This window comes from Pseudotabrizicola algicola, assembly GCF_010915705.1.
GTDB classification, from domain to species: Bacteria; Pseudomonadota; Alphaproteobacteria; order Rhodobacterales; family Rhodobacteraceae; genus Pseudotabrizicola; species Pseudotabrizicola algicola.
The window spans coordinates 1-111,414 of the sequence record NZ_JAAIKE010000004.1 but is presented as its reverse complement, the minus strand read 5'-3'; the positions used below and the strand labels follow the sequence as shown (position 1 = coordinate 111,414).

General features: G+C 66.3%; 110 protein-coding genes, 2 tRNA genes and 1 other RNA gene (1 of these 113 only partly in view). 68 read left to right on the top strand and 45 right to left on the bottom strand.

Annotated elements, in window-relative coordinates:
• On the top strand, nucleotides 1-1,987 hold the 3' portion of the coding sequence (locus G3572_RS13600; RefSeq protein WP_164612804.1) for a xanthine dehydrogenase family protein molybdopterin-binding subunit. The gene continues 299 nt to the left of window position 1, outside the view; the window shows 1,987 of its 2,286 coding nt (coding positions 300-2,286); its start codon lies beyond the left edge, outside the window; its stop codon occupies nucleotides 1,985-1,987.
• Between the two features lie 34 nt (nucleotides 1,988-2,021).
• A complete protein-coding gene (locus G3572_RS13595; RefSeq protein ID WP_354004034.1) occupies nucleotides 2,022-3,062 on the top strand; it encodes a T6SS phospholipase effector Tle1-like catalytic domain-containing protein in 1,041 nt (346 codons plus the stop codon).
• Nucleotides 3,063-3,112: 50 nt separating this feature from the next.
• On the opposite strand, the gene G3572_RS13590 is transcribed toward G3572_RS13595, so the two are convergent.
• Both G3572_RS13590 and gltX read right to left on the bottom strand, forming a co-directional pair.
• The gene (locus G3572_RS13590; RefSeq protein WP_164612801.1) at nucleotides 3,113-4,408 is read right to left on the bottom strand and encodes a citrate synthase; all 1,296 of its coding nucleotides are present in this window, start codon (nucleotides 4,406-4,408) and stop codon (nucleotides 3,113-3,115) included.
• Between the two features lie 81 nt (nucleotides 4,409-4,489).
• Nucleotides 4,490-5,896 carry a glutamate--tRNA ligase gene (gltX, locus tag G3572_RS13585; protein ID WP_164612799.1) on the bottom strand — a complete coding sequence of 469 codons (1,407 nt, stop codon included), beginning with the start codon at nucleotides 5,894-5,896 and terminating at the stop codon, nucleotides 4,490-4,492.
• Nucleotides 5,897-5,972: 76 nt separating this feature from the next.
• Between gltX and G3572_RS13580 the strand changes: the two genes are divergently transcribed.
• Entirely contained in the window at nucleotides 5,973-8,075 is a 2,103-nt protein-coding gene (locus G3572_RS13580; RefSeq protein ID WP_164612798.1) for a ComEC/Rec2 family competence protein, read from the top strand.
• A 7-nt stretch (nucleotides 8,076-8,082) separates the two neighbouring features.
• Here the strand turns inward: G3572_RS13580 and lexA are convergent, their stop codons facing one another.
• The 6 genes from lexA to G3572_RS13550 all read right to left on the bottom strand — a co-directional run bounded on the left by lexA (nucleotide 8,083) and on the right by G3572_RS13550 (nucleotide 12,981).
• Entirely contained in the window at nucleotides 8,083-8,775 is a 693-nt protein-coding gene (lexA, locus tag G3572_RS13575) for a transcriptional repressor LexA (protein ID WP_164612796.1), read from the bottom strand.
• Nucleotides 8,776-8,866: 91 nt separating this feature from the next.
• The gene (locus G3572_RS13570) at nucleotides 8,867-10,051 is read right to left on the bottom strand and encodes a molybdopterin molybdotransferase MoeA (RefSeq protein ID WP_164612793.1); all 1,185 of its coding nucleotides are present in this window, start codon (nucleotides 10,049-10,051) and stop codon (nucleotides 8,867-8,869) included.
• Nucleotides 10,048-10,536: a cyclic pyranopterin monophosphate synthase MoaC gene (moaC, locus tag G3572_RS13565; protein ID WP_164612791.1), complete on the bottom strand. Its 489-nt coding sequence runs from the start codon at nucleotides 10,534-10,536 to the stop codon at nucleotides 10,048-10,050. The genes G3572_RS13570 and moaC overlap by 4 nt, the downstream gene beginning before the upstream one ends.
• Nucleotides 10,533-11,345: an indole-3-glycerol phosphate synthase TrpC gene (gene trpC, locus G3572_RS13560; protein WP_164612789.1), complete on the bottom strand. Its 813-nt coding sequence runs from the start codon at nucleotides 11,343-11,345 to the stop codon at nucleotides 10,533-10,535. The genes moaC and trpC overlap by 4 nt, the downstream gene beginning before the upstream one ends.
• Nucleotides 11,346-11,383: 38 nt before the next feature.
• On the bottom strand, nucleotides 11,384-12,397 hold the full coding sequence (trpD, locus tag G3572_RS13555; protein ID WP_164612787.1) for an anthranilate phosphoribosyltransferase: 1,014 nt from the start codon (nucleotides 12,395-12,397) through the stop codon (nucleotides 11,384-11,386).
• Nucleotides 12,394-12,981, bottom strand: a complete 588-nt coding sequence (locus G3572_RS13550) for an anthranilate synthase component II (RefSeq protein ID WP_164612784.1) — start codon at nucleotides 12,979-12,981, stop codon at nucleotides 12,394-12,396. Before G3572_RS13550 ends, trpD begins: the two co-directional genes overlap by 4 nt.
• A gap of 142 nt (nucleotides 12,982-13,123) precedes the next feature.
• On the opposite strand from G3572_RS13550, the gene G3572_RS13545 reads away from it, so the two are divergent.
• Entirely contained in the window at nucleotides 13,124-14,659 is a 1,536-nt protein-coding gene (locus tag G3572_RS13545) for a divergent polysaccharide deacetylase family protein (RefSeq protein WP_354004033.1), read from the top strand.
• Here G3572_RS13545 and G3572_RS13540 read toward each other — a convergent pair.
• Nucleotides 14,656-15,069, bottom strand: coding sequence for a hypothetical protein (locus G3572_RS13540; RefSeq protein ID WP_164612779.1), 414 nt, complete (start codon nucleotides 15,067-15,069; stop codon nucleotides 14,656-14,658). The two genes, G3572_RS13545 and G3572_RS13540, sit on opposite strands and share 4 nt — an antisense overlap.
• A complete protein-coding gene (gene tldD, locus G3572_RS13535; RefSeq protein ID WP_164612777.1) occupies nucleotides 15,066-16,487 on the bottom strand; it encodes a metalloprotease TldD in 1,422 nt (473 codons plus the stop codon). Before tldD ends, G3572_RS13540 begins: the two co-directional genes overlap by 4 nt.
• Before the next feature lie 183 nt (nucleotides 16,488-16,670).
• Here tldD and coxB point away from each other — a divergent pair, with 183 nt between their 5' ends.
• The 11 genes from coxB (at nucleotide 16,671) to G3572_RS13480 (ending at nucleotide 26,694) form a co-directional block, all read left to right on the top strand.
• Complete coding sequence (coxB, locus tag G3572_RS13530; protein WP_164612775.1) at nucleotides 16,671-17,618, top strand: cytochrome c oxidase subunit II; 948 nt, start codon at nucleotides 16,671-16,673, stop codon at nucleotides 17,616-17,618.
• Nucleotides 17,619-17,688: 70 nt separating this feature from the next.
• Nucleotides 17,689-18,624 (top strand): heme o synthase, encoded by a 936-nt coding sequence (gene cyoE, locus G3572_RS13525; protein WP_164612773.1) that lies wholly within the window; start codon nucleotides 17,689-17,691, stop codon nucleotides 18,622-18,624.
• On the top strand, nucleotides 18,621-18,821 hold the full coding sequence (locus tag G3572_RS13520) for a cytochrome c oxidase system small membrane protein (RefSeq protein WP_164612771.1): 201 nt from the start codon (nucleotides 18,621-18,623) through the stop codon (nucleotides 18,819-18,821). The genes cyoE and G3572_RS13520 overlap by 4 nt, the downstream gene beginning before the upstream one ends.
• Nucleotides 18,818-19,387 (top strand): cytochrome c oxidase assembly protein, encoded by a 570-nt coding sequence (locus G3572_RS13515; protein ID WP_164612769.1) that lies wholly within the window; start codon nucleotides 18,818-18,820, stop codon nucleotides 19,385-19,387. Before G3572_RS13520 ends, G3572_RS13515 begins: the two co-directional genes overlap by 4 nt.
• Nucleotides 19,388-19,412: 25 nt before the next feature.
• Nucleotides 19,413-20,213, top strand: a complete 801-nt coding sequence (locus G3572_RS13510) for a cytochrome c oxidase subunit 3 (protein ID WP_164612768.1) — start codon at nucleotides 19,413-19,415, stop codon at nucleotides 20,211-20,213.
• A gap of 107 nt (nucleotides 20,214-20,320) precedes the next feature.
• Complete coding sequence (locus G3572_RS13505; RefSeq protein WP_164613190.1) at nucleotides 20,321-20,992, top strand: SURF1 family protein; 672 nt, start codon at nucleotides 20,321-20,323, stop codon at nucleotides 20,990-20,992.
• A gap of 13 nt (nucleotides 20,993-21,005) precedes the next feature.
• The gene (gene thrC, locus G3572_RS13500) at nucleotides 21,006-22,391 is read left to right on the top strand and encodes a threonine synthase (protein ID WP_164612766.1); all 1,386 of its coding nucleotides are present in this window, start codon (nucleotides 21,006-21,008) and stop codon (nucleotides 22,389-22,391) included.
• Nucleotides 22,388-23,647, top strand: coding sequence for a M16 family metallopeptidase (locus tag G3572_RS13495; protein ID WP_164612764.1), 1,260 nt, complete (start codon nucleotides 22,388-22,390; stop codon nucleotides 23,645-23,647). The genes thrC and G3572_RS13495 overlap by 4 nt, the downstream gene beginning before the upstream one ends.
• On the top strand, nucleotides 23,647-24,231 hold the full coding sequence (locus tag G3572_RS13490; protein ID WP_164612762.1) for a GNAT family N-acetyltransferase: 585 nt from the start codon (nucleotides 23,647-23,649) through the stop codon (nucleotides 24,229-24,231). The genes G3572_RS13495 and G3572_RS13490 overlap by 1 nt, the downstream gene beginning before the upstream one ends.
• Nucleotides 24,232-24,314: 83 nt before the next feature.
• Nucleotides 24,315-25,151, top strand: a complete 837-nt coding sequence (locus G3572_RS13485; RefSeq protein WP_164612760.1) for an MBL fold metallo-hydrolase — start codon at nucleotides 24,315-24,317, stop codon at nucleotides 25,149-25,151.
• A 133-nt stretch (nucleotides 25,152-25,284) separates the two neighbouring features.
• Nucleotides 25,285-26,694: an FAD-binding oxidoreductase gene (locus tag G3572_RS13480; protein ID WP_164612757.1), complete on the top strand. Its 1,410-nt coding sequence runs from the start codon at nucleotides 25,285-25,287 to the stop codon at nucleotides 26,692-26,694.
• A 48-nt stretch (nucleotides 26,695-26,742) separates the two neighbouring features.
• On the opposite strand, the gene G3572_RS13475 is transcribed toward G3572_RS13480, so the two are convergent.
• The 3 genes from G3572_RS13475 to G3572_RS13465 form a co-directional block, all read right to left on the bottom strand.
• A complete protein-coding gene (locus G3572_RS13475; RefSeq protein WP_164612754.1) occupies nucleotides 26,743-27,396 on the bottom strand; it encodes a DUF1194 domain-containing protein in 654 nt (217 codons plus the stop codon).
• Between the two features lie 54 nt (nucleotides 27,397-27,450).
• Nucleotides 27,451-27,805: a transfer-messenger RNA gene (ssrA, locus tag G3572_RS13470) on the bottom strand.
• A 258-nt stretch (nucleotides 27,806-28,063) separates the two neighbouring features.
• Nucleotides 28,064-29,116, bottom strand: a complete 1,053-nt coding sequence (locus G3572_RS13465) for an extracellular solute-binding protein (protein ID WP_164612751.1) — start codon at nucleotides 29,114-29,116, stop codon at nucleotides 28,064-28,066.
• Nucleotides 29,117-29,387: 271 nt separating this feature from the next.
• Here G3572_RS13465 and G3572_RS13460 point away from each other — a divergent pair, with 271 nt between their 5' ends.
• Nucleotides 29,388-30,386, top strand: coding sequence for an MDR family oxidoreductase (locus G3572_RS13460; RefSeq protein WP_164612748.1), 999 nt, complete (start codon nucleotides 29,388-29,390; stop codon nucleotides 30,384-30,386).
• Between the two features lie 155 nt (nucleotides 30,387-30,541).
• Nucleotides 30,542-32,224, top strand: coding sequence for an FMN-binding glutamate synthase family protein (locus tag G3572_RS13455; RefSeq protein WP_164612743.1), 1,683 nt, complete (start codon nucleotides 30,542-30,544; stop codon nucleotides 32,222-32,224).
• Between the two features lie 9 nt (nucleotides 32,225-32,233).
• Here the strand turns inward: G3572_RS13455 and G3572_RS13450 are convergent, their stop codons facing one another.
• The 3 genes from G3572_RS13450 to G3572_RS13440 are packed head-to-tail and all read right to left on the bottom strand — an operon-like array spanning nucleotide 32,234 to nucleotide 36,701.
• Nucleotides 32,234-33,106, bottom strand: a complete 873-nt coding sequence (locus tag G3572_RS13450; protein ID WP_164612740.1) for a DMT family transporter — start codon at nucleotides 33,104-33,106, stop codon at nucleotides 32,234-32,236.
• Between the two features lie 6 nt (nucleotides 33,107-33,112).
• Nucleotides 33,113-35,452 (bottom strand): PIG-L family deacetylase, encoded by a 2,340-nt coding sequence (locus G3572_RS13445; RefSeq protein ID WP_164612737.1) that lies wholly within the window; start codon nucleotides 35,450-35,452, stop codon nucleotides 33,113-33,115.
• The gene (locus tag G3572_RS13440) at nucleotides 35,445-36,701 is read right to left on the bottom strand and encodes an ROK family transcriptional regulator (RefSeq protein ID WP_164612734.1); all 1,257 of its coding nucleotides are present in this window, start codon (nucleotides 36,699-36,701) and stop codon (nucleotides 35,445-35,447) included. The genes G3572_RS13445 and G3572_RS13440 overlap by 8 nt, the downstream gene beginning before the upstream one ends.
• Before the next feature lie 191 nt (nucleotides 36,702-36,892).
• On the opposite strand from G3572_RS13440, the gene G3572_RS13435 reads away from it, so the two are divergent.
• The 8 genes from G3572_RS13435 to G3572_RS13400 all read left to right on the top strand — a co-directional run bounded on the left by G3572_RS13435 (nucleotide 36,893) and on the right by G3572_RS13400 (nucleotide 44,803).
• Nucleotides 36,893-38,146 (top strand): extracellular solute-binding protein, encoded by a 1,254-nt coding sequence (locus tag G3572_RS13435; RefSeq protein ID WP_164612732.1) that lies wholly within the window; start codon nucleotides 36,893-36,895, stop codon nucleotides 38,144-38,146.
• Nucleotides 38,147-38,159: 13 nt separating this feature from the next.
• Complete coding sequence (locus G3572_RS13430) at nucleotides 38,160-39,095, top strand: carbohydrate ABC transporter permease (protein WP_164612730.1); 936 nt, start codon at nucleotides 38,160-38,162, stop codon at nucleotides 39,093-39,095.
• The gene (locus G3572_RS13425; RefSeq protein WP_164612727.1) at nucleotides 39,092-39,946 is read left to right on the top strand and encodes a carbohydrate ABC transporter permease; all 855 of its coding nucleotides are present in this window, start codon (nucleotides 39,092-39,094) and stop codon (nucleotides 39,944-39,946) included. The genes G3572_RS13430 and G3572_RS13425 overlap by 4 nt, the downstream gene beginning before the upstream one ends.
• A gap of 2 nt (nucleotides 39,947-39,948) precedes the next feature.
• Nucleotides 39,949-41,457 carry an argininosuccinate lyase gene (gene argH, locus G3572_RS13420; RefSeq protein WP_354004032.1) on the top strand — a complete coding sequence of 503 codons (1,509 nt, stop codon included), beginning with the start codon at nucleotides 39,949-39,951 and terminating at the stop codon, nucleotides 41,455-41,457.
• Nucleotides 41,457-42,488 carry an ABC transporter ATP-binding protein gene (locus tag G3572_RS13415; RefSeq protein ID WP_164612720.1) on the top strand — a complete coding sequence of 344 codons (1,032 nt, stop codon included), beginning with the start codon at nucleotides 41,457-41,459 and terminating at the stop codon, nucleotides 42,486-42,488. Before argH ends, G3572_RS13415 begins: the two co-directional genes overlap by 1 nt.
• Nucleotides 42,485-43,537 (top strand): ROK family protein, encoded by a 1,053-nt coding sequence (locus tag G3572_RS13410; protein ID WP_164612717.1) that lies wholly within the window; start codon nucleotides 42,485-42,487, stop codon nucleotides 43,535-43,537. The genes G3572_RS13415 and G3572_RS13410 overlap by 4 nt, the downstream gene beginning before the upstream one ends.
• Nucleotides 43,538-43,627: 90 nt before the next feature.
• Nucleotides 43,628-44,419, top strand: coding sequence for a peptidoglycan-binding domain-containing protein (locus tag G3572_RS13405; RefSeq protein WP_164612714.1), 792 nt, complete (start codon nucleotides 43,628-43,630; stop codon nucleotides 44,417-44,419).
• A 117-nt stretch (nucleotides 44,420-44,536) separates the two neighbouring features.
• A complete protein-coding gene (locus G3572_RS13400) occupies nucleotides 44,537-44,803 on the top strand; it encodes a spike base protein, RCAP_Rcc01079 family (RefSeq protein WP_164612710.1) in 267 nt (88 codons plus the stop codon).
• Nucleotides 44,804-44,839: 36 nt separating this feature from the next.
• On the opposite strand, the gene G3572_RS13395 is transcribed toward G3572_RS13400, so the two are convergent.
• From G3572_RS13395 to surE, 3 genes are all read right to left on the bottom strand, one after another.
• Complete coding sequence (locus G3572_RS13395; RefSeq protein ID WP_435530982.1) at nucleotides 44,840-46,063, bottom strand: peptidoglycan DD-metalloendopeptidase family protein; 1,224 nt, start codon at nucleotides 46,061-46,063, stop codon at nucleotides 44,840-44,842.
• A 92-nt stretch (nucleotides 46,064-46,155) separates the two neighbouring features.
• Nucleotides 46,156-46,815: a protein-L-isoaspartate(D-aspartate) O-methyltransferase gene (locus G3572_RS13390; protein ID WP_164613186.1), complete on the bottom strand. Its 660-nt coding sequence runs from the start codon at nucleotides 46,813-46,815 to the stop codon at nucleotides 46,156-46,158.
• Nucleotides 46,815-47,600 carry a 5'/3'-nucleotidase SurE gene (gene surE / locus G3572_RS13385; protein ID WP_164612708.1) on the bottom strand — a complete coding sequence of 262 codons (786 nt, stop codon included), beginning with the start codon at nucleotides 47,598-47,600 and terminating at the stop codon, nucleotides 46,815-46,817. Before surE ends, G3572_RS13390 begins: the two co-directional genes overlap by 1 nt.
• Nucleotides 47,601-47,720: 120 nt before the next feature.
• Between surE and G3572_RS13380 the strand changes: the two genes are divergently transcribed.
• From G3572_RS13380 to G3572_RS13330, 11 genes are all read left to right on the top strand, one after another.
• Nucleotides 47,721-48,872 carry an amidohydrolase gene (locus G3572_RS13380; RefSeq protein WP_164612705.1) on the top strand — a complete coding sequence of 384 codons (1,152 nt, stop codon included), beginning with the start codon at nucleotides 47,721-47,723 and terminating at the stop codon, nucleotides 48,870-48,872.
• A gap of 87 nt (nucleotides 48,873-48,959) precedes the next feature.
• Nucleotides 48,960-49,898, top strand: coding sequence for a pirin family protein (locus G3572_RS13375; RefSeq protein WP_164612702.1), 939 nt, complete (start codon nucleotides 48,960-48,962; stop codon nucleotides 49,896-49,898).
• 132 nt (nucleotides 49,899-50,030) lie between these two features.
• A tRNA-Asp gene (locus tag G3572_RS13370) sits at nucleotides 50,031-50,107 on the top strand.
• Between the two features lie 298 nt (nucleotides 50,108-50,405).
• Entirely contained in the window at nucleotides 50,406-53,204 is a 2,799-nt protein-coding gene (gene glnE, locus G3572_RS13365; protein WP_164612699.1) for a bifunctional [glutamate--ammonia ligase]-adenylyl-L-tyrosine phosphorylase/[glutamate--ammonia-ligase] adenylyltransferase, read from the top strand.
• Complete coding sequence (locus G3572_RS13360) at nucleotides 53,191-53,460, top strand: hypothetical protein (RefSeq protein ID WP_164612697.1); 270 nt, start codon at nucleotides 53,191-53,193, stop codon at nucleotides 53,458-53,460. The genes glnE and G3572_RS13360 overlap by 14 nt, the downstream gene beginning before the upstream one ends.
• A gap of 229 nt (nucleotides 53,461-53,689) precedes the next feature.
• Nucleotides 53,690-55,468: an SLC13 family permease gene (locus G3572_RS13355; RefSeq protein WP_164612694.1), complete on the top strand. Its 1,779-nt coding sequence runs from the start codon at nucleotides 53,690-53,692 to the stop codon at nucleotides 55,466-55,468.
• A 170-nt stretch (nucleotides 55,469-55,638) separates the two neighbouring features.
• Nucleotides 55,639-56,889 carry a sugar phosphate nucleotidyltransferase gene (locus G3572_RS13350; RefSeq protein ID WP_164612691.1) on the top strand — a complete coding sequence of 417 codons (1,251 nt, stop codon included), beginning with the start codon at nucleotides 55,639-55,641 and terminating at the stop codon, nucleotides 56,887-56,889.
• Entirely contained in the window at nucleotides 56,889-58,943 is a 2,055-nt protein-coding gene (gene glgX / locus G3572_RS13345; protein ID WP_164612687.1) for a glycogen debranching protein GlgX, read from the top strand. The genes G3572_RS13350 and glgX overlap by 1 nt, the downstream gene beginning before the upstream one ends.
• A 246-nt stretch (nucleotides 58,944-59,189) precedes the next feature.
• Nucleotides 59,190-59,978: a phytanoyl-CoA dioxygenase family protein gene (locus G3572_RS13340; RefSeq protein WP_164612684.1), complete on the top strand. Its 789-nt coding sequence runs from the start codon at nucleotides 59,190-59,192 to the stop codon at nucleotides 59,976-59,978.
• Between the two features lie 196 nt (nucleotides 59,979-60,174).
• The gene (locus G3572_RS13335; protein WP_240335549.1) at nucleotides 60,175-60,669 is read left to right on the top strand and encodes a DUF2383 domain-containing protein; all 495 of its coding nucleotides are present in this window, start codon (nucleotides 60,175-60,177) and stop codon (nucleotides 60,667-60,669) included.
• 183 nt (nucleotides 60,670-60,852) lie between these two features.
• A complete protein-coding gene (locus G3572_RS13330) occupies nucleotides 60,853-62,463 on the top strand; it encodes an FAD/NAD(P)-binding protein (protein WP_164612681.1) in 1,611 nt (536 codons plus the stop codon).
• Nucleotides 62,464-62,472: 9 nt separating this feature from the next.
• On the opposite strand, the gene eda is transcribed toward G3572_RS13330, so the two are convergent.
• Both eda and edd read right to left on the bottom strand, forming a co-directional pair.
• Entirely contained in the window at nucleotides 62,473-63,114 is a 642-nt protein-coding gene (gene eda, locus G3572_RS13325) for a bifunctional 4-hydroxy-2-oxoglutarate aldolase/2-dehydro-3-deoxy-phosphogluconate aldolase (protein ID WP_164612679.1), read from the bottom strand.
• Between the two features lie 92 nt (nucleotides 63,115-63,206).
• Complete coding sequence (gene edd / locus G3572_RS13320; protein WP_164612676.1) at nucleotides 63,207-65,012, bottom strand: phosphogluconate dehydratase; 1,806 nt, start codon at nucleotides 65,010-65,012, stop codon at nucleotides 63,207-63,209.
• A 307-nt stretch (nucleotides 65,013-65,319) separates the two neighbouring features.
• Between edd and G3572_RS13315 the strand changes: the two genes are divergently transcribed.
• From G3572_RS13315 to G3572_RS13300, 4 genes are all read left to right on the top strand, one after another.
• A complete protein-coding gene (locus tag G3572_RS13315; protein ID WP_164612674.1) occupies nucleotides 65,320-65,583 on the top strand; it encodes a YjhX family toxin in 264 nt (87 codons plus the stop codon).
• Nucleotides 65,584-65,752: 169 nt separating this feature from the next.
• The gene (locus tag G3572_RS13310; RefSeq protein ID WP_164612671.1) at nucleotides 65,753-66,427 is read left to right on the top strand and encodes a DUF6778 family protein; all 675 of its coding nucleotides are present in this window, start codon (nucleotides 65,753-65,755) and stop codon (nucleotides 66,425-66,427) included.
• Nucleotides 66,428-66,471: 44 nt separating this feature from the next.
• On the top strand, nucleotides 66,472-67,713 hold the full coding sequence (locus G3572_RS13305) for an RSP_2647 family RNA methyltransferase (RefSeq protein ID WP_164613182.1): 1,242 nt from the start codon (nucleotides 66,472-66,474) through the stop codon (nucleotides 67,711-67,713).
• Nucleotides 67,714-67,800: 87 nt separating this feature from the next.
• The gene (locus G3572_RS13300) at nucleotides 67,801-68,352 is read left to right on the top strand and encodes an RSP_2648 family PIN domain-containing protein (protein ID WP_164612669.1); all 552 of its coding nucleotides are present in this window, start codon (nucleotides 67,801-67,803) and stop codon (nucleotides 68,350-68,352) included.
• A gap of 6 nt (nucleotides 68,353-68,358) precedes the next feature.
• On the opposite strand, the gene G3572_RS13295 is transcribed toward G3572_RS13300, so the two are convergent.
• The 8 genes from G3572_RS13295 to G3572_RS13265 form a co-directional block, all read right to left on the bottom strand.
• Nucleotides 68,359-68,712 (bottom strand): hypothetical protein, encoded by a 354-nt coding sequence (locus G3572_RS13295; protein WP_164612667.1) that lies wholly within the window; start codon nucleotides 68,710-68,712, stop codon nucleotides 68,359-68,361.
• Between the two features lie 139 nt (nucleotides 68,713-68,851).
• Nucleotides 68,852-69,538, bottom strand: a complete 687-nt coding sequence (locus tag G3572_RS13290; protein WP_164612665.1) for a M48 family metallopeptidase — start codon at nucleotides 69,536-69,538, stop codon at nucleotides 68,852-68,854.
• 57 nt (nucleotides 69,539-69,595) lie between these two features.
• A complete protein-coding gene (locus G3572_RS13285; protein ID WP_164612662.1) occupies nucleotides 69,596-70,186 on the bottom strand; it encodes a DedA family protein in 591 nt (196 codons plus the stop codon).
• Nucleotides 70,183-70,554, bottom strand: coding sequence for a hypothetical protein (locus G3572_RS13280; protein ID WP_164612659.1), 372 nt, complete (start codon nucleotides 70,552-70,554; stop codon nucleotides 70,183-70,185). The genes G3572_RS13285 and G3572_RS13280 overlap by 4 nt, the downstream gene beginning before the upstream one ends.
• Nucleotides 70,551-71,732, bottom strand: coding sequence for a vWA domain-containing protein (locus G3572_RS13275; protein WP_164612656.1), 1,182 nt, complete (start codon nucleotides 71,730-71,732; stop codon nucleotides 70,551-70,553). The genes G3572_RS13280 and G3572_RS13275 overlap by 4 nt, the downstream gene beginning before the upstream one ends.
• A gap of 35 nt (nucleotides 71,733-71,767) precedes the next feature.
• Nucleotides 71,768-71,935 (bottom strand): hypothetical protein, encoded by a 168-nt coding sequence (locus G3572_RS21885; protein ID WP_205518724.1) that lies wholly within the window; start codon nucleotides 71,933-71,935, stop codon nucleotides 71,768-71,770.
• A gap of 39 nt (nucleotides 71,936-71,974) precedes the next feature.
• Entirely contained in the window at nucleotides 71,975-73,348 is a 1,374-nt protein-coding gene (locus tag G3572_RS13270; RefSeq protein WP_164612653.1) for a DUF2927 domain-containing protein, read from the bottom strand.
• 577 nt (nucleotides 73,349-73,925) lie between these two features.
• Entirely contained in the window at nucleotides 73,926-74,765 is an 840-nt protein-coding gene (locus G3572_RS13265) for an AAA family ATPase (protein WP_164612649.1), read from the bottom strand.
• Between the two features lie 170 nt (nucleotides 74,766-74,935).
• Here G3572_RS13265 and dksA point away from each other — a divergent pair, with 170 nt between their 5' ends.
• On the top strand, nucleotides 74,936-75,358 hold the full coding sequence (gene dksA, locus G3572_RS13260; protein WP_164613180.1) for an RNA polymerase-binding protein DksA: 423 nt from the start codon (nucleotides 74,936-74,938) through the stop codon (nucleotides 75,356-75,358).
• A 90-nt stretch (nucleotides 75,359-75,448) separates the two neighbouring features.
• A complete protein-coding gene (locus tag G3572_RS13255) occupies nucleotides 75,449-76,621 on the top strand; it encodes an FAD-dependent monooxygenase (protein WP_164612647.1) in 1,173 nt (390 codons plus the stop codon).
• Here the strand turns inward: G3572_RS13255 and G3572_RS13250 are convergent.
• The 6 genes from G3572_RS13250 to G3572_RS13225 are packed head-to-tail and all read right to left on the bottom strand — an operon-like array spanning nucleotide 76,618 to nucleotide 82,266.
• Complete coding sequence (locus G3572_RS13250; protein ID WP_164612643.1) at nucleotides 76,618-77,673, bottom strand: AbrB family transcriptional regulator; 1,056 nt, start codon at nucleotides 77,671-77,673, stop codon at nucleotides 76,618-76,620. The two genes, G3572_RS13255 and G3572_RS13250, sit on opposite strands and share 4 nt — an antisense overlap.
• Nucleotides 77,640-77,951, bottom strand: coding sequence for a DUF4387 family protein (locus G3572_RS13245; RefSeq protein ID WP_164612640.1), 312 nt, complete (start codon nucleotides 77,949-77,951; stop codon nucleotides 77,640-77,642). The genes G3572_RS13250 and G3572_RS13245 overlap by 34 nt, the downstream gene beginning before the upstream one ends.
• Nucleotides 77,948-79,306, bottom strand: a complete 1,359-nt coding sequence (locus G3572_RS13240) for an acyclic terpene utilization AtuA family protein (RefSeq protein WP_164612637.1) — start codon at nucleotides 79,304-79,306, stop codon at nucleotides 77,948-77,950. The genes G3572_RS13245 and G3572_RS13240 overlap by 4 nt, the downstream gene beginning before the upstream one ends.
• 11 nt (nucleotides 79,307-79,317) lie before the next feature.
• Nucleotides 79,318-80,841, bottom strand: coding sequence for a tripartite tricarboxylate transporter permease (locus G3572_RS13235; protein WP_164612634.1), 1,524 nt, complete (start codon nucleotides 80,839-80,841; stop codon nucleotides 79,318-79,320).
• Between the two features lie 19 nt (nucleotides 80,842-80,860).
• Nucleotides 80,861-81,304, bottom strand: coding sequence for a tripartite tricarboxylate transporter TctB family protein (locus G3572_RS13230; protein ID WP_205518723.1), 444 nt, complete (start codon nucleotides 81,302-81,304; stop codon nucleotides 80,861-80,863).
• Nucleotides 81,301-82,266 (bottom strand): Bug family tripartite tricarboxylate transporter substrate binding protein, encoded by a 966-nt coding sequence (locus G3572_RS13225; RefSeq protein ID WP_164612632.1) that lies wholly within the window; start codon nucleotides 82,264-82,266, stop codon nucleotides 81,301-81,303. The genes G3572_RS13230 and G3572_RS13225 overlap by 4 nt, the downstream gene beginning before the upstream one ends.
• A gap of 150 nt (nucleotides 82,267-82,416) precedes the next feature.
• Between G3572_RS13225 and G3572_RS13220 the strand changes: the two genes are divergently transcribed.
• The 5 genes from G3572_RS13220 (at nucleotide 82,417) to G3572_RS13200 (ending at nucleotide 87,313) form a co-directional block, all read left to right on the top strand.
• Complete coding sequence (locus tag G3572_RS13220) at nucleotides 82,417-83,082, top strand: response regulator transcription factor (RefSeq protein WP_164612630.1); 666 nt, start codon at nucleotides 82,417-82,419, stop codon at nucleotides 83,080-83,082.
• Nucleotides 83,083-83,085: 3 nt separating this feature from the next.
• The gene (locus tag G3572_RS13215) at nucleotides 83,086-84,462 is read left to right on the top strand and encodes a sensor histidine kinase (RefSeq protein ID WP_164612628.1); all 1,377 of its coding nucleotides are present in this window, start codon (nucleotides 83,086-83,088) and stop codon (nucleotides 84,460-84,462) included.
• On the top strand, nucleotides 84,432-85,457 hold the full coding sequence (locus G3572_RS13210; RefSeq protein ID WP_164612626.1) for an ABC transporter substrate-binding protein: 1,026 nt from the start codon (nucleotides 84,432-84,434) through the stop codon (nucleotides 85,455-85,457). The genes G3572_RS13215 and G3572_RS13210 overlap by 31 nt, the downstream gene beginning before the upstream one ends.
• A 580-nt stretch (nucleotides 85,458-86,037) precedes the next feature.
• Nucleotides 86,038-86,127: transfer RNA gene (locus G3572_RS13205), tRNA-Ser, on the top strand.
• A 349-nt stretch (nucleotides 86,128-86,476) separates the two neighbouring features.
• A complete protein-coding gene (locus G3572_RS13200; protein ID WP_164612624.1) occupies nucleotides 86,477-87,313 on the top strand; it encodes a protein NO VEIN domain-containing protein in 837 nt (278 codons plus the stop codon).
• Nucleotides 87,314-87,337: 24 nt separating this feature from the next.
• Here the strand turns inward: G3572_RS13200 and G3572_RS13195 are convergent, their stop codons facing one another.
• From G3572_RS13195 to G3572_RS13165, 7 genes are all read right to left on the bottom strand, one after another.
• Complete coding sequence (locus G3572_RS13195; RefSeq protein ID WP_164612622.1) at nucleotides 87,338-87,838, bottom strand: hypothetical protein; 501 nt, start codon at nucleotides 87,836-87,838, stop codon at nucleotides 87,338-87,340.
• Nucleotides 87,839-88,930 (bottom strand): helix-turn-helix domain-containing protein, encoded by a 1,092-nt coding sequence (locus tag G3572_RS13190; RefSeq protein WP_164612620.1) that lies wholly within the window; start codon nucleotides 88,928-88,930, stop codon nucleotides 87,839-87,841.
• 258 nt (nucleotides 88,931-89,188) lie between these two features.
• Complete coding sequence (locus tag G3572_RS13185) at nucleotides 89,189-89,572, bottom strand: hypothetical protein (protein WP_164612618.1); 384 nt, start codon at nucleotides 89,570-89,572, stop codon at nucleotides 89,189-89,191.
• Entirely contained in the window at nucleotides 89,569-90,900 is a 1,332-nt protein-coding gene (locus tag G3572_RS13180) for a recombinase family protein (RefSeq protein ID WP_164612616.1), read from the bottom strand. Before G3572_RS13180 ends, G3572_RS13185 begins: the two co-directional genes overlap by 4 nt.
• 2 nt (nucleotides 90,901-90,902) lie before the next feature.
• The gene (locus tag G3572_RS13175; protein ID WP_164612614.1) at nucleotides 90,903-91,400 is read right to left on the bottom strand and encodes a DUF2924 domain-containing protein; all 498 of its coding nucleotides are present in this window, start codon (nucleotides 91,398-91,400) and stop codon (nucleotides 90,903-90,905) included.
• Nucleotides 91,401-91,798: 398 nt separating this feature from the next.
• Entirely contained in the window at nucleotides 91,799-92,719 is a 921-nt protein-coding gene (locus tag G3572_RS13170) for an ImmA/IrrE family metallo-endopeptidase (RefSeq protein WP_164612612.1), read from the bottom strand.
• Nucleotides 92,716-93,036, bottom strand: coding sequence for a helix-turn-helix domain-containing protein (locus tag G3572_RS13165; protein WP_164612609.1), 321 nt, complete (start codon nucleotides 93,034-93,036; stop codon nucleotides 92,716-92,718). The genes G3572_RS13170 and G3572_RS13165 overlap by 4 nt, the downstream gene beginning before the upstream one ends.
• A 160-nt stretch (nucleotides 93,037-93,196) precedes the next feature.
• On the opposite strand from G3572_RS13165, the gene G3572_RS13160 reads away from it, so the two are divergent.
• The 17 genes from G3572_RS13160 (at nucleotide 93,197) to G3572_RS21880 (ending at nucleotide 107,269) form a co-directional block, all read left to right on the top strand.
• Nucleotides 93,197-94,423, top strand: coding sequence for a hypothetical protein (locus tag G3572_RS13160; RefSeq protein ID WP_164612607.1), 1,227 nt, complete (start codon nucleotides 93,197-93,199; stop codon nucleotides 94,421-94,423).
• Between the two features lie 4 nt (nucleotides 94,424-94,427).
• Entirely contained in the window at nucleotides 94,428-95,345 is a 918-nt protein-coding gene (locus tag G3572_RS13155; RefSeq protein WP_164612606.1) for a hypothetical protein, read from the top strand.
• A 159-nt stretch (nucleotides 95,346-95,504) separates the two neighbouring features.
• Entirely contained in the window at nucleotides 95,505-95,714 is a 210-nt protein-coding gene (locus G3572_RS13150; RefSeq protein WP_043869387.1) for a helix-turn-helix transcriptional regulator, read from the top strand.
• A gap of 11 nt (nucleotides 95,715-95,725) precedes the next feature.
• Complete coding sequence (locus G3572_RS13145; RefSeq protein WP_164612604.1) at nucleotides 95,726-96,211, top strand: hypothetical protein; 486 nt, start codon at nucleotides 95,726-95,728, stop codon at nucleotides 96,209-96,211.
• Nucleotides 96,211-96,957: an ATP-binding protein gene (locus tag G3572_RS13140; protein ID WP_126156064.1), complete on the top strand. Its 747-nt coding sequence runs from the start codon at nucleotides 96,211-96,213 to the stop codon at nucleotides 96,955-96,957. Before G3572_RS13145 ends, G3572_RS13140 begins: the two co-directional genes overlap by 1 nt.
• A 19-nt stretch (nucleotides 96,958-96,976) precedes the next feature.
• On the top strand, nucleotides 96,977-97,477 hold the full coding sequence (locus G3572_RS13135; protein ID WP_164612602.1) for a DUF669 domain-containing protein: 501 nt from the start codon (nucleotides 96,977-96,979) through the stop codon (nucleotides 97,475-97,477).
• 64 nt (nucleotides 97,478-97,541) lie between these two features.
• Nucleotides 97,542-97,904 (top strand): hypothetical protein, encoded by a 363-nt coding sequence (locus tag G3572_RS13130; RefSeq protein ID WP_205518722.1) that lies wholly within the window; start codon nucleotides 97,542-97,544, stop codon nucleotides 97,902-97,904.
• Nucleotides 97,904-98,848 (top strand): PD-(D/E)XK nuclease family protein, encoded by a 945-nt coding sequence (locus tag G3572_RS13125; RefSeq protein ID WP_164612600.1) that lies wholly within the window; start codon nucleotides 97,904-97,906, stop codon nucleotides 98,846-98,848. The genes G3572_RS13130 and G3572_RS13125 overlap by 1 nt, the downstream gene beginning before the upstream one ends.
• Nucleotides 98,842-100,578 (top strand): DEAD/DEAH box helicase, encoded by a 1,737-nt coding sequence (locus tag G3572_RS13120; RefSeq protein ID WP_164612598.1) that lies wholly within the window; start codon nucleotides 98,842-98,844, stop codon nucleotides 100,576-100,578. The genes G3572_RS13125 and G3572_RS13120 overlap by 7 nt, the downstream gene beginning before the upstream one ends.
• On the top strand, nucleotides 100,575-100,799 hold the full coding sequence (locus G3572_RS13115; protein WP_164612596.1) for a DUF6511 domain-containing protein: 225 nt from the start codon (nucleotides 100,575-100,577) through the stop codon (nucleotides 100,797-100,799). Before G3572_RS13120 ends, G3572_RS13115 begins: the two co-directional genes overlap by 4 nt.
• Nucleotides 100,799-103,072 carry a PriCT-2 domain-containing protein gene (locus G3572_RS13110; RefSeq protein ID WP_164612594.1) on the top strand — a complete coding sequence of 758 codons (2,274 nt, stop codon included), beginning with the start codon at nucleotides 100,799-100,801 and terminating at the stop codon, nucleotides 103,070-103,072. Before G3572_RS13115 ends, G3572_RS13110 begins: the two co-directional genes overlap by 1 nt.
• A 390-nt stretch (nucleotides 103,073-103,462) precedes the next feature.
• Complete coding sequence (locus tag G3572_RS13105; RefSeq protein WP_164612592.1) at nucleotides 103,463-103,951, top strand: crossover junction endodeoxyribonuclease RuvC; 489 nt, start codon at nucleotides 103,463-103,465, stop codon at nucleotides 103,949-103,951.
• The gene (locus G3572_RS13100) at nucleotides 103,948-104,145 is read left to right on the top strand and encodes a hypothetical protein (RefSeq protein WP_119896258.1); all 198 of its coding nucleotides are present in this window, start codon (nucleotides 103,948-103,950) and stop codon (nucleotides 104,143-104,145) included. Before G3572_RS13105 ends, G3572_RS13100 begins: the two co-directional genes overlap by 4 nt.
• On the top strand, nucleotides 104,138-104,524 hold the full coding sequence (locus G3572_RS13095) for a DUF6362 family protein (RefSeq protein ID WP_126156057.1): 387 nt from the start codon (nucleotides 104,138-104,140) through the stop codon (nucleotides 104,522-104,524). The genes G3572_RS13100 and G3572_RS13095 overlap by 8 nt, the downstream gene beginning before the upstream one ends.
• A gap of 370 nt (nucleotides 104,525-104,894) precedes the next feature.
• Complete coding sequence (locus G3572_RS13090; protein WP_164612590.1) at nucleotides 104,895-106,121, top strand: DNA modification methylase; 1,227 nt, start codon at nucleotides 104,895-104,897, stop codon at nucleotides 106,119-106,121.
• A 3-nt stretch (nucleotides 106,122-106,124) separates the two neighbouring features.
• Complete coding sequence (locus G3572_RS13085; RefSeq protein ID WP_164612588.1) at nucleotides 106,125-107,120, top strand: DNA cytosine methyltransferase; 996 nt, start codon at nucleotides 106,125-106,127, stop codon at nucleotides 107,118-107,120.
• Complete coding sequence (locus G3572_RS21880; protein ID WP_205518721.1) at nucleotides 107,117-107,269, top strand: DUF7220 family protein; 153 nt, start codon at nucleotides 107,117-107,119, stop codon at nucleotides 107,267-107,269. The genes G3572_RS13085 and G3572_RS21880 overlap by 4 nt, the downstream gene beginning before the upstream one ends.
• A gap of 52 nt (nucleotides 107,270-107,321) precedes the next feature.
• Here G3572_RS21880 and G3572_RS13080 read toward each other — a convergent pair whose 3' ends face one another.
• The 3 genes from G3572_RS13080 to G3572_RS13070 all read right to left on the bottom strand — a co-directional run bounded on the left by G3572_RS13080 (nucleotide 107,322) and on the right by G3572_RS13070 (nucleotide 108,372).
• Nucleotides 107,322-107,834 (bottom strand): DUF3489 domain-containing protein, encoded by a 513-nt coding sequence (locus G3572_RS13080; protein ID WP_164612586.1) that lies wholly within the window; start codon nucleotides 107,832-107,834, stop codon nucleotides 107,322-107,324.
• Nucleotides 107,835-107,928: 94 nt separating this feature from the next.
• Nucleotides 107,929-108,177 carry a hypothetical protein gene (locus G3572_RS13075; protein WP_425274253.1) on the bottom strand — a complete coding sequence of 83 codons (249 nt, stop codon included), beginning with the start codon at nucleotides 108,175-108,177 and terminating at the stop codon, nucleotides 107,929-107,931.
• Nucleotides 108,178-108,189: 12 nt separating this feature from the next.
• Nucleotides 108,190-108,372 carry a hypothetical protein gene (locus G3572_RS13070; protein ID WP_043869402.1) on the bottom strand — a complete coding sequence of 61 codons (183 nt, stop codon included), beginning with the start codon at nucleotides 108,370-108,372 and terminating at the stop codon, nucleotides 108,190-108,192.
• 115 nt (nucleotides 108,373-108,487) lie between these two features.
• Between G3572_RS13070 and G3572_RS22120 the strand changes: the two genes are divergently transcribed.
• The 4 genes from G3572_RS22120 to G3572_RS13050 all read left to right on the top strand — a co-directional run.
• On the top strand, nucleotides 108,488-109,051 hold the full coding sequence (locus tag G3572_RS22120) for a terminase small subunit, Nu1 (RefSeq protein ID WP_113900013.1): 564 nt from the start codon (nucleotides 108,488-108,490) through the stop codon (nucleotides 109,049-109,051).
• Nucleotides 108,942-110,912, top strand: coding sequence for a phage terminase large subunit family protein (locus G3572_RS13060; RefSeq protein ID WP_164613176.1), 1,971 nt, complete (start codon nucleotides 108,942-108,944; stop codon nucleotides 110,910-110,912). The genes G3572_RS22120 and G3572_RS13060 overlap by 110 nt, the downstream gene beginning before the upstream one ends.
• Nucleotides 110,913-110,914: 2 nt before the next feature.
• Complete coding sequence (locus G3572_RS13055) at nucleotides 110,915-111,124, top strand: phage head-tail joining protein (RefSeq protein WP_028030714.1); 210 nt, start codon at nucleotides 110,915-110,917, stop codon at nucleotides 111,122-111,124.
• A partial coding sequence (locus tag G3572_RS13050; RefSeq protein ID WP_164612584.1) for a phage portal protein occupies nucleotides 111,124-111,414 on the top strand: 291 nt, incomplete at its 3' end. The genes G3572_RS13055 and G3572_RS13050, both read left to right, overlap by 1 nt.

Below are 111,414 nucleotides of genomic sequence, written 5' to 3'. Positions count from 1 at the left end.
GGTGCTGGCGCGGCGCCGCGTGCGCCATGTCGGCGAGGCGGTGGTGATGATCGTCGCCGAGACGCTGGCGGCGGCGCAGGATGCGGCCGAGGCGGTCGGGCTGGACATCGCGCCCTTGCCGGTGGCGCTGGCGGTGGCCACGGGCGGGCCGGAGGTGCACGCAGAGGCGCCGCAGAACCGCGCCTATGACTGGCAGATCGGTGATGCGGCGGCGGTGGAGGCGGCGTTCGAGACCGCCGCGCATCGGGTATCGCTGGAGGTGATCCACAACCGCATCATCGTGAACGCGATGGAGCCGCGCGGCTGTTTTGCCGAATGGGAGAACGGGCGGCTGCATCTGGCGGTGAACGGGCAGGGCGTGTGGAACCAGCGCAACGAGCTGGCGCGGATGCTGGGCCTGCCGCGTGACGCGGTGCGAGTGACCAATCCGGACGTGGGCGGCGGTTTCGGGATGAAGGCGATGACCTATCCCGAATATGTCTGCGTGGCGGCGGCGGCGCGGGCGCTGGGCCGGCCGGTGCGCTGGAGCGCGACGCGCGGGGAATCGATGCTGACCGACAATGCGGGGCGCGATCTGGTGGCAGTGGCGGAGCTTGCCTTTGACGAGGGGCTGCGCGTGACGGGCTACCGCGTTAACCTTGTGTCCAACCTCGGGGCCTATAACTCGCAATACGGGCAACCCATCCAGTCGGAGTTGTTTTCCAAGGTGCTGACCGGGGTTTATGACATCAAGGCGGCGCATCTACGCGCGGTGGGGGTCTATACCAACACCACGCCCGTCGATGCCTATCGCGGGGCGGGGCGGCCCGAGGCGATTTTGACCATCGAACGCGCGATGGATGAGGCGGCGCGCCAGTTGGGGGTGGACCCGTTCGATCTGCGGATGCGCAATTTCATCAGGGATTTTCCCTATCGCAGCGCCACGGGAGAGCTGATTGATGTGGGGGATTTCCCCCGCGTGCTGACCCGCGCCAAGGCCGAGGCGGATGTGGCGGGGTTCGCGGCCCGCAAGGCCGAGAGCGCGGCGCGCGGCAAATTGCGCGGCATCGGGCTTGCCACCTATATCGAGAGCATTCTGGGCGATCCCGACGAAACCGCGCGGCTGGTGCTGGATGCCGGCGGGGGCGCGACGCTCTATGTCGGCACCCAGTCGAACGGGCAGGGGCATGAAACGGTCTATGCCCGCATGGTGGCGGAATGGACCGGCCTGCCGGAACATGATGTGCGGATCGTGCAGGGCGATTCCGATGCCATCGCCAAGGGTGGCGGCACGGGCGGCTCCCGCTCTGTCACCGTGCAGGGCACGGCGATGCGGGCAACGGTGCAAAGCATGGTGGCGGGGTTCAACGCCTTTCTGGCCGAGGAATGGGCGGTGGAGGCCGTGCGCTTTGACGGGCGCACCTTCGGGGCCGAGGGCAGCAACATGCGCCTGACGCTGGCAGAGGCGGCAGAGCTTGCGCGGGAGCGCGGGCGCGATGATGTGCTCGATGTCAGCGAAACCACGCGTCTGGACGGGCGCAGCTTTCCCAACGGCGCGCATGTTGCAGAGGTGGAGGTGGACCCCGAAACCGGAGCGCTGGTGATGGACCGCTATACGGTGGTGGATGATTTCGGAACGCTGATGGCCCCCGAACTGGCCATCGGTCAGGTGCATGGCGGCGTCGCGCAGGGGTTTGGGCAGGCTGTGTGCGAGGCCGCATGTTATGACGCGGAGGGGCAGCTTCTGTCGGCCAGTTTCATGGATTACGCGATGCCGCGCGCCGCCGATCTGCCGATGGTCGCCTTCAGCAGCGAGCCTGTGCCATCCGTGATGAACCCCTTCGGCATGAAAGGGTGCGGCGAGGCAGGCACTGTGGGCGCGCTGGGGGCGATTTCCAATGCGGTGCGGGACGCCTTGGCGCCCTGCGGGGTGGCGCGGGTGGACATGCCCTTTACGCCTTCACGCATCTGGCACTGGTTGAGGGAGGCTGGCCACGTCCCTTCTTGACCGCATCAGGCAATGGTTCCGCCCGTCGCCACAGGTGGAAACCGAAGGCAACGCGCCCCCTGTCGGTCCGGGGCGGGGGCGGGTGGACCATGTGGTGATCCTTGACGGCACCATGTCGAGCCTTCAGCCCGGGCATGAAACCAACGCAGGGTTGGCCTTTCACCTGATCGGCCAGCCGGTGCCGGGGGTGCGGCGGCGGCTGTATTATGAACCGGGGTTGCAGTGGGAAGGCTGGCGCAACCTTGCCTCCGTCGCGCAGGGGCGCGGGATCAACCGGCAGATCCGCCGCGCCTACGGATGGCTGGCCAGCCAGTATCGCCCCGGCGACCGGATTTTTCTGTTGGGCTATTCGCGCGGCGCGTTCGCGGTGCGATCCCTTGCGGGGGTGATCGACCGCGTGGGCTTGCTGCGGCATGATCTGGCGACAGAGCGTAACGTGCAACTGGCCTACCGCCATTACATGCAGGGGCCGGATAGCCCCGCCGCACGGGTTTTTGCGCAGAACACCTGCCATAGCGCCGCGCCGATCGAGATGGTCGGGGTCTGGGATACGGTCAAGGCCCTCGGCCTGCGGCTGCCGTTCCTGTGGATGCTGACCGACCGCCAGCATGCTTTCCATAACCATCACCTCGGCGCGTCGGTTCGTCACGGGTTTCATGCGCTGGCCCTGCACGAGACGCGCGCCGTCTTTGCACCTGTCTTGTGGGACTGTCCGGCGGATTGGCAGGGCAATGTGGAGCAGGTGTGGTTTGCCGGGGCGCATGCCGATGTCGGCGGGCAGGTCGGCGCCTTGGCGGCGGCGCGGCCCTTGGCGAACATTCCGCTGGTCTGGATGCTGGACCGCGCAGAGGCCTGCGGCCTCTTGTTGCCGACAGGCTGGCGGGAGCGGTTTCCCTGCGACCCCAAGGCCCCGATGGTGGGAACATGGCGCGCCTGGGGCAAGCTGTTCCTGCTGCGCCAGCGCAGGGTGGTGGGGCGGGACCGCAGCGAAAAGCTGCACCCCAGCGTGGCGGAACGGCGCGGCGCGGGCGCGCGGCCTGGCGGCTTGCTGCGGGGCGTCAAGGCGATGCGCTAAAGGAAAAGGGCCGCCCGACGGGCAGCCCTTTGGTGTTTCATGACAGGCGCTTAGCGGTTGCGCACATCCACATAGGCGCGGTGCGGCTCGCCGATATAGAGCTGGCGCGGACGGCCGATTTTCTGGCCCTTGTCGGCGATCATCTCTTTCCACTGCGAAATCCAGCCGACGGTGCGCGAGATGGCAAAGATCGGGGTGAACATCGAGGTGGGGAAGCCCATCGCCTCGAGGATGATGCCCGAGTAGAAGTCGACGTTGGGGTAGAGCTTTTTCGAGATGAAGTATTCATCCGACAGGGCGATCCGCTCCAGTTCCTTGGCAACCTGCAGGAGCGGGTTGTTCTCGACGCCGAGCAGGGCCAGCACCTCGTCCGCCGACTGCTTCATCACCGTGGCGCGCGGATCGAAGTTCTTGTAGACGCGGTGGCCGAAGCCCATCAGGCGGAAGCCCGAGTCCTTGTCCTTGGCCTTGGCGACATATTCGGGAATGCGGTCGACGGTGCCGATTTCCTTGAGCATTTCGAGGCAGGCCTGGTTCGCGCCGCCGTGGGCCGGACCCCAGAGGCAGGCGATGCCGGCCGCGATGCAGGCGAAGGGGTTGGCACCCGAGGAGCCTGCCAGACGCACGGTCGAGGTGGATGCGTTCTGTTCGTGATCGGCGTGCAGCATCATGATCCGGTCCATCGCCTTGGCGAGGATCGGGTTCACCACATATTCTTCGGCCGGGATGGCAAAGCACATGTGCAGGAAGTTGCCCGCGTAATCGAGGCTGTTCTTCGGATAGACGAAGGGCTGGCCGACCGAGTATTTGTAGGCCATCGCGGCGATGGTCGGCAGTTTGGCGATCATGCGGATCGCGGCGACCTCGCGCTGCCACGGATCGTTGATGTCGGTCGAGTCGTGGTAGAAGGCGGCCATTGCACCGACCACACCCACCATCGTTGCCATCGGATGCGCATCGCGGCGGAAGCCGCGGAAGAAGTAGTGCATCTGTTCATGCACCATCGTGTGACGGGTCACGCGGGTTTCGAAATCGGCCAGCTGGGCGGCGGTGGGCAGCTCGCCGTAGAGCAGCAGGTAGCAGACTTCGAGGTAATGCGAGTGTTCGGCCAGTTCCTCGATCGAATAGCCGCGGTGCAGCAGTTCGCCCTTGTCGCCGTCGATATAGGTGATCGCGCTTTCGCAGGCCGCCGTCGAGGTGAAGCCGGGGTCGAAGGTGAATACATCGGCCTGGCCATAGAGCTTGCGGATGTCGAGGACATCGGGGCCAAGCGTGGGCGAAAACACGGGCAAGTCAAAGGACTTGCCGTCCAAGGTCAATGTCGCGTTCTTCTGGGTCTCGGCCATCTCTCTCATCCCTCGTTCTTGCCCCGCCGGACCGTCCCGGCTGGTGGCGCATAGTTCTTACGGTGGCAGGGTGCAGCCGGTTTAGGCCGCGGCATCCTGCAACCGCGCAATCGTTTCGTCCTGACCGATGACCAGCATCATGTCATAGACGCTTGGGGTCGCACTCCGCCCGGCAAGAGCGGCACGCAAGGGCGCGGCCAGTTTTCCGAAACCGATGCCATGGGCCGTGGCAACTTCAGTCAGAATGGACTCAAGCGCATCCTTCGTCCAGCTAGCACTTTGCAAGCGCAGCGTCAATTCTTTCAGTATACCACGGGATACAGCGTCAAGTGCCTTGCCTGCCGCCTCGTCGATGTCGACCGGACGCGAGGTGAGGGCGAAGCGAGCCTTATCAAGCAGTTCGGGGAAGGTTTTTGCCCTGTCCTTCACGCAGTAGAGCGCGCGGAAGAGAAGATCGCGCTGGTTTGGCGTCAGGGCGGGGCGTTCCGCTGCGGCCAGATAGCCCTCTATCTCATGCAGCAACGCAGCATCTTCGCCCTGCGCCAGATGCCAGCCGCAGGTTGATTCCAGCTTCTTGAAATCGAGCCGTGCGGGGCTGCGGCCGATTCCTTCAAGCCCGAACATGGAGAGGGCCTGCTCTGTCGTGAAAAGCTCGGCATCGCCATGCGCCCAGCCAAGGCGGGTCAGGTAATTGCGCATGCCCGCCGCCGGATAGCCCTGCGCCTGATAATCCCCGACCGCCGTGGCACCGTGGCGCTTTGACAGTTTCTTGCCATCCGGCCCGTGGATGAGGGGAATATGCGCCCAGACCGGGATCGCCCAGCCCATCGCGTCATAGACCATCTGCTGGCGCGCTGCGTTGTTGAGGTGATCGTCCCCGCGGATCACATGGGTGACCCCCATGTCATGATCGTCCACCACCACCGCCAGCATATAGGTGGGCGTGCCGTCCGAGCGCAGCACGATCATGTCATCAAGTTGGTCGTTGCGCACGGTGACGGTGCCCTGAACCGTGTCGACGATCTTCGTCTCGCCCGTGCGCGGGGCCTTCATGCGGATGGCATAGGGGGCATCGGGGTAGGTGGCGGGATCTGCGTCGCGCCAAGGGCTCTGGAACACCGCATAGCTGACGCCCGCGGCCTCTTGCGCCGCGCGGAAGGCGGCGATTTCTTCGGGCGTGGAAAAGCACTTGTAGGCGGTGCCGCGGGCCAGCATCTGATGCGCCACCTCGGCGTGGCGGTCGCGGCGTTCGAACTGGCTGATGGCGTCGCCATCCCAGTCGAGGCCAAGCCATGTCAGACCTTGCAGGATGGCCGCTGTTGCCTCTGGCGTTGAGCGTTCGCGGTCTGTGTCCTCGATCCGCAACAGGAACTTGCCGCCGCGCCCGCGTGCAAACAGCCAGTTGAACAAGGCGGTGCGCGCCCCGCCGATGTGCAGATAGCCGGTTGGCGAGGGTGCAAAACGGGTGACGACGGGGGTGGCGGACATGGAGCGTTAACCTTTCGGAAACCATCTGGGCGGTAGGCTTGGCCCGGTTCTAGGCGGTGAAGGGGCGGGAAACAAGGTGGCGGTCCTGACTGACTGGCTATCGCGGCCCGTCGCGGCGCTGGCGGCGGCCAGAGGCACGCTGTTTCCTTGGGTGCCGCTGTTCATCGGTCTGGGCATCGGCGGCTGGTTCAGTCTTGACTGGGAACCGGGGCCAGCGGTTTACGCGGGGGCGGCCTTGCTGGTCTTGGCCTCTGTCGCCTTTCGCCATCGGGGGCCCGAGGGGGGGCACCCCATTGCCGCCGCTGTGGCCTGTGTGGCGCTGGGGGTGCTGGCCTGCGGGGTGCGGGCGCAGAGCGTTCAGGCGCCGATGCTGGACTTTCGCTATTTCGGGCCGGTCACGGGGCGCGTGATCGGGATAGACCGCAGCCAGACCGACGCCCTGCGCGTCACGCTGGACCGTGTGCAGCTTGACAGGGTGCGCGCCAGCCGCTTGCCCGAACGGGTCCGCATTTCCTTGCGTGCCAAGGAACCGGGGCACATGCCCTTTCCGGGCGAGATCGTGATGCTGACCGCCACGCTGCAAGCGCCCGACGGGCCGGTCGAGCCGGGCAGTTTCGATTTCCGGCGCATGGCGTTCTTTGACCGGCTGGGCGCGGTGGGCTATTCCAACGCGCCGCTGGTGCTGTGGCAGGCCGCCCCCGAGGGGTGGAGCATTGCAGAACTGCGCCGCGATCTGGCCTTGGCGCTGATGGCGGCTGTTCCGGGCGATGCGGGGGGCTTTATCGCCGGCATCATGACGGGGGACCGGTCGGGCCTGAGCAAAGAGGCGGTGCAGGCGCTGCGCGATACCAATATGGCGCATATTCTGGCGATTTCGGGCATGCATATGGCCTTTCTGACCGGATTTGTCTTTGCGGGCCTGCGCATGGCGATTGCCTGTGTGCCGCCGCTTGCCCTGCGGGTGAACGGCAAGAAGCTTGCCGCTGTGGTGGCCTTTGCGGTGGCGGCCTTCTATCTTGCGCTGTCGGGGGCCAATGTGGCGACCGAGCGGGCTTTCATCATGGTGGCGGTGATGCTGGGCGCGGTGCTTTTGGACCGCAAGGCGCTGACCCTGCGCTCGGTGGCGCTGGCGGGGACGATCCTGCTGCTCTGGCAGCCTGAAACGCTGTTGGAGCCGGGGTTCCAGATGTCCTTTGCCGCGACTGTTGCGCTGATCGCGGGGTTTCGCGCGGTGGACCGGCGGATCGTGGCGGGCCGACTGCCACGCTGGGCGATGCCGGTGTTCGCCTTGGTGCTGTCGAGCCTGCTTGGCGGCTTTGCCACCGCCCCATATGCCGCCGCCCATTTCAACCGCTATGCCGATTACGGGCTGATTGCCAATCTGCTGTCGGTGCCGGTCATGGGGTCGGTGGTGATGCCTGCGGGGGCGGTGGCGGGGCTGCTGGCCCCGTTCGGGCTGGCGGGGCTGCCGCTTTGGGTCATGGAGCAGGGTGCCGCATGGATCTTGGGGGTGGCGCATTGGGTCGCGGGCTGGAACGGGGCGGTGACGGCGATCCGGGCGCCGGGCCCTTGGGTGCTGCCTCTGGTCACGCTGGCGGGCGCGTTTGTGGTTCTGCTGCAGGGCCGGTGGCGCGCGCTTGGCTTGCCGGTGGCGCTGCTTGCGCTGGGGCTCTGGCTGGCGGCGGACAGGCCGGCGGTGCTGATCTCGGCGGATGGCGCGCTGGTCGGGGTGCTGGGCTCCGAGGGGCGGGCGCTGTCGGCAGCGGGCGGCGCGGGATTTGCCGCGCTGAACTGGCTTGAGAACGACGGTGATCTTGCCTCGCAAGAGGCGGCGGCGGCGCGGGCGGGCGTGACGGGGCCGCCTGGGTTGCGGCGCTTCGAGGTGGCGGGCGTCACGGGGGTGGCGCTGAAGGGCAAGAGCGCCGCCGCGCGGGTGGAGGAGGCCTGCGCGCAGGCGGATTTTGTGGTGGTGTCCGTGCCGGTGCCAGTGGGTCCACTGGGCTGCGTCGTGCTTGACCCCGAAAGGTTGCGCGGCTCTGGCAGCCTGGCCCTGTCTCCGGGCGGCGGGGGACTGGTCGTGCGCCCGACCTTTGGCGCGGCGCGGCTCTGGTCATCACCGCGCCGCCCTGATGGTCTGGTGCAGGTCATTCAGGCGCGGCCGCGCGCGGCCTTGCCCTGACGCCCGTTCAATAGCTGCGGATCAGCCCGACCAGACGGCCCTGCACCTTGACCTGATGGTCCGGCAGGACGCGCGTTTCATAGGCGGGGTTTGCCGCTTCGAGCGCGATCATATTGCCGCGACGGCGGAAGCGTTTCAGCGTCGCCTCGGCATCATCGACCAAGGCCACCACGATATCGCCATTCTCGGCCGTGTTCTGTTCGCGGATGACGACGATATCGCCATCGTTGATCCCCGCCTCGATCATCGAGTCGCCCTTGACCTCGAGCGCGTAATGGTTGCCGCGCCCTGCCAGCATCGAGCCGGGCACTGCGACGTGGTGCGAGACCTCGGAAATCGCCTCGATCGGGACACCGGCGGCGATGCGGCCCATGACGGGCAGTTCCAGCGCATGCACCGTTTCCACCGCGAGGGCGGCGCGGGGCTGTGGCGCGGCGGGTTTGTCGCCTTCGATCACGCGGGGGGTGAAGCCGGGTTTGTCCATCGCATCGGGCAGCTTGATGATCTCCAGCGCGCGCGCCCGATGGGCCAGCCTGCGGATGAAGCCGCGTTCTTCCAGCGCGGTGATCAGACGGTGGATCCCCGACTTGGAGCGCAGATCCAGCGCATCCTTCATTTCGTCAAACGAGGGCGGAACGCCGTCGACATCCATGCGCGTCTTGATGAAATCCAGAAGTTTCAGCTGTTTGCGCGTAAGCATGTCCCACCCTGATCTGCGTTCGTTAATGTTATGTTCTGCCCGTGTTCCCGTTTTGTGTCAAGTCCCGCCTGCGATTCAACCTCTGGCCCCGTCAGATCGGCAGATACGAGACCAGCTCGCCCTTGCTGCGCGCACCATCGCCGACGGGGCGCAGCAAAAGCGCGTTGGCGTGGGACAGGATCGAGAGGAGCGAGCTGTCCTGCCGGTCGAAGGGGGCGATCCGGGGCAGGCTGTCGGTTTCGGTGAGCGTCGCGCGCATGTAATGGGCGCGGGGGCCGTTTGCCGCGACATCCTGCGCCAGAACGGCGGTGCGGAGTCTGGGCGCAACAGCCTCGGCGGGCAGGCCAAGAAGCGCGCGCAGCATGGGCAGCAGGAACAGGTGGGCGCAGACCACGGCGGAAACCGGATTGCCCGGCAGCCCCAAGAGGGCGGCCCCGCCAAGGCGGCCCGCCATCAGCGGCTTGCCGGGGCGCATCGCGATTTTCCAGAACGCGCGCTCCATCCCCAGTGAGGCAGCAACCTCGGCCACAAGGTCATGGTCGCCCACCGAAGCGCCGCCCGTTGTCACGATCACATCGGCCCCCTCGGCCAGACCGAGCACATAGCGCAGCGCCTCGGCGCTGTCGCGGGCGATGGGCAAAAGCCGCACTTCGGCCCCGGCCTCCTCGGCCAAAGCCTTGAGGGTGAAGGAGTTCGAGGCGATGATCTGGTCGGGGCCGGGGGTTTCGCCGGGCATCACCAGTTCATCCCCCGTGGCGATGATCGCGACCACGGGGCGGCGGGTGACCGGCACCAGCGGCAGGTTCATCGCGGCGAGCAGCGCCAGATCATTGGGGCGCAGCAGGCGCGGGGAGAGCGTGTCGCCGGTGCGGAAATCCTGTCCGGCGGGGCGGATGTGGGTGGCGCTGTCGGCACCGTCCTTGACGGTGATGATGTCGCCATCGCGCGTGACATCTTCCTGTATGATGACCCGCGTGGCCCCTGATGGCAGGGGCGCGCCGGTAAAGATGCGGGCGGCCTGCAAGGGGCCGAGAGTGCCGTGCCACGCATGGCCTGCGCCCGCCTCGCCCACCACGGTGAAGCGGTCACCGGCGGCGGGGTCGCCTTGCACCGCATAGCCATCCATCGCCGAGGCGGCAAAGGGGGGCTGGTCGCGCGTGGCGGTGGCGGGCTGCGGCATGTAGCGGCCTGCGGCCTGCGCCAGAGGCACCTGTTCAACCGGCAGCGCCGCCACCAGCGCCAGACAGCGCGCCAGTGCCTCGTCGACCGAGATCACGCCTGATCCCCGGCGTCATAGCGGCCCGATTTGCCGCCATCTTTCAGGATCAGCCTTATCCCTTCGATCCGCATGGATTTTTCGACCGCCTTGACCATGTCGTAGATCGTCAGGCACGCCACCGAAACGGCGGTCAGGGCCTCCATCTCTACCCCGGTCTGGCCGCCGGTTTTCACCGTCGCCTCGACCACCACGCCCGGCAGCGTCGGATCTGGCGTCAGGGTGAGGGCGACCTTGGTGATCGGCAACGGGTGGCACAGCGGGATCAGGTCGGCGGTTTTCTTCGCGCCCATGATGCCGGCCAGTCGCGCCACGCCCAGCACATCGCCCTTTTTCGCCTGACCGCTGGTGATCAGCGCCAGCGTCTCGGCAGACATCACCACCGACCCGCGCGCGACCGCCACGCGGGCGGTCACCGGCTTGTCAGAGACGTCCACCATATGCGCTGCGCCTTCCGCATCAAAATGGGTGAGGCCGGAGGTCATATCCCGCCCTGTGCGGTGAGGGGGCGGGCAAGGATGGCGCGGGTGGCGGCGGCCACATCGTCCTGCCGCATCAGGGATTCGCCAATGAGGAAGCAGCGCGCGCCGTATTGCGCCAGATCCGCCAGATCGGCAGGTGTGAAGAGGCCGGATTCCGAGACGATCAACCGGTCTTCGGACACGCGGCGCGCCAGATCGCGCGTGGTCTGCAAGCTGACCTCGAACGTATGCAGGCTGCGGTTGTTGATGCCCAGAAGCCGCGATTTCAGCAGGGCGGAGCGTTCCAGTTCGGCGCGGTCATGCACCTCGATCAGCACGTCCATGCCCCATTCGATCGCCGCCGCCTCGAGTTCCGCCGCCTGATCGTCCGAGAGCGAGGCCATGATGAGCAGGATGCAGTCGGCGTGCAGGGCGCGCGCCTCGGCGACCTGATAGGGATCGTAGAGGAAATCCTTGCGCAGGCAGGGCAGCGACGTGGCTTGCGAGGCTTGGGTCAGGAATTCATCGGCCCCCTGAAAGGATGGCCCGTCGGTGAGGACCGAAAGGCAGGTGGCCCCGCCTTCCTCATAGGCCTTGGCAAGGGCAGGCGGGTCGAAATCGGGGCGGATCAGGCCCTTGGACGGGCTGGCCTTCTTGATCTCGGCGATCAGGCCATAGCCGGAGCCTGCGGCGGTGGACAGCGCACGCGCAAAGCCGCGCGGGGCAGGGGCCGCGCGGGCGGCATCCTCGACCTCGGCCAAGGGGCGGGCGGCTTTGCGCGCGGCGATCTCTTCCAGTTTGTAGGTCTTGATACGGTCGAGGATCGTGGTCATGGCGGGTTCCTTGCCCTGCGGGCGCTCAGGGTGGGAGTTCAGGCGTTGGTCAGGCGGGCGAGGGCGGCGATTTTTGCCTTTGCCGCCCCTGAATCGATGGAAACGCGGGCCATTTCGACGCCTTCGGCCAGTGTCTTTGCCTTGTCAGCCACCACCAGCGCGGCGGCGGCGTTCAAAAGCACCGCATCGCGGTAGGCCCCCTGCGCCCCGTCCAGCAGGGCGCGCAGGGCGGCGGCATTCTCGGCCGGCGTGCCGCCCATGATCTTTTCAAACGGGTGATAGGGCAGGCCCGCATCTTCGGGGTGCAGGGTGAATTCGCGCACATGCCCATGCTCTACCGCCGCCACTTTCGTGGGGGCCGCGATGGAAATCTCGTCGGTGCCGTCGCCGCCATGCACCAGCCATGCCTTGATGGTGCCAAGCGCCAGCAGGGTTTCGGCCATCGGGCGGATCAGGGCGGGCGAGAACGCGCCCGTCAACTGGCGCGTGACCCCTGCGGGGTTGGTCAGCGGGCCAAGGATGTTGAAAATGGTGCGGGTGCCAAGCTCTTGCCGCACGGGCATGACGTGGCGGATGGCGGGGTGGTGCATCGGGGCCATCATGAAGCCGATGCCTGCCTCGCGCAGGCAGGTTTCCACCTGTGCGGGGCCTACCATGACGTTCAGGCCCATTTCCGTGAGCGCATCTGCTGCGCCCGATTTCGACGACAGGTTGCGGTTGCCGTGCTTGGCCACGACGACGCCCGCCCCTGCCACCACGAAGGCGGTGGCGGTCGAGATGTTGAGCGTGCCCTTGCCATCGCCGCCGGTGCCGACAATGTCCATCGCGCCTTCGGGCGCGGAAACCTTGTTGCACTTGGCGCGCATGACGGTGGCGGCGGCTGCGTATTCGTCGACCGTCTCGCCGCGCGTGCGCAGGGCCATGAGGAAGCCGCCCATCTGCGCGGGCGTGCCTTGCCCGTCGAACAGTGCGCCAAAGGCGGCCTCGGCCTCGGCGCGGGTGAGGGGGCGTTCGGCGGCGAGGCCGATCAGCGGTCGGAGAACCTCGCTCATGCGGTCACCTTGACGCGGGCTTCGTCAAGGAAGTTGCGCAGGAGTTGATGCCCGTGTTCCGAGGCGATGGATTCGGGGTGGAACTGCACGCCCTCGATCAGGTGGGTCTTGTGGCGCAGGCCCATGATCGTGCCATCCTCGAGCCATGCGGTCACTTCAAGGCAATCGGGCAGGGTGGCACGTTCCACGATCAGCGAATGATAGCGCGTGGCAAGGAAGGGAGAGGGCAGGCCGCGGAACACGCCGCCGCCCGCGTGGTGCATGGCCCCCATCTTGCCATGCACGATTTCATGGCAGCGGATGACCTTGCCGCCAAAGGCCTCGCCGATGGTCTGATGGCCGAGGCAGACGCCGAGCAGCGGGATCTTCGCCTCGTATGCGGCGGTGGTGAGGGGCAGGCAGATGCCTGCCGCCGCCGGATCGCAGGGGCCGGGCGACAGGATGATCGCCTCTGGCGCCATCGCCAGAACGTCCTGCACATTCAGCGCATCATTGCGTTTTACAACGACATCCGCGCCCAACTCGCCGAAGTAATGGACGAGGTTGTAGGTAAAACTGTCGTAGTTGTCGATCAGAAGCAGCATCTTGCGAGGGCCTGTCGGATAGGGGATGAAGCGCGCGGCGGGTCGGGCTATAGATGGTCAGACCGGGGCAGGGGCGTCAAGACCGCTTGATCACCTGTCCCGGATGGGCACAATGTCCGGCAACGAAAAAAGGGGCAAGGCAGTGCGCGGGTTCGTTCAGGGAGTGGTATGGGGAAGTCTGGCGGCTGTCGGCGGGCTTGTCGTGGTGTCGCAGGTCGCAGGGCCGGTAGCGGAACCAAGGCTGACCGAGGCGGCTGCGCCGCCCGCCGCCGAGGCTGATCCGCAAGCCGCACCCGCTGCCGCGAGTGCGCCGGAGGAGGCCGCGGGCGCTGCGCCCGAGGCCCGAGAGGCGGAGCCCGAGATTGCTGCTGCCGCACCTTCGGCCTTGGTCGATGCCCCTGTCGGGCAGGATGCGGCAGAACTTGCGCCCGCGCCCGCGATGCCCGCGCCAGCCGAAGCCGCGATGACCCCGACGCTTGCCGCGCCGCCCGTGGCCCCCGGCGCAGATCCTGTTGCCGAAGCGGCGCCCGCGCCGGTCGAGCCTCCGGCGGCCCCGCCCAGCGAGGCCCCGGGCGATGTGCTGGCCTCTGCCGGACCTGTCCGGCAACCTGTCGCCCCGTCGGCGGGGGATGCGCCCTTGGCGGCATCGCAGCCTGCAGCTCCGGCGCTGCCGCCCGCCGAAGGAAATCCGGCCCCTGCCGATTTGCCGCCCCTGCCGCCTCTGACGCCGGAGGAGGAGGCGCTTTTGCAGCCGCTGCCCGAAGCGGGCGAAACCCAGGCCGAGCCAGAGGCCGTGCCCGCCGATCCGACGCCCGAACCGGGACCGCTGCCGGAAGCGGGGCCAGAGGCGGTTGCCGAGGCGGACCCCGCCCCCGCCCCGTCGCCCGATGTTGGCGATCCGGCGCAGTCTGTGGTGACAGGGCGGCTGCCCCGCATCGGGGCCGAGCCGCCTGCCGCTGCCGAGGCCAACGCGCCGCTGCTGCCCGATGTCGCGGATGCCGCCGATCTGCCGCCCCGTCTGCGCTATGCGCGCCCGTTTGAAAATGCCGCGCAGAAGCCGCTCTTTGCCATTCTCTTGCACGATGACGGGCAAGAGGGCGTGGACCGCGCCGAGCTTGCCGCGCTGGAGTTGCCGTTGTCGATCGTGATCGATCCCTTGTCGGAGGGGGGTGCCGAACGCGCCGCGATCTGGCGCGCGGGCGGGCAGGAGGTGGTGATGGCGGGAACGGGTATTCCGGTTGGCGCAGGCCCCGGCGATCTGGAGCAGAGCTTTCAGGTGCTGGCCACCCGCCTGCCCGAAGCGGTGGCGGTGATCGATGCCGATGGCAATGCCTTTCAGAACAACCGCCCGCTTGCTGCGCAGGTGGTGCCGATCCTTGCCGAACAGGGGCGCGGGCTTGTGACCTTCGATCAGGGCCTGAATGCGGCCGATCAGGTGGCGCGGCGCGAAGGGCTGCCCGCCGCGGTGGTGTTTCGCAGCATCGACGGTGGGGACGAGACGAGCCCCGTGGTGCGCCGCTATCTTGACCGTGCGGCGTTCAAGGCGGCGCAAGAGGGGCGGGTGATCGTGATCGGCACCTTGCGGCCCGAAACGGTGGCGGGCGTCTTGGAATGGGCGGTCGAAGGGCGGGCCTCGACCGTGGCACTGGCCCCTGTGTCGGCGCTCTTGCAGGACTAGGCGGGCCGCATCGGGCGCAATATGCCCAGAACCGCGCGCAGGATCAGCAGGATCATCGCCCCCGAGACGGCACTGGGGGCAAAATCTGCCATTGCACCGATCGCGCCGCCGATCGCGAGGCCGGTGGCGGCTGCGGGCAGCCAGCCAAACCAGCCAAGCCGGATGAGAAGCGATGCGACGGGCAGGGCGAGGATCATTCCCGCAAGGCTGAGGAGGGGCGAGAGCATGAGCGCGGTGCCCGTCACCCAGAGCGCGAGCCCCTGCGCCGGCGGAAGGGCCGGGCCTGCCAGCCGGAGCAGGCCAAGGCAGAGCACGCCGGTCGCTGCGGGCAAAAGCACCGCGACGACCGCGGCGGTCAGCAGATCGCGCCAGGGCGTTTGCAACTGCTCTGGCGAGTAGATCAGGCTCACGCTGCGGAGCCGCCCACCGTCAGCCCGCCGATCAGGAGGCTGGGCTGGCCCACGCCCACCGGCACCCATTGCCCTGCCTTGCCGCAATTGCCGATGCCGGGATCGAGCGCCAGATCACTGCCGATGGCGCGGATGTGTTTAAGCGCGGTGGCCCCGTCCCCGATGAGGGTCGCCCCCTTGACGGGCGCGCCGACGCGGCCGTTCTGGACGCGGTAAGCCTCGGTGCAGGAAAACACGAATTTGCCGCTGGTGATATCGACCTGACCGCCGCCGAAGCCGACGGCGTAGATGCCGTCCTTGAGGCTGGCCAGAATGTCCTTGGGGTCATCCTGTCCGGCCAGCATATAGGTGTTGGTCATGCGCGGCATCGGGATATGGGCATGGCTTTCGCGCCGCCCGTTGCCGGTGGGAGCGACGCCCATCAGCCGCGCATTCTGGCGGTCCTGCATGTAGCCCACCAGAATCCCGTCCTCGATCAGCACGTTGCGGGCCGAGGCGGTGCCTTCGTCATCGATCGAGATGCTGCCGCGACGGTCGGGGATGGTGCCGTCATCCAGCACGGTGACCCCGCGCGCCGCGATCTGCTGGCCCATCAGCCCCGCGAAGGCCGAGGTCTTCTTGCGGTTGAAGTCGCCTTCCAGCCCGTGCCCGATGGCTTCATGCAGCAAGATGCCCGGCCAGCCGGGGCCGAGGACGACATCCATCACGCCCGCCGGGGCGGGAACGGCCTCGAGGTTGACGAGGGCGATGCGCAGCGCCTCGCGCACCACGGGTTGCCAGTGGCCGGGCTCCATGAGTGCCTTGAGGCCAAAGCGGCCGCCGCCGCCCATGCCGCCCTGCTCGCGCCGCCCGTTCTGCTCCACGATCACCGAGATGTTGAGCCGTGTCATCGGGCGCACATCGCGCACGCGAAGGCCCTCGGGACGCAGGATTTCCACCTCCTGATAAGAGGCGGCGATGGTGGCGGACACTTGAATGACACGCGGATCGAGGTCGCGGGCGAAGGCATCGATCTCGCGCAGCATCTCGATCTTGACCGCGAAAGTGGCATCCGCCATCGGATCGGCGTCGCCATATAGCTTCACATTGGTGCCTTGGGGCGGGGGGGCAAGGACCCCGCCACCATCGCCCACCGCGAGCCTTGCGGTTTCCGAGGCGCGGCGCAGCGCGGATTCGCTTATCTCTGTGGCATGGGCATAGCCTGCCACCTCGCCCTTGACCGCGCGCAGGCCAAAGCCTTCGGAGGCGTCGTAAGAGGCGGTCTTGATCCGGCCATCATCGAGCACGATCGCCTCGGACCGCCGCCGCTCCAGAAACAGCTCGCCATCCTCGGCCCCTTGCGTTGCCGCGCGCAGGATCGCCAGTGCCGCCGCCTCGTCCAGATGGGTTTCAAAGGGGCGGAATGGCTGTTCGGTCATCTAGGCTGTCCTTGATCTGAGTCAAATGGCGCTGCTATGTCGCAACGGTTTCTCTTGTGGCAGACACCCTAATATGGTTTCAAGACAGCCGGAAACAACGGGATTCTATCGCGGCTCAACCATGCGCTTTCGGTGGTATTCTGGCAAGCGGCACCCAAGCCGTAGAGATAACGGGAACAGAACATGCGTCTTTGGAACCAAATCGGCGGGGTCGCCGCCAGTGTTGCAGGCCTGATGTCGGGCAGTGCTGCTGTTGCGCAGGGTCTTGAAATTGTGGGGACTCCTGTTGACAGGGGCACCGGATTTCAGCCTGCGGCCACTGAACTTGCCCGCGATTTGCAGGGGCTGGACTGGATGATGCTGGTGATCATCACCGTGATCACAATCTTTGTCACCGCGCTGCTGATCTGGGTGATCATCCGCTACAATCAGAAACGGAACCCCAAGCCCGCGACATTCACCCACAATTCCCCTCTGGAAGTGGCGTGGACGGTGGTGCCGATCCTGATCCTTGTGTTCATCGGCGCGTTTTCTCTGCCCGTGCTGTTCAAACAGCAGGAAATTCCTGTGGGCGACATCACCATCAAGGTGACCGGCTTCCAGTGGTACTGGGGCTATGAATATGTCGACGATGGCATCAACGAGCCGAACGCGGAAGGCGCGACGCCTGTTGCCTTCGAAAGCTTCATGATCGGCGCACCCGCGACGGGGGGCGACAACCGCCTGACGCCGGAAGTCTCGGCGCAACTGGCTGCCGCCGGATACAGTGACCGCGAGTTCCTGCTGGCCACCGATACCGCTGTCGTCGTTCCCGTCGGCAAGACGGTGGTGATGCAGGTGACCGCCGCCGATGTGATCCATTCGTGGACCATCCCCGCCTTCGGTGTGAAGCAGGACGCGGTGCCGGGCCGTCTGGCGCAACTGTGGTTCAAGGCCGAGCGGGAAGGCGTCTATTTCGGCCAGTGCTCGGAACTGTGCGGCATTGCCCATGCCTATATGCCGATCACGGTGAAGGTCGTCTCGGAAGAGGTCTACGCCCAGTGGCTCGCCGCTGCACAGGCCGGGGATGTTGTCCTGTCGGCCGCCGACATCGAAGCCTATTCGGCCGTGAAACTGGCCGCCAACAACTGATCCCCTTTTGCGGGCAAGCGATGTGAATGGCCCCTTAGCCGGGGCCATTTCCCTAAGCCAAGGATAGAGAATGAGCGACGTTCAAGCCTACCCACAAAGCGGAGAGGCGCAGTTTGGCGACTATGTCGCTTTGCTCAAGCCGCGCGTGATGTCGCTTGTTGTGTTCACCGCGCTCGTCGGGCTGCTCGTGGCCCCAGTTGGTGTGCATCCGGTCGTCGGATTTGCCGCGATCCTTTTCATTGCGCTGGGGGCAGGGGCCTCGGGCGCGCTGAACATGTGGTGGGATGCCGATATCGACGCGGTGATGAACCGCACGCGGTCGCGCCCGGTGCCTGCGGGCAAGGTGCAGGCGGGTGAGGCCCTTGGCCTCGGGCTGGCCCTGTCCGGCATCGCGGTGGTGATGCTGGCACTGGCGGCCAACCTGTTTGCGGCGGGGCTTCTGGCCTTCACCATCTTTTTCTATGCGGTTGTCTACTCGATGTGGCTCAAGCGGCTTACGCCGCAGAACATCGTGATCGGCGGCGCTGCGGGTGCATTTCCGCCCATGATCGGCTGGGCGGTTGCCACGGGCGGTGTGTCGATTGAATCGGCGCTGATGTTCGGCCTCATCTTCATGTGGACGCCGCCCCATTTCTGGGCGCTCGCGCTGTTCATGAAGGAAGACTATCACAAGGCCGGTGTGCCGATGCTGACGGTCACGCACGGGCGGGCGGAGACGCGGCGGCAGATCCTGATCTACACGGTGTTGCTGGCTCCGGTGTCGATCTGGTCGGCGCTGACCGGCATTGGCGGACCGTTCACGCTGGCGGTGGCGCTCTTGCTGAATGCGGTGTTCCTCAAGGGCGCCTATGACATCTGGAAGCGCGCCGAGCCGGTGGCCGAGGCCGACAAATACGCGGTGGAGAAGAAGGTTTTCAAGTTCTCGCTTCTCTATCTTTTCGCCCATTTCGCGGCCTTTCTGGTCGAAGCCATGCTCAAGACCTACGGGCTGGGGGGGTGGGCATGAGCTTTCGGCCCGATCACGAACTGCACCAGCGGCGGTTTTCGCGCAATGTGGGGCTGGGCGTGACGCTGGTTGCCTTTGTAGCGCTGGTGTTTGCGCTGACCGTCGTCAAGGTCACGCGGGGCGATCCGATGCAGGCATTTGACCATACCGTGCGGCCAGAAATGGACCGCCCCGTGACAGGAGGCACACAACCATGAACCAGACCGTGAAAACCGCCGCCAAGCTGGCCGGAGTTGTGGTGGTCATGGCCTCGTTGTCCTTTGCGGCGGTGCCGTTTTATGACTGGTTCTGCCGCGTGACCGGATTCGGTGGCACCACCTCTGTGGCCGAGGCCGCGCCCGATACGATACTGGATCAGACCATCCAGATCCGGTTCGACGGGTCTACCTCGGGCGGGATGGCTTGGAATTTCAAGCCGGTGCAGCGCACGATGACCGTGCGGATCGGCGAGAATGCCCTTGCCTTCTACGAGGCGCATAACCCGACCGACCGCCCCATTGCGGGCACCGCCAGCTATAACGTCACGCCGGATGCCGCGGGCGGCTATTTCGCCAAGATCGCGTGTTTCTGCTTTACAGAGCAGGTCTTGCAGCCCGGTGAAACCGTCCAGATGCCGGTGAGCTTTTTTGTGGACCCCGCGATCGTCAAGGATCGTGAAGGCAAGTTCGTGAAAGAAATCACGCTGTCCTATACCTTTTACGAAACACCCTTGCCCGAAGAGCAGGCGGCGCTTGCCGCCGAGCCTGCGGGCAATGTAAACTGACAAAAAAGAACCGAGGGAACCCACAATGGCCCACGCCAAGAACCACGACTACCACATCTTGCCGCCGTCGATCTGGCCGTTTCTGGCCGCGCTGGCAGCTTTCGTCATGCTGTATGGCGCTGTGCTCTGGATGCACGGCTCGGGGCCTTGGGTGGGCCTGATCGGCTTTGTCGGTGTCTTGTATGTGATGTTCGCCTGGTGGGCGGATGTGGTCAAGGAAAGCCATGACGGCGATCACACCCCGGTTGTGGTGATCGGCCTGCGCTATGGCTTCATCATGTTCATCATGTCCGAGGTCATGTTCTTCGCGGCATGGTTCTGGTCGTTCTTCAAGCACGCGATGTATCCGATGGGGCCGCTTTCGCCCATCCAGGATGGCCAGTGGCCGCCGGCCGGGATCGAAACCTTCGACCCGTGGCACCTGCCGCTGATCAACACGCTGGTGCTGCTCTGCTCGGGTGCGGCAGCGACTTGGGCCCACCATGCCATCGCACATGAGAACAACCGCAAGGACCTTGTGAACGGGTTGACCCTTGCCATCGTGCTGGGCGTGTTCTTCACGATCCTGCAGGCCTATGAATACAGCCACGCGGCCTTCGGCTTTGCCGGCAACATCTATGGCGCGAACTTCTTCATGGCGACCGGCTTCCACGGGCTGCATGTGGTGATCGGCACCATCTTTTTGCTGGTTTGCCTGATCCGCGCGCTGAAGGGCCATTTCACGCCGGAAAAGCACGTCGGCTTTGAGGCGGCGGCCTGGTACTGGCACTTTGTCGACGTGGTCTGGCTGTTCCTCTTCGCCTCGATCTACGTCTGGGGCCAGTAGGCCCTGCACCTCTCTCGGGGGGCCATCCGGCCCCTTGACTGCACCACAAGGCGCGGGCCATAGGGTCCGCGCTTTTCGTTTGGAGACTGCAAGCGATGACTGCCCCCATCTTCCGCCGTATGATCCTTCCGTTGCTGTTTGGCCTGATCGGCGCCGCCTTCCTTGCCGGTCTGGGTCTGTGGCAACTGGAGCGGCAGGCATGGAAAGAGGCGATTCTGGCCGATATCTCCGCGCGGATCGTTGCCGATCCGGTGCCCTTGCCCGCCGCGCCCGACCCCGAGGCGGACCGCTACCTGCCGGTCGCTTTGTCAGGGCGCTTTACCGGCGAGGCGCTGGAGGTTCTGGTGAGCCGCAAGGAGATTGGCGCAGGGGTGCGGGTGATCGAGGTGTTCGAGACCGCGAGCCGCCGCCGTATTCTGGTGGATCGCGGCTTTGTCGCCGATGATGCGCGCCTTTCCCCGCGCGGACCGGATGCCTCGGAGGTGGTCGGGAATCTGCATTGGCCCGATGAGGTCGACAGCTATACGCCGCCCCCCGACCCGAAAACCGGCCTTTGGTTCGCGCGGGACGTGGCGCAGATGGCGACGCGTCTGGGGGCCGAGCCGCTGCTTGTGGTCGCGCGCGCCCCGACCGCGCCGGGAATCGAGCCGATGCCGGTCGATACCCAAGGGATTCCGAACAACCATCTGGGCTATGCGGTGCAGTGGTTCGGGCTGGCGATCGTATGGTTGGGGATGACAGCGTATCTTCTGTGGCGTATCAGGCGCAGAACGGTTTGAAGGCAAGGTTGTGATGAAATACATATCTACCCGTGGCACCGCCCCGATCCTGACCTTTGGTGAGGCGATGATGACCGGCCTTGCCCGTGATGGCGGGCTTTATGTGCCGCAAACCATTCCCGTGATGGCGCGCGAGGAGATCGCGGCGCTTGCAGGGTGCAGCTATGAGGACATTGCCTTCAAGGTGATGCGGCCCTATCTGGGCGAGACCTTCGGCGATGACGAATTCCGCGCGCTGATCGCGGCGGCCTACAAGCCCTTTGGCCATCTGGCGCGCGCGCCTTTGGTGCAGATGGGGCCGAACCATTTCCTGCTGGAGCTGTTCCACGGCCCCACCTTGGCCTTCAAGGACTTTGCCATGCAGCTCATCGGCCAGATGATGCAGGCGGCGCTTGCCAAGTCGGGCGAGCGGGTGACGATTGTCGGCGCGACGAGCGGTGACACCGGATCGGCTGCGATGGAGGCGTTCCGGGGGCTGGCCAATGTGGACCTGTTCATCCTGTATCCGCATGGCCGCGTGTCAGAGGTGCAGCGCCGCCAGATGACCACGCCATCCGAGGCGAATGTGCATGCCTTTGCGGTGGACGGCGATTTTGACGACTGTCAGGCCCGCGTGAAGGATATGTTCAACGATTTTGCTTTCCGCGACGGAGTGCAGCTTGCGGGGGTGAACAGCATCAACTGGGCGCGGGTTCTGGCGCAGGTTGTCTATTACTTCTCGTCGGCCGTGTCCTTGGGCGCGCCGCACCGTGCAGTCAGCTTTACCGTGCCGACAGGCAACTTCGGCGATATCTTCGCGGGCTATATCGCGCGGCAGATGGGGCTGCCGATCGAAAAGCTGGTGATCGCCACCAATCACAATGACATCCTGCACCGCGCCCTGACCTCGGGCGAATATCGGACCAACGGGGTCAAACCCTCGATGTCGCCGTCGATGGATATTCAGGTTTCGTCGAACTTCGAACGCGCGCTGTTCCATGCCTATGGCAGTGACGGTCGGGCGATTGCCCAGTTGATGGACGAGATGAAATCGGGTGGCTTCCACATCAGTCAGGGCGCGCTGGAAAGCCTGCGCTCGACCTTTGCTTCGGGCCGTTGTTCCGAGGAAGAGACGACTGCCACCATCACGCGCGAATATGTGCGCACCGGAGAAATCCTGTGCCCGCATTCCGCCGTTGGTGTGAAGGTGGCGAACGAGCATCTGGGGGCCACGCCGATGATCACGCTGGCGACCGCGCATCCGGCCAAGTTCCCCGACGCGGTGCTGGACGCCATCGGGCAGCGCCCCGACCTGCCGCCGCGCATGGCCGATCTGTTCGACCGCCGCGAGCGGCTGACCCGCGTGCCCAATGACCTTGGCCGCCTTCAATCCCTGATCCGCGAAAGGATCGCATCTTGAGCCTGCAAATCTCGACCCTGCCCAATGGCCTGAAGATCGTCACCGAACATATGCCGGGGCTGCAATCGGCCTCGGTCGGGGTCTGGGTTATGGCGGGCGGGCGGCATGAACGCCCCGAGCAGAACGGCATCGCGCATTTTCTGGAGCATATGGCGTTCAAAGGCACGGCCAAGCGCAGCGCCTTGCAGATTGCCGAGGAAATCGAGGATGTGGGCGGATACATCAACGCCTACACCTCCAAGGAGATGACAGCCTATTATGCGCGCTGCCTTGTGGCGGATGTGCCGCTGGCGCTGGATGTGATTGCAGATATCGTGCTGAATCCGGTGTTCGACCCCAAAGAGATCGAAACCGAACGGCATGTGATCTTGCAGGAGATCGGTCAGGCGCTGGACACGCCCGACGATATCATCTTCGACTGGTTGCAAGAGGTCAGCTATCCCGACCAGCCCTTTGGCCGCACCATCCTTGGTCCGTCCGAGCGCGTGAGCAGCTTTACCGCCGACGATCTGCGCGGCTTTGTCGGACAGCATTACGCGCCCGACCAGATGATCCTTTCGGCTTCGGGCGGGGTGGACCATGAAGCCATCGTGCATCAGGCCCGCGCGATCTTTGGGCACCTTGCGGCGCGCGGCATTTCGGCGGTGGAGCCTGCGGCCTTTATCGGCGGCGAGCGGCGCGAGGTGAAAAAGCTGGAACAGGTGCATTTCGCCCTGTCGCTGGAAGCCCCCGGCTATCGTCACCCCGATGTCTATACCGCACAGGTTTACGCAATGACGATGGGCGGCGGCATGTCTTCGCGCCTTTTCCAGAAGATCCGCGAGGAACGGGGGCTGTGCTATTCGATCTTTGCCCAGTCGGGCGCCTATGAGGATACCGGCTCGATCACCATCTATGCGGGCACCTCGAAAGAGGAAATCGCCGCGCTGACCCAGCTTACGGTCGACGAGATGAAGCGCGCCGCCGAGGACATGACCGAAGCCGAGGTCGCGCGGGCGCGCGCGCAGCTCAAGGCGGGCCTGCTGATGGGGCTGGAAAGCCCGTCGAACCGTGCGGAGCGCAATGCGCGCCTGCTGGCGGTCTGGGGCAGGGTGCCCACCGCCGAGGAAGCGGTGGCCAAGATCGACTCCGTCACCATGGCCGATGTGCGCCGTTTTGCGGGCGATCTGGCAGGGGCCAAGAGCGCGCTTGCCATGTACGGCCCGGTGGCAAAAGCCCCCGGTCTGGCGAGCATCCGTGAAAGGCTCGCCGCCTGATGCTGCCCTTCCGCCGCCGTCCCAAGCTGGAGACAGAGCGCATGACGCTGCGCCTGCCCGTGCATGGCGACTGGCGGGCATGGGCAGAATTGCGCGAAGGCAGCGCCGGGTTTCTGACCCCGTGGGAGCCGGTCTGGTCGGCGGACCACCTGTCGCGGCGGTCCTTCACCAATCGCGTCTATTGGGCGCAGCGGGCCGAGGCGCAAGGCACGGCGGTGCCGTTCCTTCTGATCCGGCGGCAGGATCAGCAGTTGCTGGGGGCGATCACGCTGGACAACATCCGGCGCGGGCCGGCGCAATGCGGCACCATCGGCTATTGGGTGGGTGAGCAGTTCAGCCGCCGCGGCTACATGCGCGAGGCGATCATGGCCGTGGTGCATCATGCCTTTTCTGTCCTGGACCTGAGCCGGGTCGAGGCGGCCTGCCTGCCGGAAAATGTGGCGAGTCGGGGTGTGCTGGAGAAGACCGGCTTCAAATATGAGGGCGTCGCGCAAAGTTATCTGCAGATCAACGGGCGGTGGCGCAATCATGTGCTTTATGCCGCTTTGCGCGCCGACCGGCGCGGTCGGACCGATGTGGGCTGACTGCTGACGCAAGCGTGATCGGACCCCGCGGCTGACGCCGCGCCAAGCCGTGCTAGGTTTCGGGTTCAACCCGGAGGTGTCCGATGCGTCTGACGATCCTGCCCGCCCTGTTGATGTGTTCCCTGGCCGCGCCGGTCGCAGCGCAAGCGCCTGACGGCACGCCGGACCCGCCCGAGCGGATACCGTCACATTGCTTTGCGGTCGCGCAGGGTATTGCGCAGGTGATGCCCGTCAGCTTTGGCAGTGATGTCGCGGCGGATCAGGTGCGCATCCATTTCATCGATCATGCCAGCTTTGCCATTGCGGCGGGGGGCAAAGTGGCGGTGACGGATTTCACCGGCTTCACCGGGTTGCGTGACTGGGTGCCCGATGTGGTGACGATGAACAACGCCCATTCCACCCATTGGACCCCGAACCCCGACCCCCGCATCCCGCATGTGCTGCAGGGTTGGGCGACAGAGGCTGGCCCGGCGCAGCACGAGCTCGATCTGGGCGTTATGCTGGTGCGCAACGTCCCGACCGATGTGCGGTCACGCTGGGGAGATGGAGCACGCGAGGACGGCAATTCGATCTTCGTCTTCGAGGCGGGGGGGCTGTGCATCGGCCATCTGGGCCATCTGCATCACCCGCCGGATGAGGCGCAATATGCCAGCATCGGGCGGCTTGATGTGGTGATGGTGCCGGTGGATGGCGGCTATACGATGGCCGTGTCGGAAATGGCGGAGGTCGTGCGTCGGCTGCGGTCTTCGATTGTCATTCCGATGCATTGGTTTTCCGGCGCGTCGCTGCGGGTGTTTCTGGACAATATGCAATCGGAGTTCGAGGTGGTGGAAACCGGCCTGCCGTCGCTCGACGTCTCGTTGCGCAATCTGCCGGGGCGACCGACGATCATGGTTTTGCTGCCGGAGCGGATCAACTAGCCGGGCGCTCGTCGTCCCTGACGGGTCTCCTCGCTCGCGCGCCACGGTGGACGGGCGATGACGGCGGAAACGCCGGAAGAGCGGTTTTCATGGCAACCGCCTTGGCGTAAAGCGGGGGCAAAGGAGCCAACCGATGCTGCACCCCTGCACCCCCGATTTCCTGTCTGCACTGGGCGAAACCCATCCCGGATTGCTGCGCGCGACGGCCCCGCGCGACTTGGAGGAGCCGCGTGGGCGCTGGCAGGGGCAGGCGGCGGCGGTGGCCTGTCCGCGTGATACGGCAGAGGTCGCGGCGGTCGTGCGCGCCTGCGCGGGTGCCGGTGTGGGGGTCGTTCCGCTGGGGGGCGGCACCGGGCTTGTCGGCGGGCAGGTGATGGCGCAAGGGCCTGTGCCGCTGGTCCTGTCGCTGGAACGGATGACGGCGCTGCGCGGAGCGTATCCGTCCGAAAACGTGCTTGTTGTCGAGGCGGGGATGGTGCTTGCCGATGTGCAGGCCGAGGCGGCAAAGCTGCGCCGCGTGTTTCCCTTGTCCTTGGCCTCCGAAGGGTCGGCGCGGATAGGCGGAAACCTTGCCGCGAATGCGGGCGGGGTGAATGTGCTGCGCTATGGCAATGCCCGCGATTTGTGCCTCGGGCTCGAGGCGGTGCTGCCTGATGGCAGCATATTCCACGGCCTGAAGCGGCTGCGCAAAGACAACACCGGCTATGACCTGCGCCATCTGCTGATCGGGTCCGAGGGCACCTTGGGTGTCATCACCGCCGCCAGCCTGCGGTTGTTCCCCGAGCCTGCCGCGCGGGTCGTGGCGCTGCTGGCGGTGCCGGGTCCGCAGGCAGCGCTTGACCTTTTGGCGATGGCGCAGGGACAGGTTGCCGGATTGATTTCTGCCTTCGAGCTGATCCACCGGATGGGATATGACTTTCTGGCGGAAAAGCTGCCCGAAATCGCGGTGCCGCTGTCGCCGGTGCCGGAATGGTCGGTTCTGATCGAACTGGGTCTGCCGCAGGTCGTTGCCCCCGAGGAGGCGATGGCCGGTCTTTACGCGCAGGCGGCCGAGGCGGGTCTGGTGCAGGACGGGGTGATCGCCACCTCCGAGGCGCAGGCGGCGGCGCTCTGGCGCATTCGCGAGAGCATTCCCGAAGGCAATCGGCGCATCGGCGCGGTGTCGAGCCATGACATCAGCCTGCCGCTTTCGGCGATACCGGATTTCATTCCGCGCGCCGGCAAGGCGCTTGCCGCCCTCGGGGAGTGGCGGATCAACTGCTTTGGCCACCTCGGTGATGGCAATCTGCATTACAACGTGTTCCCTGTGCCGGGCCGCAGCCGGGCCGACCACGACCACCAGCGCGAGGCGGTCAAGACCTGTGTGCATGATCTGGTGCACGCGCTTGGCGGATCGGTCAGCGCCGAACATGGCGTGGGGCGGCTGAAGGTCGGCGATCTGGAGCGCTATGGCGATCCGGCCAAGCTGGCGGCGATGCGGGCGATCAAGGCGGCGCTTGATCCGGCGGGGATCATGAACCCCGGCGCGGTTCTGCGGGGCTGAGGCAAAAGGGGGGCGCCCCCCGCGGCGCATCCGGAAAAGGCACAAGTCTTACGAGGCGGGTTTTTCCAGTTCGCGGAGCAGCTTGACGCGGATGGCCTCGGGATAGGCCGCGAGGCTGCGCGATGTGATGACGAAGCCGCCGTTGGTGATCACCCAGTTCTGGTAAAAGCGTGTAATGGCGGTGGATTGGCCGACGTCCTCGATGGCGATGGCGTTGATGGCGACCCCGGCGGCCTCTGCACGGCTTCGTGCGGCGCGGGCGGTGTTGCCGCTGTTTTCGGGACCGTCGCCCGAGATGTCGATGATCTGGCGCAGGCAGGGCGGGGCCTGCGCGAACTGGGCGAGGGCGGCGTCGATGGCCTGCCCGACTGCGGTGTCGGAGCCAGAAAAGGCGCGCGGGGCAGCGCGGATCTGCTCGGCGGCGCGCTGGAGGTCGGAGGGGCCGCGCATCTTTGTCCAGGGCAGCACGACCGCCTGTTGTCCCATGCCTGACCAGTGCATCAGGCTGAGCGCGACCTGACCCTTGACCAGTGTCTCGGCCACTGCCGGATGGAGCAGCGCGTCTGCGGTGCCTTTGGACTGGATGCGGTATTCCTCGGCGTCGATAGAGCCAGAGACATCTATGGCGAGCAGCAGGGCCACCTCGCACGGCAAGGCGGGCTGGGGCAGGCTGAGGGCGAGGCCGAGAAAGAGTGCGCGCATGGGCGCGAGGGTTGCGCGCGGGGCTTGCCCGATCAAGACACAAAGCGGAGAGGAAATGCAGGTTTCTGTTGCCAGGTACCTGCGAACCCCGCCTTACGCGGCTAAGCGCAAGGGCTTAAGTTTCGGTGTTCGAACTGCTTACGCAGCCAGAGCCACCGGAGCACGGTTGTCGTTTGCAACTGTACATTTGGACCGATTACGGTGGTACCTCACCGAGTGAAAGCTGGCCTCTTTGAACGTTCGTCGATCCTATTTCGACCCCTAACCCCTGAAACGAACAGGTGAATTGGTGGAGTCGCCGGGTACCGCCCCCGGGTCCGAGCCGTCTATTACAGGTGCGTTTATCACCATAGTCCGAGTTGCCCCGAACAGCCCCAATATAGGCGGGGCGGGGGAAGGTCACAAGACGGTTTGCGGGGTTTTTCGAGGCTGGGCCGCGTATGGCTTACGTATGGCCCATGTATGGCCTGGGTCTGGCAGAGGTCGGCCCGCTGATGCGCTGCCGTCCGGCGCGCGCAGCGGGCGTAAATTGCATGGGGCATGGGGGAGAAGGGGCGCGGAAACAGCGGGGCGCAGGGTGCGGGGCGGGCGGAGTATGCGATGCGGCTGCGCGCGAAAAGAAAGCGCCCGACCGGAGGTCCGGCCGGGCGCTGGTCTGTGTGGCGGATCAGAAGCCCGATTTGATCAGTTCGAATTCGTTGATCATCTTTTCGCGGAACTCGGCCGAAACCGGGGTCTGCGCGAGGAGCGTGGTTGTCACCGGATCGACGAAGGCTGCCTTGAGCGCCTCTTCGGAGATGGTCTTCATGGCTTCGGCGTTCGCATGGGCATAGCCCAGTTCGTCGAGCAGGGGCTGCGCGGAGCTGTGCATCATCAGCGAGTTGATGAAGTCATAGGCCTTGTCTTGCGAGCCGGGGCCATTCTTGAGGTTGACGTAGCCGCAGAACCAGGTGGCTGCGCCTTCGGCCGGGCTGCGCTCGAAGCCGATCGGGAAGCCTTCGGCAGCCAGCAGGGCCACGCCGTCGTTCCATGACCATGCAACCAGCACCTCGCCGGTGGCCATCAGTTGCGACATCTCGGACGGGTCGGACCAGTAGGCGCGCACGTTCTTGTGCGCTTCGCGCAGCCAGTTGGCGGCGGCGGTGAACTGTTCGTCCGTCACGTTTTCCCATTCGGTGACACCGGTGGCGAGCAGAGCCAAGGACCACACGTCATCGGCACTGTCGGGCAGCGAGGTGCGGCCGGCATACTTCGGGTCAGTAAAGACGTTCAGCGTTGCCACATCGGCGGCAGGCACCTCGGTGGTGTTGTAGGCGGTGGCGGTATAGGCGTAATCGGTGGGGATGAACCAGACGCCCGCGTCATCCTTGATGAGGTCGGAGTCGAGCAGTTGCGGGTTGATATTCGCAAATTCGGGAATCCGCGACACATCCCACGGCTCGATCAGATCGGCGTCGCGGTAGCGCGGCAGCGAGGCGACGCAAGGATGGGCCACATCTGCACGAAACCCGGACGAGACTTTCTGGAAGGCTTCATCATCATCGCCAAAGAAGCTGTAGGTGGGTTTCGCGCCATGCTTGGCGACATAGTCGGTCAGCATGCCGTCAATTTCCCATCCGGCCCAGTCGAACACCAGCAATTCGGCGTCAGCGGCGCGCGCGGCAGAGGAAAAGGCGATGGCAGAGGCTGCACAGGCCAGCAAGAATTTGGTGTGGTTCATCTTGGTTCCTTCTGAATTGGAGGGTGACCGGGCATCCCCAGGCCGCGGATCAGGGGGAGGGTAGTAAAGGATTCCGGCGGTCACAAGCGAAGAACGCGCCGTGCGCGAAATGTGGTTGCGATCCGCCCGATGACAAGGGGGCGCGGCGCGGGCGCGATGCGGGGTTGACCTTGTGCTGCGCCTGTTGCCTCTTTGCGGGCAGGCAGGCGCGCGGTCTGATACAGCTTTGGGCACGGAGCGGATGCCTGAACGGCGAGGAGAGGAGATGCGGATGTTTCGGGCCATCTTGATGGAAAAGGGCGAGGACGGGCAGGCGGCGGCGCGGCTGGCAGAGTTGCCCGATGATGCCCTGCCTGCGGGCGACGTGACGGTGCGCGTGGAGTTCTCGACGCTGAATTACAAGGACGGGCTTTGCCTTTCGGCCAGCGGGGGCGGGCTGGTGCGCACTTACCCGCATGTGCCGGGGATCGATTTTGCGGGGGTGGTCGAGGCCTCGGACGATCCGCGCTATGCGCCCGGAGACCGCGTGGTGTTGACAGGCTGGCGCGTGGGCGAGGCGCATTGGGGCGGTTATGCCACGAGGGCGCGCGTCAAGGCCGACTGGCTGGTGCCGCTGCCCGAGGGCCTGGGCGCGCGGCAGGCGATGGCGGTGGGAACCGCGGGGTTCAGCGCGATGCTGGCCGTGATGGCGCTGGAAGATCACGGGCTGACGCCTGCTGCGGGCGAGGTTCTGGTGACGGGGGCTGCAGGCGGCGTGGGGTCTGTCGCGGTGGCGGTGCTGGCCCGGCTTGGCTATAGCGTTGCGGCGGTGACGGGGCGACCGGAGACCGAGGGCTATCTGCGCGATCTGGGCGCGTCGCGGCTGATTGCGCGGGCCGATCTGGCCGAGACGATCAAGCGCCCGCTCGAGTCAGAGGTCTGGGCGGGCTGTGTCGATGCCGTCGGGGGGCAGATGCTGGCCCGTGTGCTGGGGCAGATGAAATCGGGGGCCAGCGTGGCCGCGGTGGGAAATGCCGGCGGGCTGGCGGTGCCGGCCAACATCATTCCCTTCCTGTTGCGGGGCATCAATCTTCTGGGCATCAATTCGGTGACGGTGCCTTATGCGCGGCGGGTGGCGGCGTGGGACCGGATCACCTCGGACCTGCCGATGGACAAGATGGAGGCGATGATCCGGCCCGCGACGCTGGAGGAGGTGCCCGCGCTCGGGGCCGCGATCTTGCAGGGCGCGGTGCAGGGCAGGGTGGTCATCGACATGAAGGCCGCAGGATAAGGCGGCCCGCGTGCAGCCTTCCTTCATGGTTTTGCGCCATCCTTGGCCTGCGCCTGCGCGCCGCCTTTGTTGCGTGCGGGGCAGGCGCCCGGCCAGGATGGCCGGACCGCCCGTGTAAACGCCTGTCACCGGACAGCATAGAAAGACCCTAGACGATGTTCCGATTTGCTTCCCTTGCCCGTTTCAGCCTGTTTGGACTGGTGTTGATCGGCACCCTTGTCTTTGCGTTGCTGGCGGTTTTCGTTTCCGGCTGGATGGTGCTTCCGGCGCTGGTGCTGGGCGCGCTGTCTGTTGTGGGGCTGCGCGATCTGACCCAGACCCAGCATGCGGTGCTGCGCAATTATCCGATCATCGGGCATATCCGTTACATGCTGGAAAGCATCCGCCCCGAGATCCGGCAGTATCTGCTGGAAGGCACCCATGACGAGGAACCTTTCAGCCGCGAGGCGCGCAGTCTGGTCTATCAGCGCGCCAAGGGGGTCGAGGACAAGCGCCCCTTTGGCACCACGCAGAAGGTGTATGAGGCGGGCTATGGCTGGATCACCCATTCGGTGGTGCCGCGCCAGATCACCAACACCGATTTCCGTGTCCGCATCGGCAATGCCAGTTGCAGGCAGCCCTATGATGCCTCGCTCTACAACATCTCGGCGATGAGCTTCGGGTCCTTGTCGGCCAATGCGATTTCGGCGCTGAACAGGGGGGCGAAGCTGGGCGGCTTTGCGCATGATACGGGCGAGGGCGGGATCAGCCGCTATCACCGCGAGGGTGGCGGCGATCTGGTGTATCAGGTGGCCTCGGGCTATTTCGGCTGCCGCACGCCGGAGGGCCGGTTCGACCCGCAGGCCTTTGCGGTGCAGGCGGCGGACCCTCAGGTGAAGATGATCGAGATCAAGCTGAGCCAGGGGGCCAAGCCGGGGCATGGCGGGATGCTGCCCGCCGCCAAGATCACGCCGGAAATCGCGCAGGCGCGCGGGATTCCGATGGGGGTCGACTGCCTGTCGCCTGCCGCGCATAGCGAGTTTTCGACGCCGCTGGGTCTGGTGGAGATGATCGCGCGGCTGCGCGATCTGTCGGGGGGCAAGCCGGTGGGCTTCAAGCTGTGCATCGGGCACCGGCGGGAGTTCATGTGCATCGTCAAGGCGATGCTGCAAACCGGAATCGTGCCGGATTTCATCGTGGTGGATGGCAAGGAGGGCGGCACCGGATCGGCCCCGCTGGAATTTGCCAACCGTGTCGGGATGCCGATGCGCGAGGGGCTGCATTTCGTGCACAACACCCTGCGGGGGGCGGGTCTGCGCGATCAGGTCAAGATCGGGGCGGCGGGCAAGATCGTCAGCGGCTTCGACATCGCGCGGGTGCTGGCTCTGGGGGCCGATTTCTGCAACTCGGCGCGGGGGTTCATGTTTGCGATCGGCTGCATTCAGGCGCAGTCGTGCCATACCAACAAATGCCCCGTCGGCATCGCCACGCAGGACAAGTTACGCCAGCGGGCGCTGGACCCTGACGACAAGAGCCAGAGGGTCGCACGGTTCCACCGTAACACGCTGCACGCCCTGGGCGAGTTGGCCAGCGCGGCGGGGCTGGACCATCCGGGCGATTTCCTGCCCTATCACCTGATGTTCCGGCAGGAGGCCAGCACCTTCATGGATGGGAACGAGGTGTTTGCCTATGTGCCGGAGGGCTTCTTGCTGGCGGCAGAGCGCCACCCCGATCTGGCCGAATGGCATGACCGCTGGGACAGGGCGACGGCAGAAACCTTTGCGCCGCCGATGATCCCCTATGGCCCTTTCACGCGCAACACCCCTGCCGCCGCCCCCGTCGCGACCGCCGCCGGATAGCGGGACGGGTCAGTCCTTTGCGCCGCTCTGGCCGCGCGCCAGATGCACGATCCGCAAGGCAAGCAGGATGATGGCGATGCCGGCCCCCGTGGCAAGGGTCGGCACGTCGCCAAAGACCAGCCAGCCCGCGCCCGTCGCCAGCACCAGCGCCCCGTAGGACAGCGGGGCGAGCACCGAGGCGGGGCTGAAGCGGTAGGCCCGCAAAAAGCAGAACTGCCCGATCTGCGCCAGAAGGCCGATGGCAAAGAGCGCGGGCCAGTCTTGCTGTTGCACCGGCACCCAGAACAGCCATGCCGGCCCCGCCGTGAGCACCAGAAGTCCGACGACGTAGAAGACCATCATCACCACCGCGCTTTCGGCGCGCAGCGCGCGGGTCTGGATGGTGGCGAGCGAGCCGAAGAGCACCGAGCCTAAGGCCGCCAGCAGCCCCAGACCGGGGGCAAGCGCCACGGGGCCGATCATCACCATGACCCCGCAAAAGGCAAGCGCGGTGCCTGCCCAGGCCAAGGGGCGCACCCTTTCGCGCAGGAAGGTGACCGCGAGCACCATCGTCACCGGTTGACGGGTGAAGGAAATCGCCGTGACCAGAGCCAGAGGCAGGTGGGCGAGGGCGAGGAAATTGCAGGTGAGCGCGCCCGCGTTGCAGGCCACGCGGGCCGCATTGCGCCACGGGTGCCGCATCGCGGCAAAATCGCGCCGGTGCCGCCAGACCAGAGGCACGATCAGCGCGCCCCCCAACAGGGCGCGGAGGAACACCAGTTGCGCCGCCGGATAGGTGGCGCCCTGCAGTTTGACGATCACCGTCATGCAGGTGATGAGCATCATATCCGCGATCAGCCACGGGGCACCGGCATAATCGCTGTCGCGGCGCGGCGGGGTCATGCGCGCTCAGCCCGCGGGCTGGACCAGATTTGCCAGCAGACGGAACGCGCCCGGCACCAGATGGTCGAGCTGGTGATGCAGGACCAGCGCGCAATGGCTGTGCCGCCCCGCCCCGATCTGCCCAGAGACCAGCGCGCCCGTAAGCGGGGGGCCGCCCGCGTCATGCATCGACAGGAGGGTCACATAGGCCGCATCCCATTCGCTGGCGAAATAGATGCCGCGCTCTTTGTTCCAGCCGTCCCAATCGTCCGGCGTGATCCGGTTCGGGCCTGCCAGCAGGGGGTGGGACGGGTCCAGCATGGTGACGGGCGCTTGGGCATCGGTGACGCGCCAGCGCAGCGACGGGGTGCCGACGACAAGCCGGCGCGGCGGGGTCGTATCGGGCCGCCAGCCCTGATCGGGGCGCTGATAGAACGTGACGAGATGCCCGCCCGCCGCCACAAATCGGTGCAGGGCGGGGGTGGCGGCGACCAGATCGGGGCGGCTGCCAAAGGCCACGATGCCCACGACCAAGGTGGTGAAGCGGCCCAGATCCTCGGCCCCTTCCAGTCGGGCCAGCAGGGTGACATCGGCCCCCATCCGTTGCAGCCACAGACCGATGCTGTCACCGCCGCCGCCGATATAGCCGATGCGCGCCTCGGGCAGGATAAGGTCCAAGGCCAAGAGCCGCAGCGTCTCGGGCGCGAGGTAGCTGAAGCTGCCGGAATGGGGATAGCTTGCCTCGTGGCGGCTGAAGGCGGGGCGACCGTCCAGCATCGGGGTCAGCACATGCAGGCCGCGCGGCAGCGCCGGAGGCAGGGTGAGGGTGGCGTTTTCCAGCGAAAACCCCTCGGGCAATTGCCAGTCGGCGCCGTCCGCGCCGCGCAGCGGGATGGAGCGGGGCAGCCGTGCAAGCGGCAGGATCACCGCCGACGGGTCCAGCGCAAGTGTGCGTTCGGGGCCGATCTCGAGCGGTGTTTCCAGATCGAAGGCCGCTGTCATCCGCCGCCCGCCGAGGGTGGCGCTGACCTTGGCAAAGGCCGGACCATTGCCGCCCAAGGCAGACCATGACGGCAGGAACTGCGGGGTGAAGGGGGCATCGCCCGCCACGGTCAGGGTGCAGCCATCGGCGGTCGGTGCCGCCGCGCTGACCCCTTGCGGCAGGACGGGGGTGACGGTGACCTGATGCACGGGCGGCACGGCCCATTGCCAGTGAAGCGCGGCGTCCGCGCCGGGGAACAGCCGCGCCGGTTCCGCATAGGCCAGCGTGGGAAGGGCGCGCGCGGCCAGAAGGCAGGCGGCCTGCACCTCGGCCCGTTTGCGGCGGAGCCGGTGCCCGTGCTGCAGGTGAAACGCGCTGCTGCCGCCCGCCTCGGCCTGTTCCAAGGCGGCGTCGGCCCGCACCAGTGCGGCGACCACGGCATCGGCATCGGGAAAGCCCGCCATCGCCTCGGCAATGGCCTGCGCTGCGGGGATCAGGGCGGCGGGCGCATCGGGCAGGGCGGCAAGGTCGGCCAGCGTGGCGGGCAGACCTTGGGTGATGCTGGCCTCGGTCTGGCCGCCCACAAGGTGCAGGGGCCATCTGTCCTGCGGAACCGCGCGCCAGTGGCCCATCCCCTGCGAGGCGTGATAGAAGCGCGACTGCTCGCCGATATGGTCCCAGGCCGCTCCGGTGGCGGGGTCAAGGCCGCTGGCGGCGAGGGTGAGGGTTGCCGGGGGAGGCGGGACTTCATCATCATAGGTGCCGCCCGCGCCTGACCATGCGGGCAGGTAGTATTTGGCGACCTGCCAGGGCTGCAAGCCTTCGTCCGCGTGTTCGGGGTGCGCGTCCGGGTCTGCGGCGAGCCGCAGGGCGGTTTGCGCGGCGCGGGTCATCGCGCGGTGGTGGCCGTGCTGGCCCGGCACGTCGAGAAAGGTCGGGATCACCACATCGGGGCGCTCGGTGCGGTAGGCGCGCACCAGACGCTCGACGATGCGCGCCTCTCCCCAGCGGGCAAAGGTGGCGTCGCCATCCTTGGAGAAGCCGAAATCATGCACCGGATCGTCGGGGCCATGTCCCAGCCAGTGGATATCGGCATCGAGCACGCGCGCGGCCTCTTCCATCTCGCGGCTGCGCAGGATGCCGAGGGCGCCGCGCCGTTCGGGGCCGAGCGCGTTCTGGCCGCCCTCGCCACGGGTGGAGCAGGCGATGACCACCCGCATGCCAAGGCCGAGCCGCAGCCACGCGAGCATGCCGCTTTGTTCGTCATCGGGGTGGGCGCCGGTGTTCATCACCGTGACCACCGAGGTCAGGCGGGACAGGGCGCGGTGCAGCCGCACGAGGGCGGGGTCTGCCATCTGGCGGGCGATGCGGGTGCGATCAGTCATTTGCGGCAATCCTTCGGGTCTGGCCCTCTGCCATTGCAAGGGCGGCGGGGCGTTGGCTGGCGGAGGGGCCAAGGCCGGTGTCGAGCTTTGGCACGATGCTGTCGAAAAACGGCAGCGCCGCCGCGCCGAGGGCCGCGATCCGATGGCCGGTGCGGGCGCGGATCACCCTTGGCAGGGCGCGGTTGCGCCGGTTGGCCACCGAGGTGCCAAGCCGGAGCCGTGCGATCAGCGCGTCGATCAGCGGGTCGGGAAGGTCCCCGCCCAGAATGACGGTTTCGGGGTCGAGGATGTTTTCCAGCATGGCCACCACGGGCGCGAGATGCGCCGCCGCCTCGTCCAGCCAGTCCAGCAGCGGCGGATGGCCTGCCGCCAGCATGGCCGCAAGATCGCCCGCTGCCGCCTCGCCCAGCCGTTCGCGCAAGGCGTCGAGCGAGGCATAGCGTTCCAGACAGCCCGACTGGCCGCAGGCGCAGGGCCGCCCGCCGGGGGCGCTGACGATATGGCCGATCTCGCCCGCATTTCCGAAGGCCCCGCGGATGGGCTGCTGGTCGTGGATCATGCCAAGGCCGATCCCCCCGCCAAAATAGATCATGCAGAAATCCGACAGGCCCTGTCCGGCCCCGAACAGCGACTCGCCTACCGCTGCCGCGTTGGCGTCATTCTCGATGACCACCGGCACCCCGATCTGCGCGGCAAGCTGCGATGTGGCGTCGATGCCCGCCCAGCCCGGCAGGGTGGTCGGGCCGACGCCGGAGAGGCCCTCGATCTCGAAGGGGCCGGGCATCACGACGCCCACCCCCATCAGCGCCGCCGGAAAGCGGAGCCGCAGCGCCGCGACCTCGGCCACGATGCACGGGATGAGCGCGGCGGGGCCGGTATCGTCGAGCGCCACCGAGGCTTGTTCCCTGATCTGGCCATGCAGGTCCAGCACGGTTGTCACCAGATGACTGACCGAGATTTCAAAGCCGATGGTGATGGCCCCGTTCGGATTGAGCGCGAATTGCACCGGCGGCTGGCCGCGCCCCGAGCGCAGGCGGCCCATGTCGACAAGCAGGTTTTCGGCCAGCAATTCGTCGATGATATTGGCCACCGCCTGCGTGGTCAGCCGCGTCATCTCGGCAATCTGCTTGCGTCCCAACTGCCCGTGACTGCGCAAAAGATCGAGCACAACCCGCCGGTTATGCGCGCGGCTGCGACCGGGGTTCTTGCCGAGGGCGAATTTCTGACGATCGGTGGCGTCGCTGGTCATGGTGCCTGTGCCTCTGTCCTCGGAGAAAGAGTGCATGGCTGAATACATTAAAACAAGTAAATTATTTTATTGACTCGAAACAGATTCGTAACGACGCTGACACAACTGCCGGATGATCGCCGCCATGTGCGCTGCTCCGGTGGGGGGAGAAATTTGCCAGCCATTCAGGGCGGGCCAACGGAGGTTATGACATGCACAAGGGTATCCTGCTCGCTGGTCTGATGGCCGGCATCAGCCCATTTACGGTGACCGCGGCACAGGCGGTCGAGATCGAATACTGGCAATATGTCTTTGAAACCCGCGTCAACGCGATGGACCAGCTTATCGCGAACTTCGAGGCGCAGAACCCCGGCATTACCGTCAAGCACGTGACCTTTCCCTATGCCGATTACCAGACGCGCGTGGTTGCGGCCAATATGGCGCGGCAGGGGCCGGATGTGTTGCAGCTGTTCTATGGCTGGGCCGACCAGTTTATCGGCGGGCGGGTCATCCAGCCCCTGTCGCCCGAAGCGTTTCCGCATGCGCAGATCGAGGAAGACTTCTTCCCCATCGTCAGCGCGATGAAGCGCGGGGATGACTACTATGGCCTTCCCACTGCCGTGCGCTCGCTGGCGCTGTTCTACAACAAGAACCTGATGGAAGCAGCGGGGCTTGACCCGAACACGCCGCCCACGACGCTGGACGAACTGGTGGAGCAGGCCAAGGCGATCACGCAGGTGGATGCCGCCGGAAACATGGCCGTTGCGGGCATGACGCTGGACATGGGCGGGCAGGATCACCAGTGGTGGCGCGAGGTTCTGGTGCGCCAGTTCGGCGGCGCGCCCTATAGCGAGGATGGTCGGACGGTCACCTATAACGACGCGGCGGGGGCGGCGGCGCTGAAGTTCTTTACCGATCTGCAGCTTGTGGAAAAGGTGGGCCAGCGCGGCTTCATGGATGAAGGGCAGGCCGCCTTCCGTGGCGGCAAGGCCGGGTTTACCGTGGATGGCACCTTCAGGCTGGGCTCTTTCCGCACCATCGAGGATTTCGAATGGGGCGTGACCGAGCTTCCCGCCAATGCCGACGGCCTGCGGTCCAACTATGCCAGCTATTTCGCCAATGCCATCGGCGCGGGCGCGCAGGGCGAGGAACTGGAGGCGGCCGAGAAGTTTCTGGCCTATATCAGCTCGGAAGAGGCGATGAAGATCTGGCTCGATGTCGTGGGCGAATTGCCTGCCCGCCGCGCCGCGGCCATGACCGAGGAAAATCTGGCCAATCCGGTCTATGCACCTTTCCTCAAGGGGCTTGAGTATGCGCGCACGACGCTGTTTGTCGACGAGGCTGCACAGCGCCAGAACACGATCGACATGGCGAACCGTATCCTGATCGAGGGGCAAACGGTGGAGGAGGCTCTGGCCGCTGCCGCTGCCGCCGAGCAGGCCATCATCGACCGCGCCAAGAAGTGACGGGTTCGCGGGCATGGCACTGACAGAGCAGGGGGCGCCAGCGGGGCGCCCCGACAGGCCGCACGTCTTCTGGACCATGCGGCGCCGACAATTGCTGTGGGTCTGGGGCTTTCTGGCCGTGCCCGTGCTGTTTTACGGGGTGATCCGCTTCTATCCCACCGGCCACGCCTTCTGGCTGTCCTTGACCGACTGGGACCTGATGTCGGACCCGTCCTTCATCGGGCTGGACAATTACACGCGCCTGTTTGCCGACCCGCAGTTCGGGCGCGTGTTCCGCAACACCTTTGCCTATCTGATCATGGGCACGCCGATCAGCCTGATATTGTCGTTCATCATCGCCTATGCGCTGGACCGCGTGCGCTTTGGCCACACTTTCCTGCGGGCGCTGTATTTCCTGCCCTTCATCACCACCGCCTCGGCGATGGCATGGGTCTGGCGCTGGTTCTACCAGCCTGCGCCCATCGGGGTGATCAATGACTTCCTGTCGGGATTTGGCATCCCGCAGATGGCCTTCCTCAATTCGACCACATGGGCGCTGCCGTCGATCATGGTGACGGCGATCTGGGCGGGGCTCGGCTTTCAGATCATCATCTTCATGGCGGGTTTGCGGGCCATTCCGACCACCTATTACGAGGCCGCGCGGATCGACGGACTGGGCGAATGGGCAATCCTGCGCCGTATCACCCTGCCGCTGCTGAAGCCGACGACGGTGTTTCTGGTGGTGTTCTCGTCCATCGGGTTCCTGCGGATCTTCGATCAGGTCTACAACATGACCACGAATGATCCGGGCGGCCCGCTGGGTTCGACCAAGCCCTTGGTTCTGATGATCTATCAGACCGCGTTTTCCTCCTATCAGATGGGCTATGCCGCGGCGCAGACGGTGGTGTTGTTCACCATCCTGCTGGTGGTGTCGCTGCTGCAACTCTGGATCTTGCGAGAGCGGACATGACAACAGCCTCGGCCCCCACCCCCACGCTTGCGATGCCGCGCATCCATCCGGGGCGCATCCTTATCTGGACCGCGCTGTTCATCGGCGGGGTCATCATGGTGACGCCGCTGATCTTCATGTTCTCGACCTCGCTGAAGACCGCGGGGCAGGTCTATGACCTGCGGATGATCCCGGCGTCCCCCACCCTGGACAATTATGTGAAGGTGCTGTCCGACGGGCGTTTCCTGCGGTGGTTCCTGAACTCGACCTTTATCGCGCTTGCCGTCACCCTGTCGAACGTGTTTTTCGACAGTCTGGTGGGCTACACGCTGGCCAAGTTCCGCTTTCGCGGGCGCTATTTCGTGTTCCTTGCCATCCTGTCGACCCTGATGATCCCGACCGAGATGCTGGTGATCCCGTGGTATCTGATGTCGGCCGAGTTCGGCTGGATCAACACCTATTGGGGCATCATGTTTCCGGGGATGATGACGGCCTTCGGCACCTTCCTGATGAAGCAGTTCTTCGAGACGGTGCCGGATGATTTCATCGAGGCCGCGCGGATCGACGGGTTGAACGAATTCACCATCTGGTGGCGGATCGCGATGCCGCTGGTCACTCCGGCGCTCTCGGCGCTTGCGATCTTTACCTTCCTCGGCAACTGGACCGCGTTTTTCTGGCCGCTGATCGTGACCACCAGTCAGGAGCTTTATACCCTGCCCATCGGCCTTTCCAGCTTTGCGGTGGAACAGGCGATCCAGTGGGAGATGATCATGACCGGCGCATCGCTGGCCACCTTGCCCACGCTTTTGGTGTTCCTGCTCTTGCAACGCTACATCGTGCGCGGGGTGATGCTGGCGGGTCTGAAAGGATGACGATGACCGATCCCAAATCTGCCGATACCTCGCGGTTTCCCGATCCGGTATATAAGGAAACCGTGCTGCGCCCGTTGTTTGACGGGGCAAAGACCCATCACATAGACGGCTTTCGCCGCATCGACCGCGCGCATCTGGTGATGCTGGCAGAGACTGCCATCCTGCCGCGCGACGTGGCGGGGCGGATTGCCCGCGCGCTGGTGTCGATCGATGCCGAGGTGGACCCCGCGTCCCTGACCTATAAGGGCGAGGTCGAGGATTTCTTCTTCCTGATCGAGCGCGAGTTGAAGGCGCGGCTTGGCCCCGACGATGCGGGGCGGCTGCATACGGCGCGGTCGCGCAATGACATTGACCACACGCTGTTCAAGCTGTCGCTGAAGGCGCGGCTGGACGGGGCGCTGGAACAGGCGCGCGGGTTGCTGGAGGCGTTGATCGCGACTGCAGAGCGGGAGCAGGCCACGCTGATCGTGGCCTATACCCACGGCCAGCCTGCGCAGCCCACGACCTTGGGCCACTACCTTTCGGCGGTGATCGAGGTGCTGATCCGCGACATCGAGCGGCTGGAGGCGGCGCGGGGCGTGGTCAACCTGTCGTCGATGGGGGCGGCGGCGATCACCACATCGGGCTTTGCGGTGGACCGCGCGCGGGTGGCGCAGCTTCTGGGGTTTGCCGCTCCGCAGCGCAACTCCTACAGCTGCATCGCGGCGGTGGATTACATCACCGCCAGCTATTCGGCGCTGGAACTGACCTTCCTGCATCTGGGCCGCTTCATTCAGGACCTGCAATTCTGGACCGCGTTTGAAGTGGGGCAGATCTATGTGCCCAATGCCTTGGTGCAGATTTCCTCGATCATGCCGCAAAAGCGCAATCCGGTGCCGATTGAACACATGCGCCACCTGTCCAGCCAGACGGTAGGGCGGGCGCGGGTGATGCTGGACATCATGCACAACACGCCCTTTACCGACATGAATGACAGCGAAGGCGAAAGTCAGGAAGCCGGTTATCAGGCCTTCGACTCGGCGGGCCGCGTGCTGCGCCTGCTGGCGGCGTTTGTCACGCAGATGCAGGTGGAGGGCGCGCGGGTGGCGCAGAACATCCGCCGGTCCTGCATTACCATCACCGAACTGGCCGATACGCTGGTGCGGCGCGAGGGGCTTTCGTTCCGCGCCGCGCATGAGATTGCCGCCCATGTCGCCCGCGCGGTGGTGGCGGCGGGCAGCGATCTGCCCACGGGCGGCTATGCGCCGTTCCGCGAGGGCTTCACGACGGCCACGGGGAAGGCACCGGCGCTGACGGAAGCCGAGTTCCGGCACATCGTCTCGCCCGAATATTTCGTGTCGGTCCGCAATCGCTTTGGCGGGCCCGCGCCCGAGCCGCTTGCCGAGGCGTTGGCCGAATACCGCGCCCGTCTGGCCGGATTTGCCGATCAGGCGGCAGCCCATGCGCGGGCCGAGGCCGAGGCGGCGGACCTGCTGGCCCAATCCTTTCAATCTCTGGTGGAGGCTGCCTGATGGCGACCATTGCGCTGCGCAACCTCGTGAAATCCTACGGCAAGACCGATGTGATCCACGGCATCAACCTTGATATTGCGGATGGCGAGTTCGTCGTCTTTGTCGGCCCGTCCGGCTGCGGAAAATCCACCACGCTGCGCATGATTGCGGGGCTGGAGGAAGTGTCGGGCGGCGAGATCCTGATCGGCGATCAGGTGGTGAACGAGCTGGACCCCAAGCGGCGCAACATCGCGATGGTGTTTCAGAATTACGCGATTTACCCGCATATGACCGTGCGCCAGAACATTGCCTTCGGGCTTTACACCTCGCCCTTGTCGCGCGAGCAGAAGGATGCGCGGGTGACCGAGGCCGCGACCATGTTGGGGCTGACCCCGCTGCTGGACCGCAGGCCTGCGGCGCTGTCAGGCGGGCAGCGGCAGCGCGTCGCCATCGGCCGCGCCATGGTGCGCGATCCGGCGGCGTTTTTGTTCGACGAGCCGCTGTCGAACCTCGATGCGCAGTTGCGCGCGCAGATGCGCATTGAAATCAAGCGGTTGCACCAGCGCCTTGGCACGACCATCGTCTATGTCACCCATGATCAGGTCGAAGCGATGACGATGGCCGACCGGATTGTGGTGATGCGGGACGGACACATCCTGCAATCGGGCACCCCGACCGAAATCTATGATGCGCCCGCCAACGTCTTTACGGCGCAGTTCATCGGCAGCCCGTCGATGAACCTTTTGCCTGCTGCCGAGGTGGAGGGACGCATCGTGGCGCAAGCAGGCGGGCCGCTGCTGGCGGGGCTGCGCCCGCATGATCTGGTGGTCGGCGCGGAGGAGGGGGCCTTTGCGATCTCGGGCGAGGTCACGGCGGTGGAGCCGCTGGGGCCGGAAACGCTGGTGCATTTCCTGACCGAAGGCCGCACGGTGATTGCCACCGCACCGGCCCGCATGATCCCCGCGATTGGCAGCACCGTGCAGGCCTCGGCCCCGCGGGGGGCGCTTTACCTGTTCGACGCGGCCAGCGAAAAGGCTTTGGGGCGGCGGTGAAGGATCGCGAGGCGCTCTTGGCTCGCCTGCCCGCAACGCAGGGCGCGCGAGGTCTTCTGGCCGATCTGCTGGCGGGTCAGGCGGCGACGGAGTGTGTCGCCTCGGCGGAACTGGTGCAGACGGGGTGGATCACCGCGGGGCGGTTGCGCGCCGATGCGGCGGTGCTTTTGGGCTGCGACATCGGCGGCACCAAGGTGCATTCCGTGCTGAGCGATCTGGAGGGGCGCTGCCTTGCCGAAGTGCACGAGCCGACCGATCCGGCGGGGGGCGCGGCGCTGGTGGCGCAGGTGCAGCGGCATCGGGACAGGCTGGTGGCACAGGCGGAGACGCCGATGGCGGCGGCGATCGGCATTCCGGGCGCGGTGCACCCGCGGACCGGGCATGTCAGCCGGATGCCCAACATTGCCGGGCTACGGGGAGCCGATCTTTCCGGCGTGTTCAGCGCTGCCCTGCAAATGCCGGTTGCGGTCGAGAATGATGTGAACCTTGCCGCCTTGGGGGAGTATTGGCTGGGCCATCGCGCGTCGTCGATGGCCTTTCTTTCGCTTGGCACCGGTATAGGGCTGGGCCAGCTGGTGAATGGCCAGATCCTGCAGGGAGCGAGCGGGGCGGCAGGAGAGGTCGCAATTTTGCCGATCGGCGCGTCGCCTTTCGCGAAGGAGAGTTTTGCCACCGGAGCATTGGAAAGCCGCGTGGGGGCGGCGCCTCTGGTTGCCGCCTATGAGGCGAGGGGCGGCACGCGCGGCCAGACGCTGCGGCTTTTGTTCGCTGCGGACGATCCGCGCTTTGATACCGTGGTGGAAGGGCTTGCCGACAAACTGGCGCAGGCCGTGATTTCGGTCGCCGCGATCACCGATCCCGAGATCGTGGTGTTCGGCGGCAGCGTCGGTCAGCGCCCCGATCTTCTGGCGCGGGTGGTGCGGCGCCTTGCGCAGCAGCCTTTCGCGATGCCGCAGTGCCTGACCAGCCGCCTTGGCAACCGTGCCGGCGTCCTCGGCGCGGTCTGGCGGGCGCGGCAAAGACTGGCCGCCGAACTTCGCTGCCGCTAGAATTTCTGCAACCGGTTTCCGGTTCGCGCGTTGTTGGGGCAAAGGGCGCGGCTTCTTTTGGTCGCGTCATCGGTCAAAAGGAACCTGACGATGCAGAAGTTTGTGATCAGCACCTTCATCGCAACAAGTCTTGCGCTTGCCGCGCCTGCCACAGCGCAGACCGATCTGAGCGATATCGTTTCCGGCGTCGCCAAATCGCTTCTGGCGCAAGAGCTGGATCAGAATGCCTTTCGCGAGGCGCAGCGCGTGAACACGGTCGCGGCCTATCGCAGTTATCTGGAGCGGTTTCCGAACGGCACCCAGCGCGCCGCTGCCGAACGCGCTCTGGCCCGCCTTGGCGCGCCGGTGACCGGCACCCAGCCCGCGCCGGTTGTCACCCCGCCCGCGACGCCGCCGGATGCCAGCGCCGCCTCGGTCGAGGCAGGGATCGGCCTGACGCGGGCGCAGCGCACGACGCTGCAGCGCCAGTTGACCGCCCTTGGCTATCCGACGGGGGTTGCGGACGGGCTTTGGGGCACCAACACCCGCAGCGCGATCCAGCGCTGGCAAACCGCCAACAAGCTGAACGCGACCGGCTATGTCACCGCCTCGCAGGTGCGGCTTATCCAGCAGCAGGCCGGGGCGGTGGCCGAGCCGTCGCCGTCGACGCCCGCGAACGAGGATGCGCTGGAAGAGCGGCTGTTGTCGCTCACCGCATCGGAACGGCGCGAGGTGCAGCGCATGTTGACCCGCCTTGGCTACAACACGGGCGGGGTCGACGGGGTATTTGGCCGCAACACCCGCGCCGCCCTTGCCGCATGGCAGCGCGACGAGGCAGTGCGGGCCAGCGGCTATATCACCGCCGACCAGTTGCGCGAACTGCGGCGGCAGACCGGAGCCTGAGCAGAGCGCGCGGCGGGTTTGGCGGGCGTTAAGCGTTTGTTCCATAGGGTGACGGGCCTTGAAGCGCGGTTGCGCAGCCCGTCATGCGCTCCGGCGCAGCACCCTATGGAGCCAGTCATGTCAAACCCGTTTACCCTTCGCACCCCGTCGCTGACCGGTCCGGCGCTTGATCTGCTGCCGGTCACCCCCTCAAACAGTGCCGATCTGTCCGCCGTTGGGATTGCGCTCTATGTGCAGCGGGCGGGAGCGGTTTGCTTGCGCACGGTGGCGGGCGGCACGCGGACCGTGGCGATGGGAGATCACAGCTTTCTGCCCGTCGGCGTGACCCGCGTTCTGGCCGAGGGCACCACCGCAACCGGCATCCATGCGCTGGTGCTGTCCTGACCTGCGTCGGGCAGGTCAGGTATCATTCGCGGAGCCTTATTGCAGGAAGGGAACCGGATCGGTGCTGTCTGCCCCGCGCCGCACCTCGAAATGCAGGAAGGACGGGGTGCCCGCGCGCACGGCGGCAATCGTCTGTCCGCGGCTGACCCGATCGCCTTTTTTCACGCTGATGCCATCCACGCCGGCATAGACCGTCAGGATATTGTCGGCATGGCGCACGACGATGATCGGCGTTTGGGCCGTGTCTGTCGTGATGGCGGCCACGGTGCCATCGGCGGCGGCCTTCACGGCGGTGCCTGCGGGTGCCGAAATGTCGATCCCGTCATTGCGCCCTTTGGAATAGGGCCGGATGATCGAGCCCTGAACCGGCATCAGCATCTTGGTCGAGGTGCTGCGCTGCGCGCCCAGATCGGGGGAGGCGGGCGTTTCACGCGGCGCGGTGGCCGCCGGCGTTGTCCGTTCGGCGGGCAGAGGTTTGGCAGCCGAGGGCGGCGTCGGCGTCGGCGATCCGGTGCCGGGCTGGCTGACGGGTTGCGGCGCGGGAGCCGAAGGCGGCGGCGCGGAAGAAGCGACCGGAATGATCAGATACTGGCCTTCGCGCACATCGAGATTCGGCCCCAGACCGTTCCATTCCCCGAGCGACTTGGCCGAGATGTTGTAGCTGCGCGCGATCGAAAACGCCGTTTCGCCGCGCCGCACCTGATGGCGGACCGGCTCTCCGCCGGTGCTGGGGCGGGTGGTGGCGGGCGGTGTCGGAGTGCCGACACGGTCGAGCGCGGTGGTGGCGATGGTCGAGACATCGACCGGGGCAGGGGAGGCGCCGACGGACGGGCTGCCGGTCGGCAAGATGCCGCCACCCTGCACGGGGCCGGTATCGGCGATCCGGCGCGGCAGGGCCAGAATTTCGCCCTCGCGCAGGGGATCGGTGGGAATGATCGCGTTGTAACGCGCCAATTCGTCGGTGTTGATGCCCACGCGCGCCGCGACAGAGGCTGCGGTGTCACCCCGCCGCGCCACCGCCACCTGATAGCCGGGATAAGAGATGACGCCGCGCGAATCCGGCTCGGGCCGCCGCTCGGTCGCGTTCAGCGCCGCCTCGGATGTGGCCAGCACGCCGGGGCCGTTGCGCAGATCCCAGTCAAGACCCTCAAACGGGCTGCCGCCCCCCGAGGGCATGCAGGCCGAAAGCGTTGCAAGGGCGCTTCCCAGCCACAGGATACGCAGCGGTTTGGGCATCGGGGCCGGGGAAATGCGGGTCATGCTCTGCCTCTTGTGCTTTCCGGACGGTGTTTCCCGCCCTTGGTTACGTCATATGGTCGGCCTCGGGTCGTGCCGTTCACCACGCCCGCCGCTTACTCTGCCCCCAGCCCTTCGACCAGCGGCACGAAACGCACCGGGCGCAATTCTTCGTAATCATACCCGCTGATGCCACGGGTGACCTTGATCAGACTTTGCACCGTGTCGGACTGGCCGACAGGAAGCACCATAATACCCCCAACCTTAAGCTGCGCCAAGAGGGGGCCGGGCGGGTCTTCGGCGGCGGCGGTCACGATGATGCGGTCGAACGGCGCCTGATCGGGCAGGCCATGACTGCCATCGGCGGTAAAGGCGGTGATGTTGACCAGCCCCAGCGCCTGAAACACGCCCTGCGCCTCGCGCACCAGCCGCCGGTGCCGGTCCACGGTATAGATGCGGCGGCCAAGCTGCGCCAGAATGGCGGCCTGATAGCCCGAGCCGGTGCCGATCTCGAGCACGGTATCGCGCGGCTGCACGTTCAGGGCCTGTGTCATCAGCCCCACCACCGAGGGCTGGCTTATGGTCTGCCCGCAGGCAATCGGCAAAGGCATGTCATCATAGGCGCGGTCGGCGAAATGCCCGCGCACGAACAGGCCACGGTCGACCCGTTCCATCGCGGTCAGCACGCGGGCGTCGGTCACGCCTCTTGATCGCAGTCCAAACAAATAGCGCATCTTGCGTTCGGCGTCCGTATCCTCCGGGCCGCCGGGTCCCATCATGCCAGTTGCGCCTCGAGCCGCGCCAGAAGATCATGCGCGGTCAGATCGGCGCGCAGAGGGGTGACGGAAATCCAGCCTTCGAGGTTCACGGCGGCATCGGTGCCGGGAAGCGTCGGCGTGTGCTGCGGCCCGCCCTTGATCCACAGATAGCGCCGCCCCGTGGGGGACACCTGCGGCTCGCAGGAAAAGGAGGTGTCGCGGCGAAACCCGATGGCGGCCACTTTGGTGCCCAGCACCTTGTCGGCGGCCACGGGGGGGAAATTCACGTTGTAGAAGACGCGGAAATCATCCTGCGTCCAGATGCCCTTTTCCAGAAGCCGCCGCACCACCGCCGCGCCATGCACCACCGATGCCTGAAACGGCGTGTCGAGCCCTTCGGTCCCGCGCCCCATGTATTGCGACAGCGCGATCGCCGGAATGCCCTGCAACGCGGCTTCCATCGCGCCGCCGATGGTGCCGGAATAGAGCGTGTTTTCCGCGGCGTTGTTGCCCCGGTTCACGCCCGACAGCACCAGATCGGGCTTGGCCCCCTCCAGCACGTCATAGATGGCGGCCAGCACGCAATCGGCCGGGCTGCCTTCGGCGGCATAGCGGCGCTCGGACAGTTTGGCGATCATCATCGGATGCGAATAGCTGATGCAATGGCCCACGCCCGATTGCTCGAAGGCCGGGGCCACGGTCCAGACCTCGCCCTCCGGCCCTGCGATCTCCTGGGCGATGGCGGTCAGAACCTCCAGCCCCGGAGCGTTGATACCATCGTCGTTCGTGATCAGAATGCGCATGAAAACCGTCCTTTCCTCCTGCTTAGACGACACCTGCACAGGCGGCAAGCACAAGCCGCAGCTTCGCTTGACATCGCGCGCGCCGCAGGGTCCGCTCTGGCCAAAAGAAAGGCGCATGGCATGACTCTCACCCCCGAGGACATCGCAGACCTGACCCGGCTGCGTCACGATTTGCACCGCCACCCCGAGGTCTCCGGCGCCGAGGCGGCAACGGCAGGGCGGGTTCGGGCGGCGCTTGCCCCGCTCGGGCCAGACCAGATCGTGACCGGCCTTGGCGGGCATGGAGTGGCAGCCGTGTTTTCGGGTGCCGCCCCCGGGCCGACCGTGATGATCCGCGCCGAGCTTGACGCGCTGCCGATTCCGGAAGCGCCCGGTCCGGCCCATGCCTCGAGCGTGCCGGGTGTTGCGCATCTGTGCGGCCATGACGGGCATTCGGCCATTTTGCTTGGCGTCGGCCGGCTGTTGGCGCGGCAAAGACCGGCCAAGGGGCGGGCCGTGCTGCTGTTCCAGCCTGCCGAGGAGGATGGCTCTGGTGCCGCCGCCGTTCTGGCCGATCCCGCCTTTGCGCCGCTGCGCCCCGACTGGGCCTTTGCGCTGCACAACATGCCCGGTCTGCCGCTGGGGCAGGCGCGGGTTTCGGCCGGTCCGGCCAATTGCGCGTCCTGCGGCCTGCGCCTGCGCCTGACGGGCCGCACCGCCCATGCCGGAACCCCCGATACGGGCCTGTCGCCCGCCGCTGCCCTGTTCGAGCTGATCCCCGCGTTGACCGCGCTCGGCCCCGGCGGGGCGCTGGAGCCGGGGTTTCGGCTGGTCACGTTGACCCATGCCCGTCTGGGTGCGCCCACATTCGGCATCACCCCCGGCGATGGTGAACTCTGGGTCACCCTGCGCAGCCTGACGGATGCCGACATGATTGCGCTCAAGTCCCGCGCAGGCCAGCTTGCCGCCGGGATTGCCGCGCAGCATGGCATCGCGCTGGACCTGAGCTGGCATGATGATTTTGCCGCCTGTGACAACGATCCTCTGGCGGTCGCCCAGATCGAGGCAGGCCTTGCCGACGCCGCCATCCCCTTCGGCCCCGCCGATGGCCCCATGCGTCCCTCGGAGGATTTCGGGCGCTTTGCCGGGACGGGCGCGCGGAGCGCGATGTTTCTGCTGGGGGCCGGTCCCGACAGTGCCGCCCTGCACGACCCTGCCTATGACTTTCCCGATGCGCTGATCGCCCCCGGAGCCGCCACCTTCACCGCCATCCTGCGCCGTCTGCTGGGCTGAAGCGTGCTGTGACGCACAAATTCCGCGCGGGGATCGGCAAAGACATCGCGCCCCTCAGGCCCTAAATTCAGGCAAAAGGAGCGCATGATGAGCTGGAACCCCGTTCTTGACCCTTCCATCCCGATCGGTGACGCAGTCGACTCCATCGAAACCGTGATCGTGCCGCGCGCGCGTGACCTTGGGGGGTTCGAGGTGCGCCGCGCCTTGCCGTCTGCCGCGCGCCAGATGGTCGGGCCCTTCATCTTCTTCGACCAGATGGGGCCTGCGGAATTCCTGACCGGCAAGGGCATAGACGTGCGCCCGCACCCGCATATCGGGCTGGGGACTGTCACCTATCTGATGAAGGGGCGCATCCACCACCGCGACAGCCTCGGCACCAATTCCTGGATCGCGCCGGGCGATGTGAACTGGATGCTGGCGGGGCAGGGGATCACCCATTCCGAACGGCAGGACGGCGCGATCCGCGACACGCCCCATGATCTCTTCGGCCTGCAGACGTGGCTTGCGCTGCCCCGCGCGATGGAGGATGACCCCGCCGCCTTCGTGCACGCCCCGAAGGCCACGCTGCCGGAACTGGAGGGAGAGGGCAAACACCTGCGCCTGATCCTCGGCTCGGCCTATGGGGAGACCGCGCCGGTGCCGACCGGAATCGAGGTCTTCTATGCCGACGCTGTGCTCGCGCCCGGGGCGGCGATCCCGCTGCCGGAGAACCACGAAGATCGGGGGGCCTACATTCTGTCGGGTGAGGTGACGGTCGGCGGGCAGAGTTTCGAGACTGGCCGCATGCTGGTGTTCCGCCCCGGTGACCGCGTCTCGCTGAAGGCGGGAGATCGGGGTGCGCGGGTGATGCTGCTGGGCGGGGCGACGATGGACGGGCCGCGCCACATCTGGTGGAACTTCGTGGCCTCCTCGCGCGAGCGGATCGACGCCGCCCGCGAGGCGTGGCGCGCCGGAGACTGGGCGCATGGCCGCTTCCGCCTGCCCCCTGACGATGCTGATGAATTCATCCCAGCCCCCCCGCGCTAGGGACTGCGCAAGCACCTGCTGGAGGCCGCGCGAAAAAAGCCGCGCTGCCTGCGCTCTGCCGCTTGACGCCCCCCGCGCATGCCCCTAAAAGCCCCCTACGGCGCGGGGGTGACCTTGGGCCGGACGGAATGTGCGGTTGTAGCTCAGTTGGTTAGAGTACCGGCCTGTCACGCCGGGGGTCGCGGGTTCGAGCCCCGTCAACCGCGCCATTCCTGCCCCAAAGGCCCCTGCGAAAGTGGGGGATTTTTGGTTTGCGGGCCTTGCGATGTCATCCGGCCTTCCCGCTGTGTTACACGCCTTCGAGTCAATGAAATCATGGGCTTGGCCTTTCATCTTCAGGAAGGCTTAACCTTTCGCGCGCACGAGGACGCCCGTCCTTTGCCTTGCGCCTTTCGGACAGGCTCTGCGGGGCCGGAGGCGGGGGCGGCGCCCCCCGACGCGTGCCGCCTGTGCCTGCCTGACAGGAATTGACCCGGACGCTGTCCTTGGCCAAAGCTGTTGCGCATGATGACCGATTTTTCAGCACGCCTGACCCGCTCACCCCACCCGTTTGACGCTGCCACCGCTGCCGAGGTGCGGGCGGGCTTTGCCGATTTGCCGCCCGAGGTGGCAGGGCTGCTGGCAGCCACGGCGGGGTGCAGCCCTTACCTGCGCGGGCTGATGACGCGCGAGGCCGCATGGCTGCGCGCCGCGCTGTCGCAAGCGCCCGAGGCGGCGCTGGAGGCCGAGTTCGACCGGATCGACGGACTTGCCCTTGATGATCTCGGCTCGGGGCTGCGGCTTGCCAAGCGGCGCGTCGCGCTGCTGACCGCGCTCTGCGATCTGGGCGGGGTCTGGCCGCTGGAGACGGTCACCGGCGCGCTGACCACGCTGGCCGACCGGGCGGTGCATCTGGCGATGGTGCGGCTGGTGGCGGAGGAGATCCGGCGCGGCAAGATCCCCGGGGCCACGCCCGAGGATGCGGAGACGGCGGCGGGCATGGTCAGCCTTGCGATGGGCAAGATGGGCGCGGGCGAGCTGAACTATTCGTCGGACATCGACCTGATCTGCCTGTTCGATGAAACCCGTTATCCGGGGGCCGAGCAGGAGGCGCGGGCCGCCTTCATCCGTGTGACCCGCAAGATGACGGCGCTGCTGTCGGACCTGACGGGCGAGGGCTATGTCTTTCGCACCGATCTGCGCCTGCGCCCCGATGCCTCTGTCACCCCTGTCTGCCTGTCGATGGCGGCGGCGGAAAGCTATTACGAAAGCGTCGGGCGCACGTGGGAGCGGGCGGCCTATATCAAGGCGCGGCCCTGCGGCGGTGATCTGGCGGCGGGGGAGCGGTTCCTGAAAACGCTGACCCCGTTTGTCTGGCGCAAGCATCTGGACTTTGCCGCGATTCAGGATGCGCATGACATGCGGCTGCGCATCCGCGAGCATCGGGGGCTGAATGGCCGCGTGGTGGTGGAAGGCCACAACATGAAGCTGGGGCAGGGCGGGATTCGCGAGATCGAGTTCTTTACCCAGACGCGGCAGCTGATCGCGGGCGGGCGTGACCCCGATCTGCGCGACCGCACCACTGTGGGCGGTCTGGCGGTGCTGGCGGCCAAGGGCTGGGTGCCGTCCGATGTGGCGGGCGAGTTGACCGCGCTATACCGCGCGCACCGCGAATTGGAACATCGTCTGCAGATGGTGGGCGATGCGCAGACGCATGATCTGCCCGTCACCGCCGAAGGGGTCGCGCGGATTGCCGCCTTTTGCGGCGAGGAGGAGGCCGCGTTCCGTGCCGGACTGCTGGAGCGGATCGCGCGCGTTGACAGCCTGACCGACAGTTTCTTCGCGCCCGGAGAGGCCGAGGCGGGGCCGGAATTGTCGGAGGCGGCCGCGCAGATCGTGGCGGGCTGGATCCATTATCCGGCGCTGCGGTCCGAACGGGCGCAGGGCATCTTCCGGCGGCTGCGTCCGCAACTGCTCCGGCAGTTGCACCGCGCCGCCAACCCCGACGAGGCGCTGCGCGCGCTGGATGGTTTTCTGGCGGGATTGCCGGCGGGGGTGCAGATTTTCTCGCTGTTCGAGGCGAACCCGACGCTGATCGAGCTGATCATCGACATTGCGGGCACTTCGCCTTCGCTCGCGCGGCATCTGTCGCGCAATGCGGGGGTGCTGGATGCGGTGATCGGCGGCAGTTTCTGGACCGCGTGGCCCGGCACGCAGGCCTTGCGGGCCGAGCTTGCGCAGGCGCTGGAGGCGGTGCCGGATTACGAAAAGCGCCTCGATACCGCGCGGCGCTGGATGAAGGAATGGCATTTCCGGGTGGGGGTGCATCACTTGCGCGGGCTGATCGATGCCTTCGAGGCCGGGAAAAGCTATGCCGATCTGGCCGATGCGGTGGTGGGCGCGCTGTGGCCGGTGGTGACGGCGGAGTTTGCCCGCAAGCACGGGCCGATGCCGGGGCGGGGTGCGGTGCTGATCGGCATGGGCTCGATGGGGGCGCAGCGGCTGAATGCGGGGTCTGATCTGGACCTCATCATGATCTATGATGCGGCGGGGGTGGAACAGTCGGACGGGCCGAAGCCCTTGGCGACGCGGCCCTATTATGCACGGCTGACGCAGGCGGTGGTCACGGCGCTGACCGCGCAGATGCCCGAGGGGCGGCTTTACGAGGTGGACATGCGGCTGCGGCCCTCGGGGCGGCAGGGGCCGGTGGCGACGGGGTGGCAGAGTTTCACCAGCTATCAGGAGGCCGAGGCCTGGACCTGGGAGCATCTGGCGCTGACCCGCGCGCGGGTGCTGGCGGGGGATGCGGCGCTGGCGGCCGAGGTGGAGGCGTTCCGGCGCGACCTTCTGGCGCGCAAGGGGCAGGGGGCCACGGTGCGCGCCGATGTGGCCGCGATGCGCGGGCGGTTGCAGGCGGCCAAGCCCGCCAAGGGCAGCTGGGAGGCCAAGAACGGGCCGGGGCGGCTGATGGATGTGGAACTCTGCGCGCAGATGATCGCGCTGGTCTCGGGCAGTGCCGCGCGGGGGGTGGAGCGGCAGGTGGCGGCGGGAACGGCGGCGGGGGTGTCGCCTTCGGATCAGACGGCGCTGCTGGATGCCTACAGGCTGCTCTGGCGGCTGCAATGCGGCACCCGCCTGCTGACCGAGGGGCCATTGGAGATGGAGAGCCTCGGCATCGGGGGGCGGGCGTTCCTGCTGCGCGAGACGGGCGAGGCCAGTGCCGAGGCGTTGACGGCGCGGCTGGAGGCGGTGACGGGGCGGGCCGAGCGGGTGATTGCGGCCATGATGGGGGGCGCGGATGGGGAGGCGAGTGATGCGGCTGGATGAGGCGGACCCCAAGGGGCTGGTGCGGGAGAGCTACCGGATCGAGGGGATCACGGGCGGGGAGTGCCGGTCGATCTTCATCGACTGGGCCTTGAGCCTGCGGCCGGGGGTGGAGAGTGCAGAGGCCCTGCGGGTGGTGCTGGCCGAATACGGGATGGCGGCACCGGAGCATCCGATGACCCGCGTGCTGACCGAGGCGCTGACCGCGCCCGAGCCGCCGCGGCGGCGCGGCGGGCGGGCGGCGCGGGTGGGGATGTAGGCAAGGCGGCCCCCTGTGTTACGGCTGTGGAGTTCCCGTGATTTCAACGGGTTGACCCTGCGGGCTTAACGGTTTCTTAGGAATTGCGCGGGACGGGTCCGGCGTCGGGCTGGCGTGCTTTGCGCGACGGCGGCGGAGGGGCCGGATTTATCTGCGCCGCGCCCCTGCGGGCCGGAACCCGAAGCGGCGCTGCCACGTTTCCTGTCTGCCCCAAGGAGTGCATCGCCAATTGACCCAAGATCAGGCCCTGCTGTTCGCCCTTTTCGCCGTGATAATCGTGCTGATGATCTGGGGAAAGGTGCGGCATGATATCGTGGCCTTGGGCGGGGTGATTGTCGGCACCTTGCTGGGGCTGGTCCCTGCGGAAGAGACGTTTTCGGGCTTTGCGCATCCGGCGGTGATCACGGTGGCGATGGTGCTGGTCGTCTCGGCGGGGCTGATCCGCACGGGCGCGATCAATGCGCTGGCGCGGGTGCTGTCGAACCCCGATCTGCCGGTGTCGCTGCATGTGTTGCGGCTGGGCGCGGTGGGCGCGCTGCTTTCGGCGGTGATGAACAATGTGACCGCGCTGGCGCTGCTGATGCCGGTGGATGTGGCGACCGCGCGCAAGGCGGGGCGGGGAGCGGGGCTGACGCTGATGGCGCTGGCCTTTGCCACCATTCTGGGCGGGATGCTGACGCTGATCGGCACCCCGCCGAACCTGATCGTGTCGAGCTTCCGGCGCGAGGCGCTGGGCGCGCCCTTCGGCTTTTTCGATTTTGCCTATGCGGGCGGCATCGTGGCGGTGGCGGGTCTTTTGTTCGTGGCCTTTGTCGGCTGGCGCTTTGTGCCGCAGCGGCAGGATTCCGGTGCGGGCGCGGATGTCGAGGCGCGGATGCGCGATTATGTGACCGAACTGGTGGTGCCGGACGAGTCCAAGACCATCGGCCGCAACAAGGCGGAGCTGCGCGCGGATTGCGAGGCACTGGGCGCCAGCCTGATTGCGGTCAAGCGGCGGGGCCGCCGTGTTTACGGTCTGCCCGACACCATCGTGCTGGAGGTGGGCGATATCCTGCTGGTGGAGGCGAGCCCGACGCTGCTGGACGAGGCGCGGGTGGAGTTGCAACTGGCCTACCCCGACGGGCTGGCCGCCGATGCGCCGCGCATCTCGCTTGCGGGGGAGGTGATGGTGGAATTCGTCGTGACCGACCAGTCGCGCATCGTGGGGCGCACGGCGCGGCAGGCCAAGCTGGCGGTAGACCACGACTCGGTGCTGCTGGGCATCATGCGGCGCGACCGCACGCTGCATGACAAGCTGCGCGACACAAGGATTCTGGCGGGGGATATCCTGCTGATGCTGATCCCCGAGACGCAGGCCGACAGCATTGCCGATGCCTTGCGTCTGTTGCCGCTGGGGCGCCGCGAGACGGTGACGATGGAAAAGCGTTCGGTGGCTGCCGTGGTGATGTTCGCGCTGGCGATTGCGGCCGTGAGCCTCGGGCTGACCAGCATGCCGGTGGCGCTGGGCGCGGTGGTTGTGGGCTATGTTCTGGTGCGGATTCTGGGGGTCGAGGACCTGTATGAACATATCGACTGGCCGGTGATCGTGCTGCTTGCCTCGTTGATCCCGCTGGGGGTGGCGATGGATACCACGGGGGCCTCGGGGCTGATTGCCGAAGGGCTGGCGGCGGCGACGGCGGGACTGCCCGCATGGGTCGGGCTGATGGCGCTCATGGTGGCGACCATGTTCATCTCGGACGTGCTGAACAACAATGCGACGGCCATTCTTGCGGTGCCTGTGGGCATCCGTCTGGCCGAGACGACAGGCACCAACCCCGATTCCTATCTGATGGCGGTGGCGATTGCCGCCTCTTGCGCCTTTCTGACCCCGATCGGGCACCAGAACAACACCATCGTGATGGGGCCGGGGGGCTATCGGTTTTCCGATTACTGGCGGATGGGTCTGCCGCTGGAGGTGATCGTGACGGTGGTCGGGGTGCCTGCGATCCTGCTGTTCTGGCCGCTCTGACCGGAGGCGGCACGCCGCTGTGCCGGCCTGCCCGAAAAAATATGCGGGTGCAGAAAGATTTGATGCAAAAGTGATGCAACCTCTGGCGATGTGACGAGTTTAACCCGCATGTCCCCATCGTGGAATGACAGGCCCCCGCGGGCCATTCCCTCTTGCCGGAGTTTCGCAACATGGCCGATCAAGTGTCTGAAATCACGCATGAAGATGCCGGTAAGGCACCCGTTGCAATCCTGCTTGCGGGCGGGCGCGGATCGCGCCTTTACGAGTTGACGGACCGGACCTGCAAGCCTGCGCTGCCTTTCGTGCGGCGGCGGCGGATCGTGGATTTCACCATGCAGAACATCGTGCAATCGGGCTTGCAGAATGTGGTCGTGGCCAGCCAATACCGGCCCGAAAGCCTTGAGGCGCATCTGGCGGTGGCATGGTCGGGGCGGCTGGCACCCGGCGGGCTGATGGTGCGGCGCGGCAGCGAGCAGGTGGCGGCGCTGTCCTATGGCGGCACGGCGGATGCGGTCTGGAAGAATGTGGAGCAGATCGATGCGCTTGCCCCGCGCGAGGTGCTGATCCTGTCGGCGGACCATGTGTACCAGATGGATTACCGCCCGCTGATCGCGGCCCATCGCCGCGCGGGCGCGCAGGTGACGCTGGCCGCCAAGGTGGTGGACCGTTACGAGGCGCGCGGCTTTGGCGTGATCACCGCCAACGCGGCGGGGAAGATCACCGATTTCGTGGAAAAGCCCGATGTGCCCCCGACGCTGCCGGGCGATCCGGATCATGCGCTGGCGAGCATGGGGATCTATGTCTGCGACTGGGCATGGCTGCGCCGGATGCTGGCCGAGGATGCGGCTCTGGCGGGCAGCAGCCATGACTTTGGCCATGACATCCTGCCGCGTGCGGTGCGGGCGGGGCAGGCCTTTGCGTGGAACTGGGAAGCGGCAGAGGGGCACGAGGTGTTCTGGCGCGATGTCGGCACGCTGGATGCGCTGCGCGAGACGTGGCTGCAATTCGAGAGCGACACGCCCTGCGCGCTGCCTGCGCCCGATCTGGGGCCATTTGCAGTGGAGGCGGCACCGGCGCTGTCGCGTTTTGGCATGTCGACCGCGGTGGGCGGGGTGAAGCTGTTTGCGCCGCTGCGCAACCGCAATGGCCAGCCCAGTTGGGGCATGATGGAGCAATCGGTGCTGATGGATGGCGCGCGGCTGTCTCCGGGGTGCCGCCTGACGAAGGCGCTGATCGCGCCCGGGGTGACGCTGCCCGAGGGGCTTGTGGTGGGCGAGGACCCCGACGAGGACCGGCGCTGGTTCCGGGTGACACCGGGGGGAACCACTCTGGTGACGACGCAGATGCTGTCACGGCGCGCGCTGCGCAAGCCGCGCGCCAGCCGCGGGTTCGGGGCGCTGTTCCAGCAGGTGGTGTCGTGATGCTGAAAGCGGCCCCGCAGGGATTGGTGTTCGACGCGGCCTCGGCCCGGCCTTCGGTTCTGGGGGCGGAGTATGATGGAGCGGGGGTGAACTTCGCGCTGTTCTCCGACCATGCCGAGCGGGTGGAGCTGTGTCTGTTCGACGATGATGGCGTGACCGAGACGGCGCGGCTGGACCTGCCCGAGATGGAGGGCGGCATCTGGTATGGCTATCTGCCGGGGCTCGCGCCGGGGCAGGCCTATGGCTACCGCGTGCATGGCGCCTATGCGCCGGAGGAGGGGCATCGGTTCAACCCTAACAAGCTGCTCCTTGACCCCTATGCGCGGCAGTTGACGGGGGCGATCGACTGGGATGACAGCCTGTTCGGATACGAGATCGGCACCGATGACCTGACCTTCGATGCGCGGGACTCGGCGGCGTTCATGCCCAAGGCGCGGGTGGTGGACCCGAATTATGACTGGTCGGCGGACCGGGCACTCTTCCGTCCGTGGGAAGAGACGGTGATCTACGAGGCGCATGTGAAGGGGCTGACCATGCGCCATGACGGTGTGGTGCAGGCCGATCGCGGCACCTTTGCGGGGCTGGCCGCGCCTGCGGTGATCGAGCATCTGAAGGCGCTGGGGATCACGGCGATCGAGCTGTTGCCCGTGCAGTCCTTCGTGCAGGACCGGCATCTGCTGGAAAAGGGGCTGAGCAATTACTGGGGCTACAACTCGCTTTCGTTCTTTGCGCCCCATGCGCCCTATCTCAAGACCGGCCAGCTTTCCGAGATCAAGGACGCGGTCCGCCGCTTTCACGAGGCGGGGATCGAGGTCTTGCTGGACGTGGTCTACAACCACACCGCCGAGGGCAACGAGATGGGGCCGACGCTGTCGTTCCGGGGGATCGACAATGCGTCTTACTACCTGTTGTCGCCTGACAATCCGCGCCACAGCTTTGACACCACGGGCTGCGGCAACACGCTGAACGTGGCGCATCCGATGGTGCTGCGCATGGTGCTGGATTCCTTGCGCTATTGGGTGCAGGTGATGCATGTGGACGGGTTCCGCTTTGACCTTGCCTCGACCCTCGGGCGCGAAAGCGCGGGGTTCGAGCGGGAAAGCGCGTTTTTCAACGCGATCCGGCAGGACCCTGTGCTTTCCCATGTCAAGCTGATCGCCGAGCCTTGGGATATCGGCGAGGGCGGCTATCAGGTCGGGGGTTTTCCCTGGCCGTTCCGCGAATGGAACGACAAGGCGCGCGACGATCTGCGCGGGTTCTGGCGGCGCGATGGCGGCTTGCGCGGGCGGGTGTCGCAGCGCCTGCTCGGCTCGCCCACGCAGTTCCACCATTCGCGGCGGCCTGCGACCACCTCGGTCAACTTTCTGGCGGCGCATGACGGGTTCACGCTGTGGGACTGTGTCTCGTATGACAACAAGCACAACGAGGCCAATGGCGAGGGCAGTGCCGATGGTCATGACCACAACCTGTCGCACAACATGGGGGCCGAGGGGCCGACCGATGATCCGGGCATCCTGCACGGGCGGGCGCGGCGGGTGCGGGCGATGCTGGCCTCTCTGATGATGTCGCAGGGCGTGCCGATGATTCTGGCGGGCGACGAGATGGGCAACAGCCAGCACGGCAACAACAACGCCTATTGTCAGGACAACGAACTGGCGTGGATCGACTGGCCGGGCAACGAGGGCCTGATGCGCGCGACTGCCGCGATGATCGCGCTGCGGCAGGAGTTGGGGCTGGCCAGTCGCCGCTTTGCGGTGGGGGCGGGCCACAGTGACGGCGTGGCCGACGAGGCGCATTGGCTGCATTGCGACGGGCGCGAGATGGCCGAGGACGACTGGGGGCAGGACGGGCCGCTGGGGCTGCTCTTGCGCCGCTGCGAGCGGGCCGATGTGCTGGTGATCCTGAACGCGGGCGATGACTGCGACTTTGTGCTGCCCGAGGGTGACTGGATGCAGCGCCTGTGCAGCGCGTGCGACGAGGTGGCGATGGCCGAACCCGCCAGCGGCACGATCACCGCGCCGGGGCAATCGGTCGTGGTGCTGGTGGAGGGATAGGGCGACGGGGGGCCTTGCCCCCGCTGCCTCGGGCGGCAGAGCATCATCGGAGCAAACCCGCCATTTGCGCGCCATCCGGAGGCTGCGGGAGTTGACGACCGCCGGTCCTTGTCGCAAACTGACGGGCATGATGTTCATGTCCACATTCTTTCCGCTGATCTGAACGGCCCCGCCGTGCGGCGCAGGGCGCCGTGAGATCAATGCAAGGCGCTTCGCTGTTGCGGGCGCCGTTCGGAGAATGGAAAAATGGAATCTTCCGCAGAGGGCGGCCTGACATCTGGTCAGGTCAGAGAATTTATCGACGACGGCTTCATTCGTATCGACGAGGCCTTTCCTGCCGAACTGGCAGAGCAGTGCAGGGACGAGCTGTGGTCTGCCATAGGGCTTTCGCCAGACAGGCCGCAGGACTGGACGCAACCTGTGATACGGGTCGCGTCAATGGCCTCGCCCGCGTTCCTTCAGGCCGCGAACACGCCGCGCCTGCATCGGGCCTATGACCAACTTGTCGGGGCGGGGCGCTGGATTGCGCCGCAGGGGCTTGGTACCTTTCCGATCCGCTTTCCTTCGGCGGATGCCCCCGGCGATGACGGGTGGCATGTGGATGTCAGCTTTGGCGACAGTCCCGATTTCATGGAATGGCGCGCCAATGTGAAGAGCAGCCAGCGCGCGTTGCTGATGCTGTTCCTGTTTTCGGATGTCGGGCCGGATGACGCGCCGACCCGTATCCGGAAAGGGTCACACCGGACGATTGCGCGCGAATTGCTTCCCTTTGGCGAGGGCGGCGCGAGCTTGCGGCAGTTGTCGGCAGGGGGATATGCCTCGACCGCGGACTGCCCCGAGGTGCTTGCGACGGGGGCGGCGGGCACGGTCTATCTGTGCCATCCGTTCCTTGTGCATGCGGCGCAGCCCCATCGGGGGACGCGGCCCCGCTTCATGGCGCAGCCGCCCCTGCGACCGAAGGCAGAGTTCGATCCGGCGCTGCCGCCTTCGCCGGTTCAGGTCGCGATCCGCGAGGCCTGCGGGTTGACCTTCTGACGCGGGTCGGGCCGGGGCGTGCCAGCGTCCCGGCCCGACCGGACAGGGTGCAAGGGTGCCTCGGGATCGGGGGCGGGCGGGGAACCGGCAGGGCCGTTTGCGCGTTGATTTGCAAGAGCCACACGGTCTGGCCGGCCTTTCTGGCCGGATCGACCGGTGTTCACCTGCACCCCTGATTTGCATGAAAGGAACTTCCATGCTGCCCCCGACAACCGCTTCGATGATGTTGACCCCGGACACAGCGCATGAGGGTGACGCGCCGCAGGCCGCCCCCGATGCCAGCGAGGCGCTGCTGAACGTGCAGCGCCGCACGGTGGATGCGCTGGTGGGTTATGTGAAGATGGTCGAGAAGGCCGAGCCGGAGTTCCGTCCGGTGGCCGACCGCTTCCGCGCCCTGCATGACCGGCACAACGCCGCGCTGACCGCCATGCTGATCCGCCACGGCGCGGAGCCGGATGCAGATGGCACCTTTATGGGCACGGTGAACAAGGCGGTGGTCTCGCTGCGCGCGCTGTTCGACGAGATCGACGAGGATGTGATGGACAGCATCCGCAACGGCGAGAACCATGTGATGCAGGCCTTTGACGAGGCGATCATCGCCAATGGCATGCCGCCCGCCGATGTGACCGATCTGCGCGACATGCGTGACGAGATCGTGGTGCTGCTGCAGGACACGCGGCATCTGGACTGATATGCCGGCAATCTGCCGGCAGTGGCAGGGCGCGCGCCGGGGGGATGACCCCCGGCGCTTTTGTTTGGGTCGGCCCGCATGGCGCGCGTTGGGGGCTGCGGGAACCCGCGTGACGCGGGCCGCGTTGATGGGCATCCGCTTGGACAGGACCCTCCTGTCGAGCCGTATCGGAACCGTGACCCCATGTTGTCTGTTGCAATCGTCGGCACTGGCCCGACCGGTCTTTATACCTTCGCCGCGCTGTCAAAACGGCAGGAGCCCTGCCGGATCGCCCTTTATGAGAAGGGAGACAGCCTTGGCGTCGGCACACCCTATTCCGAGGAAACCGCGACCCGCGCGATGCTGGCCAATATCGCCAGCATAGAGATTCCACCCCTGTGCGGCGGCTATCTGGACTGGATGCAGGCCCAGCCTGCCGCCTTCCTGCGCCGCTTCGGTCTGACCCATGCCGATCTGGATGCGCGGCTGTTCACGCCACGGCTGATGCTTGGGGCGTGGTTCAACGCGCAGTTTCTGGAGCTGATCGCCGCCGCAGAGGCGGCGGGGCATGTGGTGGAGGTGCATACCGGGGTCGAGGTGACCGATGTGCGGGCCGGAGACAGGGGTTTGCGCGTGGTCGCGGGGACGCAGGAGGCGGTGTATGACCGGGTGGTTCTGGCATCGGGCCACAGCTTTGCCGAGGATGCGCAGACGGCGCGCTATTTCCCGAACCCGTGGTCGGGGCTGATCCAGACCGATGTTCCGGCGGCGCGGGTGGGGGTGCTGGGCACCTCGCTGAGCGCGATCGATGCCGCGATGGCGGTGGCAGCGCAGCACGGGCGCTTCGTGCGGGCGGCGGGGCAGGCGGATGATCTGGTCTACGAGCGGCAGGCGGAAGGGTTGCAGATCATGCTGATGTCGCGCAGCGGGGTGCTGCCGGAGGCGGATTTCTATTGCCCGATCCCCTATGCGCCGCTGGACATCATGACGGGGGCGGCCCTGTCGGAGGCGCTGGCGGGGCCGGCCCCGCTGGATGCGCTGTTTGACCTGTTCCGCGCCGAGATTGCGGCGGCGGACCCGGGCTATGCGGCGCATGTGGGGCTGGAGCGCCTCGACGCCGACAGCTTTGCCGCCGCCTATTTTGCCGACCGGCTGGCGCGCGACCCCTTCGGCTGGGCGCGGGAGAATCTGGCCGAGGTGGAGCGCGACCGCGCGGCGCGGCGCACGGTGGGCTGGCGCTATGCCATCCTGCGGATGCACGAGACGGTGGAGGCGGTGCTGGCGGACCTGCCGGAGGCGGACCGCGCGCGCTTCGATGCCGGGCTGAAGCGGGTGTTCATCGACAATTACGCGGCGGTGCCGCCGGAATCGATCCGGCGTCTGCTGGCCCTGCGCGATGCCGGGGTCTTGCAGGTGGCGGCGCTGGGCGATGACTATGATCTGGAGATCGGCGAGACGGGCACGCAGATAGGCACCAAGGGGCGGGTGCTGCGGTTCGACGTCTTCATCGATGCGCGCGGTCAGCGGCCGATGCAGAGCGCAGACCTGCCCTTTCCCGCTCTGCGCGCGGCGCTGGAGGCGGCGGGGCAGGACCTGCCGGAACTGGATGAGGGCTATGTGCTGCGCGGGGTGCCGGGCTATGGCGGGCGGCTGGTGCTGGCGGCCTTGCCCTATCTGATGCACGACCGGCCTTTTGTGCAGGGCATCACCGCCTCGGCCGAGATCGGGGCGGCGGTTGCGGCGGGGCTGGAGCGCGCGGAGGCCGCGCCCAGACGCCGGTGGCGCTGGGCGCAGATGCTGGACTGGGCGGCGTGAGCCGTCCGATCAGTCGCGCAGGGCGCGGGCCTCGGCGGCAAGGGTGGTGATCGCCTCCCAGTTGCCGGCGGCCATCGCCTCTTTCGGCGCGACCCATGAGCCGCCGACGCAGAGGATGTTCTTCAAGGAAAGATAATCGGCTGCGTTCCTGAGGCTGATGCCGCCGGTGGGGCAGAAGCGGACCTGCGGGATCGGCGATCCGATGGATTTGAGGAAGGCCGCGCCGCCCGATTGTTCGGCGGGGAAGAACTTCTGCACCGTGTAGCCGCGTTCGAGGAGGCGCATCACCTCGGAGGCGGTGACTGCGCCGGGCAGGAGCGGCAGTTCGAATTCTGCGCAGGCGTCAAGCAGCGCGTCGGTCGCGCCGGGGGAGACGCCGAAGGTGGCGCCCGCCTCTTTCGCGGCCTTCACATCGGCGCGGGTGAGCAGCGTGCCTGCGCCCACGACGCCGCCCGCCACCTCGGCCATCGCGCGGATGGCGTCGAGCGCGCAAGGGGTGCGCAGGGTGACTTCCAGCGCGGGCAGCCCGCCCTTGACCAGCGCCTGTGCCAGCGGTGCGGCATGGGCCAGATCGTCGATCACGAGGACGGGGACGACGGGGGCAAGCTGGCAGACGGCCAGTGCGCGGGCGGATTGTTCGGTGGGGGTCATGGGCAGGGTCCTTTGGCGTCGGGAAGGCGGAGAGTGCGGGAGCCTCCGGCGGGGATATTTGAAGACGGAAAATGCGGCAAGGGGCGCGCGGATCAGACCACCACGCCCGCGCCGGTATCGGCGGTGCCGACGGTCTGGCGGAAGACATCGAAGAGTTCGCGCCCGATGCCGTGGCTGTTGGCCGAAAGGTCGATGGAGAGGGCGGGGCGGCTGTCGAAATCGTCGGCCAGCACGCAGAGCGTGCCTGCCACCGCATCGAGGCGCACGATGTCGCCGTCGCGCAGGCGGGCGAGGGGGCCGCCCTTGGCCGCTTCGGGCGAGACATGGATGGCGGCGGGCACCTTGCCCGAGGCGCCGGACATGCGGCCATCGGTCACCAGCGCGACCTTGAGGCCGCGGTCTTGCAGCACCATCAGGGTGGGGGTGAGCGAGTGCAGTTCGGGCATGCCGTTGGCGCTGGGGCCCTGGAAGCGGACGACGACCACGGTGTCGGAGGTGAATTCGCCCGCCTTGAAGGCGGCCTTGACGGCATCCTGCGTGTGGAAGATGCGGGCGGGGGCTTCGACGATATGGCGCTCGGGGGCGACGGCGGAGACCTTGATGACGCCGCGCCCGAGGTTGCCGCTGAGTTGCTTGAGCCCGCCGGTGGCGGCGAAGGGATCGGCGGCGGGGCGCAGCACCTTGTCATTGAGGCTGTCGCGCGGGCCGTCCTGCCAGCCGAGCTTGCCGCCCTTGAGCGTGGGTTCCTGGCGATAGGCGGCGAGCCCGTCGCCCGCGACGGTCTTGGCGTCGGGGTGCAGGAGGCCTGCGTCGAGCAGCTGGTTGATGAGGAATTGCAGCCCGCCCGCCGCGTGGAAATGGTTCACGTCGGCGAGGCCGTTGGGATAGACCTTGGCCATCAGCGGCACCACATCCGACAGATCGGCGAAGTCCTGCAGATCGAGGATCACGCCCGACGCCCGCGCCATCGCGGGCAGGTGCAGCACGAGGTTGGTGGAGCCGCCGGTGGCCATCAGCCCGACGAGGCCGTTGACATAGGCGCGCTCGTCAAGGATCTCGCCCGCCGGACGGAAATCATTGCCGAGCGCGGTGATCTGGGCCGCGCGTTCCACGGCGGCGGTGGTCAGCGCCTCGCGCAAGGGGGTGCCGGGGTTGACGAAGCTGGCACCGGGCAGGTGCAGGCCCATGAATTCCATCAGCATCTGGTTGGTGTTGGCGGTGCCGTAGAAGGTGCAGGTGCCTGCGCCGTGGTAGCTGGCCATCTCGGCGGCCATGAGTTCCTCACGCGTGGCCTTGCCTTCGGCATAGGCGTTGCGGACGGCAGATTTCTGGTCATTGGGGATGCCCGAGGTCATCGGGCCTGCGGGGACGAAGACCGCCGGAATATGGCCGAAGGTGGCGGCGGCGATGATGAGGCCGGGCACGATCTTGTCGCAGACGCCGAGGTAGAGGGCGGAATCGTAGCAGTTGTGCGACAGGGCGACGCCTGCGGCCAGCGCGATCACATCGCGCGAGAAGAGCGAGAGTTCCATGCCGGGCTGGCCTTGCGTCACGCCATCGCACATGGCGGGCACGCCGCCCGCCACCTGCGCGGTGGCCCCGGCGGCGCGGGCGGCGGCGCGGATCAGGTCGGGGTAACGCTCGAAGGGCTGATGGGCCGAGAGCATGTCATTATAGGCGGTGACGATGCCGATGTTGGGCGCGCGGCTGGTGGCAAGCGTCGCCTTGTCCTCTTCCATCGCGGCATAGGCATGGGCCTGGTTGCCACAACTGAGGTGGCTGCGCGCGGGGCCTGCCGCCACCGCCCCCGCCATGCGGCGCAGATACTCGGCCCTTGGTCCTTGGCTGCGTTCGCGGATGCGGTCGGTGACGCGGGCGAGGGTCGGATGCAGGGTCATGGCGGGCCTTTTTTCGGTTGGCGTGCGGTGCGGGGAGTATAGCAGGTGTTGTTAGCGCTAACAACCCTTGCTCGCCCCATCCCCCGGGCGGCGGCGGGCGCGAGCGGCGGGAGGCGGATTGAAAACACCCTCGGGCGAGTCTAGGCTGCACCCGCCGTTGCGGCAAGTTGCGCCGGACGGACCAATGGAGATTGGATGCAAGAGCTTGTGTGAAAAGGCTCTCTGACTGCCAGAGAGCCGCGTGACATCGGGCACCCCTGCCGCAATGGCGCGCGGGGTTTCTTTCACGTTTTCACACGAGACAAGCATGAACATTTCACGACAGGAGCAACGCGCCCTGCACGTTCTGGCGCTGGGCGGCTGGATTTTGCACGAGCGTGCGGGCGGACCGAAAGTGACGGAGGTCACCTGCCACACGCGCGAGGGGATGATCCTTGACGGCTTCGATCTGGCGACCTTCCAGCGGTTGCGCCGCAAACGGCTGATCGAATCGCGGGCGGGGCATCCCTACCGTATCTCGCGGCTGGGCCGACTTTCGGTGCGGGCGCAGGTGGACAATCAGGGCGGGTGACGGGAACGGGGGGCGGGGTCTTCCGCCCCCCGTTTTTCCTGCAACCAGAACCTGTGCGGGTCTTGTCACCACAATTCCCCGCTTTTGCGCCCATTCGCGCGCAATCGTGCCATGATTGGCAGGTAACCCTGTTCGGGCAAGGGGAAGAACTCCCCCGGAGGAATGGGTGATGATGACACGTCTTTTGCCGATGCTGGCAGTTCTGATGGGCCTGTCTGCCTGTGCGGGCAGCGCGCCCGATGTGATGCGGTCCGAGCAAAGCCAGATGACACTGGCCAGTCAGGGCCGGATCGAGGCGACCGGGCCCCGGCAGGTTCTGGCGGCGCAATATGATGTGGAGGACATCCGCATCTCGGTGCCCAGCAAGCTGCGCGTGTCCGAAGCCAATGTGTTCTACCCCGTGGCCGATATCGTCTGGCGCGGCGAGCCGATGGGCAACCGCCATGCGCAGGTGATGTCGATCTTCAAGGAAGCGATGGACCGTGGCACCTATACGATGAACACGGGCCGCAAGGTCGTGGTGGATGTCGAGGTGGCGCGGTTCCATTCGGTGACGGAAAAGACGCGCTATACGGTCGGCGGCACCCATTCGATGCGGTTTTCTCTGACGGTGCGGGATGCGGCGACGGGCGCGGTGATCGAAGGGCCGCGGATGGTGACGGCGGATGCCAAGGCAGCGGGCGGCGCGCAGGCGGTGGCCGAGGAGCAGATGGGCCGCACGCAGCGGGTGGTGGTGGTCGAGCGGCTGGCAAGCGCGATCCGCGCCGAGTTGTCGGGCCGGGTGACGGACCCGATGCTGGTGAGCCAGGCGCTGTCGCAGCGGTCGGTGGTGGCGCTGCGCTGAGGGGCATTTCCCACGGCAAGGGATTGCGGTAAGGGGAGGGGATGATGACCCCTCCCTTTGCGCATGACGCCCCCGATTCCGCTGATGCTTTCTCCTCGCGCGCCCTTCCGGTGGTGCGCCTGAAACCCAAGGCCGAGGCGCGGGCGATCCGCCACGGTTTTCCTTGGGTCTATGCCGACGAACTGGTGACGGACAGGCGCACGCAGGCATTGGTGCCGGGGGCCCTCGCGGTGCTGGAGGATGGCGAGCGGCGGCCGCTGGGGCTGGTCACGGTGAACCCCAAGTCGAAGATCATCTGCCGGATGCTGGACCGCGACCCCGTGGCGGTGATCGATCAGGCGTGGTTTGCGGCGCGGATCGCGCGGGCGCTGGAGATGCGCGCGCGCCTGTTCGATGCGCCCTTCTACCGGCTGGTGCATGCCGAGGCGGACGGGCTGCCCGGTGTGGTGATCGACCGCTTTGGCGATGTGGCAGTGGTGCAGCCCAATGCGGCATGGGCCGAGGCGCATCTGGAGCCGCTGGTGGCGGCGCTGGTCGCGGTCACGGGGGTGACGGCGGTGGTCAAGAACGGCTCGGGCCGGTCGCGCGGGCTGGAAGGGCTGCCCGAAGAGGTGGCGGTGATCGCGGGCGCGGTGGAGGGGCCGGTTACGGTGCCGATGAACGGCGCGCTGTATATGGCGGACCTGCTGGGCGGGCAGAAGACGGGGCTGTTCTACGACCAGCGGCCCAACCATGCCTTTGCCGCGCGGCTGGCCAAGGGCGCGCGGGTGCTGGATGTGTTCTCGCATGTGGGCGGGTTCGGGCTGGCCTGCCTTGCGGGCGGGGCGGAAAGTGCCCTCGCGGTGGATGGATCGGCGCCGGCCCTCGCTCTGGCGGCGGAGGGCGCGGCGGCGATGGGGGTCGAGGCGCGCTTTGCCACCCGTCAGGGCGATGCCTTTGCCGTGCTGGAGGCTTTGGGAACCGAGGGCGCGCGCTTTGATCTGGTGATCTGCGATCCGCCTGCCTTTGCCCCCGCCAAGCCTGCGCTGGAGGCGGGCTTGCGCGCCTATGAGCGGGTGGCGCGGCTGGCGGCGCCCTTGGTGGCGCCGGGGGGGTATCTGGTGCTGTGTTCCTGCTCGCATGCCGCCGATCTGGCCGCGTTCCGCAACGCGAGCGCGCGCGGCATCGGGCGCGGCGGGCGGCGGGGGCAGCTGATCCACACCGGCTTTGCAGGCCCCGATCACCCGATGCTGCCGCAACTGGCGGAGTCGGGGTATCTGAAGGCCCTGACCTTCCGGCTGGACTGAGGGCCGCCGCGTGCGCTCGTCCCTCCCTTGCGGGCGGTCCTCGCAGGGGGCAGCGAGGAAAGCGGTCACGCTTGAGGAGCGGGCGGGATGAGGCTGGTTCTGGATGCCTGCGTGCTTTACCCGACGGTGCTGCGCGAGATCCTGCTGGGCTGCGCGCGGGCGGGGCTATACGAGCCGCTGGTGTCCGAGCGTATCTTGCGCGAATGGGTGCGGGCGACGGCCAAGCTGGGCGCGGCGCAACAGGCGGCGGCCGAGGGCGAGGCGGCGCTGCTGCGCGCGGGCTTTCCTGCGGCGATGGTCCGCGCCCGCCCCGAGATAGAGGCGCGGCTGGCGCTGCCCGATCCCGATGACGTGCATGTGCTGGCGGTGGCGATCGGTGGCCATGCCGATGCGATCCTCACCTTCAATGCCGCCGATTTCCCGCAGCACCTGCTGGCGGAAGAGGGCATCGTGCGGCGCGATCCCGACGGTTTCCTGTGGGAGCTGTGGTCGCACGAGCCGCAGGCGGTGGAGGCTGTCGTGGCGGCGGTTCTGGCCAAGGCCAGCGCCCTGTCCGGGCAGGCCTTCGGCCGCAAGGCGCTGCTCAGGCGCGTGCGGCTGAACCGTCTGGCCCGCGCGATGGATTCGGCAGGCCAGTGAGCGGCATCAGTTCGCGGGAACGATCGGCGAGCTTTCGGGCAGCGGATCGACCGCCGGCACATCGGCGGGGGTGAGCGGGTCAACCGTCTGGTTGGGCACGCCGGGCGTGGGCTGCTCGGATTGCTGGACCGGCGGGGTGCCTTCGGGCGGCGCGGTAAAGGGCGCATCGCCCGGAACCGTTTCTCCTGTGCGCCCGTCGATCTGATCGCTGGGGCCGGGCAGCGGGTCGCTTTCCGCCGCCTCGTAGCCGAGCCACCATACAAAGCCGATGCCCACCGCGATGACCACGAGGATCATGCCGATGAGCGGTCCCCGATGGCGGCGCTGCTGTTTGTCGATATTGGTCTGGGGGGCGGACATGGGGCCTCCTTGGTCTTATCCTGATGTTCCCCTGACAACGCGCGGATGCGCCGCAGGTTCCCGGTCGCGGCCGTGGAAGGCGAAAGATCGCCGATCGCGCCCGCTGCGGAAGATGGCGCAGGCGCGGCGTCGGGGCGCGTCAGCGGGCCTGCCAGCGGAGTTCGGCGGCTTCGATGGCCTTGATCCGTTCTTCGGTCTTGGGATGGCTGAGCAGCCAGGCCGGGACGCCCGCTCCGGCGTTGTTCGTCAGCGCCTGAAGCTTGCGGAACAGCGATTTTTGCGGGGCGGTGCCGATGCCGGCCTTGACCAGCAGGGCGCTGGCGTAGGCGTCGGCCTCGAACTCGTCGCGGCGCGACATGCGGGCCATCAGCGCGGTGGAGATCAGGTTGGCGATCCAGATGCCGAGCACGGGGATGAAGCGGTTCAGAAGCGCCGAGAGCATGACGAAGACGGCGTTCTGGCCGGTGAAGTCGATCATGCGCCGCCGGGTGTGGCCGAGCGCGACATGGCCCAGTTCATGCGCGATCACCGAGGCCAGTTCTTCGGCGCTGACCTCGCCGCGCGCCTTTCGGTTCAGAAAGCCGCGCGTGAGGAAGATGCGGCCATCGGGGGCGGCAAGGCCGTTGACCGCGTCGATCTCGTAGACGTTGACCTTGATCGTGGGGATATCCAGCGCCTGTGCCATCTGGTCGGCCAGCCGCGTGATGGCGGGGTCGGTCAGCGGCTGGGACTGTTCGTCCAGCATCTTGGAGGTGCGCCAGACCGAGAAACGCCACATCAGGAGCGCGTAGGCGATGGCGAGGATGACGGGCAGGAACTTTATCATGCTGGGGAATATGGGGCGCGGTCGCGGATCGGGAAAGGGCGGGGGCGTGGCAAAGCGTCACTCTGACCGCTTGGCCAGATGCCAGAGCCACCAGCCCAGACCCGCCGCGATGGCCCCGGCGGCGAGGAAGCCGAGGATGGAGCCTGCAAATTCGGTGGCAGCCTCGAGATTGTCGCCGAAGCTGTAGCCCGCCCCGACATAGACGCCGACCCAGACCAATTCGCCCGCGAAGGCGGCGGTGGCGAAGGGGAACCAGTTCATCCGGCTGGCCCCTGCGATGAGGTTGGCGTAGGGCGCGAGCGGGCTGACGAGCCAGCGGGTGAGAAACACCGCAAGGGTGCCGCGCCGCGCCACCTGCACGCGGGCGCGGTCGAGCAGTTGGGCGCGCGCGCCGGTGGCGATGCGGTCGACAAAGGGTGCGCCGCCCTTGCGCGCGGCCCAATAGGCGGTCTGGTCGCCCAAGGCGGCGCCGGTGAGGGCGGCGACGGCCACCTGCCAGACCTCCAGATCATCGGAGGCGGCAAAGCCGCCCGCTGCGAGCATCAGCATCGAGGCAGGCACCGGCACCCCGATGCAGGAGAGGAAGGTGACGAAGGCCACCAGCAACGGCCCGTAGGTGGGCACGGCAGAGAGCAGCCATTCGGTCACGGTGCGCTGGCCCCGTTGCCCGATGGCGCGCCGGTGGGAGCGGCGCGCAGGTGAAGGATGCTCGCCTCGATCTCCGCGATCAGCTGCGACAGGGGGATGCCACGATCTTCGGCCAGTTGTTCCAGCGTCATCGCGCTGCCGCGCACCGGGGCGGGAAGGCCCGCCGCTTCGTAAAGGTCACGCGGGGCAAGCTGCCAGCTGCGCGCGACATAGCGCAGGGTCATCCAGCCTTCGACCTGTTGTTCTTGCCGGGCGGGGTCGGACCAGTAGATCACCTGCGCCACGAAGCGTCCGGCGAAGAACAGCGTGAGCATCAGCGCGAGGGCGAACAGGCTGGCCAGCACGGGATGGCGGCGAAACAGGGTCATCTGATCTCCTTTATGCCGCGCGTGAGGCCTTCGAGGGTCATCGGCACCATGCGATTGCCGAAGATCTCGGCAATCAGGCGGGTCGAGTGGGTGTATTGCCAATGTGGTTGCGGCACCGGGTTGATCCAAAGGTGATGCGGCCATTGGGCGCAGGCGCGTTCGAGCCAGACATGGCCTGCCTCGGGGTTCCAGTGTTCGTTCGCGCCGCCGGGGTGCAGGATTTCGTAAGGCGACATGGCGGCATCGCCCACGAAGATGCAGCGGTAATCGGGGCCGTAGCTGCGCAAGACCTCCCATGTCGGGGTCTGCTGATCCCAGCGGCGGGCGTTGTCGCGCCACACGCCTTCATAGAGGCAGTTGTGGAAGTAGAAGGGCACGAGGTGCTTGAATTCGGAGCGGGCGGCGGAAAACAGCTCCTCCATCACGCGGATATAGGGGTCCATGCTGCCGCCGATGTCGAAGAAGATCAGCACCTTGACGGCGTTGCGCCGTTCGGGGCGGGTCTGCACGTCGAGCCAGCCGGTGCGGGCGGTGGCGTCGATGGTGCCGTCGAGGTCGAATTCCTGCGCCGCGCCGTCGCGCGCCCATTTGCGCAGGGCGCGCAGGGCGATCTTGATGTTGCGGGTGCCGAGGTCGATCTGGTCGTCGAGGTTGCGGAATTCGCGCTTGTCCCAGACCTTGACCGCGCGCTGGTGGCGCGAGCCGTCTTGGCCGATGCGCACGCCTTCGGGGTTGTAGCCATAGGCGCCGAAGGGCGAGGTGCCGGCGGTGCCGATCCACTTGTTGCCGCCCTGATGCCGGCCCTTTTGTTCGGCAAGGCGTTGTTTCAGCGTCTCCATCAACGCGTCAAAGCCGCCAAGCGCCTGAATCTGCGCGCGTTCTTCGGCGGTGAGGTGCTTTTCGGCCAGCTTTTGCAGCCAGTCGGCGGGCAGGTCGATGGCGTCGAGCACCTGTTCGGGGGTGATCGCGTCCAGCCCCCTGAACGCTTCGGCAAAGGCGCGGTCGAAGCGGTCGATGTGGCGTTCATCCTTCACCATCGCCGTGCGGGCGAGGTAGTAGAAGCCTTCGACATCATAGGTGGCAAGGCCGGCGGCCATGCCTTCGAGAAAGGCGAGGAATTCGCGCAACGACACGGGCACGCCGGTTTTCCGAAGGGTTTCGAAGAACGGCAGGAACATGGCTCAGGCCTTTGGGGGCTTGGGCTGGGCGCGCATCAGGCGAGGGCGCGTTCGAGGAAGATGGTGAGAAAGAGGCCCACGAGCATGAAGGCGATGGCATAGCCCGCCGCATATTGCGCCATGTCGAGCCGGTTGCCGCCCCGTTTCCTGGCGGTATAGGCCCCTGTCGCGACCCCGAGAACCAAGCCTGCCAGAACGATCATCCGCTTCCCCTTGCCGTTATGCGGGGAAGCGTTGGTGCCTTATCCCCGCCCGCCGCGCCGGGCCAGTGTCGCGATATCCGACAGCCGTGCCCGCACCTGCGCATCCGAGCCGAAGGCATAGCGCGCCCAGCCCTGACTGTCGAGACGAACCGGCCGGGCTTCGGCGGAGCGGCCCGTGGCGTCGAGCGCCTCGGCCCGCATGGCGAGCAGCGACGCCAGCAGCGAGGCGTTCTGGTGGCTGCGCGCGACGGGGATGGAGCGGTCGGTGAAGGCGAGCACCTGATCGAACTGCCCTGCCGAGAGGGCAAAGGCGCTGAGGTGCATGTCGACATGGGCGGCGTGGATCTGCGCGCCGGGGATCGCGCGCCAGAGGCGGGCGGCCTGCGAGAAGGCCTCGATCGCGGCGGGGGCGTCGCGGCCAGAAAGCGCGCGGCCACGGGCAAAGAGGCTGAAGGCCATGCGCCCGTCGGTCCAGCCTTGCGCCTTGGCGATGGTGATCATGCGTTCGGCGGCTTCGGGACGGGCGCCTGTGCGGCCGGCGAAGGCGGCTTCGGTCGCGGAAATCCACGACCGGGGGCTGAGTTGCTTGGGCGCGCCGCCGATGCCCTGACCGCGCGGATTGAGCCGTGCCAGAAGCGCGGGCAGGCGGGCGGCCACCTCGGCCTCGTTCATGCCCGAGCGCAGTTCGGGGGCGTAGTGGAGGCGCAGCATCAGCATGTCGAAGCCGGTGAGCACCGAGTGGAAATTGTCATCGTTGAACACGGAATCGGGCAGGCGGAACAGGTCGTTCAGCGGCCCCATCGCCTGTGCCAGTTCTTCGTGCAGGCAGTCGCGCACCTCTTGCGGGCTGCCGTCGGACGGGGCCATGATCGCCACCCGCTCGCGCCGGACCATCCGCGCCCAGTCGACGGCGGCAGTGTTGCGCTTTCGGGCGTAGTCGGCCAGCCCCGAGACATTGGGCACCACAAAGCAGGCCGCCGATGGCACCACGCGGCGCAGGGCGGCGGTGGGCTGGAAATCGATGGTGATCGAGGCGGGGCCGCTGGTCTGGCTGATGTCGAGCCCGGCCTCGGACCGGAAGCGGGCGATCAGGCGGGTGAGTTCGCCGCGCGCCACGGGCGGCACATCGCCCGACAGGGCCACGGTGATGGGGCCTTCGAAGCGCGTCAGCACGGGCAGCGCGCGCCCGCTTTCCATGCGGAATTGCAGGTCGAGGAAATCGGCGGCCAGTTCGCCATTGCCGCGCATCACGCCGATGGCGGGGCCGGAGGCAAAGGCATGCATCGCCGTTGCGCCCGGACGGGCCACCTGTTCGTCGAAGCGGCCCTTTGTTACATCGGCGGCGGGAGTTGCGACGCAGCCCGACAGGGCGGTGCCAAGGGCAAGGGCGGCGAACAGTTTGGCAAGGCGCATGAGAGTGGCAGCTCTTTTGCATGGGGCGACGCAGATTGCGCCCCCGGTTTCATTCCAAGGCTGCTGCCGGGGCAGATCCGGCTGGCAAGCCCATGAGTCGTGTAACGGGAATCCCCCGATTCCCGCCCTCCGCCGATCGCGGCGCAGAGGCGCGCGGATCCGGGAGAGATGCAGCGGGGCAAGGCCGCAGCGGAACGTGCGGCTGGCCCCTGTCCTGTCCGGCCGGGGCGCGCGCAGGCCCGCCGACCCCGCCCGCAGGCAGCGGGCGCAAGATCGGGGAACACTGGGGCGGTCATGGCCATTCTGGCGCGCCTTTGGCTGGAGAGGACAAAATTCAGTGAACAGGCCCCGAATGTCCGTAACGGGGCGGCACTGTGTCAATGATGTGGAAAATGCGACGGCGGGACGAGTCTACCCATCGCGGGCGAAAGGGCGAAAGGCACCGCATCTGCCCGAATGGGCGCACGGAATATTTCACAATATTTCAGAAATGCCGCATTCGTGATCTGATTGTGTCAGAACTATGGCTAAAGCACGGCAAGATTGCCCGATTCGTCGCTCGGGCGGCAACAATGCCCTAGCGACCCGCGCGGGACATGAAGGCGAGCCGCTCGAAAAGCTGCACATCCTGTTCGGTCTTGAGCAGCGCGCCATGCAGGCGCGGCAGGGCGGATTTGGCGTCGCGGCGCAGGTCTTCGGGGCCGAGGTCTTCGGCGAGGAGGAGTTTCAGCCAGTCGAGCACTTCGGAGGTGGAGGGCTTTTTCTTGAGCCCCGGCGTGTCGCGAATCTCGTAGAACTGGGTGAGGGCGGTGGTGAGCAGCGTCTCCTTGATGCCCGGAAAGTGCAGCGACACGATGGCGCGCAGCGTGTCGGGATCGGGGAATCGGATGTAGTGGAAGAAGCAACGGCGCAGGAAGGCGTCGGGCAATTCCTTTTCGTTGTTCGAGGTGATGATGACCACGGGGCGGTGCAGGGCGCGGATGGTCTCTCCGGTCTCGTAGACGTGAAACTCCATCCGGTCGAGTTCCTGCAACAGATCGTTCGGGAATTCGATATCGGCCTTGTCCACCTCGTCGATCAGCAGCACAACCCGCGCGGGAGCGGTGAAGGCCTGCCACAACTTGCCGCGCCGGATGTAGTTGGACACGTCATGCACCCGCGCATCGCCGAGCTGGCTGTCGCGCAGGCGGCTGACGGCATCGTATTCATAGAGGCCCTGTTGCGCCTTGGTGGTGGATTTCACATGCCATTCAATGAGTTCCATGCCGAGCGCCGCCGCGACCTGACGGGCGAGTTCGGTTTTTCCGGTGCCGGGTTCGCCCTTGACGAGCAGGGGACGTTGCAGGGCGACGGCGGCGTTGACGGCTGTGGTGAGATCTTTGGTGGCCACATAGCTGGCCGTCGATTGAAAGGTCATTTCGGATGCCGTCCCTGCGGAATGTGTCGCGCGCAGGCTATCGGTGCCCACAAAATGTCGCAACACCTAGTGACAATCGTATCGAAAAGGTCTAGGTGCTGCGCGAACAGGAGTGCGCCATGACAGAAGCCCACCTGTCGGTGCGATCCGACACATTGGAGAGTGCTGCGATGAAGCCAGAAGCCTTCCTGCCGGATGATTATCGTCCTGCCGAGAATGAGCCTTTCATGAACGACCGGCAGTTGGAGTATTTCCGCCGCAAGCTGTTGACATGGAAGCAGGAGCTGATGGACCAGAGCGCGGAAACCCTTGGAAACCTGACCGAGAGCGGGCGCAATGTGCCGGATCTGGCCGACCGTGCCTCGGAGGAGACCGACCGCGCGCTGGAGCTGCGCACGCGGGACCGCCAGCGCAAGCTGATTTCCAAGATCGACGCGGCGCTGCGCCGGATCGACAATGGCGAATTCGGCTATTGCGAGATGACCGGCGAGCCGATCAGCCTCAAGCGGCTGGATGCGCGCCCGATCGCGACGATGACGCTGGAAGCGCAGGAAAAGCACGAGCGCCGCGAGAAGGTGCATCGCGAGGAGTGATCCCGTCGGGGTTTTTGCCCGGCCTTTGCAGGGTTTGAAAGACTGACGCCGGGCCGATGGTCCGGCGTTTTACATTCGGGGGGTGGGCGGATGAGCCTGATCGGGCAGAGTGTCACGGTGTTGGGGGCGGGCGTGGCCGGGCTGGCGGTGGCGCGGGCGCTGGCCCTGCGCGGGGCGCAGGTGACGGTTCTGGAACAGGCCGACGCGGTGCGCGAGGTGGGCGCGGGTTTGCAGATCAGCCCGAATGGCGCGGCGGTGCTGCGGGCGCTGGGCCTCGGCGCGGCGCTGGAGGCCGTCTCGACGCGGGCGGCGGCGGTGGAGTTGCGCGACGGGCCGACCGGCGATCTGGTGACGCGGCTGGATGTGGCGGGGGCGGGCTATCATTTCGCGCATCGGGCCGATCTGATCGCGCTGCTGCTGGAGGGCGCGCGCGAGGCAGGTGTGGAGTTGCGTCTGTTGCAGAAGATCGAGGCGGTTGACCTGACGGGCGCGCGGCCGGGCTGGCGCAATGCGCAAGGCGGCACGGGCGAGACGGGGCTGCTGATCGGGGCCGACGGGCTCCATTCGCAGGTGCGGCGGGCGTTGACGGGCAAGGTCGCGCCGTTCTTCACCCATCAGGTCGCTTGGCGCGCGCTGATCCCGGAATCGCCGGGGGTGCCGAATGTGGCCGAGGTGCATATGGCGCCCGGGCAGCATCTGGTGAGCTATCCGCTGCGCGGGGGCCGTTTGCGCAACATCGTGGCGGTGGAAGAGCGGCGGACATGGGTCGAGGAAGGCTGGTCCCTGCGCGACGACAGCATGGATATGAAGCTGGCGTTTCAGGGCTTTTCCCCGCGCGTGCGTGGCTGGCTGGAGCAGGTGCAGGATGTCTGGCTGTGGGGGCTGTTCCGGCACCCCGTCGCGCGGGAGTGGTTCCGCGTGACCGAGCAGGGCGCGGCGGTGATTCTGGGGGATGCCGCGCATCCGACGCTGCCGTTTCTGGCGCAGGGGGCCTGCATGGCGCTGGAGGATGCCTGGGTGCTGGCCGATGCCCTCGCCACGCATGACAGCTTGGCGGCGGGGCTGGCGGCCTATCAGGCGGCGCGCGCCTCGCGCTGCACGCGGATCGTGGAGGCCGCGAACACAAATGCGCGGCTCTATCACCTGTCAGGACTGGCGCGGGGCGTCGCGCATCTGGGGCTGCGGCTGGGGTCTGTGGTCGCGCCGCAGGCGGCGCTGCGGCGGTTTGACTGGCTTTACAAGCATGACGTGACCGCGCGCTAGCGGAACAGCCGGTCGACGACGGGGGCGAGCAGGATCACGAGGATAATGCGCAAGAGGTGATGGCTGACCACATAGGCCAGATCCGCCCCCGCGATGATGGCGATGACCACCATTTCCGCCTGCCCGCCCGGCAGGAAGGCCAGAAACACATCGAGCGCGGGCGCAAGGCCGGTGAGGTAGATCACCTCGAAGAAGGCGAGCGAGATGGCGGCGAGGATCAGGGCGTAGACCACGCCCGCGCCCACATCGATGCGCAATTCGCGCCATGTGATGCCGGAGTATTTCACCCCGACCGCGATGCCGATGAAGAATTGCGCGGCCCAGATGATCTCGGCAGGCGGGCGGGTGGTGAGGATGCCCGCCAGCGACAGGGCGGCGGTCAGGATCATCGGGCCGAGGATCGATGCCCCGAAGAGGCCGACGCGGGCGGCGATCTTCCAGCCTGCAAATCCTGCCGCGATCATCAGGGCGATCTGCACGGGGTCCGTTTCGATGGCCGCCTTGCCGGGGGCCTGCGTCAGGTCGATGCCCCAGTAGAGCGTCATCACCAGCGGGGCCGAGGTGACGATGACCAGAACGCGGGTGGCGTGGATCAGCGAGAGGGCGCGCACGTCGCCGCCTGCTTCCTCGCCGAACACCAGCATGTCCTGCAAGCCGCCGGGCATGGCGGCATACCATGCGGTCGGGTGGTTGAAGCCGAAGGCGTAGCGGAAGAGCGGGTAGCCGATGGCCCCGATCACCACGATGAACAGCGGCACGAACAGCAGCGACCACGCGAAATCGGGCAGGTGGCCGAGGGTGGCGGGGGTGATGGACGAGCCGACCGCCACCCCCAGAAAGGTGCGCATGAAGGTGCCGAGGGTTCCGGCATCCTGCATCTTCGCGCCCATCAGCGCGGCGACAAGGCAGGCCGCCATCGGGCCGAGCAGCAGCGCCAGTGGCAGGTTCAGCGACCAGAACAGCGCCGCCCCGGTGGTCGCGACGGCAAAGGTGGTCAGGCGCGGGCGGGTGAGGAGGGTCACACCGCCATCTCGTCGAGGAGATGCGCCCATTGCGCGCCGTGCATGTCGCGGTCTGCCGCCGACCCCTGCACCACGGGGCGGGGGATCGAGAATTTGATGACGTGCAGATCGGGGATGTCGAAGCGCTTCACCAGTTGCTCGGGCGTGGCATAGAGGCGGGCCACGTCGGAGGTGTGCAGCCGTGGCAGGACCGAGGCATAAGCCTCGGACGTGCCGCAGAAGATGTCGATGGTGACCCAGAAGGGGCCGGCGTTCTTGGAGCGGACCTTGAGGACTTGCTGGCCAAGGGGCTGTTTCTGCGTGCTCATGCGCCCACCTCGGTGACGGTCAGGCGGAAGGCCTGCATCGGGTCTGACAGGTCCATCACGTGATTGAGCGCAAATTCGTAAAGCGCGCCGCGGTCGGTGGTGGCGGGGGAATAGGGGAAGGCGAAGGTGGGCAATTCCTCATCCTCGGTCAGCGGGTAGTGCAGCACGAATGGGTTGATCAGCTTGCCGATCTCGGCGGCGATGCCTTGCGTGGGGGCGGTGACGATGCCCAGCACGCCGACCTCGACCGGATGGCCTGTGCGGTTTTCCAAGGGGCCGAGCGCGCCATCGACGCCGATCAGCCGGAAGTCGAGGCTGTAGCTGTCAGGCGCAAGGCCCATGCGGCGCGAGATGGTGTCGGTCAGGAAGGTGGCGAGTTTTGCCACCCAGTCGCGCGCGTGGGCCGCATAATGCGCGCCGCGCAGGATGGCCATGATGGTGGTCTGATAGCCCGCGATGCGCGCGCCTTCGAGTTTGACCGTATAGCGGCCCGCCACCCATTCCGAGCCTTCCACCCGCACGCGGCGGGCGTCGAGCGCGGTGTAGCGGGCGCGCGTCACATCCAGATGCCCGCCCGGTTCATAGAGGATGAAGGGGTCGGTGTTTTCGTAAAGCATGTGGGCAGAGACGGAATGGGGGGTGCAGAGCGCGGTTTCGTGCATCGCCTCGACCGTGAAGCCGCTGTCGTCGAAATCGACGACGATCACGCCCGAGGTGGGGTTGGTGGAGCAGAGCGCGCCGCATTCGGCGATCTTGGCCCCGTGCCATGCCGCCCCCGCGTGATCGCCACGCGCAAGCGGCAGGGCGGCGATGGTGGCGGTATCGGTGGTGCGGCCCGCGATGATGATCTCGGCCCCTGTGTCGATCGCGGCCTGTATCTGTTCGGCCCCGGCGAGCGCCACGATGTTGGTCATGCTGGCGAGGGTTTCGGGCGAAATCTCGGGGGCGGGGGTGAGGGGGATGATGCGGCCCTCGCCCAGGGCCCTGGTGACGGTATCGGCGGTCTGGCTGGAGTAGAGGCGGGCGACGCGCAGGGTCTGGCCCAGCTCGCGCGCGAGTTCGGCGGTGATGTCGAACATCCAGTCGACAGTGGCATCGGCGCCGCAGGTGCCTGCGGTGCCGATCACCAGCGGCACGCCCGCTTCGGCGCGGGCGAGCATCAGGTCGCGCCATTCGGATTTGGTGGCGGCGCGGGCGTATTTGGACTGGCCCGCGCCAAGGCTGAAGGGCCCACTGTCGGTGGACCCTCCGTCGATGGCGATGATGTCGGGACGCATGGCCACCCCGCGCGCAAGGGCGGTTCGGTCAAAGCCGAGGCCGAGGACGCCCGAAGGCACGAGAACGCGGGTGGGCATGGGTCTGGTCCTTAGTCTGTGGTGCCGCCGTCTGTGGACGGTTGCGGGGGTTTCTTCAAGACACCGCGCAGGAACATGGGCGCGACAAAGCCCACGACCGCGGCGATCCAGAGGCCGATGGCGATGGGCGAGGAGAACAGATACGTCCAGTCGCCATTCGACAGCACCATCGCGCGGCGCATGTTGTCTTCCATCGCATTGCCCAGAAGGATGCCGAGGATGACGGGAACGGTGGGGATGTCGAGCTTGCGGAACAGCCAGCCCATGACCCCGAAGGCCACCATCAGCATCATGTCGAAGGACGATCCGGTGAGCGAGTAGATGCCCACGAAGGCGATCATGGTGACGCCCGGCAGGAGCACCCAGCTTGGCACCGACAGGATCTTCACAAAGACCTTCACCAGCGGCACGTTCATCACCAGAAGCATGATGTTGGCGATGAGGAGCGAGGCGATCAGCGACCACACCACCTCGGGCCGTTCGGTGAAGAGGAGCGGGCCGGGGGTGATGTTGAGCGTGAGCAGGAGCGCCAACAGCACGGCGGTGGTGCCGGAGCCCGGAACGCCGAGCGTGAGCATCGGGATCAGCGCGCCACCGGCGGCGGCGTTGTTGCCCGCCTCGGGCGCGGCCACGCCGTTGGGATTGCCCTTGCCGAAGGTGGATTTGTCCTTGGCCGATGATTTTTCGGTCATGTAGGCAAGGAAGGAGCCGAGCGAGGCACCAGCCCCCGGCAGGATGCCGGCGACAAAGCCGATGCCGGAGCCGCGGAGCATGGCATAGCGGGTGGACCAGAGTTTCGCCCAGTTCACGGTGATCTTGCCCAGCTTGACGCCGATGGCGCTGTCCTTGCCGTGGGTTTCGATGAAGTGGAACACCTCGGCCACGGCGAACAGGCCCACGATGGCGACAAGGAAATCGACCCCGTCCATCAGGTGCATCTCGCCGAAGGTAAAGCGCGGCATGCCGGTGGTCTTGTCCAGCCCGATCATCGAGATGCCGAGGCCGATGGCGGCGGCCAGCGCGGCCTTGGCCTGGTTGTTGGACCCGATGCCGCCCAGCGTGCAGAAGGCGAGCATGTAGAGCGCGAAATACTCGGCAGGCCCGAACTTGAAGGCGACCTGCGCCAGCATGGGCGAGAGGAACATCAGGCCGACGGTGGCAAGGAAGGCGCCGACGAATGAGGCAAAGCCCGAGATCACCAGCGCATCTGACGCAAAGCCCTGTTTGGCCATCGGATAGCCGTCGAGCGTGGTCATCATCGCGGGTTCATCGCCCGGAATGTTGAGGAGGATCGAACTGATCCGCCCGCCATACATCGCCCCATAATAGACCGAGGTGAGCAGCACCAGCGCCGGAATGGCGGTGAGGCCCATCGAGAAGGAGATCGGGATCAGGAGGGCCACGCCGTTCGACGGGCCAAGGCCCGGCAGCGCGCCGATGATGGTGCCGACAAAGCAGCCGATCACCGCGAGCATCAGGGTATAGGGGGTCAGGGCGATGCCGAAGCCCATCGCCAGATTCGCTAGGGTATCCATGTGATGACAGTCCTCTGGATCAGCCCATCAGGGCGCGGGGCAGGCCTTGCAGACCCAGCCCGAGGATGAATTTGAACAGGACGAACAGCCCGATGCCAAGGCCGAGCCCGGCCAGCGCCGCCGGAACCGGACGGGGGTTGATCTGCCACGACAGGATGCCTGCGGCGATCACGGTAGGGATGACGAAACCGAGGGGCCGGATCAGCATGGCGTAGCCGAACAGCACTGCCAGAGCGAGCGCCATCTGCAGCAACATGCCACCGACGGGCCAATCAACCTCGGGGTCGGGGCGCAGGATCATGACGAGGGAGCAGATCAGCACCACGCCCGCCACCATATAGGGAAACACGCGCGGCCCGACCGGATCGGACAGGAACGAGGTCTGGATGGACATGGCGCTGAGGATATACCCCAGCGCCAGGATCACCATGACCACACCAAAGATGCGGTCTGCGCGGATCATTGGATAAGCCCGATTTCTTTGGAGATTTCGGTGATTTCCGCGATGTTTTCATTCACGAAGGTTTCGAACTCGGCGCCGATCAGGGTGTAGGGGGCCAGACCGTTTTCGGCCATCACCTTCTGCCACTGTTCGGAATCGGCCACCTTTTGCAGGGTGTCGGTCCATTTGGCGTAGTCTTCGTCGGAGATGCCCTTGGGCACATAGACGCCGCGCCAGTTCATCGCGGTCAGATCGATGCCCTGTTCCTTGGCGGTGGGGATGTCGTCGAAGCCGGTCACGCGCTCGTCGGACAGCACGGCCAGCGCGCGGACGTCGCCCGAGCGGATGAAGCCCTGGATCTCGGAGATGTCGCCCGTCATCGCCTGCGTGAAGCCGCCCACGGTCTGGGTGATGGCATCGGCACCGCCGTCAAGGCCGATGTATTTCACGGCGCGCGCATCGCCAAAGCCGGCGCGGTCGAGCAGCATCAGCACCTTGAGGTGGTCAAAGCCGCCCACGGCCGAGCCGCCTGCGAAGGCCACCGCCGACGGGTCGGCCTTCACCGCCTCGACCAGATCGGCAAGCGTCTGGAAGGGGCTGTCCTTGGCGACCACGATCACGCCCGGATCACCGCCGATGGTGCCGACCCAGCGGACCTGATCTGCCGTCATGCCGGCAAAGGCGTTTTGCGCGAGGCGGGTGGTGGTGGCCGACGAGGCGGCGATGAACACGTTCGGGTCGGTGTCGCGCTGGCCGACGACATGGGTATAGGCCACGCCGCCACCGGCACCGGCCATGTTGGTGACCTGCACCATGTTCGGCGACAGGCCGGTTTCCTGCATGATGTTCGCGATCTGGCGGCAGGTGAAATCCCAGCCGCCGCCGGGGTTGGCGGGCGCGATGCATTCGGTTGCCATGGCCGAGGTGGTCAGGCCCAAGAGGGCGGTTGCGCTGAAGGCCAGCGCGGAAACGGTGAGACGCATGTAAGTCCTCCCAGACTTTTGATGTCAGGCAGCCCGTGTTCTCCTCGTGACGCACGGGTCTTGCGGCGATCACACAAAGCTGGAAAGCTGACACGAACCTGTCATGCGCAAATTTTCTGTGCAGGATGAAAACGGGGCGGGGGGCGGCGCGTGCGGTTTTTGCTGGTGGAGGACAATGCCGATCTGGCCGCCAGCGTGGCCGCACGTCTGGGGCTGGAAGGGCATGGCGTGGACTGTGCCGGCACGCTGGCCGAGGCCGAGGAATTCCTGCTGGCGGCGTCTTATGACCTGATTTTGCTGGATATCATGCTGCCCGACGGCGACGGGCGCGATTTTCTGGCGCGTCATCGCCGGGCCGAACGCACGACGCCGGTGATCGTGATGACGGCGCGGTCTGCCGTGAGTGACCGGGTGGATGCGCTGGATACCGGCGCGGATGATTACATCACCAAGCCGTTCGATTTTGCCGAGCTGGAGGCGCGCTGCCGCGCGGTGCTGCGCCGCCGTGGCGGCTTGGTGCAGACGCAGCGCAGCTTTGCGGACCTGACCTTCGACCCGTTGTCGGCAACCATCGGTGTGGCAGGCGAATCGCGCGACCTGCGGTCCCGCGAGGTGCGTCTGCTGGAATTGTTCCTGAACGCGCCGGGGCGCATCCTGTCGAAAGAGCATCTGTGCGACCGGCTGTTCTCGTTCTCGGAGCCGGTGACCGACAATGCGATCGAGGTCTATGTGGGCCGCTTGCGCAAGAAGCTGGCGGGCAGCCGCGCGCGGATCGAGACGGTGCGGGGCCTTGGCTACCGCCTGACGGACGGCTGAGTCTTGGCGCGGCCTGTGGCCTTCTCGCTGCGGCGCAGGCTGGTGGGGCAGCTGCTGGCTCTGGCGGCGGTGCTGGCGCTGGTGCTGTCGCTGGCGGTGCGGATCGGGGCCGAACGTGCGGCGCAGGCGACGCTGGACGCGGTGCTTGGCTCGGCGGCCCTTGCCTTGGCCGAAGAGATGCGCGCCGAAGAGGGCGGCGTGGTGATCGACGTGCAGCCCGCCACCTTTTCGATGCTGGCGGCGATGGGCGAAGAGCGCATCTTTTACCGCGTGGATATCGGCGGGCAGACGGTGACGGGCTATGGCGATCTGCCGCTGCCCGAGGGCCTGCCCACGACGCTGGCGCCGGTGTTCTACACGGTGCCGTTCCGCGATGCGCGTATCCGGGTGGCGGCGGTGGCGCGGTCGTTGCGGGTGGAGGGGCGGGCCTCGCCGGTGCTGGTGCTGCTCGGCCAGACGCGGGAGGGGCAGGGGGCGATTGCCGCTCGGCTTGGCTGGCAGGCAGCGGCGCTGGGGCTGGCGGTGTTTCTGGTGGCGATTCCGCTGGCGCTGCTGGTCGCGCGCAGCCTGACCGCCCCGATCGACCGGCTGGCCGAGGCGGTGGGGCGGCGCGGTCCGCGCGATCTGCGCCCCGTGCGCGACCCCGCCCCGCGCGAGCTGCTGCCCTTTGTCACCGCGCTGAACAGTTTCATCGGACGCTTGCGCGGCACGCTGAGCCAGACCGAAACCTTCATCGCCGAGGCGGCGCATCACATCCGCACGCCTCTGGCGGTGATGCGCAACGAGGCGGAACTTGCCCTGCGCCAGTCGGGCGAGGAGGCGACACGGGCGCGGCTGCGCGGGCTGATCCGGTCGGCCGATGATGCGGCACGCTCGGCCGGGCAGCTTCTGGACCATGCGACGGTGCTTTACCGCGCCGATCAGGCCGATTGGGCGCGGCTGGACCTTGCCGAGATGGTGCGCGCGGTGGCCGCCCGGCTGGCCCCTGCATCGGAGATGAAGGACATCGACCTTGTGCTCGACATCGCGCCCGCGCTGCCCTGCGAGGGTGATGCCGTGCTGATCGAGGCGGCCTTGCGCAACATTCTGGACAATGCCATCAAGTATTCGCCCCCCGATACGGTGGTGGAGATCACGGCGCGGATCGAGGGCGAGACGGCGCTGGTCCGCATCAGCGACCGGGGCAGGGGCCTTGGCGGTGCCGCGCCCGAGCGCCTGTTGCGCCGCTTCCGGCGCGGCGACAATGTGGGCGATGTCACCGGGTCTGGCCTCGGGCTGACCATCGTGGAACAGGCAGCCAGCGCGATGGGCGGCAGTTTCCGCCTGCGCGCACGGGAAGGAGGCGGCGCATGCGCGGAATTCTGTTTGCCTTTGGTCTGATGCTCTGCGCGCTGCCTGCGCTGGCCTTCGATATCGAGGCGACGCAAGACTTCGGCCCCGAGGCGCCCTTGCAGCGCCTGTCGGTGTTGTCGACCACCGACACCGCGATTCTGGAGCCGGTGATCACGGCATGGCTGGAGCGAAACCCCGGCCTTGGCCTGCGCTATGTGATGGCGAGCAGTCAGGAGGTCTATCGCGCCATAGCCGAAGAGGGCGCGGCCTTTGATCTGGTGATCTCGTCGGCGATGGATTTGCAGATGAAGCTGGCCAATGATGGCCATGCGCTGGCGCTGCCCGCCGATCTGGTGGCGGGGCAACCTGTCTGGGCGCGCTGGCGCGATCTTCTGGTGTCGGTCGCGCAAGAGCCGGTGGTGCTGATCCTGTCGGACAGCGCGCTGCGCGCGGGCGAAGAGGTGCCGCGCACCCGCCGCGACCTGATCGCCCTTTTGCGCGACAACCCCGAGCGGTTTCGCGGCCGTGTCGGCACCTATGATCCGGCGGAATCGGGCGCGGGCTATCTGTTTGCGGCGCAGGATGCGCGGCTGTCGGACACGTTCTGGCGGCTGGCCGAAGTGATGGGGCGGCTGGATGCCCGGCTTTACTGCTGCTCGGTCGACATGATCGAGGCGGTGCGCGCGGGGCAATTGCTGGTCGGGTACAATGTGCTGGGGCTTTATGCGCTGGCGGGGCACAGCGAGGGGCTGACGGTGGTGGAACTCGAGGATTTCACGCTGACGCTGCTGCGCACGGGCCTTGTGCCCCGCATGGCGCCGGAACCCGAGGCGGCGGTTGGTTTCCTGCGCTATCTTCTGTCACAGGAGGCGCAGGCCCTGATCGCCCGTGGCAGCGGTCTGGCGGCGGTGGAGGCGGCGGCCTTCGAGCGCAACCCGCACCTGCGCCCGATCCGGCTGGACCCGGGGCTGCTGGCCAATCTGGACCCGGTATCGCGCCAGCGCTTCCTCGCCGAATGGCGCGCCGCGATGGAACAGCCCTGACCGCCGCAGGCCGCCCCGCCCGAGGCGCGCGCGGTAGGCCCAAGGCGCGCTTATCGCCTGTCCGAGGCAAGCGGGGTGTTTGCCTCGGGCACGCATCGGGTCTGCCGGCGCCTATGCGCGGTTGCTGGCGCAAGGCGCGCGTCACGTCTGTCCACGGCCGTGCGGTGCCCTTTGACTGCACTGCGCGAGGCCAGCCTGCGGCGCCTATGCAGGCCGCTCGCGCCAATGCGCGGTGTCTGCCCAAGGCGCAGAGGAGAAGGGCAACATCTGCCGCCTCTGGCACGCGCGGCGTCCGTTCAGTGCGCGGGCCAGCGCTCAAACAGATGCCCGTGCCAAATTCCGCCCCCCGCGACGCCTTCCGGCTCTGCCCTTTCCGCGCTGTCCTTTCCCGCCCCGTCACCGCAGCCCGTCTGCCTGATGGCAGCCCGCCTTCGGCACCCCGCGTCCACCGGCCCGCCTTTGACAAGTTGCTGCGCGGGGCACTTTGTCGGAGGGCGCAACCAGCCAAAGCCATCCCCGATGAAGATATTTCCTCCCAAGCCCCTTGCCCCCGCCCGCCCGCCCCTTTAAACGGGTCAGTGGAGTGGTGGCCGAGTGGTCGAAGGCACACCCCTGCTAAGGGTGCAGGCGGGGAACCGTCTCGAGGGTTCGAATCCCTTCCACTCCGCCACTTGCACATTGCAAACCCGAAAACAGGTCCCTCGCGGGGCCTTTTTCTTTATGTGCCAAAGGGGTTTGCAGGAACCATCCGCCCTTCGGAGACTGGCCGCCTGCGCGAGATCGGTCTCCGAACGCCCTCCGTCTCTTTCCACCCGCCCTTCGCTCTCGGCGAGACGGATTCAAAATCCCCATATCTTTCAGTGAACTGACGGGATCGCGTTGCGCCTGCGTTTCGCTGGTTTCGGCTTGTTTCGATGCAGATGGAGACGCGACACGGGCGGCGTGGTCGTTGGTATGTCTTGGGAGACTTGCGCGAAGTCCCTGATGACAAACGCAGTTTCCGCCCTTAGCCTGGCGCGATGTCAAACGGGGCCTGGACCGATCAAGAGAACGACCTGACCGTCGCGGATTACTTCGCGATGCTGGCCGACGACGTCTGTGGTCGCCCCTACAACAAGGCCGAGCACCGGCGCGGGCTTCTGCCGCTGTTGAATGATCGGTCCGAGGGATCGGTCGAGTTCAAGCACCAGAACATCAGCGCCGTACTGAAGGGGCTGGGTGAGGACTGGATCCCGGGCTACAAGCCCGCCTTCAATTTCCAGATGACGCTGGTGGATGCCGTGGCCCGCTGGCTGGCGCTGAACCCGGCGTGGCTCGACCGCCACTCCGGTGTAGGAGCGCCGACAGGCCTCGCGGAGGCGCGGCCGATCTGGATCGGGCCGCCGCCCACGCTGTCGAACCAGCCGCCGCCGCAGGAGCTGGAGCAGATGCTGCACATCGCCCGCAAATTCGATGTCGCGGCGAGAGACGAACGAAACCGGGCCCTCGGCCGTGCCGGTGAGGAGCGCGTCCTGGCGCATGAACGTGCAGCCCTCAAATCAGCGGGTCGCGACGATCTTGCGCGCAAGGTCCGCTGGGTTTCGGAGGAGGATGGCGATGGTGCCGGCTACGATATCGCGAGCTTTGCACCCGACGGCCGTCCGCGCCTGATCGAGGTGAAGACGACGAATGGCTGGGAACGCACCCCTTTCCACATCAGCCGCAACGAGCTGGCCGTGGCCGAGGAACGGCGTTCGGAATGGTCCCTGTTCCGGCTCTGGAACTTCGCGCGCGAACCGAAGGCGTTCGAGCTGCACCCGCCGCTGGGCGCGCATGTCTCGCTGACCGCGACGTCCTTTCAGGCGAGTTTTTGTTGAGATGCGACCACGATCAGCAGCTAATTAGTGCAATCCGAGCGTGAACTTTACCTTAACATCACTGAGCCAGCGTTCCTGATAGTGTGCCTTGAGATTGGCGGCGCCGATATTCAGCCTTGAAAGCGCTTGCTCCAAGGAGACCAGTTTGTCTTTTTGGCCTGCCTGACACCCGAACTTCATGCTGGCGCGATCAGGGCCGCAAAGAAACCAAACATCATTTCGCTGTAGAGCGTGTATCCAGAGATCAAGCTCTCCGGCATCAAGAGCTGGCATCTCACCATCGAAATTGGCTGCATGCATTGCTCTTTCCAGTTCTGTCACAGCATATATATTCTGGAAGCACTTCCGTAGATCGGAATCCAGTATTTGTTGGTTGATCCGGTTCGCTTTTCCGGTTTGCGCTTCGACGATGCAGGTTTCGACAGTTTCAAGCGCAAATCCTTTGTGTAACGCTGTCCACGTTCCTGTGCGGTGCGCCTCGATAATAACGCAAGCATCGACAAGTATTAAATCGCCACGTTTCATTTACAGGCCAAGCGGGCTTTCAAGGCCATGTTGGCTGTATAGATCGGTCAGTTCCTCAAAGGACAAATCCAATAGCGAGGCAAATCGCCGCTCAGAAATCAAGCCTTCCTGCAAAGCGCAAGCAAGGAGTTCGAGAAACTTCTTGCTCATAAGCGGCGGCGTCTCATTCTTCAAAAGGCCACCGTTGTAGGAGAACCAATCAGTTTCCGTAAATTCTTTGCATGTGCCGCGATTTAGCCTCCCTAGGTCGACCAAGCGCCAAAGCAGCGCTTGGGAAGATACCATGAGTTCAGTGGCAACTTCATTCACATGCTGGACAAAATTGTCGCTTTGTACATCAAGCTTGTCCAAATGCCTTTCCATTACGAACGACGGAAGCAGAAGCCCGGAGGCAAATTTGTCAGCAAGCTGTTCGACACGAGTTTTTGCTTTATTCACCCCGTCGAGATAATCTGGTGGCATAGCTTCCCACGTTAGTATGTGAAAAATTTCATGCGCTAGGTCGAAGCTGCGTCGGGATAGGGGCTCTTGCCGATTGATTATTATGGCATTCATTTCCGGAAGTCGGCATGCTGCCCCAGAAATGCCCTTCTTCGGATCTGCCATTAGAACAATAGCATCAAGCTTTTTTTCGGCGGCACCAACAAGTGCCGCGGCAGGAACATCTCCAAGCTCAAGCTCTGCGGCGACAGCCTCACCAGTGGCAACTGCATCTTCATAAGAGGATTGCTTCGTCAGCCGAACTTCGGCCAGCAACGCACGAGGCCTCTGTTTTAGCTTATCCCTCAATACGCGATATGCACCGATCCACTCGCTTGCAGTGGTTTCGAACTCATATAGGTCCTGTGTATCCACTCCTGACTGGCGCCACGAAAAAGCCCCTTGGCCGGCAAGCAAGTACGGGTTTGTGAAATAGTCCAGCTTGACGTCAAAGATTTCTGTGCAAGCTACGAGCTCTTCTCCGGTCATTCGACGAACACCGTTTTCAATGTTCGATACGATCTGACGGCTCTCAAACTTCAGCAGCTCGGCGAGATCAGCCTGCGACATTCCACGCTGTTCGCGTAGGTGCTTCAATCTATCACCATACATCTGCCGCTCCATCCTGCACTTTCGAAGGGAATCTATCTTGCGAAAGCGCACATCGCAAGAAAATCTTGCGGCCCTCTAACCTCATCGCAGCCATTTGTCTAGTACAAGTTTTCCGAACTATGCCGCTCAGCTCATGGACATGCGTCATGTGGGGCACTGCGCTGCTCGCTGTCAGCGGTGCTGGAGTGAGCCGATAAGAATCTTGGAATCCCAGGAGGGATAAGTTCTGTTGTTAGACCGTGAATGACCTTGCACCTTTTATGCGAACACCCGCTCAGCCTGCTCATTCCATGTCTCCCCAGCCAGAAAACACAGGTCGTACAGACTGACCGCCGATGCCTCGCGGCTGCAGGTCAGGCGCTTCAGCACCTCCGGCGCCAGATAGGCGAGGCGCAGTTGGCGGCTGACATGGCGCTCGGCCAGACCAACGGCCTCGGCCAGTTCCTGGATCGTGGCGAACTCGCCTGCCTCCATGCGCCGCCGCCAGCCCCATGCCCGGCCGATGGCGCGCAGGATGTGCGGGTCCTGCGTCTGATCCTCGCTCGGGCTGTAGTCGGCGGGCGGCATGATCTTGGGCCGCCCGTTCTTCCTGCGCAACTTCAGGGGGATCAGCACGCGGATCGTGTCATTGCCACGGGTCATTCGGCGGCCTCCATGTCACGCGGGGCGATCATCTCGCGGATGACGCCCGCGACACCTTCGCGCCGGATGTCGACCTCGAGCCCGGCGGCGGTGACGGTGACGCGCCGGACCAGCAGCTGGATGATCCGCGCCTGTTCGAGCGGAAACAGCTGCGCCCAGAGCGTGTCGAAATCATGCAGCGCCGCGATGGCCTCGGCTTCGGATACCTGATCGCGCTTCAGCGCCGCCAGCACCTGCGTGACCACCTCGGGGGTCTGCAGAATGCGCCGGACCTCGGTGACGATGGCGTCCTCGACCATGCCCGCAGGCAGGCGGACCGGTGCTTGATCGCTACCGTTGTCGTCCTCCGTGGTGCGATTCTTGATCACGTCCATCGAGACGTAATAGCGGTAGAGCTTGCCGCGTTTCTTGGTTGCGGTCGGGGTCATCGCCGCGCCGGTGTCGGTGAAGATCAGGCCCTTCAGCGGTGCGGGCGTCTGCATGCGGCTGTTGCTGGACCGCGCGTGGCGGTTGCCCTGCAGGATGGCGTCGACCTGATCCCAGACCTTGTCGGTGACGATGGCCTCGTGCTCGCCCGGATAGGCCTTACCCTTGTGGACGGCCTCGCCGCGATAGACGCGATTGCGGAGCACCCGATAGAGGTAGCCCTTGTCGATCAGCGTGCCCTGCTTGCTGCGAAACCCCTCCCGCCGCAGTTCCTTCGCCAGCATCGTGGCCGAGCCGAGTTCGACGAAGCGCTCGAAGATCCGGCGCACAGCGGCGCCCTCAGCCTCGTTGATCACCAGCTTGCGGTCCTGCACATCATAGCCGAGCGGCACATAACCCCCCATCCAGATCCCGCGCTTGCGCGAGGCGGCCACCTTGTCGCGGATGCGTTCGCCGATGACCTCGCGTTCGAACTGGGCGAAGCTGAGCAGGATGTTCAGCGTCAGCCGCCCCATCGACGTGGTCGTGTTGAAGGACTGCGTGACCGAAACGAAAGTGACGCCGTTGCGGTCGAAGACCTCGACCAGCTTTGAGAAATCCATCAGGGCGCGGCTGAGCCGGTCGATCTTGTAGACCACGACCACGTCGATCAGCCCGTCGTCGATGTCGGCCAGCAGCTGTTTCAGCCCCGGCCGGTCCAGATTGCCGCCCGAGAAGCCGCCGTCGTCATAGCGGTCGCGGGTGGCGACCCAGCCCTCGGATTTCTGGCTGGCGATATAGGCTTCGCAGGCCTCCCGCTGGGCGTCTAGGCTGTTGAACTCCATGTCGAGGCCTTCCTCGCTCGACTTGCGGGTATAGATGGCGCAGCGCAGGCGGCGGCCGGGGCGTGCGTTCATGTCCATGGTCAAACCTCCCGCGGTCGGACCTGCAGCCCGAAGAAGCGATAGCCGTTCCAGCGCACGCCGGTGATTTCCCGCGCAATGCCGGAGAGCGATTTGTACTTGCGGCCCTGCCACTCAAAACCGTCCTTCAGCACGGTGATGATGTGCTCGACCCCGTTCCATTCCCGGATAAGCCGCGTGCCTGCCACCGGATTGCGGGGATCCGCGATCTGGTTCTTGCGGCGGGAGACGCCCTCGACCTCGTCGGCAAGCAGGTCGAGCATGCGACGGGTCTCGTGGTCGGGGCCGCCATAGGTCAGTTCCTGGAGGCGATAGGCGATGCGGGCCTCGAGAAAGGTGCGGCTGTTGTTCGGCGCGGCGCTGCCGAGGAGCCGTTCCCATTCGGTCTTCAGTTCTTTCACCGACATGGCCTTGAGCGCGGCGATGCGCGACAGGACGCTCTGGTCCAGGCGCGCGTCCTGCCCGGGCTTGGGCGTCGTTATCTTACTGTGATGCTTCATCAATTCCTCCGATGCGGATGCGTTTCCTGCGACGACCACCGCTCTTTCGGGGCGGGTAGTCCACGGAACTGTCTCCGCCGGCGGGCGATAAAGAACTGGAGTTCCCGGCAGTCAGGCGAACGACGCCTGCGGCGAGGATGCGGCCCAACTCGGCAAGCCGGGCATCAGGGGACATGCGTTCAGGGCATAGAGGATTGGGCCCGGAAACCGGGTCTTCGGGGGGAATGGACATGGCGGGTTTTCGCGACTGTTGTGATAGGCGAAATGTGTCGCGAAATCATAAAAATATCAAGTAAATCAGTTTGTTACGGACTCATGCGGTCGCTGCGCAGCGTTGCGAAAACCTGCGTAGCTGATATGTCCCTGCGCTCTCCTCTAGGTCGGACGGCCGTGGCGAATCAACCCGTCCGGCCGTCCATGAACCTGTCGAAGCTGTCGAGGACCGGCTCTTCCTCCAGATCGGCCATTTCCCATCGCGATGGGGCGCGGTCGGGGTAGAGCAGAAGCGAGATCGTCATCTGATCATTGCTGGGCGAGAACACAGTCATCTCGTGGACCGGTTCAGAGCCGAGCCAGATGCCAGCGGGATGGTGGCAACCGTAGCGCCCTTCATCCCCGTCCACCTCTTGCGCCGCAAGCGAGGCGGGCGGCAATTCGATCACCTCTTGCCGCGCCCGGTAGAAAACCCCGGACTTCAAGAGCGGTTCGCTGGACCAGGCCCAATCGATGAAGCCTTCCTTGCCGACCACGATCATCGCGCGTTTGTCGGTGATGGTCATCCATTTGAGGATCGCGGCGGTCAGCGATACGGCATAGCGATCCGCGAGCTCGGTCATCACGTCGATGTCGATGATCCGGCCTTTGATCTGCGCGCGGAAATCGTCGAGGGGCATCAGCAGGTAGGAGGCGAATGTGTTCGCCTCCGCCTCGATCCTGTTCCGGGCCTCATCCCAGTCGGCCATGTTGCGGCTGGAGCATTGGAGCCCACGCGGGTTGGCCTGCCGGTGCAGGAGGTAATGCCCGAGCTCATGCGCCAGCGTGAAGTTGCGCCGCCCCGCCGACCGGATGGTCTCGTTGTAGACGATGCCCCACTCGCCCGCGCAATGCGGATTTGGCAGCAGCATGCCTTCGACGCCCTTAGAGAGTTTCAGCCCTTGCACCATCGTGATTGGCGCGTCCGGAAAGACCTGACGCGAGAAGTCCTGCGCGAGCGCGGCCACATCGATAGGGAAACGCGGCAGCCCGTGCACCGCCTGATGCACGGACAGGATTTTCGTCAGGCGGTTGGCCCAGCTCTGAGGCGTCGTCGGCAGACTCAATCCTTCTTTCCCCACATGTCGATCATCTGCTTGATTTTCTCTTGGTCATCCAAGTCGAGCTTTTTGAAGCTTCGGTAGAACGCCTCCTTGAAGACCTCTTCTTCGGGTTCGGTGTTGTCGTCGAGCAAGTAATCTGTAGTGACCGACAGCGCTCCTGCGATCTTCGTCAGCTTCTCGCCCGAAGGTTTTCGCGTATCGCGGTTCTCGAGTTCCCAGAGGTAGCTCTTGCTGGAGTCGGTCAGCTCGGCGAGCTTGTCGAGGGAGTATCCCTTTTCCTGACGGTGGCGCTTGATCTTCGCGCCGAGGGACGTGGTCATCGTATCATCCTTGGTATCCTTGGTTGCAGGACGTTTGTTCGCTATGCCGAACAAATTTGTGCCGCGCAAGTAGACGTGGCGATTTGTTCGGTATATATCGAACAACATTGTATCGCAATTTTGTGATTCTGTCCTCCCCCCGGCCAAAGAAAGGGCTCTCATGACCGCCATCGCCGCGTTTCTCCGCAAGACCCCCGTGATCCGTCTGCAGGATTACTTCACTGCTGGCGGGTTTACCTCGCTTGCGCCCATCGACTGGCCGAAGCCCGAGCCCGAGGTGGTAGAGTCGCTGATCAAGGCCGTCGACGCCATGTCCGATGACGAAAAGCAGCGCGTCGTCCTCGATGCGGCCCGCGTGGCGGCGCTGGCGGATGAGCCCGGCCAGAACGCGTTGCAGAACGTCGTCGTGAACCGCGCGGTGTTCGATGCGCTTGAGGGGGCCAACAACCGCTCGCTCTGGGTTTTCCTGAACGAATACGATCGGTTCCGCAAAGCCGAGGAGGTGCGCTACAATGACGAGCATCGCCGGACGCGGTCGTGGAGCGGGTTCGGCGTCGACGCCAATCTTGTGGTGAAGAAAGACCCGATGTCGCTCGCGGCATTTACGACCGCGATCCGTGAGCGGTTCGAAACGCCCAACGTCCATGTCGACATCTTCGACCGCCATCGGGTGATCCTCGAGGGCGAGGAATGCGAACTAGTCCAGGTCGCGGTCTACCGGGAGGGGCGTCCCGAAGATACGTTGGGCTTCAACGCCAACAGCACCCTGTCGCGTCGGATCGTGAAGCCGGTCTTCGAGGCGGCGCTGACCTATGAGGCTGCGACCGGGGTGATCGAGGTCGTGGCCAAGACGCGCGAGGACCGGATCGACCTGACCCGGTACATGGCGCGCGACCTGCTGGGCATCACCCTTGATGAAGAGCAGTCGCTGCCGCTGCGCGAGTACGATCTCAGCATGCTGCTGCGGCCGTTCGACTTCCCGACTGACCCGGCCGACGGGATTGCCGGCGTGACCGTCAAGGAATTGCGCCTGATGGATCTGGGCGATGCGAAGGAGCGCATCACGCTCGAATCCATGTCGGGTGCCGACCGGACGATCTGGCAGATGGCGGAGCACCGGATTGGCCTCGACATCGGTGGCGGCGCGCGGATCTTGGGTGGCGTCGGCGACGCGGCGGAATGGGTTGTCACCCGTGCGCGCTTCACCATCAAGTTCCACCCGGGCCCCGATGGCGGGCGGGGCAAGTCGCTGTCGCTGACCGTGACCATGCCGCATGGCTGCAACCTGAAGGACATGACGCCGCAAGAGCGCCTGATCGGCGAGAAGTATTTGCGGCTCTGGGGCATCCTGAAAGACGACAACGACGAAGGCGACATCCTTGAGTAAGCGTGTGATCGACCTTCTGCTGCGGGCCATGGAAGCCCGCAGCATGTCGCTCCAGACATCGGCGTTGCACCAGTTCTCGCGAAGCGCGACCGACGCTTTGATCGCGGCAAAGCTGTTGGTGCCGAGCGGGCATGTCCCGGTCGTCGTCGGGATGGATGACTATGAGGATGAACCGCTCGAGGCCACCTGGTCGGCCGAGCTGAAATCGTTCGGCTATCACGACAGCACCGGCCGTTGGGTCAAGGTCGCCAATCAGGACATCGCGGCGTGCAGGGTCGACTACGGTCTGGCTCTTGCCAAGATGCTGGTGGCGTTCGAGCGCGCCGGGCCTTCCCGCCCGACTCCCTTGGTCTCGGATCTGATCTGGGAGGTGGGAACAATCAAGCTCGCCGGAGCGAAGGCCCCGGTGCCCGTCTGGTTTGCCCGGCGGCTTGGCGATCCGGGGGTCTGGGCACAGCTCGAGGCGCTGATCGGGCGCAAGCCGCCTCAGGAAATCCGCATCATCCTGACCTCCACACCCGGCGAGCGTATCCCGGCGACCGCCCAGAAGCGCAACCACATCATCAACGTGGCGGATGTTGCGGGTGATCCGGCGAAGCTCGCGATCTCGCCCCAAGTCCTCGGGGCTCGGGTGTTCCCCGGACAAGTGCAGCGTCGTTTCCCGATCGATCATTCGGATGACTACGGCATCGTCCGGCTGCGCGGTGAAACCCTCACCTTCGGCAGCGACAAGCAGCGACAACTCTTGGGGCTGCTGTTCGACGCCTACTGGTCGGGATCGCCTGTGTGCCGGACCGCGGTCGTGCTTTTCGAGGCGGGCTACGGGGACAGCACGAACGCGTTCTCCAAGGTTTTCAGCGGTCGCGACGACTGGCGCTCGTTCATCAAATATGCTGACGGAAACTGTTGGATCGAGCCCTGATCCGATCAGCCATCGCCATTTTGAAGGCCGTCCATCAGGGCGGCCTTTTGCTTTTGTGACTTTCCTACCGGCTTCCCTACCGGTGCCCTCCCTCAGCCCTACCACCCCCTCCGCCATGTTGAACCCGCAAGCGTTCGCAGAAATCCCAAGGAGGTTCACATGGCGACCAGGCACCTTTCCCAGATCGAGCTGGCGGCTCGCTGGAACATTTCGCACCGCACGCTGGAGCGCTGGCGGTGGACGGGCGAAGGCCCGAAATTCATCAAGCTCGGCGGCCGGGTGATCTACCGGCTCGAGGATGTCGAGGCCTTCGAGGCCGAGCAGATCCGCGGCGTGGATCACGAACCCCATCGTCCGATGTCGGCGTGAGGGGGCGGAACATGACGATCTCCAACCACATCACCCTGGCCGATATCCACCGCATGCCCGTGGGCCAGATCGCGGCGCTGCCCGCCGATCAGCTTGCGCTGCTGAAAGGCGCGGCGGAGGAGCAACTGACGCAGGCGAAGTCGGTCGCGGACTGGCTCGACGGGGCCATCTCCCTCAAATACGCCGGCCGCGCCCAGGACACCCGCCAGGAGGCGGGCAAGGACACCGGCACGATCCGGTTCGAGGATGACGGCGTCACCGTGATCGCCGAACTGCCCAAGCGCATCGACTGGGATCAGGCGTTGCTGGCGCAGATCGCTGAAAATATCGCCTCGGCGGGCGAGGACCCGGCGGAATTCATCGAAACCAAGCTGTCGGTCTCCGAACGCAAATATGGCGCATTGCCGGAAAGCTGGCGCAAGGGCTTCGAGCCCGCGCGCACGGTCCGCACCGGCAAGCCCAAGTTCCGCCTCGTGCTGAACGAGGAGATGCGCTGATGGCCATTTCGCTCGCGTCCCTGCGCACGACCTCGGTGCTGACCCCGCCGCGCATCCTGATCCACGGCGTGGCCGGGGTGGGCAAATCCACCTTCGCAGCCGATGCCGACCGGCCCGTCTTCCTCATGACCGAGGATGGCCTGGGCAAGCTGCAGGTGCCGCATTTCCCGCTCGCCACCAGCTATGCGGAGGTGGCCGAGGCGCTTGATGCGCTGCTGAACGAAGACCACGATTTCGGTACGGTCGTCGTCGACAGCGTCGACTGGCTGGAGCCGCTGATCTGGACCGAGGCCTGCAAGCGCAACGGCTGGGCCTCGATCGAGGCGCCGGGGTTCGGCAAGGGCTATGCCGAGGCGCTGACTATCTGGCGTGAATATCTCGACCGGCTCAACGCGCTTCGCGACCGCAAAGGCATGGTGGTCATCCAGATCGCCCATACCGACATCAAGCGCTTCGACAGCCCCGAGCACGAGCCCTACGACCGCTATGTGATCAAGCTGCAGACCCGCGCCTCGGCGCTGCTGCAGGAGCATTCGGACGTGGTGCTCTTCGCCAACTATCAGATCTCGGTCGCGAAATCCGATGTCGGCTTCAACAAGAAGGTGACCCGGGCGCTCGGGTCGGGTGCGCGCGTCATGCACACCGAAGAGCGCCCCGCCTTCCTTGCCAAGAACCGTTACGGCCTGCCGGACACACTGCCGCTGATGTGGTCGGAGTTCCTCGCGGCCATGCCCCAATCCCAATGAACTGAACAAGGACAAGACCATGGCACGTTTCGACACGTCCTTCGACGCCACCAGCGTCGAGCCCACCACCGCCTACGAGCTGTTGCCCGCAGGCAAATACCGCGCCCAGATCGTCGAGAGCGAGATGCGCGTCACGAAGAACGGCATGGGCCAGTTTCTCTGGCTGATGCTCGACATCCTCGAGGGCGAGCACAAGGGCCGGAAGATCTTCGACCAGCTGAACCTGGTGAACCCGAACCCGACCACGGTGGAGATCGCGCAGCGCACGCTCTCGGCGATCTGCCACGCCACGGGCCGGATGCATGTCAGCGACAGCGAAGAGCTGCACCTGATCCCGATGACGATCCAGGTGAAGATCCGGCCGCCGAAGAACGGCTACGGCGAGAGCAACGCGATTGCCTACCTGCCGCCTGAGCGTGGTTCGGCCCCGGCCGCCCGTCCGGCGAAGCCCGCGCCCGATCCGGCCGGCTCTTCGGTGCCGCCGAAAATGGCCTCCGCGCCCTGGAACAAGAAGGGCTGAGCCTTCGCGCTGCCCTGCGCCCTGACTGACGGGGCAGCGCGCAACCCCATCTAAGGAAACTCCCATGACTGACATGACCAACGCGGCCCCCGTGGCCGTGAACAGCCCCGGCTTGCCTGATGATCAGCGCCGATTGATCGAGCTCGACGATGCCATCGCCAAGATCCGCACGCAGATCGCGACGGCCGATCTGGCCCGCCAGCGCGGCCAGAAGCCCATAGATCCGGACTGGTTCCACCGGGCCCGCACGGCGCTCCGCCACCTGTGCCGCGAGCGCGCTGAACTGCTCGCCCAAGGCACCGGTCGCCGTCGTCGCGAAAAGCTCAAGGACGCCCTGATCGGCATCCTGCGCGAACGCCATGACCCCGAGACCTGGGATGGCATTCTGGCCGAGGCGCAGGCCCGCACTGAACGGGAGGGTCTGTAATGGCAGAACTTCCCGAAGCCCCCACGCCGACGCTGACGGCGATCTATGCCGATTACGAAGCCCGCCAGGGCGATGGCTTCCGCGATCACCTCGGGGCGTCGATCATCGGCAAATCCTGTGCCCGGGCGCTCTGGTACGATTTCCGCTGGGTCACGCCCGCGCGCCATTCTGGCCGCCTTCTGCGCCTCTTCGAGACGGGTCAACAGGAAGAGGACCGGCTCGTGCGCAACCTGCGTGCCACCGGGGCGACCGTGCTCGAGGTCGATCCCGAGACCGGACGTCAGTTCCGGGTCGAAGCCCATGGCGGCCATTTCGGCGGCTCGCTGGACGGCGTGGCCCTTGGTCTCCTGGAGGCGCCGAAGTCCTGGCATGTGCTGGAGTTCAAGACCCACTCGGTCAAGAGCTTCAATGAGTTGGTCGCGAAGGGCGTCGTTCTAGCGAAGCCCCAGCATGCCGCGCAGATGCAGATCTACATGTACCTGACGGGCATCACGCGCGCCCTCTACGTCGCGGTCTGCAAAGACACCGACGCGCTGCATGTCGAGCGGATCGAGGCGGACCGCGCCATGGCCGAGCGTCTTCTGGAAAAGGCCGGGCGCATCATCTTCGCCCAGCATCCGCCCGCGCGGATCAGCGAGGATCCGGCCTGGTTCGAATGCCGATTCTGCGATCACCATGCCGCCTGCCATGACGGCGGTGGTGCCGCGGTGACCTGCCGGTCTTGCCTGCATGCGACGCCGGTCGATGGCGGTTGGCACTGCGCGCGACACGACCGGATGCCGGCGCCTGCCGAGCAACGCGCCGCCTGCGGCCGCCATCTCTTCATCCCCGATCTCATCCCGGGCGAGGTCATCGATGCGGGCGACGATGTCGTCACCTACCGCATGGCCGATGGCTCGACCTGGACCAATGACGCCCGTTCCCCGGAGGCCGCGCCATGCTGACCCTGCGCCCCTATCAACAGGCCGCGATCACCGCGATCTACGGCTATTTCCAGACCCACACCGGCAATCCGCTGGTGGTCATTCCGACCGCGGGCGGCAAGTCGCTCGTCATGGCGTCCTTCATCGAGGGCGTGCTGAAGGCCTGGCCCGATCAGCGCATCCTGATCGTGACCCATGTCCGCGAGCTGATCGCCCAGAACCATGCGGAGATGATCGGCCTCTGGCCCGAGGCCCCGACGGGCATCTATTCGGCGGGCCTCGGCAAGCGCGAGGCGCAGGCGCGGATCCTCTTCGCCGGTATCCAGTCGATCCACCGCCGCGCAGCCGAGATCGGCCATACCGATCTGGTGCTGATCGACGAGGCGCATCTGATCCCCGGCAAGTCGAGCACGATGTATCGGCGCTTCCTCGACGCGCTGAAGGCGATCAACCCGGCGCTCAAGGTGATCGGGCTGACCGCCACGCCGTTCCGGCTCGACTGCGGGATGCTGCATGAGGGGCAGAATGCGCTCTTCACCGACATCGCCTACGAGGCCCCGGTCCGCGAGCTGATCGATGCGGGGTATCTGAGCCCTCTGGTCTCGAAACAGCCCGCCACCCGGCTCGACGTCTCGAAGGTGGGCACCCGCGCGGGCGATTTCATTGCGCGCGATCTGGCGGCGGCAGTCGATCAGGACGCCATCACCCGCGCGGCCGTGACCGAGATCATCGCGCATGGCCGCGACCGGAAATCCTGGCTGGCCTTTTGCTCGGGCGTCGAGCATGCGCGCCATGTGGCCGAGGAATTCGGCCGCCAGGGCATCAGCTGCCGCACGATATTCGGCGACACGCCGAAGGACGAGCGCGATGCGATCCTTGCCGCCTTCAAGCGCGGCGAAATCCGCGCGCTGGCCTCGATGGGCGTGCTGACCACCGGCTTCAACGCGCCCGGTGTCGACCTGATCGCGCTGCTGCGTCCCACGCAATCGGCCGGGCTCTATGTGCAGATGGTCGGGCGCGGCACCCGCCTCGCGCCGGGCAAGGAGAATTGCCTGGTGCTGGACTTCGCCGGCAATGTCCGCCGCCACGGGCCGATCGATCTGGTGCGGCCCAAGCGCCCCGGTGACGGCGGCGGGGGTGAGGCCCCGACCAAGGTCTGCCCGGACTGTGACAGCATCATCGCGCTATCGGCGACGGAATGCCCGGATTGCGGCTATGTCTTCCCGGCGCGCGAGGTGAAGATCGCGCCGACGGCCGCTACGCTGCCGGTGCTTTCGCCGAAGCAGCAATGGCTTCCGGTCACGGGCGTTTCCTATAGCCGCCACGACAAGGCTGGCGGCCGTCCGTCGCTCAAGGTGACCTATAGTAGCGGCCTTGCCACCTACAGCGAATGGGTCTGCCTCGAGCATCAGGGCTATGCCCGCCAGAAGGCGGCCGATTGGTGGCGCAAGCGCGCGCCCGGCTGCCCCGTGCCGTTGAGCGTGGCCGAGGCCCTCGCGCAGACGAGCCGCCTTGCGCGCCCCAGCGACATCTCGGTCCGCCCCTCGGGCCGCTATCTTGAGATCTCCGGTTACAGGTTCGCCCCATGCGCCCATCCGACCCCGGCCTCTGCGCCGTCTGCCACCGAGAACCTCGCGGGTTTGGCTGGTTCGAACCGGGGTTCCGCCGCACCGACCCGCGGCGTGACGCCAGCCGCAAGCGGCTCTGCAGCCGTGCCTGCCAGGACCTCTGCCATGGGAGGAAGGGCATGATCGATCCCACCCCGAACGAGACCGAGGCCATGGCCTTTGGCGGCCAGATGGGCGGCGAATATCTGGAAGCCATCGGCAAGTCCGATCTGGCGACCCTGTCCGAGGAGGAATGGGCCCGGTTTCTCGATGCCGTCGTCACCGGCTATTGCGACCACCTGCGCGCGCTGGCGGCGAAGGATCGCAACCGGCTCGACGCGATGGCGCCGGAGGTGCCGTTCTGATGGCCGACACGTCCTGGATGGCGCGCTTCGGCGCGCGGCTCGTCACCAATGGCTATGCCATCCTGCCGATCGGCCCGGGCACCAAGAAGCCCGGCCGGTTCCAGCGCGGGGGCTGGGCCGATTACCGGGAATGGAACCGCCATGCCGAACGCCCGACCACGGAGGTCGAGGTCGCGACCTGGGCTGCCTGGCCCGATTGCGGCATCGGCATCGTCGGAGGTGCGGTGGCGGCGGTCGACATCGACATCGCGGCGGACGCCGAACTGGCATTGCAGATCGAGGCATTGGCCCGGGCGCGCCTCGGCGACACGCCCGCGCTGCGCATCGGCCGCGCCCCGAAGCGCATGCTGGTCTATCGCACGGCCGCACCGTTTCGGGGCATCAAACGCCATCCGCTCGAGGTGCTCTGCCTCGGGCAGCAGTTTCTGGCTTATGCCGACCACCCCGACACCGGCGCGCCCTATGTCTGGCCCGACGAGGGGCTGGCCGATCTCGATATCAGCGACCTTCCCGAAATCACGGCGGAAGCGGCGACGGCCTTTCTGGATGAAGCCTATGCGATGCTACCCGAGGCCCTGCGCCAGCGCGGGCTGCGATCGGCAACACCGGCCACACTGCTGCGCAACCACGGGCAGATCGGCACCTTGCCCGCCATCCGGTCGGCGCTCGACTGGCTGCCGAATGACGAGCTCGATTACGACAGCTGGATGCGCATCGGCATGGCGCTGAAAGGCGCGCTTGGCGATGAAGGCGGCGAGGTCTTTGCCACCTGGTCGGCCCAGGCGGCCAAGGACGTGCCCGCGACCACGGCCCGCGCTTGGGCGAGCTTCAAGCCCGACCGGATCGGCGCGGGCACGATCTATCACCTCGCCATGGAACGCGGCTGGCAGCCCGATGCCGCCTTGCGCCTCGATGGCAGCGTCGATCAGGACGGCCCACATCCGGCCGCCGATCTGCTGGCCCGATTGGAGGGGAGCGCACCGACCGTCACCGGCCCGGAAAATCCAACCTTCAGCCTGACCATCCCCGATGGCCTCGTGGGCGATCTGACCGGCTACATGCTGGCCACCGCGCGCAGGCCACAGCCGCTTCTGTCGCTCGGGGCCAGCCTCTGCGCCATTGGCGCGCTGATGGGGCGGCGGTACCGCACGACCAGCAACCTGCGCTCGAACCTCTATGTCGTGGGGATCGCGGACAGCGGCTCGGGCAAGAACCACGCCCGCGAGATCATCAACGAGGTCTTCTTTGAGGCGGGTCTCGCCCACCATCTCGGCGGCAACAAGATCGCCTCTGGCGCGGGGCTCCTGACCGCGCTCCACCGCCAGCCGGCGATCCTGTTCCAGATCGACGAATTCGGGATGTTCCTGTCGGCCGCCGCCGACCGCAAGCGCAGCCCGCGCCACATCACCGAGATCCTCGACAACATGACCGAGCTGTTTACGGCGGCGGGCGGGATCTTCCTCGGGGCGGAATATGCGAACCGCGACGGCACCAATGAACGGCGCGACATCAACCAGCCCTGCCTTTGCGTCTATGGCACCACGACGCCCTTGCATTTCTGGGGCGCGCTGCAGGGCGCGAATGTGGTCGACGGCTCGCTCGCGCGCTTTCTGATCCTGCCGAGCGATGAGGACTATCCGGACGAGAACCTCGCGGTCGGCATCCGGCAGGCCCCGCTCGCGCTGATCCATGCGCTCCAGCTGGTCGCGAACGGCGGCGGGGCCGTGAAGGGCAACCTGACCGGCAAGACCGCCGATCAGAATACCGCCGTGAACCCGATGACCGTGCCGATGTCGGACGCGGCAAGGGCAAGGTTTGCCGAGCTCAGCGACGCCCTGACCGAGGAGCTACGGGCAGCGGCCGGGACGGCCTTCACCGCCATTCTCGCCCGCATCGGGGAGAATGCGTTGAAGCTGGCGCTGATCGTCGCTGTCGGGCGCGACCCGGTGCGCCCCGAGATCGACATTACCGCAGCGGACTGGGCCATCGGCTTCGTGCGCCATTACGCGCGGCGCACCATGGAAGCGGTCGAGCGCCATGTGGCGGATACCGAGACCGAGGCGCATCTGAAGCGCCTGAAGGAGATCGTCCGCGCCGCCGGGCCCAAGGGGATCACCAAATCCGAGATCACCCGCGCCTCCCAATGGCTGAAATCGCGCGACCGCGACGAAATCCTGCTGACGCTGATCGAGAGCGGCGACATCACGACGGGCATGCGCGGCTCCTCGACCAAGCAGGCCATGGTCTACCGGATGGCGCGGTGGGGCGGGTGACCGGAGATCCTTCAATCCGCCTGAAACTGCCCATGAAGCCGAACTACCGACAAGCAGCAGAAACAAAAGGGAAAAACCGGATCCTTCAAATCCTTCAATCTTTCAAGAGGACTCCTTTCCCTTATACGCGTGCACGCGTGGTCTAATATTGGGAGAGAGATGCCCATTGAAATATTGAATAATTGAAGAATTATATATTACATATACAGGACAACCACTTAGGGGCGAAAATCTTTCAAGACGCCCCTCTGAAGGTTCTGAAGGATTTGCCAGGCGGCACACCCGCCCAGCCCATGAACTGACCAGACCACCCTTCGGGGCCTGGCGAGACCGCAGCCTTCACCGGCCAGCCCGCTCGCCTCGCTCACAAACGCGAAGAGGAGGTCTCTCATGACCCAATCCAACGAACACCCGCGCTGCATCCTGGCGCTTGATCTCGGCACCACCACCGGCTGGGCCTTGCGCAGCCACGACGGGCTGATCACCAGCGGCACCGCCAGTTTTCAGCCTGGGCGCTATGACGGCGGTGGCATGCGCTATCTGCGCTTCACCAACTGGCTGACCGAACTGGACCGACTGTCGGGGCCCATCGCCGTGATCTGGTTCGAGGAGGTCCGCCGCCACGCCGGAACCGATGCGGCCCATGTCTATGGCGGGCTGATGGCCTCGCTCACCAGCTGGGGCGAGTTGCGGGGCATCCCCTACGAGGGCGTGCCGGTGGGCACGATCAAGCGCCATGCCACTGGCAAGGGCAACGCGCCCAAGCAAGCCATGATCGATGCGGCCCGCGCGAAAGGCTTCAGCCCCGAAGACGACAACGAGGCCGATGCCATCGCCATCCTGTTCTGGGCGCTCGACGCCCGGGGAGGTGCGGCATGAGGTTCCACCCCAAGGGCTATGGCGGCCAGCGCCGGTCGCCTGATGAGGTGAAGCGCGACGGCTGGCGCGAACAGGGCCTGCTAGCCGTCAGCGTGGATGACCAGCGTCTGACCTGGCCCGAGCGCGAACTCGTCGAGCAGCTGGGCACGCGGCTTTATGGTCCGCGCCCGGCCGAGGATCTGCGCCATGGCTGAGCACATCTGGACCGCCGAGGACGTCGCCGATCATTTCGAGGAGGCCTTCCGCACCCTGCGCAAGCTGCCGCCGGTGAAGGTGCAGGGCTATTTCAACGCCTGGCCGCAAGTCATCCGCACCGAACGCGAGATCCTCGCCATGGAGCCCGAACCGATGCGGGTCTGGCCCTCGGCCGCCGCGATCTCGCGGCTCGAGCAGACCTTCGATTGGGTGCTCTGGCTCGGCGAGAGCGAGCGCCGCCTGATCTGGTGGCGCGCTGCCCGGCGGCCGTGGAAGCAGATCACCCATGAGCTGGGCGTCGACCGCAGCACCGCATGGCGCCAGCACAAGCTCGCGCTCACCAAGATCGCCGCGCGGCTGAATGCTGCGCGAGCATGAAGTGTTGCAACACTTTGGTCTTCGACAGCTGCAACATATCCGTGCTATCTGAAGGATATGATGGGGAGAGTGCGTCGGAAGACGGCTCTCCCCGTTTCCGTTCGCGCGGACCGGCGACAGCAGGGCCGCAGCGATGCGCATTTCCTTGAAATCGGCGGGTCCTTCCCGGCGTCCACCCTATGCGGGCGGGCGAAGCGCGAGGGTTTCCTAGTGACGCCCCTGAAAACACCCGTTTCGTTTCGCCTGGTCCCACGCGGCAACGAGCACAGGGTCTGACCGCCGGAAACCACATTCCTGAACCGAAACGGCTCCGCGGGGGCATTTCGGTTCACGCCCCCATTTCGCCGCCCGGCACCCCAAGGACATTCCCATGGACGTCGTCGACCTGCCGCTCGAGCAGATCATTCCCTATGCGCGCAATCCCCGGCGCAACGAGCAGGCCATCGCCACGGTCGCGGCCTCGATCCAGGAGTTCGGCTGGCGTCAGCCCATCGTGGTGGACGAGGCGATGGTCGTGCTCGCCGGGCACACAAGGCTGGAGGCTGCGCGCAAGCTCGGCTTCAAGACCGCGCCGGTGCATGTCGCCAAGGGGCTGACCGCGTCCCAGGCGCGCGCTTTTCGGATCATGGACAACCGTTCCGGCGAGAATGCCGAATGGGACAAGGACCTCTTGAACCTCGAACTGGCGGACCTGCTGGAGGCGGATTTCGACCTTGGCCTGACCGGCTTCACCGAGGACGAGGTGAACGCGCTGCTGTCGAGCCTCGATGCGGGCACCGGTCCGCAGGAGGGCGAAGACGAGATCCCAGAAACACCGGAGGAGCCGATCAGCCGTCCCGGCGATCTCTGGCTGCTCGGGCACCACCGGCTTCTCTGTGGCGACAGCACGGTCGCCACAGATGTCGAGCGGCTGCTCGGCCCGGTGAAGCCGCTGCTGATGGTCACCGATCCGCCCTACGGCGTGGAATACGACCCGGGCTGGCGCAACCAGGCGGGGGCGGCCAAGACGAAGCGCACCGGCAAGGTGCTGAACGATGATCGCGCCGACTGGCGCGAGGCCTGGGCGCTGTTCCCCGGCGATGTCGCCTATGTCTGGCACGGCGCGCTGCATGCGGCGACCGTGGCGGAAAGCCTCGAGGTCGCGGGCTTCGCCATCCGGTCCCAGATCATCTGGGCCAAGGAGCGGCTGGTGCTGAGCCGGGGCGATTATCACTGGCAGCACGAGCCTGCCTGGTACGCGGTGCGCAAGTCCGGCAAGGGCCATTGGGCGGGCGACCGCAAGCAGACAACGCTCTGGCATATCTCGCGCAAGGATCAGGACGAAAAGACCGTCCACGGCACCCAGAAGCCTGTGGAATGCATGCGTCGGCCGATCCTCAACAACTCGAGCCCGGGTCAAGCGATCTACGAGCCCTTCATGGGATCGGGCACCACGTTGATCGCGGCCGAGACCACGGGCCGCGTCTGCCTCGGTATCGAGCTGAACCCGGCGTATGTCGATGTGGCCGTCCAGCGCTGGCAGAAATTCACCGGGAAACAGGCCGTCCTCGACGGGGATGGAACGGCCTACGACGACCTCAAGACCAAAGACCGCTGAGGAATGGATGACCTGGCTTTACCTTCCGCAGGCCTGCCTGACGGAACAGGCGACGCATGCCTCTTCGGCCTCTCGCTCTGCTCCGGCGCCGGTGGCATCGATCTCGGGCTCACCATCGCCTTGCCCGGATATCGAACTGTGGGCCATGTCGAACGGGAAACCTATGCCGCAGCCACTCTCGTGGCGCGGATGGAAGACGCGGCCCTGGATCATGCGCCTGTCTGGGACGACGTTGCCACCTTCAACGGCCGCCCGTGGCGCGGCGCGGTGGACATCGTCACTGCGGGCTATCCGTGCCAGCCGTTCTCCGTCGCGGGCAAGCGCCGGGGCACGGACGACCCGCGCCACCTCTGGCCGCATGTCGCCCGCATCATCAGCGAGGTCGAGCCACCCTTTGTCTTCCTCGAGAATGTCGCCCATCATCTCCGCCTCGGCTTCCCCGAAGTCGCCAGCGGACTGGTCGGCATGGGCTACCGCCTTGCGGCAGGCCTCTTCACGGCGGCGGAAGTCGGCGCGCCCCACAAGCGCGAACGGCTCTTCATCCTCGCCATCCGAGAGGAGGACGAGCTGGCCGACCCCGCGCGCCTGCTCTGGCACCCGGTCGAGTGGCGGGAACCGGACGGAATTGCTGCGCCTGTGGCCGACGCCGAGGGCCAGCGCCAACGAGAACCGGCAGACGAAGCCGACGCCCTCGCAGGCAGCGGGCCAGCACGGGATGAATCTGGCGACGACGGCTGCAATGTGGCCGACGCCGCAGACCGACAGCTTTCGCAGCCGGGGTGGCGACAGGCGCGACGAGAAGTGTCTCGACGGCATGGCGCGGGATTGGCCGACGCCAATGGCAACGGACGGAAACAAGCCGAGTGCCGGCAATCGCAAGACGGCCGATCTGACCCATGCCAGCCAGATGTGGATGACGCCGACGGCGCGGGATCACAAGGACGGGGCGACGAGCCTCGCGAACACGCCGGTGAACGGGCTACGGCGTTGCGGTCGTGACGCAGATTCTGATCTTCCCGATCTTCGGCCTGCACACGACGCTGGCGCAGAACCTGAAGATGGGCGTGGTCTTCACCGTGGTCAGCATCGCGCGGTCCTTCGCCCTGCGGAGGGTGTTCGAGGCGATCCGGATGCGGAGCGCCAAATGATTGACCGCCGCCCCGGCGGGACGGCGGCCATCGACTTGTCGGGGTCGTTGCGTCAGGCGGCAGGGAGTTTGTACACGCGCCCCCGATCCTCGACCTTCTCGGAAGTCACCTCGAGACCGAGTTTCTTCTTCAGCGCCCCGGCCATCGCGCCGCGCACCGTGTGCGACTGCCAGCCCGTCGCGGCCATGATCTCCTCGATGGTCGCGCCGTCCGGCGCGCGCAGCATTGCGATCAGAGTGGCCTGCTTGGTGCCCTCGCGCGGCGTGCGCGTCTTGGGCGCGGGTTCGAGGGCAGCCGAGGTGTTCGGCTCGATGCCGATGGCGGCAAGGCCTGCGTCGGTGGCAACCAGCGTGACGCCGTGCCCGTCGCCGGTCTCGCGCCAGACGGGTTCGCCCTTGCGCATGTCCGCCTCGGCCTCTTCGAGCAAGCCCTTCGCGAGCATCGTGCCAACCACCTTGGCGGCGGCGCCACCCCGCAGGCTCTCGGGCAGCGGCAGGGCGATGTGCTCGGGCCGCTGGGCGGCGGCGCTGAGGATGATGGCTTGGTTGTCGGAAAGCTGGGTCATGGGGGCGTCTCCGTATTCGGGTCGCGTCCGTCGCGATCCCTTCTACGACCCCGAGCCGCGCCCGCGCGCGGCAGAGGTCCGGAGATTCCGGAGGTCAGTCTGCAAATTCGCCTTCGCCGAACGCGCTGTCGGTGATGCGCTTCAACAGGCTCGCGTAGTGTTCGAGGGTACCGACGTGGCCCCAGTTGATCTCGTCGGGATGGGCGTCGAAGTGGTCATCACTCAGCCTCTGCAGGCGGACGAGCATCGTGTCGATCTCGGCCTTCTTTTCAATGAAAGCCGCCAGCGCGGCTTCTTGGTTCCTGCGGGCCTTTTCGGCGCGGAGTTGGTGGCGGTCGGTCATCATCCTGCCCCCTCAGTTCTTCTGCTCGATCATCGCGAGGATCGCGCAGGCCATGCCGCCCAGAAACTCGCCGCGCCGGAAGACGATCTCGTCGATCTCGGTCGCGCGGGTGATGGCGGGATCGACCTGAAGGTCGGCGGCCATGTGCGGAAGCAGGCGGGCGGCTTCAAGGTTGTAGCGTTCGGCGAGGGTCATGGCAGGCTCCGTGGGGTGCATCGTTTTCGCAGGATCAGCTTCGCTCTGCCGGGGCTCACCATCCAGTATAATCGCAGCAATTACATGGCTTTAATCGGAGCGCGCGGATCATCTCATGTCGTCAGCCACGCAACCCATCGGCGTGATCGCGCGGCTCCTCGATCTATCCGAGCGCCGGGTCCAGCAGCTGAGCCGCGAGGGTGTGATTCCGAAGGCCGAGCGCGGCCAGTACGATCTGATCGGCTCGGTGCGCGGCTATGTCCGCTACCTGCGCGATCAGGCCACGAAGGCGCAGGCCGGTGCGCCGGATTATGCGGCCGAGCGGGCGCGCTTCATTCGGGCGCGGGCTGATCTCGCCGAGATGGAGGCCGAAGAAAAGCGCGGCGCGCTGATCGCGGCCGAGCAGATCGAGGCCGCCTGGATCGCCGTTCTGGCGCTTTTGCGGACCCGTCTGCTCGCGCTGCCGGACCGGCTGGCGCCGCAGGTTTTTGAACAATCAACCGTCGGAGACACCCGGAATCTGATCCGAATGACCATCCGCGAGGTGCTCGATGATCTCGCGCAGCCAGATGTCCAACTCGAAGCCAGCGCTGACATTGACGGGCTCCCCGATCCTGAAGCGGACGGTGGAGACGGCGCTGAAGGTGCTGCGCCCGCCGCCGGAACTGACGATCAGTGATTGGGCGGACGAGAACCGACGGCTGAGCTCTGAGGCCAGCGCCGAACCCGGGCAATGGCGCACGAGCCGGGCCGAATATCAGCGCGGGATCATGGAGGCGATCTCGGACGCCTCGACCGAGACGGTGGTCATCATGTCCTCCGCCCAGGTCGGCAAGACCGAGGTGCTGAACAACGCCTGCGGCTATCACATCGATCAGGATCCCGCGCCGATCATGGTGGTGATGCCGACCGAGCGCGACGCGGAAACCTGGTCGAAGGACCGCTTCTCGCCGATGGCCCGCGACACGCCCTGTCTGTTGGGCAAGATTGCCGATCCGCGCTCGCGCGACGGCAACAACAAGATCCTGCACAAGCGGTTTCCGGGCGGGCACCTGACCATCGTGGGCGCGAACGCACCCTCGGGTCTGGCCAGCCGCCCGATCCGCCTGCTGCTGTGCGACGAGGTGGACCGCTATCCGTTCAGCGCGGGCGCCGAGGGTGATCCGATCAATCTCGCCAGGAAACGCACGGTGACCTTCTGGAACCGCAAGATCGTGCTGGTCTCGACACCCACGAACAAGGGCACCAGCCGGATCGAGGCAGCCTTCGAGGAAAGCGATCAGCGCCGGTTCTGGGTGCCATGCCCGGATTGCGGGGCGGAACAGGTGCTGACCTGGACACAGGTGCGCTGGAGCAAGGGGCCCGAGGGCGACCACCGGCCCGAAACCGCGCGCTACCACTGCGCGGAATGCGATGCGGCGTGGCGGGACGAGACCCGTTGGGCGGCGGTCTCAAAAGGGCATTGGGTGGCGGAGCAGCCCTTCGCGGGCGTGGCGGGGTTTCACCTGAACGAGATCTACTCGCCATGGGTCAGGCTGGAGGCGATGGTGCGGGCCTTTCTCTCGGCTCGCTCCGGCGGGGACGAGACGATGAAGACCTTCGTCAATACGTCGCTCGGTGAGACTTGGGTCGAGACCGGGGAAGCCCCCGATTGGCAACGGCTCTACGACCGCCGCGAGGCTTGGAAGCCGGGCATCGTGCCCGCGGGCGGGTTGTTCCTGACCGCTGGGGCTGACGTGCAGAAGGACCGGATCGAGGTCGATGTCTGGGCCTGGGGCCGCGGGCTGGAAAGCTGGCTCGTCGATCACGTCGTGATCGAGGGCGGGCCGGACCGGCACGACGCATGGTCGGAGCTGACCGCGCTGCTCGACCGAAGCTGGCCGCATGAGCGCGGCGCGCATCTCAGGATCGCGCGGCTCGCCATCGACACTGGCTACGAGGCCCCGGCGGTCTATTCCTGGTCGCGGGCGCAAGGCGCTGCGCAGGTGTCGCCGGTGAAGGGTGTCGAGGGGTTCAACCGCTCGAGCCCGGTGTCGGGCCCGACCTTCGTCGACGCGACCGAGGGCGGCAAACGCCTGCGGCGTGGCGCGCGGCTTTGGACGGTGGCGGTCTCGACCTTCAAGGCCGAGACCTACCGCTTCCTGCGGCTGGCGCGGCCGACCGAGGAGGAGATGGCCGACGGGGCGGCATTCCCGCCCGGCTCGGTGCACCTACCGCACTGGGTCGAGAACGAATGGCTGAAGCAGTTCGTGGCCGAACAGCTGGTGACGGTGCGCACGAAGCGCGGCTTCGCCCGGCTGGAATGGCAGAAGCTGCGCGAGCGCAACGAGGCGCTGGATTGCCGAGTCTATGCCCGCGCCGCCGCCTGGATCGCGGGCGCGGACCGTTGGCCTGACGAGAAATGGCGCGACCTCGAGGATCAGCTCGGGTCTGCACCTTACGGTGACACCGATCCCGCCGGTCAAATTCACCGGCCCGGACAGGCTCCACAGGGCAAGCGCCGCTCCGACTGGCTCGCGCGGCGCGAAGGATGGTTTTGAACATGACAGACTGGACAGAAACCGAACTCTCGGCGCTGCGCCGGGCCTATGCCAGCGGCACGACACGGGTCAGCTATGACGGCAAGTCGGTGGATTACGGCTCGGCCGAGGATCTGCTCGCCCGCATCCGCACCATCGAGCGCGCCATTGCGGGCACCACCCGGCCACTGCCGGTGGCCGGACTGGCTGGCTTCAGCCGCGGAGATCGCTGATGTCGGCAAACTGGTTCGACAGTGCAATTGCCTCCGTCGCCCCTCGGGCCGCCGCCAGGCGCGTGCTGGCCCGTCAGGCCTTCGAGACCCTGACGCGCGGCTATGACGGGGCCGCGAAAGGGCGACGGACGGACGGCTGGCGCGCGCCAGGATCCTCGGCTGACACCGAGATCGGCGTCGCGGGGGCTCTGCTTCGCGACCGGATGCGTGATCTGGTCCGTAACAACCCGCATGCGGCGAAGGCGGTCGCGGTGCTGGTCAACAATATCATCGGCGCGGGGATCATGCCG

Bases quoted from the DNA above. Each gene is read 5' to 3' on its own strand.
- G3572_RS13590 (WP_164612801.1), bottom strand. From the start codon at position 4,408: ATGGCCGAGACCCAGAAGAACGCGACATTGACCTTGGACGGCAAGTCC.
- gltX (WP_164612799.1), bottom strand. From the start codon at position 5,896: ATGTCCGCCACCCCCGTCGTCACCCGTTTTGCACCCTCGCCAACCGGC.
- lexA (WP_164612796.1), bottom strand. From the start codon at position 8,775: ATGCTTACGCGCAAACAGCTGAAACTTCTGGATTTCATCAAGACGCGC.
- moaC (WP_164612791.1), bottom strand. From the start codon at position 10,536: ATGACCTCCGGCCTCACCCATTTTGATGCGGAAGGCGCAGCGCATATG.
- trpC (WP_164612789.1), bottom strand. From the start codon at position 11,345: ATGACCACGATCCTCGACCGTATCAAGACCTACAAACTGGAAGAGATC.
- trpD (WP_164612787.1), bottom strand. From the start codon at position 12,397: ATGAGCGAGGTTCTCCGACCGCTGATCGGCCTCGCCGCCGAACGCCCC.
- G3572_RS13550 (WP_164612784.1), bottom strand. From the start codon at position 12,981: ATGCTGCTTCTGATCGACAACTACGACAGTTTTACCTACAACCTCGTC.
- tldD (WP_164612777.1), bottom strand. From the start codon at position 16,487: ATGACCGAACAGCCATTCCGCCCCTTTGAAACCCATCTGGACGAGGCG.
- coxB (WP_164612775.1), top strand. From the start codon at position 16,671: ATGCGTCTTTGGAACCAAATCGGCGGGGTCGCCGCCAGTGTTGCAGGC.
- cyoE (WP_164612773.1), top strand. From the start codon at position 17,689: ATGAGCGACGTTCAAGCCTACCCACAAAGCGGAGAGGCGCAGTTTGGC.
- G3572_RS13520 (WP_164612771.1), top strand. From the start codon at position 18,621: ATGAGCTTTCGGCCCGATCACGAACTGCACCAGCGGCGGTTTTCGCGC.
- G3572_RS13515 (WP_164612769.1), top strand. From the start codon at position 18,818: ATGAACCAGACCGTGAAAACCGCCGCCAAGCTGGCCGGAGTTGTGGTG.
- G3572_RS13510 (WP_164612768.1), top strand. From the start codon at position 19,413: ATGGCCCACGCCAAGAACCACGACTACCACATCTTGCCGCCGTCGATC.
- thrC (WP_164612766.1), top strand. From the start codon at position 21,006: ATGAAATACATATCTACCCGTGGCACCGCCCCGATCCTGACCTTTGGT.
- G3572_RS13490 (WP_164612762.1), top strand. From the start codon at position 23,647: ATGCTGCCCTTCCGCCGCCGTCCCAAGCTGGAGACAGAGCGCATGACG.
- G3572_RS13485 (WP_164612760.1), top strand. From the start codon at position 24,315: ATGCGTCTGACGATCCTGCCCGCCCTGTTGATGTGTTCCCTGGCCGCG.
- G3572_RS13480 (WP_164612757.1), top strand. From the start codon at position 25,285: ATGCTGCACCCCTGCACCCCCGATTTCCTGTCTGCACTGGGCGAAACC.
- G3572_RS13475 (WP_164612754.1), bottom strand. From the start codon at position 27,396: ATGCGCGCACTCTTTCTCGGCCTCGCCCTCAGCCTGCCCCAGCCCGCC.
- G3572_RS13465 (WP_164612751.1), bottom strand. From the start codon at position 29,116: ATGAACCACACCAAATTCTTGCTGGCCTGTGCAGCCTCTGCCATCGCC.
- G3572_RS13460 (WP_164612748.1), top strand. From the start codon at position 29,388: ATGTTTCGGGCCATCTTGATGGAAAAGGGCGAGGACGGGCAGGCGGCG.
- G3572_RS13455 (WP_164612743.1), top strand. From the start codon at position 30,542: ATGTTCCGATTTGCTTCCCTTGCCCGTTTCAGCCTGTTTGGACTGGTG.
- G3572_RS13450 (WP_164612740.1), bottom strand. From the start codon at position 33,106: ATGACCCCGCCGCGCCGCGACAGCGATTATGCCGGTGCCCCGTGGCTG.
- G3572_RS13445 (WP_164612737.1), bottom strand. From the start codon at position 35,452: ATGACTGATCGCACCCGCATCGCCCGCCAGATGGCAGACCCCGCCCTC.
- G3572_RS13440 (WP_164612734.1), bottom strand. From the start codon at position 36,701: ATGACCAGCGACGCCACCGATCGTCAGAAATTCGCCCTCGGCAAGAAC.
- G3572_RS13435 (WP_164612732.1), top strand. From the start codon at position 36,893: ATGCACAAGGGTATCCTGCTCGCTGGTCTGATGGCCGGCATCAGCCCA.
- G3572_RS13430 (WP_164612730.1), top strand. From the start codon at position 38,160: ATGGCACTGACAGAGCAGGGGGCGCCAGCGGGGCGCCCCGACAGGCCG.
- G3572_RS13425 (WP_164612727.1), top strand. From the start codon at position 39,092: ATGACAACAGCCTCGGCCCCCACCCCCACGCTTGCGATGCCGCGCATC.
- argH (WP_354004032.1), top strand. From the start codon at position 39,949: ATGACCGATCCCAAATCTGCCGATACCTCGCGGTTTCCCGATCCGGTA.
- G3572_RS13415 (WP_164612720.1), top strand. From the start codon at position 41,457: ATGGCGACCATTGCGCTGCGCAACCTCGTGAAATCCTACGGCAAGACC.
- G3572_RS13405 (WP_164612714.1), top strand. From the start codon at position 43,628: ATGCAGAAGTTTGTGATCAGCACCTTCATCGCAACAAGTCTTGCGCTT.
- G3572_RS13400 (WP_164612710.1), top strand. From the start codon at position 44,537: ATGTCAAACCCGTTTACCCTTCGCACCCCGTCGCTGACCGGTCCGGCG.
- G3572_RS13395 (WP_435530982.1), bottom strand. From the start codon at position 46,063: ATGACCCGCATTTCCCCGGCCCCGATGCCCAAACCGCTGCGTATCCTG.
- G3572_RS13390 (WP_164613186.1), bottom strand. From the start codon at position 46,815: ATGGGACCCGGCGGCCCGGAGGATACGGACGCCGAACGCAAGATGCGC.
- surE (WP_164612708.1), bottom strand. From the start codon at position 47,600: ATGCGCATTCTGATCACGAACGACGATGGTATCAACGCTCCGGGGCTG.
- G3572_RS13380 (WP_164612705.1), top strand. From the start codon at position 47,721: ATGACTCTCACCCCCGAGGACATCGCAGACCTGACCCGGCTGCGTCAC.
- G3572_RS13375 (WP_164612702.1), top strand. From the start codon at position 48,960: ATGAGCTGGAACCCCGTTCTTGACCCTTCCATCCCGATCGGTGACGCA.
- glnE (WP_164612699.1), top strand. From the start codon at position 50,406: ATGACCGATTTTTCAGCACGCCTGACCCGCTCACCCCACCCGTTTGAC.
- G3572_RS13360 (WP_164612697.1), top strand. From the start codon at position 53,191: ATGCGGCTGGATGAGGCGGACCCCAAGGGGCTGGTGCGGGAGAGCTAC.
- G3572_RS13350 (WP_164612691.1), top strand. From the start codon at position 55,639: ATGGCCGATCAAGTGTCTGAAATCACGCATGAAGATGCCGGTAAGGCA.
- glgX (WP_164612687.1), top strand. From the start codon at position 56,889: ATGCTGAAAGCGGCCCCGCAGGGATTGGTGTTCGACGCGGCCTCGGCC.
- G3572_RS13340 (WP_164612684.1), top strand. From the start codon at position 59,190: ATGGAATCTTCCGCAGAGGGCGGCCTGACATCTGGTCAGGTCAGAGAA.
- G3572_RS13335 (WP_240335549.1), top strand. From the start codon at position 60,175: ATGCTGCCCCCGACAACCGCTTCGATGATGTTGACCCCGGACACAGCG.
- G3572_RS13330 (WP_164612681.1), top strand. From the start codon at position 60,853: ATGTTGTCTGTTGCAATCGTCGGCACTGGCCCGACCGGTCTTTATACC.
- eda (WP_164612679.1), bottom strand. From the start codon at position 63,114: ATGACCCCCACCGAACAATCCGCCCGCGCACTGGCCGTCTGCCAGCTT.
- edd (WP_164612676.1), bottom strand. From the start codon at position 65,012: ATGACCCTGCATCCGACCCTCGCCCGCGTCACCGACCGCATCCGCGAA.
- G3572_RS13315 (WP_164612674.1), top strand. From the start codon at position 65,320: ATGAACATTTCACGACAGGAGCAACGCGCCCTGCACGTTCTGGCGCTG.
- G3572_RS13310 (WP_164612671.1), top strand. From the start codon at position 65,753: ATGATGACACGTCTTTTGCCGATGCTGGCAGTTCTGATGGGCCTGTCT.
- G3572_RS13305 (WP_164613182.1), top strand. From the start codon at position 66,472: ATGACCCCTCCCTTTGCGCATGACGCCCCCGATTCCGCTGATGCTTTC.
- G3572_RS13300 (WP_164612669.1), top strand. From the start codon at position 67,801: ATGAGGCTGGTTCTGGATGCCTGCGTGCTTTACCCGACGGTGCTGCGC.
- G3572_RS13295 (WP_164612667.1), bottom strand. From the start codon at position 68,712: ATGTCCGCCCCCCAGACCAATATCGACAAACAGCAGCGCCGCCATCGG.
- G3572_RS13290 (WP_164612665.1), bottom strand. From the start codon at position 69,538: ATGATAAAGTTCCTGCCCGTCATCCTCGCCATCGCCTACGCGCTCCTG.
- G3572_RS13280 (WP_164612659.1), bottom strand. From the start codon at position 70,554: ATGACCCTGTTTCGCCGCCATCCCGTGCTGGCCAGCCTGTTCGCCCTC.
- G3572_RS13275 (WP_164612656.1), bottom strand. From the start codon at position 71,732: ATGTTCCTGCCGTTCTTCGAAACCCTTCGGAAAACCGGCGTGCCCGTG.
- G3572_RS21885 (WP_205518724.1), bottom strand. From the start codon at position 71,935: ATGATCGTTCTGGCAGGCTTGGTTCTCGGGGTCGCGACAGGGGCCTAT.
- G3572_RS13270 (WP_164612653.1), bottom strand. From the start codon at position 73,348: ATGCGCCTTGCCAAACTGTTCGCCGCCCTTGCCCTTGGCACCGCCCTG.
- G3572_RS13265 (WP_164612649.1), bottom strand. From the start codon at position 74,765: ATGACCTTTCAATCGACGGCCAGCTATGTGGCCACCAAAGATCTCACC.
- dksA (WP_164613180.1), top strand. From the start codon at position 74,936: ATGAAGCCAGAAGCCTTCCTGCCGGATGATTATCGTCCTGCCGAGAAT.
- G3572_RS13255 (WP_164612647.1), top strand. From the start codon at position 75,449: ATGAGCCTGATCGGGCAGAGTGTCACGGTGTTGGGGGCGGGCGTGGCC.
- G3572_RS13250 (WP_164612643.1), bottom strand. From the start codon at position 77,673: ATGGGCGCATCTCCTCGACGAGATGGCGGTGTGACCCTCCTCACCCGC.
- G3572_RS13245 (WP_164612640.1), bottom strand. From the start codon at position 77,951: ATGAGCACGCAGAAACAGCCCCTTGGCCAGCAAGTCCTCAAGGTCCGC.
- G3572_RS13240 (WP_164612637.1), bottom strand. From the start codon at position 79,306: ATGCCCACCCGCGTTCTCGTGCCTTCGGGCGTCCTCGGCCTCGGCTTT.
- G3572_RS13235 (WP_164612634.1), bottom strand. From the start codon at position 80,841: ATGGATACCCTAGCGAATCTGGCGATGGGCTTCGGCATCGCCCTGACC.
- G3572_RS13230 (WP_205518723.1), bottom strand. From the start codon at position 81,304: ATGATCCGCGCAGACCGCATCTTTGGTGTGGTCATGGTGATCCTGGCG.
- G3572_RS13225 (WP_164612632.1), bottom strand. From the start codon at position 82,266: ATGCGTCTCACCGTTTCCGCGCTGGCCTTCAGCGCAACCGCCCTCTTG.
- G3572_RS13210 (WP_164612626.1), top strand. From the start codon at position 84,432: ATGCGCGGAATTCTGTTTGCCTTTGGTCTGATGCTCTGCGCGCTGCCT.
- G3572_RS13200 (WP_164612624.1), top strand. From the start codon at position 86,477: ATGTCAAACGGGGCCTGGACCGATCAAGAGAACGACCTGACCGTCGCG.
- G3572_RS13195 (WP_164612622.1), bottom strand. From the start codon at position 87,838: ATGAAACGTGGCGATTTAATACTTGTCGATGCTTGCGTTATTATCGAG.
- G3572_RS13190 (WP_164612620.1), bottom strand. From the start codon at position 88,930: ATGTATGGTGATAGATTGAAGCACCTACGCGAACAGCGTGGAATGTCG.
- G3572_RS13185 (WP_164612618.1), bottom strand. From the start codon at position 89,572: ATGACCCGTGGCAATGACACGATCCGCGTGCTGATCCCCCTGAAGTTG.
- G3572_RS13180 (WP_164612616.1), bottom strand. From the start codon at position 90,900: ATGGACATGAACGCACGCCCCGGCCGCCGCCTGCGCTGCGCCATCTAT.
- G3572_RS13175 (WP_164612614.1), bottom strand. From the start codon at position 91,400: ATGAAGCATCACAGTAAGATAACGACGCCCAAGCCCGGGCAGGACGCG.
- G3572_RS13165 (WP_164612609.1), bottom strand. From the start codon at position 93,036: ATGACCACGTCCCTCGGCGCGAAGATCAAGCGCCACCGTCAGGAAAAG.
- G3572_RS13160 (WP_164612607.1), top strand. From the start codon at position 93,197: ATGACCGCCATCGCCGCGTTTCTCCGCAAGACCCCCGTGATCCGTCTG.
- G3572_RS13150 (WP_043869387.1), top strand. From the start codon at position 95,505: ATGGCGACCAGGCACCTTTCCCAGATCGAGCTGGCGGCTCGCTGGAAC.
- G3572_RS13145 (WP_164612604.1), top strand. From the start codon at position 95,726: ATGACGATCTCCAACCACATCACCCTGGCCGATATCCACCGCATGCCC.
- G3572_RS13140 (WP_126156064.1), top strand. From the start codon at position 96,211: ATGGCCATTTCGCTCGCGTCCCTGCGCACGACCTCGGTGCTGACCCCG.
- G3572_RS13135 (WP_164612602.1), top strand. From the start codon at position 96,977: ATGGCACGTTTCGACACGTCCTTCGACGCCACCAGCGTCGAGCCCACC.
- G3572_RS13130 (WP_205518722.1), top strand. From the start codon at position 97,542: ATGACTGACATGACCAACGCGGCCCCCGTGGCCGTGAACAGCCCCGGC.
- G3572_RS13125 (WP_164612600.1), top strand. From the start codon at position 97,904: ATGGCAGAACTTCCCGAAGCCCCCACGCCGACGCTGACGGCGATCTAT.
- G3572_RS13120 (WP_164612598.1), top strand. From the start codon at position 98,842: ATGCTGACCCTGCGCCCCTATCAACAGGCCGCGATCACCGCGATCTAC.
- G3572_RS13115 (WP_164612596.1), top strand. From the start codon at position 100,575: ATGATCGATCCCACCCCGAACGAGACCGAGGCCATGGCCTTTGGCGGC.
- G3572_RS13110 (WP_164612594.1), top strand. From the start codon at position 100,799: ATGGCCGACACGTCCTGGATGGCGCGCTTCGGCGCGCGGCTCGTCACC.
- G3572_RS13105 (WP_164612592.1), top strand. From the start codon at position 103,463: ATGACCCAATCCAACGAACACCCGCGCTGCATCCTGGCGCTTGATCTC.
- G3572_RS13100 (WP_119896258.1), top strand. From the start codon at position 103,948: ATGAGGTTCCACCCCAAGGGCTATGGCGGCCAGCGCCGGTCGCCTGAT.
- G3572_RS13095 (WP_126156057.1), top strand. From the start codon at position 104,138: ATGGCTGAGCACATCTGGACCGCCGAGGACGTCGCCGATCATTTCGAG.
- G3572_RS13090 (WP_164612590.1), top strand. From the start codon at position 104,895: ATGGACGTCGTCGACCTGCCGCTCGAGCAGATCATTCCCTATGCGCGC.
- G3572_RS13085 (WP_164612588.1), top strand. From the start codon at position 106,125: ATGGATGACCTGGCTTTACCTTCCGCAGGCCTGCCTGACGGAACAGGC.
- G3572_RS13080 (WP_164612586.1), bottom strand. From the start codon at position 107,834: ATGACCCAGCTTTCCGACAACCAAGCCATCATCCTCAGCGCCGCCGCC.
- G3572_RS13075 (WP_425274253.1), bottom strand. From the start codon at position 108,177: ATGACCGACCGCCACCAACTCCGCGCCGAAAAGGCCCGCAGGAACCAA.
- G3572_RS13070 (WP_043869402.1), bottom strand. From the start codon at position 108,372: ATGACCCTCGCCGAACGCTACAACCTTGAAGCCGCCCGCCTGCTTCCG.
- G3572_RS22120 (WP_113900013.1), top strand. From the start codon at position 108,488: ATGTCGTCAGCCACGCAACCCATCGGCGTGATCGCGCGGCTCCTCGAT.
- G3572_RS13060 (WP_164613176.1), top strand. From the start codon at position 108,942: ATGTCCAACTCGAAGCCAGCGCTGACATTGACGGGCTCCCCGATCCTG.
- G3572_RS13055 (WP_028030714.1), top strand. From the start codon at position 110,915: ATGACAGACTGGACAGAAACCGAACTCTCGGCGCTGCGCCGGGCCTAT.